Origin of the sequence: Pseudomonas vancouverensis (assembly GCF_004348895.1) — a bacterium.
In the GTDB taxonomy this organism is placed as follows: domain Bacteria; phylum Pseudomonadota; class Gammaproteobacteria; order Pseudomonadales; family Pseudomonadaceae; genus Aquipseudomonas; species Aquipseudomonas vancouverensis.
In genome coordinates, this window is the sequence record NZ_RRZK01000024.1 from 56,149 (window position 1) to 143,163 (window position 87,015).

Sequence of the window (87,015 nt, forward strand, 5' to 3'; positions counted from 1 at the left end):
TCCTGCAGCGCAATGACGCCGCCGGTCCCTATAATGCCTGCGCGCCGCAACCGGTGCGCAATCGTGAGTTTGCCAAGACACTGGGCAGCGTGTTGCATCGCCCGGCGTTCATGCCGATGCCCGCCCTGGCGCTGAAGGCGGGGCTGGGCGAGTTGTCATTGTTGTTGCTGGGGGGGCAGCGGGCCACGCCGGTGCGCTTGTTGAAAGCCGGTTTCACCTTCCGGTTCACGGATTTACGAGCGGCTTTGGACGACTTGTCCAGCCGCCTTTGAAATAGGACGTTGCATGACCGATCACGCGTTGCTTCTGGTCAACCTGGGCTCACCTGCCTCCACCTCGGTGGCGGATGTGCGCAGTTACCTCAATCAATTTCTGATGGACCCTTACGTGATTGACCTGCCGTGGCCGGTGCGACGGTTGCTGGTGTCGCTGATCCTGATCAAGCGCCCCGAGCAGTCGGCCCATGCCTATGCCTCGATCTGGTGGGACGAGGGTTCGCCGCTGGTGGTGCTCAGCCGTCGCTTGCAGCAGGCCATGACCCGCCAATGGCCTCACGGACCGGTCGAATTGGCCATGCGTTACGGTGAGCCGTCGATTGAATCGACCCTGGTGCGCATGGCTGCGGCAGGGCACAAGCGCATTACCTTGGCGCCGCTGTACCCGCAGTTCGCCGACAGCACCACGACCACGGTGATTGAAGAAGCCAAGCGCGTGTTGCGGGAGAAGAAACTCGACGTCCAGTTGTCGGTGCTTCAGCCGTTCTATGACCAGCCTGAATACATTGATGCATTGGTGGCGACGACCCAACCGTATCTGGAACAGGACTTCGATCACTTGCTGATGAGTTTTCACGGCTTGCCGGAGCGGCATTTGAAAAAGCTCAACCCCGGTCACAGCTTTGACGGTGGTGGTGATTGTTGCGCGGGTGCGCCGCCGGAAGTGGTTGCCACCTGTTATCGCGGCCAGTGCCTGCGCACCGCCGCACAGTTCGCCAAGCGCATGGGCTTGCCCGACGGCAAGTGGTCAGTGTCGTTCCAGTCACGCCTGGGACGGGCCAAGTGGATTGAACCCTACACCGAGGCGCGCCTCGACGAGTTGGCCAAAAGCGGCGTGAAGAAGATTCTGGTGATGTGCCCGGCGTTCGTCGCCGATTGCATCGAGACACTGGAAGAGATCGGTGATCGCGGCAAGGAGCAGTTCCGCGAAGCGGGAGGCGAGGAATTGGTACTGGTGCCATGCCTCAACGATGATGCGCATTGGGCGAAGGCGTTGGCAACCTTGTGTGAAAGGGCGCCATTGGCATTGTAAAAACACAAACTGTGGCGAGGGAGCTTGTCGAATCGTCGCACCGTCCCGCTGGGTCGCGAAGCGGCCCCAAAATCTTGCAGTCGATGAAGATTTTGTGAGCGCTGCGCACTCAAGCGGGAGCAAGCTCCCTCGCCACGAGTAAACCACGTGATTTTTTAGATCAGCGGATCATCCGCCTTCTTGTGCTTCCAGCCGTCGTTGCCCGGCAGCAACAGATTCAGACCGATCGCCACCACCGCGCACAGCGCAATGCCTTTGAGGCCGAAATCGTCCGGCCCGGTACCGGTGCCGATCAGTACGCCACCGATGCCGAACACCAGGGTCACCGATACGATCACCAGGTTGCGCGCCTCGCCCAGATCGATCTTGTGACGGATCAGGGTGTTCATCCCCACCGCCGCGATCGAACCGAACAACAGGCAGAGAATCCCGCCCATCACCGGCACCGGAATGCTTTGCAGCAGGGCGCCGAACTTGCCGATGAACGCCAGGCTGATGGCGAAGATCGCCGCCCAGGTCATGATTTTCGGGTTGTAGTTCTTGGTCAGCATCACCGCGCCAGTCACTTCGGCGTAGGTAGTGTTAGGTGGACCGCCGAACAGTCCGGCCGCCGTGGTGGCAATGCCGTCGCCGAGCAGGGTGCGGTGCAGGCCCGGTTTCTTCAGGTAGTCGCGACCGGTCACACTGCCCACGGCAATCACGCCGCCGATGTGTTCGATCGCTGGGGCCAGGGCCACCGGAACGATGAACAGGATGGCCTGCCAGTTGAACTCCGGTGCGGTGAAGTTCGGTATGGCGAACCAGGGGGCCGCGGCGATTTTTGCGGTATCGACCACGCCGAAGTAGAACGACATGCCGAAACCGACCAGCACGCCGGAAATGATCGGCACCAGGCGGAAAATGCCTTTGCCGAACACGGCGACGATCAGGGTGGTCAGCAGTGCCGGCATCGAAATCATCATCGCGGTCTGATAATGAATCAGCTCGCTACCGTCGCCGGCCTTGCCCATCGCCATGTTGGCGGCAATCGGCGCCATGGCCAGGCCGATGGAGATGATCACCGGGCCAATCACCACGGGCGGCAGCATGCGGTCGATGAAACCGGTGCCCTTGATCTTCACCGCCAGGCCCATGAAGGTGTAGACGAAGCCCGCCGCCATCACACCGCCCATGGTCGCGGCCAGGCCGAACTGGCCCTTGGCGAGAATGATCGGGGTGATGAAGGCAAAGCTCGAGGCCAGGAACACCGGCACCTGACGCCCGGTGACGACCTGGAACAGGATCGTGCCCAAACCGGCCGTGAACAGCGCGACGTTGGGGTCAAGTCCGGTGATCAGTGGCATCAGTACCAGGGCGCCGAAAGCCACGAACAGCATCTGTGCGCCCGACAGCACCGTGCGCCAGAGCGGATCGTTGAACTCATCCTGCATGGTCACGCGTCCTTCTGCTTGGTGCCGAAGATCTTGTCACCGGCGTCGCCCAGACCCGGGATGATGTAACCGTGCTCGTTGAGCTTCTGATCGATGGACGCGGTGTAGATGATCACATCCGGGTGTGCCTTCTCGACCACCGCGATGCCTTCCGGCGCGGCGACCAGCACCATGGCGCGGATGTCCTTGCAGCCGGCCTTTTTCAGCAAGTCGATGGTGGCAACCATCGAACCGCCGGTGGCGAGCATCGGGTCGATGATCATGGCCAACCGTTCGTCGATTTCCGGTACCAGTTTTTCGAGGTAGGTGTGGGCTTCGAGGGTTTCCTCGTTGCGGGCAACGCCCACGGCGCTGACCTTGGCGCCCGGAATCAGGCTGAGTACACCTTCAAGCATGCCGATGCCGGCACGCAGGATCGGGACTACAGTAATCTTCTTGCCGGCGATTTTCTCGACCGACACAGTGCCGCACCAACCGTCTATATCGTAGGTTTCCAGCGGCAGGTCTTTGGTGGCTTCATAGGTCAACAGGGCACCGACTTCCTGAGCGAGCTCGCGGAAATTCTTGGTGCTGATGTCTGCACGGCGCATAAGGCCAAGTTTATGACGGATCAGCGGATGGCGGATCTCATGGATGGGCATGGGGAATGGCTCCGGCAGCAGGCAAAAAAACCGGCCTAGATTAATCTATCCGAGGGTGTTGTCCTATAGACATACAGTACGTTAGTCCACAAACGCTTGATCTGGCCGTTCGGGATGCGTACCTTTGCTCGCTTTTCCGAATCCGTCCCCCCTTGGAGAGCACCATGTCCGCTGATCTCGAGCATATCCGTCAAATCATGCGAGAGGCTGACTGCCTGTACACCGAAGCTGAAGTCGAAGCGGCCATCGCCCGCGTCGGTGCACAAATCAACGATCAACTGGCGGACAGCAACCCGGTGGTCTTCTGTGTGATGAACGGTGGGCTGATTTTCTCTGGCAAACTGCTGACTCACCTGCAGTTCCCGCTGGAAGCGTCCTACCTGCACGCCACCCGCTATCGCAACGAAACCAGCGGCGGCGAGCTCTTCTGGAAAGCCAAGCCGGAAATCTCGTTCATCGACCGTGACGTGCTGATCATTGACGACATTCTCGATGAAGGCCACACCCTGGGCGCGATCATCGATTTCTGCAAACACGCCGGCGCGCGCAAGGTGCACACCGCCGTGTTGATCGACAAGGACCACGACCGTAAGGCACGCCCGGACCTGAAGGCCGATTTCGTCGGTCTGCCGTGCATTGACCGCTACATCTTCGGTTACGGCATGGACTACAAAGGTTACTGGCGTAACGCCAACGGGATTTTTGCCGTTAAAGGCATGTAATTTCCGACAAGTCCGATCTCTGTGGGAGCTAGCCTGCTCGCTCCCACAGTAGATTTGTATGTGCTGATTCATCCGCGATACCCGTGCTAGAGTGCCCGGCCCCGAATCCGGAGCCTGTCATGAGCCTGTCTATCCGCGCCTGCGCTGCCCTGTTGCTGACCCTCAGCCTGCCGCTGGCCGCCGCGCCAATGCACAGTCAGTTCCTCCCGCCGGACGATCTGACCCTGCGAGATGCCGAGCCGGAGCAGCAGCAACTGATGCAGGTCACTGACTATTCGGTGGTGGTCGGAGCGCAACGTCAGTCCAATCAACAGCCGATTCCGGTTACTTCACCGCTGATGATCCGCCTCAAAGGCAAGTCCCTGAACAAGGGCGCGACGATCAATCAGGTGCTGGTCAGTTTTGATGGCGAAAGCAAAAGCCTGAAAAAACCGCTCTTCGACGACAAAAGCAAAACCCTCACGCTCTTCTACCCGCTGGCGCAATACCGGGTAGTCATCGATCTGCTGCGCAACGATACCGTCTACGTGCAGTTCCTCAGCTACGCCAATGGCCACATCTGGGCCGATTTGCACACCGGCAGCGTGCGCGCGCGTTGAGCCTTGAGCCCACGCAGGGGTAAACTGCCGGCCCCGTGTAATGTCTGCGAGCTGGAGTCGGCAATGCGTAAAGATAAGAAACAAGTGATTGGTGACGAGATCGGCGATGAGCAGATCAAGTTGTTCCTCGATTTCGAACCGGTCGACGCGACTTCTCCGTCCCTGCACAAACTGATCAAGGCCTACCGTGGCCTGCGTATCGACGATTTCGAGCGCTTCCTGACCTTCTTCGTCGAAGCCGGTTTTGACGTGGATGGCAAGGATGAACAGGGCAAGACCTTCGTTGACCTGATCCAGGATCAGCGCAACGCCCCGGATTACATCGAGCTGATCCAGAAGGCTCGCGGTTGAGGTCAGGCGCCCCTGTATTTGTGGCGAGGGAGCTTGCTCCCGCTTGAGTGCGAAGCACTCACAAGATTTTGGGGCCGCTTCGCAGCCCAGCGGGAGCAAGCTCCCTCGCCACAGAGGTCGGTGATCAGGAAATACCGATTTCCGACCAATAAAAACGCCCCGCCCTCAATGAGGACGGGGCGTTTTTTATTGGAGGCCGAATCAAGCGTAGCTTTCGGTCTCGCTGCTGGCTTCAACCAGTTCCAGGGCAACGTTGTTCTGCGCGTTGATCTTGCGGTACAGCGCAGCGTCGGTTTCCAGAACCTTTTCCCGAGCCGGGAAGATTTCTGCCAGTTTGGCAGCCCACTCGCCTTTGGCCTGGTTCGGGAAGCACTTCTCGATCAGCTCGAGCATGATCGATACGGTAACCGAAGCACCTGGCGAAGCACCAAGCAGGGCGGCAAGGGAGCCATCCTTCGCGGCCACCAGTTCGGTACCGAATTGCAGGATGCCGCCTTTTTTCGGGTCTTTCTTGATGATCTGCACCCGTTGGCCGGCCACTTCCAGGCGCCAGTCTTCGGCTTTCGCCTCAGGGTAGAAGCGACGCAGGGATTCCAGGCGCTGTTCCATGGACTGCATCACTTCGCTGACCAGGTACTTGGTCAGGTCCATGTTGTTTTTGGCCACCGCCAGCATCGGCCCGATGTTGCCGGCGCGAACCGACATCGGCAGGTCCATGAAGGAGCCGTGCTTGAGGAACTTGGTGGTGAAGCCGGCGTAAGGCCCGAACAGCAGGGACTTCTTGCCTTCGACCACACGGGTGTCCAGGTGCGGTACGGACATCGGCGGCGAACCCACGGCAGCCTGGCTGTAAACCTTGGCCTGGTGGTGCTTGACCACTTCGGGGTTGTCGCAACGCAGCCATTGGCCGCTGATCGGGAAGCCGCCGAAGCCTTTGCTTTCTTCGATGCCCGAAGCCTGCAACAGCGGCAGTGCCGCGCCGCCGGCGCCGAGGAAGACGAACTTGGCATCGACTTCACGGGTATTGCCGCTGTTGACGTCCTTGATGCTGACGGTCCAGCCGGCCTTGCTGCGCTTGAGGCCGGTTACACGCTTGCAGTACTTGACCTGGGCATCGGGTGCGCTGGTCAGGTGCTTGAGCAACTGGTTGGTCAGGGCGCCGAAGTTGACGTCGGTACCATTGATCACGCGGGTGGCGGCGAGGGTTTCGCCTGCATCACGCCCCGGCATCATCAACGGCATCCACTCGGCCATCTTGGCCTTGTCTTCGGTGTATTCCATGTCCGCGAAGGCGTGGTGCTTGCTCAGCACGTTGAAGCGTTCCTTGAGGAAGGACACGCCGCTGTCGCCTTGCACGAAACTCAGGTGAGGCACCGGGCTGATGAAGGATTTGCACGAGCCGAACGTGCCTTTGCGGGTCAGGTAGGACCAGAACTGTTTCGACACCTCGAACTGGGTGTTGATGTGCACGGCTTTCTTGATGTCGACGGTGCCATCAGCCGCTTGCGGCGTGTAGTTCAGCTCGCACAGGCCAGCGTGGCCGGTACCGGCGTTGTTCCACGGGTTGGAACTCTCCGCGGCACCGGAATCCATCAGCTCGACGACTTCCAGCTTGATCGCGGGGTCGAGCTCCTTGAGCAGGACTGCAAGGGTGGCACTCATGATGCCGGCCCCAACCAGTACTACATCAACTGCTTCGTTATGCGCCATTTAACGCGTCTCCAAAATCTGCAGCACCAAATTGACGGCATGGCTGCCAGGAGTGAGGGGCGTGTCAGTGTTGCCCCAGGAACCCATGGCAGGATCGCCATGTCCGAATCTTCGCAATTTTTTGCAACTTCGACGGACGCTACCTGCCGGGCTTATGAGTCCTATGAACTCATTTCAGCACACGTCAGGCAATTCGACTTATGGCCGAGACATCCGTTTGTGCAACCAAATCCGTAGCGGACAGGCTTCAGGCTCCGGTGTTCGAGGAATACTCGGTCCTGTGTCGTTGGGCTGTTGTAGACGCTAATGGTGCATGTTCAGACGCAAAACTATTCATTTGCTCGCCACACTCTTGTGAAGTTGTGAAAACCCGTTTTTTTCACGCTCTTTTGAAGACGTGAACCTCAAAAAGGGCTGTCCCAGCCTGGCACCGTGCCCAGAATGATTGCCGACACGGGATGCATGACGGCAAAACGGGCAAACAGCTCAGTGACCGAGCGTAATGACAGCTCTGCAGATTCGCGAAAAGTGGAGGTTTTGCTCAACGGAACAGCAAGCGCGCCAGCTTCACTCGATCTGTGTGGGCGGCTCTCTGTGGGCGGTGCGGGGTGCCAATACTCGCGTATTGGCGATGCTGCGAGGCCCGATCAGGAGACGTCCTTATAATCGGGGGGAGATTGTATCTAAGAAACGCAGTGAATTGGTCGTGTTTAATGACTTTTATTAGGCGTTCGGTCAGGTGGTCAGCAGTTGCTGCGCCCGTGAACGGGGCTGTTTGTGCTGCGAACTGACGCGAGCACTGGCTGGCAACGGTTGATTGAGCCAGTTCAGGCGGATTTCCTCGATTTCCACCCAGCCATCACCCATGGGTTGCAGGCTGCACTGTTTGAATGCCTGGCAGTGGCCGTTGCGGTCGAGCAAGGCGAAGCAGCGATGCAATGGGCGTGGCGCGAACAGCGAGATCAAATGGCGCATGGCGAAGCTCCTTGTTGGCGACTTTTTCTCAAGCATAGCTGCAAGCCGTGACGTACCGGTGTATGAGCGGTGACATCTGTGTGACAGGAACCGCGTTTCACAGGGTTTGTCAGATTATTCATCAAACACTGTGAGGCGCTGGTTCCCCGCACTGGCGCACCGCTATACTGCCGGCCTGTTTGTGCCTGATTCTGGAGAGAAAAGCATGTTGCAACGCCTGTTGTTCGGTTTGATCACTGTGACCAGTTTGACCCTTGTCGGCTGCGCCCACAGCCCGCAACAACTGAACCCGGAGCCCAAGCTGACGACCCAGTTGGCGCCGGTCGGCCATGGCCAGCCTGTTGTTGTACGTGTAGTGGACGGTCGTCCATCGCCAACCCTGGGCACCCGTGGTGGCCTGTACCCGGAGACCAGCGCAATCACCGTGCAGGGCGCGCAGATCCTGCCGAAGTTGCAGGCTCAGGCTGAAGCGGCAGTGCGACTGTTGGGCTTCACCCCGACCAACAACGCCATGAATGCGCCGCAACTGACCGTGACCCTGGCGGAGTTGAAGTATCAGTCGCCAAAAGAAGGCCTGTACGTGACCGAAGCCACCATCGGCGCGACCTTCCGCTCTGATGTGCAGAACGCCAACCGCCGCTACAGCGGTCGTTATGGCGCTTCCCTGGATCAGCGCTTCGGTATGGCGCCGAACCAGGAGACCAACACCAAGCTGGTCAGCGATGTGTTGAGCGATGCCCTGACTCGCCTGTTCAAGGACCCGACCGTGGGTCAGATCCTCGGCGAATAACGCGTCTCCAGATGTGAAAAAGCCCGGTGCCAGCGATGGCCCCGGGCTTTTTCATGGCCGCACAATCAACGTGGAGGAGCTGGTTTGCCAGCACGCTGGCGCCTGCAAGGTCTCTGCGGTGTCAGGCGGCTTCTGAATAGAAATCCAGCACGCTCACACCCGTCAGCAGATCGGTTTCCGGCAAATCGGCATGTTGATGCCCGCCCAGTGCGCAATACACCAGCCAGTGACGGTCCTGGACATTGAAGGCGAGGCTGCCGACGAGGGCTTGCTGTTCGTCGTTATGGGCGATGAGGTAGAGGCGATCCTGGTTTTCGGCGTGGAGCATGACGTGGTCCGTGTCGGTTTCGAGGCGCGCATGGTGGCCGATGCAGATGACGAAGCCGTGACTCAGGACAGCCATTGGTCAATTGACGGGTAATTTGTCGCAAAGGGGAGGGCAGGTCCGGGTGCTTTCGGTAGAATCCGCGCCGCACCTGCCGGTTCGGTAATTGCCACACCCGTTTTCCTGAGGTTTGTGATGTCGCTGCATCTGATGACGCTGTTTACCGCCCACCCCGCCAAATTGATCAATCTGCTGGCTTTGCTCTTTGCCTTCCCGGGTGGCTGGTTGCTGCACGCCACGCGTCGTCGTGAGCTGCGTGCCATGGCGCTTCAGGCTCAACGCCAGAACAGTTCGAGTGAAGAACTCACGCTGGATTGGGCGACTTCGCGGATGAACCGTTTTTTCTACATTTTCGGCTTTGCCTGCCTGGGCATGGCATTGCTGGTGTCGTGGATCAGCACGCAAGTCTAGAATTTCAGTCATAAAAAAAACGGCGCCCCAGGGCGCCGTTTTTCGTTGGGTTGAACGCCCTTAAAGCGGCAACCCGGCCTTCACCCGGTACTGATTGCGCACTGGCGTGGCGTATTGCAGCACCAGGAACGGGCGGTGCTCGGCTGGACAGGCATCGAGGCGTCGCTGCCATTCTTCCTGGGCCTTGGCCAACTCTTCGGCGGGGAACAGCTCGGCCGCTTGCGGCACCTGCAACTGTGCGTCTGCATCTTTCCACTGGGCATAAGCCAGGTAGTGCACCGGGAACAGGCGATACCCGCCGAGGATCTGTTTGTCCATTTCGATCGCCAATTGCTTGGTGTCTTCGAACAGCTCGGTGATCGGCGCGGCAAAGTTCACGTGCACCCGGCCCTTATAGCCGGTAATGCCCTTGGCGATGCTCACGTCGTCCTCCCCCGGAGCCTTGGTGTAGCTGCCGGTGGTGGCGCGGATGTACAGCTCACGGGCCTTGGCCTGGTCGCACGGGTCGTATTCGTAGCTGATCGACACCGGCGTGAGGTTCAGCGAGCGAATCACTTCGCCGAACGGCTCGTCCTTGCGGCTCATGTGGAACATCTTGAGGATCGCCGACTCGGTACGGTCGTCACCGTCCTTGGCCCGGCCTTCAGCCTGGGCAATCCAGATCGACGCGCAATCGTTGCGGATCGAATGGTTGATGTAGGCCGACAGCAACTGGTAGGCCGCCATCTTTTCCCGACGACCGCTGATCGAACGGTGCACGATGAAGCTCTTGTTCAAGCGCATCAGGTCGCTGACGAAAGGCTTCTGTAGCAGGTTGTCGCCGATGGCAATGCGTGGCGTCGGCAGGCCGGCGTGGTACACGGCATAGTTGACGAAAGCCGGGTCCATCACGATGTCGCGGTGGTTGGCGATGAACAGGTAGGCGCTGCCTGACTTGAATTGTTCGACGCCGGTATAGGTCACGCCGTCGGTGGCCCGCTCGATGGTGTGGTCGACATAGACCTCGACCTTGTCCTGCAAGGTCGCAACCGAAGTGACGCCGGCGAACTCGCGGCGCAGTCGATGAGCTATAAGAGGTTTGAGCATCCAGCCGAGCGCACCGGCAAAGCGCGGGAAGCGGAAGTGGGTGAGGATATCTAGAAACGCCTTGTCGCCGAGCAGCCTGTCCAGTACTGCCGGGACTTCGCTGTCGTCGTAAGGTCGGATGGCATCGAATTCGCCCATCATGCTCTCTTGTTAGAAACGGCTAGGGTAAGTAAAGGTTTTGATCGAAAACCGGCGGGGCACGGTCTGAAAAAGTAGCCAGACAAAAATAGCCCTGCAAATAGACCGGCGATTATACGCACAAGTCACTTGGGAGACCGCGATGCTGGAAAACGCGCAGTATGAATGTCCGTATTGTGGTGAAGAAGTCGAGACGACGCTGGACCTGTCCGGGGGCGATCAGACCTATATCGAGGATTGTCAGGTGTGCTGTCGGCCGATCACCTTTGTACTGCAGGTTCACGAAGATGAGTGGCACCTCGAAGTGTTCAGTGAAAACGAGTGAGGGGCGTGTATGCAACGCATCTACGAGCCGGAAAACCTGATGGAAGGCGAATTGCTGCAAGGCATGCTCGCCAGTGAGGGTATCGAGGCGCATCTGGTGGGGCGTGACTTGCTCGGCGGCAGTGGTGAGCTGCCGATCTTTGGCTTGCTGGGCCTATCGGTCGATAACGACCAGGCCGAATACGCCCGCGAGCTGATCAGCGCGTACAATGCCGCGCTGCCGCTGCCTGGCGATGAACCGGACAGCTTCCCCGGCACGCTGGTCTGTTAGGCTGGCGTTCGTTTGATCAAGAGCCGTGTTGCCCCATGTGTGGACGTTATGCCCTGTTTCGCTGGAATCCCGCCTTCGCGGCCCTGCCCGGTTTTCCTGCCGATCAGCAGGCGCAGTGGAACATTTCCCCCAACGATTCGGTGTTGATGCTGCGGGCCGGGCCTGACGGGCAGCGCACGCTGGCCCGCGCCCGTTGGGGTCTGACGCCGCCCTGGCTGACCGATCTGTCGCGCACACCCGCGCACGCCCGGGCCGAAACCGTTGCCGAACAACCGATGTTTCGCCAGGCCTTGCGCGAACGCCGCTGCCTGCTGCCGGCCAACGGCTTTTACGAATGGCGCGGGACCACCCGTAAGCGCCCGTTCTGGCTGACGCCGGGGGAGGGTTCCTCGTTGTTTTTTGCGGCGATCTGGGAAGCGTACCCGGTGCAGGAGCAGGTGTGGCTAAGCACCGCCGTCATTACGCAGCCGGCGGCGAGCCAGCGTCGGCCGCTGATTCTCGATGAGGCGGGGCAGGCGGCATGGCTCGATCCCGACACCCCGCTGCATGCCTTGCAGGCATTGTTGGCCAGCGAGCCCGCTGCGTTGCGCGAGCGGGTGCTGGCCAATATGGTCAATGATCCGAAACTCAATGGGCCGGAGTGTCTGACCCCGGGTTGAGTGCTTCGGTGGGCCCCTTGAATCAAACCCTGAACTGATTGATCAACCGCCGCTGCTGTTCGGCCAATTTGGTCAGGCCGGCACTGGCCGCACTCGATTCATCCGCGCCACCGGCCACTTCATTGGCCACCTGGCCAATGTTGATCACGTTGCGGTTGATGTCGTCGGCCACCGCACTTTGTTCCTCGGCCGCACTGGCGATCTGGGTGTTCATGTCATTGATCACCGACACCGCCTGAGTAATGGTTTCCAGCGCTTCGGCGGCCTTGGACGCATGCAGGACGCTCTCGTCCGTGCGGTTCTGGCTGTCTTCCATGACCCGCACGACATCCCGCGTGCCTTGCTGCAACTGCTGGATCATGGTCTGGATTTCTTCGGTGGCCTTCTGGGTCTTCTGCGCCAGGTTACGCACTTCGTCGGCCACCACGGCAAAGCCGCGACCCTGTTCACCCGCGCGCGCCGCCTCGATGGCTGCGTTGAGGGCCAGCAGGTTGGTCTGCTCGGCGATGCCGCGAATAGCGGTGAGGATGGCGTTGATGTTTTCGCTGTCCTTGGCCAGGGTCTGCACCACGCCGACCGCGCGACCGATTTCCACGGCCAGGGCGCCAATCGAGTTCGAGGTGTCACGCACAACCTGCATGCCCTGGCTGGCTGCCTGATCCGCATGGCTGGCGGCTTGCGCGGCCTGGGTCGCGTTGCGCGCCACGTCCTGAGCCGTAGCGGTCATTTCCTGTACGGCGGTGGCGACCTGATCGATCTCGGCCATTTGTTTCTGCACACCGATGTTGGTGCGAATGGCGATGTCGGCGGTGTGTTCCGATGAATCGCTGACACTCTGCACCGACGTCACCACCTGGGTGATCATCGCCTGCAACTTGGTCAGGAAGGTGTTGAAGCCTTTGGCAATCGAGCCCAGTTCATCGGCGCGATCGCTGGTCAGGCGACGAGTGAGGTCGCCTTCGCCCTGGGCGATGTCGTCGAGCATGGCGACCATCTGCTTGAGCGGACGGGCGATGCCGTGACCGACCAGCCAGATCACCAGCAAACCTAGACCGGCAATCAGCAGGCCGACCATGGCCATGCCGAAGGTGTCGGATTTGCGCTGGCTATCCAGGTCGGCCTGGAGTTTTTGCAGGTCGGCCATCACCGCGTTCAGCGGCAATTGCAGCATCAGGGTCCAGCGGGCGTCGGTCTGGCCGATGCCAAAGGGCAGGTACAGTTCGATCCGGCCTTGCGCCTTGTCCACGGTGTAGGTGACCTCGCCGCGTTTGAGATTGGCCATGTTGGCAATCTGTTTGCTGTCGAGAATATCGCTGACCTTTTCGCCGAACTTGCTCGGGTCTTTGGTGTAGGCGACGATCCGGCCATTGCCGCCGATCAGCGCCATCTCTCCGGCACCGCTGTAGAGCTTCTGGTTGGCGCCCAGGAGCATTTCCTGGATGAAGTTCACCGACAGGTCAGCGCCGACGATGCCCTGGAAGGCGCCGTTGAGCATGATCGGTTCAATAAAGGAGGCGAGCATGACCACTTTGTCGCCGACCTTGTACGGTGCGGGGTCGATCACGCAGGATTTTTTGGTCTCTTTCGAGCACAGGTAGTACTCGCTGGCGCGTACGCCAGTGGACAGGGTTTTCTGGTCGTCGACATCCACCAGCTTGTCCAGGCCGAGGGTGCCGTCGTCATTGCGGAACCACCAGGGCAGAAAGCGCCCGTTGGCGGCGTCGATGCCGACCACTTTGGTGCCGACGTAGGCGGCATCGTTGTGATCCAGTGCGTTGGTTTCCCAGCCGATGTAGGAGCCGAGGATTTTCGGGTTCTTGACCACGTTTTCCTTGATCAGACCGATCAACTGTTCGCGGCTCAGGCTCAGCGACGGCTTGCCATCGGCATCCGGAGTGCCGATCAGGGCATTGACCCGGACCAGTCCGCCGGCAATCAGCAACGGCGCTTCGAGCTCTCGTTGAATCTGGCTGACCTGGGTTTGCGCCAGGGACGTCAGGCGTTGTTCGATCACTTGCTCGAATTGTGCCTGAGTCCGTTGCTGGACCATGTCTTGGGTCCGTGCGCCCGAAAACAGCGCGTACACCACCAGCGCTGCCACAACACTGAGGACGATGGCGCCGGCAAGGGCCGCCACGGAAAACTGGATCGACTTGAACTTCATGGAGGCTCCACGGGCGAAAGGACGTCTGCGGAGGTGTATCGGCAGGGTGCCCGGTGGGCATGAGCGTGGGGTGGTAAAATGACGGCGTTTCAACTGCCGGATGTCGCAAATAAATCGGCGCGCGGCGCGATCGGCTGCAGTCTGTCGGCGAGTGTGAATTTTTTCCTGCAATGACGAGAGCTTTTCTGGAATTTCGCGTCTTACGTCCATTGTATCTGGCGTCGATACATTTCCACGCCTAGGATACGCGGCATGTATTCAGGGAGTTTTTTGATGAGCAAGATTCTGGTTATCGGCGCATTGAGCGCAGCTCTGCTGCTCGCCGGTTGTCAATCGGTCAACACCACCAATGCCGGTGCCGTGGGCGTTGAGCGCAAGCAGTACATGTTCAGCATGCTGTCCTCGCAGGAAGTCGACCAGATGTACGCGCAGTCGTATCAGAAGACTGTCGGCGAAGCCTCAACCAAGGGCGTGCTGGACAAGACCAGCAATGACGCCAAACGCATCCAGGCGATTGCCGATCGCCTGATTGCCCAGGCGCCGGTGTTCCGTCCGGACGCGGCCCAGTGGAAGTGGGAAGTCAATTTGATCAAGAGCGATGAACTCAACGCCAACTGTGGCCCTGGGGGCAAGATCATCTTTTACACCGGGCTGATCGACAGCCTGCAACTGACCGACGATGAGATTGCTGCGGTGATGGGCCATGAAATCGCCCACGCCCTGCGTGAGCATGGTCGTGAAGCGATGTCCAAGGCTTATGGCATCGAAATGGCCAAGCAGGGCGCGGGTGCCTTGCTCGGTCTGGGTCAGGACAGCCTGGCGCTGGCCGACACCGTGGCCAACTACGGCATGACCTTGCCCAACAGTCGCGCCAATGAAAACGAGGCCGACCTGATTGGCCTGGAGCTGGCCGCGCGCGCCGGTTACAACCCGAATGCCGCGATCACCCTGTGGAACAAAATGAGCAAGGCCTCCGAAGGCGCGCCACCGGAGTTCATGAGCACTCACCCGGCATCGTCCAGTCGTATTGCAGCGTTGCAGGCGGCGATTCCGAAGGTCATGCCGCTTTACAACAGCGCCAAGAAGTAAGCTGCTAGCTGCAAGTTGGAAGCAGATCCGCTGCGCTTCCAACTTGCGGCTTATCACTTGTAGCTTGCTGCTGCTTCAAACCCACCCACTGCTCTGCATCGCCTTGTACACGGCCACAATCGCCAGGATGAAGAACGCCGAGGCAGCCAGGCGACGGATCAGGGTCAGTGGCAGTTTGTCGGCGGCAAAATTACCCGCCAAAACCACTGGCACGTTGGCAATCAGCATGCCGAGGGTGGTGCCGATGATGACCAGCCACAACTCCGGATATTGCGCGGCGAGCATCACCGTGGCGATCTGTGTCTTGTCGCCGATTTCCGCCAGGAAGAAGGCGATCAGGGTGGTCAGGAACGGTCCGAACTTGCGTGCGGTGCTGGCTTCGTCGTCGTCCATCTTGTCCGGCACCAGGGTCCACAGTGCGGTGGCGGTGAAGCTCGCCGCGAGGATCCAGTGCAGTAACGTATCCGAGAAGAAACTGCCCACCCAGGCGCCGACTGCACCGGCTGCGGCGTGGTTGGCCAGGGTCGCGGCGACGATACCGGCAATGATCGGCCAGGGCTTGCGGAAGCGGGCGGCGAGAATGAGCGCGAGCAGTTGCGTCTTGTCGCCGATTTCGGCCAAGGCAACGATTGCGGTAGGAACGAGAAGTGAATCCAGCATCAGGGGTTTTCCTAAGGGGCGGGTCGACACGGCTATGACACGTACAGCCTTCCCGCCCCGGGTAAGGTGTGCGTGTCATAGGTCTTGTCAAACCCTGGCGATCCGTCTGATGCGGACGCTTGGGTCGCACACGCCATGGTCTGAGGACCAAGTATGTTGACGTATGCCGGACGAGCATGGTGCTCGTGGGAGACTACTCCCCTAGGACGGAGCGGATTCTGCCTTCGCAAAATCCATTCGGCAAGCCTTCTTTTTCAAAAAGTTGTTAACTGCGTTTGGCCCGGTAGATCCTGAAACCCTGTCCTTCGGCCTTGATCGCACAGACGCCCAGGTGCTCTTCGATCAGGGGCTGGTACTTCAGGAAGCTGTTGGCAACAAGCCGAAGTTCGCCACCATTTTTCAGATGTTTGGCTGCTTTTCGCAGCAAATTTTCCGTCGCGAAATAATTGGTATGCACCCCGACATGGAACGGCGGGTTGCTCAAAATGGCGCTCAACCCCATCGGTGCCGCATCGATGCCGTCACCGGTAATCACCTCCGCTTCCAGACCATTGGCTGCCAGGGTCAGGCGACTGCTGGCGGCGGCAAATGCATCCACGTCGAGCATCGTCACCTGATTGTGCGGGTAACGACGCTTTACCGCCGCACCCAACACACCGGCGCCGCAGCCGAAGTCGAGCAAGTGACCGCCAGGTAGTTTGTCCAGGTGTTCGAGCAACAGCGCGCTGCCCTTATCCAGCCGACCATGGCTGAACACACCGGGCAGGCTGATGACTTTCAACGGCCCCTCGGCCAAGGGCAACTCGTAGGTCTGGGCCAGGCTTTCCAGCGGTTTGGCCTCTGGCGCATTGGCCACCGTCACCAGCCAGAGCTGGCAATGGCGCGCGCTGTCGAGCTTGCGCGGTTTGCCGAACGGGTTGAGTTGCTTGGCGGCGCCTTCGACGCCGCTTTTCTTCTCGCCGACCAGATAGAGTTCGCGACCAGCCAGCCGCGAGGCGAGGGCGTTGAGGATGTAGTCGGTCAGGTCCTTGGACTTGGGCAGGAACACCACGGCGCTGTCGAATTCGCGCTCGGGTGCATTCACGCCAAAATGGCTGCGCCCGGCGAAGCGCGCATCCAATGCCGCCTGATCACCGGCATGCCAGCACCAGCCGTGGGCGTCGGGCAGGCGCCCCAACAGATCGTCGGCGGGCAAACCGGCCAGCAGCACCGAGCCCTGGAATAACTCGGCCTGACGAAGCAGTACTTCACTGCGCGGATCCATAACTGCTCCTGTGGAAAAAAGTGCCGCAGTTTATCAACTGACGACCCGCAGCGCCTTACCGCTGAAGTACCCCCGGGCATTTTCGCTGACCTGGCCAACGATTCGCTGGCGGGCTTCGCGACTGCCCCAGGCGTTGTGCGGGGTGACGATCAGGCGCGGGATGTCGTCGGCCAGCAACGGATTGCCGTTGACCGGGGGTTCGACGCTCAACACGTCCGTGGCGGCGCCGCCCAGATGACCGTTGCGCAGGGCATCGGCCAGCGCCTGTTCATCGATCAGGCCACCACGTGCCGTGTTGACCAGGAAAGCGCCAGGCTTCATCAGGGCCAGTTCACGGGCACCGATGAAATGACGGGTGTGTTCGTTGAGTGGGCAGTGCAGGGTCAGCGCGTCGACTTGCGGCAGCAGCTCATCCAGCGGCAGTCTGTCCGGCCGGGCAGGGCGCCCGGGAATCTGTCCGAGGACCACGCGCATGCCGAAGGCCTCGGCCAGTTTTGCCACAGCACCGCCCAGTTCGCCGTGGCCGAGCAAGCCAAGGGTTTTGCCCTCGAGTTCGACAATCGGGTAGTCCAGCAAGCAGAACTGCCGGGCCTGTTGCCAGCGCCCTTCGCCCACGGCTTTCTGGTAATCGGTCAGGCGTGTGGCCAGGTTGAGCAGCAGCATGATCGTGTGTTGGGCCACCGATGGCGTGCCATAGCCCTGGCAGTTGCACACGGTAATCCCGTGGGCGCGGGCGGCGGCGAGGTCGACGTTGTTGGTGCCGGTGGCCGTGATCAGGATCAGTTTCAGCTCGGGGCTGGCGGCCATGGCGGCGGCATCGATGAGGATCTTGTTACTGATGGCAACAGTGGCCCCCTTGAGGTGCTCGATCACTTGATCGGGCAGGGTCTGGGCGAACAGCTGCAAATCGCTGAAGCAATCGCGCAAAGGACTGAGGTCAAGGTCACCGAGATCCAGAGACGGATGGTCGAGGAAAACGGCGCGGCGAGTGTTCGTCATCAACTGTACCTTTTGTGCATTGAACTGAAGGCGTAATCTGCCGAGCCTACCAGATGAAATGATTCGTTACGCTTGGCCTGAAGGAGCCTTCATGTACTGGACAGAGTTCTTGACCGTTGCCCTGATTCACCTGCTGGCCGTTGCGAGCCCCGGCCCGGACTTTGCCGTGGTGGTGCGTGAGAGCGTGACCCACGGCCGTCGCGCCGGTACCTGGACCGCGTTGGGCGTCGGCACGGCGATTTTCCTGCACGTCGGTTATTCGTTGCTGGGTATTGGCCTGATCGTGTCGCAGTCGATCGTGCTGTTCAATGCGTTGAAATGGGCGGCTGCCGCGTACTTGTTGTACATCGGCTACAAGGCCCTGCGCGCTCAACCGGCCAAGCCTGTTGCAGATGACCTGCACAAGGAAGCGGGCATTCGTACCGCCCGTGGCGCCTTCACCTCAGGCTTCGTGACCAATGGCCTGAACCCGAAAGCCACGCTGTTTTTCCTCTCGCTGTTCACCGTGGTGATCAATCCGCACACGCCGCTGGCAGTGCAGGCCGGTTACGGTGTTTACCTGGCGGTGGCGACAGCGACCTGGTTCTGTATGGTGGCGATGTTGTTCAGCCAGCAACGTGTGCGCGCCGGCTTCGCTCGCATGGGGCACTGGTTTGACCGGACCATGGGGGCGGTACTGATCGCGATCGGCGTGAAACTCGCGTTTACAGAAATGCACTGAGGTTGTTCGAGATGGTCGCGGCGCAACGTGCCGCGACCGGCATGACGGTTACCGGGACTGGGCCGCAGCCGTCTGACGCTGGCGGGCGTAGTTCAGAAAACCATCCATGTCGTCACTGCACAGCTTTGGCGAGACTGCTTTGACTTCCTCCATGGGCCATTCCCACCACGCACAGGCGAGTAGTTCCTGACGTACTTCCTCGTCAAAGCGCCAGCGGATATGTCGACACGGGTTGCCCCCGACGATGGCATAAGGTTCGACGTCCCGGGTCACGACGGCGCCCGCGGCCACGACCGCACCATGCCCGATGGTCACGCCGGATAAAATCATGACATCGGCACATATCCAGCAATCGCTGCCGATCACCACGTCGCCTTTGGTGGGGCTGCAACCGGGGATGTCCCGGGCCTCGTCGATCATCAGCGGAAACGGAAAGGTGCTGACCCAGTCGGTACGATGCCCGCCACCCAGGAGGATCTTCACACCTTCGGCAATCGAAGTGTAGGAACCGACTTTAAGAATGGTGTCGTCGCCAAACTCCATGACCTGCGGAATGCCATAGGTGCCTACGCCGATCTCATATTTGGGATAACGAAGGCGTATTTTTTCCGGTCCCCGGTGCAGTTTTTCCAGGCGCTTGAGATGTTTTCTGGTTTTTCGTTCTTTTAATTTTTCGAGAAATTTCATGCGCAGGGCCTGGGAAGCGGAGGCGTGTGGAGGGGTTGTCGATCAGCGATGGAAAATCAGCCGGCGCATGCGGCGCAAACTGGTTCTGTTCAAGTGGCGCCAAGGGATCGAACGCAGCAGTTGCCACGCTTCTTTCTTGTCTTCGATCACGGCGTATTTGAGCGCCTTGTTGACCAGGTGCGTACGTGCGCTCAGATAATCCGGATGATTGGCGTAAGGCGCGATGGCATCCAGATCCGCCTGCAACAGCACCTTGTACTTGCGCGACAAGTTGTTTGGATGGCGGCGGTAACGCGTCACGCACACCGGCAGTTCATGCACTTCATAGCCCAGGCGGGCAATCCGCAGGGTGATCTGAAAGTCCTGAACGCGCAGGTTCGGTGCGTAGAAGCCGGCCTGGCGCATGGCGCTCATTCGGTACAGCGCAACCGGAGCGCCGATGACCACGGCATGGCGCAGGATCTCGTCGAAGGTGTAGGTGCGGACCTTGGTACGTTGTTGCTGTTTCAGAGTGTTGCCATCGCTGTCCATGTAGATGATCAGCGCCCCGACGCAACCCACCCTCGGGTTTTTGTCCAGGTAGTCGGCACGGACACTCAAGGAGTGGGGCAGCATGATGTCGTCGAGATCGGGCGTGGAGACGTAGACACCCTTGGCGTAACGCAAGCCATGGTTGAGTGCTGCGCTGACACCCTGATTTCGCTGGGTATACAGCTGGAAATCATAGGTTTTCTGCAGCTCGCGAAGCATCTCGATGCTGTTGTCGCTGGAGCCGTCGTCGACAATGATGACTTCAAAATTCGGGTACTGCTGGGCGAAGATGCTTTTGATCGCTTCTTCCAGGTATTTCTCCGCGTTATAACAAGGCGCCACGATGGAAATCAGTGGTGCTGGCGACACGGATTGGTCTTGAGGAGCTGCTGCTTCAGTGTTCATTTGTTCTTTGCAGTACCGATGGCGTTTGACAAGAAAGGCCTGGTTGCAGGGTTCCCGACTTTGAAGATGGAAGGACAAGTAAGTCAACGAGTGGCAGCTTACCGGTAGCTTCGTTGTATCGGTAGTGTTACGTGGATCTCAATAGCGTTACTGTCATCGAATCCCGCGTTTTATAGGCACCGGTAACAAAAAAATCATTTGGAACGCTTCGAGTGGTAGCTCAGGGCCATCATTTTTTGCCCCGGCCAAATCATTCCTTTGGCTGATTTGGCTGCTGATCAAGCGCACTAAAGTGCAGGCTTTCAGTCACGACCGTGCAGTCAGAAAAAGGGATTATTATGTTGCAGACTCGCGTTATTCCCCCGGCCGAAGGCGCTTATCAGTACCCGCTGCTGATCAAGCGACTGTTGATGTCCGGTGCACGTTACGAGAAAACCCGCGAGATTATCTACCGCGACAAGTTGCGGTATGGCTACCCGACCCTGATCGAGCGGGTAGCCCGGCTGGCAAATGTGCTCACAGCGGCTGGGGTCAAGCCCGGTGATGCGGTGGGGGTGATGGACTGGGACAGCCATCGTTACCTGGAATGCATGTTTGCCATCCCGATGATCGGCGCGGTGATCCATACCATCAACGTGCGCCTGTCGCCGGAACAGATCCTCTACACCATGAACCACGCCGAGGACCGCTTCGTGCTGGTCAACAGTGAGTTCGTGGGTTTGTACAAAGCCATTGAAGGGCAGTTGACCACAGTCGAAAAGACTTTGCTGTTGACCGACCTGCCAGAGAAAACCGCTGATTTGCCCAACCTGGTCGGTGAATACGAACAGTTGCTGGCGGCTGCGAGCACCACGTACGACTTCCAGGACTTCGACGAAAACTCGGTGGCAACCACCTTCTACACCACCGGCACCACCGGCAATCCCAAAGGCGTGTACTTCACCCATCGGCAACTGGTGCTGCACACCATGGGCGTGGCGACCATCATGGGCGCCATCGACAGCGTGCGCCTGCTGGGCACCAATGACGTGTACATGCCGATCACTCCGATGTTCCACGTGCATGCCTGGGGCCTGCCTTACCTGGCGACCATGCTCGGGCTCAAGCAGGTCTATCCTGGCCGCTACGATCCGGAATACCTGGTGGAGCTGTGGCGGCGGGAAAAGGTCACGTTTTCCCACTGCGTACCGACCATCCTGCAGATGGTACTCAACGCCAAGGCTGCACAAGGCACCGACTTTGGCGGCTGGAAAATCGTCATCGGCGGCAGTGCACTCAATCGCACGCTTTACGAAACTGCCAAGGCCAGGGGCATTCAATTGACGGCGGCTTACGGCATGTCGGAAACCGGGCCATTGGTTTCGTGTGCACACCTCAACGATGAGCTGATGGCCGGCACCGAAGACGAACGCACCACCTACCGGATCAAGGCCGGTGTGCCGGGGCCACTGGTGGAAGCCGCAATTGTCGATACCGAGGGCAACTTCCTCCCGGCCGATGGCGAAACCCAGGGCGAACTGGTGCTGCGTGCGCCGTGGCTGACCGAGGGCTACTTCAACGAACCACAGAAAGGCGCAGAGCTCTGGGCCGGTGGCTGGCTGCATACCGGTGACGTGGCGACCCTCGACAGCATGGGCGTGATCGATATTCGCGACCGAATCAAGGACGTGATCAAGACGGGCGGCGAGTGGATTTCATCCCTCGACCTGGAAGACCTGATCAGTCGTCATGCGGCGGTACGTGAAGTAGCGGTGGTGGGCATTCCCGACCCACAGTGGGGCGAGCGGCCGTTCGCCCTGCTGGTGGTCCGTGAAGGCCACGAAATCGGCGCTCGGGAACTCAAGGAACACCTCAAGCCATTCGTGGAACTGGGGCACCTGAGCAAGTGGGCGATCCCAAGCCAGATCGCGCTTGTTACTGAAATTCCCAAGACCAGCGTCGGCAAGCTCGACAAGAAGCGCATTCGGGTCGACATCACCGAATGGCAGGCCACCAACAGCACCTTCCTCTCCACGCTTTAAGCCGTTTCTGGCGTGCCCGAAAGGGCGCGCCAAGCCCACCAAGCAAGCGCTTGGCTTGTCAAATCGAATTTTTCAGCCATCCTTGCCGTGCCGACGGGCGTCGGCCTGGCGAAAGGACTGTTCCAGAGTGGCTGGCGGGTGCAAATCACACTTTAGAGGGATCAAGCACTACTACCTGCTGGCTATAGTCCGTTCAAGGATTTTTAGAAACGGAGCAACCGCACACTCGGGGGCGATGCAACTTTGGAATGACTTTGGGATGCCATGGCTCCCGGTTATCCACAGCGTTTTTAGAAGTGCTCACTGCCATAACAATAAAATGCACATGGAGTAGCGTCGATGACATCAGTAAACCAGTTCTGGCGCCGGGCGAAGTTGCCTCTGGCCGTCAGTCTTGCCTCTACGCTCGCCGGGCCAGCATTCGGCGTCAGTTTCAACGTTGGTGAAATCGAGGGTCAGTTCGACTCGTCCCTGTCGATTGGTGCCAGTTGGTCTACTCAACAGCCGAACAAGAACCTCATTGGCGTCAACAACGGCGGCCACGGTCTGTCGCAGACTTCCGATGACGGTCACTTGAACTTCAAGAGCGGGGAAACCTTCTCGAAGATCTTCAAAGGCATCCATGACCTTGAATTGAAATACGGCGACACCGGCGTGTTTGTCCGGGGCAAATACTGGTACGACTTCGAACTGAAAGACGAAAGCCGTCCGTTCAAGGACATCAGCGACGACAACCGCAAAGAGGGCGCCAAGTCTGCGGGCGCCGAAATGCTCGACGCCTTCGTCTATCACAACTATTCCATTGCCGATCAGCCGGGCTCCGTGCGCCTGGGCAAACAAGTGGTCAGCTGGGGTGAAAGTACCTTTATCGGCGGCGGCATCAACTCGATCAACCCGATTGACGTGTCCGCGTTCCGTCGTCCAGGCGCCGAGATCAAGGAAGGCCTGATCCCGGTCAACATGTTCTATGTGTCCCAGAGCCTCACCGAAAACCTGTCGGCTGAAGCCTTCTACCAACTGGAGTGGGACCAGACTGTCGTCGACAACTGCGGCACCTTCTTCTCCCAGCCAGACATCGTCGCTGACGGTTGCGACAACAACCTGCGCGTGCTGAACAAACGCTCGACCATTCCGGCCGCTGCCCTGCCGACGCTGACCGCCCTGGGCGTGAACGTCGACAACGAAGGCGTACTGGTGCGCCGTGCCGGCGACCGCGATGCGCGGGACAGCGGTCAGTGGGGTGCATCCTTCAAGTACATGTTCGACCCGCTGGACACCGAATTCGGTGCCTACTTCATGAACTACCACAGCCGCGCACCGATCTTCAGTGCCACCGGCGCACCGGCTTCGGCCTATGCCCGTGTAGGCGCTCTGCCGGCACAATTGCAAGCGCTGGCGCCGTTGATCATCGCGGGCAACTCGAACTACTTCATCGAGTATCCGGAAGACATTCGCCTCTACGGCCTGAGCTTCTCCACCACCCTGCCTACCGGTACGGCGTGGAGCGGTGAAATCAGCTACCGTCCGAATGCGCCGGTGCAGCTCAACACCACCGATATCCTGTTCGCCGGCGTCCGTCCGCTGGGCCGTGGCAACCCGAACAACCCATTGACCAACGCTTCGTTGCTCAACGGCGTACCGGGCCAGGACCTGCACGGTTACAACCGTAAGGAAATCACCCAGTTCCAGACCACCCTGACGCACTTCTTCGATCAGGTCATGGGCGCCCAGCGCCTGACCCTGGTGGGTGAAGTGGGCGTGACTCACGTCGGTGGCCTCGAGGATTCTTCCGACGTGCGTTATGGCCGTGATCCGGTCTACGGTCCGGGCGATCTGCCTTCGACCGGTGGCGCCAACACCTGCGTACTGCTCAATACCAGCACCATCGCTGGTGCCGGTCCAGGCGCGGCGACCAACAACCTCAGCCGCAACTGCACCGACGAAGGTTTCACCACGGCGACTTCGTGGGGTTACCGCGCTCGTGCGATCTGGGACTACAACGACGTGTTTGCCGGTGTAAACCTCAAGCCAAACGTGGCCTGGTCCCATGACGTGAGCGGTTACTCGCCTGGCCCTGGCGGCAACTTCGAGGAAGGTCGCAAAGCGGTCAGCCTGGGTGTTGATGCCGAGTATCAGAACACCTACACCGCGAGCCTGAACTACACCAACTTCTTCGACGGCAAGTACACCACTGTGGATGACCGCGATTTCGTCGCGCTCAGCTTCGGCGTGAACTTCTAAACACTGTTTTCAGGACGAATGCACTTATGAAAATAACAAAGAGTCTGTTCCACGCCAGTGTTCTGGGGCTTTCGCTGCTGGCGACCAGCGTCATGGCGGCAGTGCCTCAAGCCGAGGCGGACAAACTGGGCAAGAGCCTGACGCCGATGGGCGCCGAAATGGCGGGTAACGCCGACGGTTCGATTCCGGCCTGGAAGCCGCTGGCGAAGAACGCCGGCACTGTCGACAGCAAAGGTTTCCTGTCCAATCCATTTGCCAGTGAAAAACCGCTGTTCACCATCACCGCGCAGAACGTCGAGCAGTACAAGGACAAGCTTGCTCCGGGCCAGTACGCGATGTTCAAGCGCTACCCGGACACCTTCAAGATGCCGGTCTACCCGTCCCATCGCGGTTCTACCGTGCCGGATGAGGTGTTTGCCGCGATCAAGAAGAACGCCACCAACACCAACCTGGTGTCTGGCGGTAACGGTCTGGAAAACTTCGATACCGCCGTACCGTTCCCGATTCCAAAGACCGGTGTGGAAGTGATCTGGAACCACATCACCCGCTATCGCGGCGGCAGCGTGACCCGTCTGGTGACCCAGGCCACGCCGCAAGCCAACGGTTCGTTCAGCCTGGTGTACTTCGAAGACCAGTTCGTGTTCCGCGACAAGATGAAGGATTACGATCCGAAAAACCCGGGCAACATCCTGTTCTACTTCAAGCAGAAAGTGACTGCGCCGGCACGTCTGGCCGGTGGTGTGCTGCTGGTGCACGAAACCCTCGACCAGGTGAAAGAGCCTCGCTCGGCGTGGGTGTACAACGCCGGTCAACGTCGTGTGCGTCGTGCCCCACAAGTGTCCTATGACGGTCCGGGTACCGCAGCCGATGGCCTGCGTACCTCCGACAACCTGGACATGTACAACGGTGCGCCGGATCGCTACGACTGGAAGCTCGAAGGCAAGAAAGAGATGTACATCGCCTCCGACAGCTACAAGCTCGACGATCCGAACCTGAAGTACGCCGACATCATCAAGGCCGGTCACATCAACCAGGACCTGGCTCGCTATGAGTTGCGCCGCGTCTGGCACGTGGTCGCGACCTTGAAGGAAGGTCAGCGCCACATCTACGCCAAGCGTGACTTCTACATCGACGAAGACACCTGGCAAGCAGCGGTCATCGACCACTACGACGGTCGTGGTCAGCTGTGGCGTGTCGCCGAAGCCCATGCCGAGGACTACTACGACAAGCAAGTGCCGTGGTATGCCCTCGAGACCCTGTACGACCTTCAATCGGGCCGTTACCTGGCGCTGGGCATGAAGAACGAAGAGAAGTCGGCCTACAACTTCGGCTTCCAGGCCACCACCAGCGACTTCACGCCGGCCGCGCTGCGTCAGGATGGTGTTCGCTGATATGAGTTGAAGAGAGGCCGCATCCTCTGAAGAAACGCCCCGACTGGTTCGGGGCGTTTTTTTTGTGTGTAGACTTTTTGTAGCCATTTGTAGCAATTACCTTCAATAGCTGTTCGTTTACAGCTAGTCTGCGGACATCTGCAACGCCGCCACCCGCAATTCAAACAAGAGCCGGCTATGACTGATCTGTCTACATCCCCAGGTTCTGCAACCGTTGCCGTCGCGACGCTGGACGGGCGTTTTTTTCGTCCGCCGCTGCCCCATGGGCATGTGTTGCGGCCGCGTTTGTGCGAACGCCTGAGTGCCGGGCTCGGTGGCCGGTTGTTGCTCGTCAGTGCGCCGGCCGGGTTCGGCAAGAGTTCATTGGCGGTGGAGTTCTGTCAGGCGCTGCCGGATCACTGGCGCAGCCTCTGGTTGGGGCTGAGCCCGAGAGACAGCGACCCCGGACGTTTTCTCGAGCGTTTGCTGGAGGGGTTGCAAGATCATTTTCCGTTACTGGGCAGGCAGTCGCTGGGCTTGCTGAAAATGCGCCAGCGTCACCAGCCCTTTGCTTTCGAAGAATGGCTGGACGGACTGCTCGATGAGTTGGCGGTCCACCTGTCCACTACGACGCCATTACTGCTGGTACTGGACGACTATCATCTGGCCCAGGGGCCGGTTCTGGATCGTTGCCTGCAGTTTTTCCTCAATCATTTGCCTGATGGCTTGCTGGTGATGGTCACCAGCCGTCAGCGGCCGGACTGGCACCTGGCGCGGTTGCGCCTGTCGCGGCAACTGCTTGAGCTCAATGAGCAGGATTTGCGCCTGACCCACGATGAAGCCTTGAGCCTGCTCGATCGCCACAGCAGCTCCTTGCGTGGCGAGGCGCTGGAGAACCTGATCCAGCGCAGTGAAGGCTGGGTTGCGGGCTTGCGTTTCTGGTTGCTGGCGGCCTCGGAAGCCGGCACCGACGGCGAGTTGCCGCAGTCGCTGCACGGCGGGGAAGGGCTGATACGCGATTACCTGCTCGAAGAAGTGATCGATTGCCTGCCGGCCGAAGTCCAGTCATTCCTGTATGACACCGCGCCCCAGGAGCGCTTCTGCAGCGAGCTGTGCGACGCCGTTCGCGACGCCCACGACAGTGCGGAAATCCTGCGCTTCCTGCTGGCTCACCAAGTGTTCCTGGTGCCACTGGACGAGCAGGGCCACTGGTATCGTTACCACCATCTGTTTTCCGATCTGTTGCGCACGCGACCGGTGTCCCAGTCGATGGTGCCGGCGGCCAGCCTGCACCTGCGCGCCTGCCGCTGGTTCAATGCCCAAGGCTTGCTCGATGAGGCCGTGGAGCAGGCCCTGCGTGCCGGTCACCTGGATGTCGCGGCCAATCTGGTGCAGAACCTGTCCGAAGAGCAATTGCTGGCCGAGCAGAATGTCGGCATGTTGCTGCGCTGGAAAATGGACTTGCCCGACAGCCTGCTGATCAGCACGCCACGCTTGATCGTTCTTTATAGCTGGGCGCTGGGCCTGGCCTGCCAACTGGATGCTGCCGAAGAACTCGCCAGTCATTTGAGTCGTTTCCTGCCGGCACCCTCGGCCACCGCGCAAAAATCCATGCTGGCGCAATGGCTGGCCTTGAGCGGCATCATTGCCCGTGGTCGGGGCAATCGCGAGAAGACATTGCGTTACTGCCATGAAGCGCTGGAGAGCCTGCCCTGCAAACGCTACGGCCAGCGCCTGATGTGCCTGTCGACCTTGTCCAACCTGGCCATTGCCGATGGCGATCTGTGGCGAGCCCGGGGCCTGAACCGTGATTCGCTGGAGCTGGCGCAGCGCGTCGGTAATCCACTCTTCGAAGCCCTGGCCCACTACGATCGCGCCCGGGTGCTGCAAGCGCGTGGAGAAATCCTCCGTTCGCTGGATGAAGTCCATCAGGGCTTGCAACGCCTGCATGGCCTGTCGTCGCAACGGCTGTATGCCATCCGCGCTCGGTTGACCTTGTACGAAGGTTTTCTGCTGGCGCAGCGTCTGCAACCACAAGCGGCACGCCTGCGTTTGCTGACAGGCTTGAACGAGGCCCGTGCCTGCCGTGATATCAGCGTGTTGATCGGCCACTGCGTGATCGCCCGGCTCGAAGGCAGCAGCGGCGAATACGCCAAGGCCTTCGCTGAACTGGCGGAAGCCGAGCGGCTGATGCACATCTGGGACGTGCCGCCGATCTACTATCTGGCGATGATCACTTTGGTCAAATGTGAGCTATGGCTGGCGCAGGGGCGAACCGATCTGGCCGAAGCCTGGCTGGCGCGATTGGGGCAGACCTACAACGGTGAACATGCCGCCGCGCCACCGGAGTTTCACCCGCAGTTGCCGCTTCACGTGGAATTGCAGCAAGCCATGCTGGAGGTCATACAAGGCAATCCGATGCTGGCCGAAGGGCGATTGAATGCGCTGCTGGAGCTGGGTCAGCAATCCGGCCGGCAGATGCTCAGTGCGATGGCGCTGATTCAGAAAGTCATGCTCTTGTTGGCGGGCGGACGTGAACCGGAAGCGCGCAAGACCCTGGCGCAAGCGCTGGATGCGGCGGCCGGGGGCGTATTGCAACCCTTCGAGAGCTTGTTGACCGAACACCCGGACTGGCTGCGTGGGCAACTTCAGCTGGGCGCGCCGACCCCGCTGATACAGAGCCTTGTCGACAAATTGCCCACCCCGATCGCCCGTTCCGGTTTGGAGCCTGTTTCAGCAGAACAACTCAGCACTCGCGAACTGGCGGTGTTGCGATTGATTGCCCAAGGCTGTTCCAACCAGGAAATCAGCGATCAGTTATTCATCTCCCTGCACACGGTCAAGACCCACGCCAGCCACATCAACAGCAAGCTGGGCGTCGAGCGACGCACGCAAGCGGTGGCGCGGGCAAAAGAACTGGGGGTTCTGGGTTAACGATTATTCACGTTACACGCCAGCGATTGCTGGTCGGATACTCAATTGTGCGAAAATCGCGACCGTCCACGATTATCGAGCAGGTACCGATGTCCCAGCAGCCCACGCTTATCCGTGAAACATTCCCCGTCGGCCCGTTGCAGTGCAACTGCACGATCATCGGCGATCCGCTGACGAAAAAAGCCATAGTCGTAGATCCGGGCGGTAATCATGAACTGATCCTGGCGCGGCTCGACGCCCTGGGGCTGAAGCTGGTCAGCATCATTCACACCCATGCACACCTCGACCATTTTCTGGCGTCCGGCCAGCTCAAGGAGAAAACCGGTGCGACCCTGCACTTGCACAAGGAAGACCAGGTCCTCTGGGACAACCTGGAAATGCAGTGCCAGATGTTCGGTGTGCCCTACACCCCGGTGCCCTCGCCGGACCGCTGGCTGGCCGATGACGAAGAGCTCGCCTGCGGTTGTGGCGTAGCGCTGCACACCCCGGGTCACACGCCGGGGTCCATGAGTTTCTGGTTCTCCGACGCCAAGCTGTTGATTGCCGGCGACACGCTGTTCCGACGTGGAGTCGGGCGCACGGATTTGTGGGGCGGCGATCAGGCGACTATCGTGCGTTCAATCAAGCAGCGCCTGTATACCCTTGATGAAGAGGCGACCGTCGTCACCGGGCACGGTCCGGACACCCGTCTGGGCGATGAAATGCGCGAAAACCCGTTTGTCCGGGCCTGATTTGTAACAGCCGGAATTTTTAGCCGCTAACGTGATCCAACGGCCGCTAAGGCAGATGCCTTGATTCGTTGCATCACAGAAATGCAAAAAAGTAGGAGCTTTTCATGTTCACCATGCGTCCTTTGATTATTGTCGCTACTGCCGTGGCTCTGCTGTCGGGCTGCGCTTCGCAAAACCCTTACGATAACCAGGGTCAGGCCGATGGCGGTCAAGGCATGAGCAAGACCGCCAAGTACGGCGGCCTCGGAGCCCTGGCCGGTGCCGTCGCCGGTGCTGCCATCAACCACGACAACCGTGGCAAGGGCGCACTGATCGGTGCGGCCATCGGTGGTGCGTCCGCCGCGGGTTACGGCTATTACGCCGACCAGCAGGAAAAGAAACTGCGCGCCAGCATGGCCAACACCGGTGTTGAAGTGCAGCGTCAGGGCGATCAGATCAAGCTGATCATGCCGGGTAACATCACGTTCGCCACCGACTCGGCGAACATCGCCCCAAGTTTCTATCAGCCGCTGAACAACCTGGCGGGCTCGCTGAAAGAGTTCAACCAGAACCAGATCGAGATCGTCGGCTACACCGACAGTACCGGCAGCCGCCAGCACAACATGGACCTGTCCCAGCGTCGCGCCCAGAGCGTGGCCACCTACCTGACGTCGCAAGGTGTCAGCGGTGCCAACCTCAGCGCCCGCGGTGCCGGCCCGGACAATCCGATTGCCAGCAACGCCGACGTCAATGGCCGCGCCCAGAACCGTCGCGTAGAAGTCAACCTCAAGGCGATTCCTGGCCAGCAGTACGGTGGTCAGCAGTAAGATCAGGTGCAGCAGTACCCTTGATCGGCTGAGTCCGCTTCAAAATCCAAAACCCGCCTGATCCCTGCGATCAGGCGGGTTTTTTGTTGCAGGGTTTGATGCCATCGCTGGCACGCCAACCCGCAGATACAAAAAAGCCCCCGGACAATGAATTGTCCGGGGGCTTTTTACCAAGCGCGAAGCTGATTACTTCTTCAGGCCATAATGCTCATCAAGCATGCCCGGTGCATTCGGGGCTTTCGGCGCGTAGTCGCGAGGCGGCTCCTGATTGCGCGGTGGCGTCAGGCGTTCACGGGGTGCCTGTGCCGCATCGGCATGCAGGGAAGCCAGCAGGCGTTGGCGAGTCTGCTCGTCCAGGGCCAGACGATTGGCACCCTCGGCGAGATGATCCTGCACTTCCTGGTAGCTCTGGGTCAGTTTCTTGACCAGTGTCGCGGTGCTGTTGAAGTGGGTCACCACCTCGTTCTGATAACTGTCGAAACGTTCCTGAATATCGTCCAGCTGACGCTGCGTGCGGCTGGGCGCGGCGTTCGGCGCAACGCGAGCGATCAGGAACCCAATGGCGACACCCACAACCAGGGCAAGAGTCGGTAACAACCAAACTAAGAGCGAGTGTTCCACGAGTCCTTCCTCTATAAACGGCTTTGCTTTACGTTAACGGCTCGAACCTGCGCTGTATACCGCGATTCACTCGCAATAGACTGGCACAGACAATTTGCTAGACGAGTCGACCCGATTCGAGGTCACGGAGTTCCTTCCTTGCTTATGCGTGAAACCCCTGTAGTGATTGATGGCCCGGTCGGGCAACTGGAAGCACTTTACCTGGATAACGAGCAGCCCCGCGGCCTGGCGCTGATCTGTCATCCGAACCCGGTGCAGGGCGGCACCATGCTCAATAAAGTGGTGTCGACCCTGCAACGCACCGCCCGCGATGCCGGTTTGATCACCTTGCGTTTCAATTACCGCGGCGTCGGTGCCAGCGAAGGCACCCACGACATGGGCACTGGTGAAGTCGATGATGCCCAGGCAGTGGCCGCGTGGTTCCGCGCCCGTCATCCGGATTTGCCGCTGACGCTGTTCGGTTTCTCCTTCGGCGGATTTGTTGCGGCAAGTCTCGGCGGTCGTCTTGAAGCCAGCGGGCAGCAGCTCAAGCACCTGTTCATGGTCGCCCCGGCCGTGATGCGTCTGGGTGATCAGGATCAGCTGCCGCAGCAGGCAGAGCTGACTCTGATCCAGCCGGAAACCGATGAAGTCATCGATCCGCAGGTCGTTTATCAGTGGTCCGACAAGCTCGAACGTCCCCATGAGCTGCTGAAAGTGGCAGAATGCGGGCACTTTTTTCATGGCAAGCTGACCGATCTGAAAGATCTGATCCTGCCGCGTCTTTCGAACTGATTGCAGTCTGACAAGCGATTACCCATGACGACTCGTACCCGTATCCTCACCGGCATCACCACCACCGGCACGCCGCACCTGGGCAACTACGCTGGCGCCATTCGCCCGGCAATCGTTGCCAGTCGTGACAGCAATGCCGATTCGTTCTACTTCCTGGCCGACTACCACGCTCTGATCAAGTGCGATGACCCGCTGCGCATCCAGCGCTCGCGTCTGGAAATCGCCGCGACCTGGCTGGCCGGTGGCCTGGACGTGGACCGCGTGACCTTCTATCGCCAGTCTGACATCCCGGAAATTCCCGAGCTGACCTGGCTGCTGACCTGTGTCGCGGCCAAGGGCCTGCTGAACCGGGCGCATGCCTACAAGGCGTCGGTGGACAAGAACGTCGAGACCGGCGAAGACCCGGATGCCGGCATCACCATGGGCCTGTACAGCTACCCGGTACTGATGGCGGCGGACATCCTGATGTTCAACGCGCACAAGGTGCCGGTGGGTCGCGATCAGATCCAGCACGTGGAAATGGCCCGCGACATCGGCCAGCGCTTCAACCACCTGTTCGGCCAGGGCAAGGAATTCTTCACCATGCCTGAAGCGCTGATCGAGGAAAGCGTCGCCACGCTGCCGGGCCTCGACGGCCGCAAGATGTCCAAGAGCTACGACAACACCATCCCGTTGTTCAGCAGCGCCAAAGAGATGAAGGACGCGATCTCGCGGATCGTCACCGACTCCCGCGCCCCGGGTGAAGCCAAGGACCCGGACAATTCGCACCTGTTCACCCTGTTCCAGGCGTTCGCCACCCCGGCACAGGCCGACGAGTTCCGCAGCGAGCTGTTGCAGGGCCTGGGTTGGGGCGAGGCGAAAAACCGTCTGTTCCAACTGCTGGACAGCGAGTTGGGTGAGTCCCGTGAACGCTACCACCAATTGATCGAGCGTCCGGCGGACCTGGAAGACATCCTCCAGCACGGTGCGAAAAAGGCCCGTGCCGTCGCCACGCCATTCCTCACTGAACTGCGCGAAGCGGTTGGCCTGCGCTCTTTTGTCAGCCAGACACAAGTGGCAGCCACCACCAAGAAGAAGGCGGCAAAAGCTGCGCGATTCGTCAGCTTCCGTGAAGACGATAGCTTCCGCTTCCGCCTGCTCTCGGCCGAAGGCGAACAGCTGCTGTTGTCACGGCATTTTGCCGACGGCAAAACCGCCGGTCAGGTGACCAAGCAACTGCAAGCCGGCCAGCCGCTGGACGTGCGCAGTGACGCGTTGAGTTTCAGCGTCTGGCTGGAAGGCGAGTGTGTTGCCGACAGCCCGGCCTTCGTCGACAGCGCCGCGCGAGATGCTGCCATCGAGGCTTTGCAGATCGCCCTGACACCGGTTCAGGAATAAACAACGGGTCGGTCCGACCAAGGGCCGATTGCCATTCCCCCGGGCCATCGCTACAGTGACGGCCCGTTTTTGTTGCCTTGCTAACGAATTATGACGCCCCTAGAACGATATCAAGCTGATCTGAAACGCCCGGAGTTCTTCCACGACGCCGCGCAGGAAACTGCCGTGCGTCATTTGCAGCGCCTGTACGACGATTTGATCGCGGCCGAGCAAAACAAGCCGGGCCTGCTGGGCAAGCTGTTTGGCAAGAAGGATCAGGCACCGGTCAAGGGCTTGTACTTCTGGGGCGGCGTTGGTCGCGGCAAGACTTATCTGGTCGACACCTTCTTCGAAGCGTTGCCGTTCAAGGAAAAGTCCCGTACTCACTTCCACCGCTTCATGAAGCGCGTGCACGAAGAGATGAAGACCCTCGGCGGCGAGAAAAACCCGCTGACCATCATCGCCAAACGCTTCGCCACTGAAGCGCGGGTGATCTGCTTCGACGAATTCTTCGTTTCCGACATCACTGACGCCATGATCCTTGGCACGCTGATGGAAGAACTGTTCAAAAACGGCGTGACCCTGGTGGCCACCTCGAACATCGTGCCCGACGGCCTGTACAAGGACGGCCTGCAACGCGCGCGTTTCCTGCCGGCCATCGCGCTGATCAAGCAGAACACCGAGATCGTCAACGTCGACAGCGGCGTCGACTATCGCCTGCGTCACCTTGAGCAAGCCGAACTGTTCCATTTCCCGCTCGACGAAGCGTCCCACGAAAGTCTGCGCAAGAGCTTCCGTGCGTTGACCCCGGAATGCACCGCGGCGGTCGAGAACGACGTGCTGATGATCGAGAATCGTGAAATCCGTGCACTGCGCACCTGCGACGACGTGGCCTGGTTCGACTTCCGCGAACTGTGCGACGGCCCACGTAGCCAGAACGATTACATCGAACTGGGTAAGATCTTCCACGCCGTGTTGCTCAGCGGTGTCGAGCAAATGAGCGTCACCACCGACGACATCGCCCGACGCTTCATCAACATGGTCGACGAGTTCTACGACCGTAACGTGAAGCTGATCATTTCTGCCGAAGTGGAACTCAAGGACCTGTACACCGGCGGCCGCTTGAACTTCGAGTTCCAGCGCACCCTGAGCCGCTTGCTGGAGATGCAGTCCCACGAATTCCTGTCCCGGGCGCACAAGCCTTAAGACGGATCGAAAAAAACAAGGCCTGCAATTGCAGGCCTTTTTTGTGGGTAGGTAAAACGGCTGCACCGGTTTTGTGACCGGTTTACAGCCGAGGAAGGGGACTCAAGTCGCAATCAGCAAACCGATCAGCGGGATGATCAACAGTGTGCTTGCGGCCATGGACAGGACATTGCCGATGTAGGCATGCATATCGGTCGGCAATCTTGCGGAAATCGCGCAGGCCAATGGCGGCGCAACCAATGCTCCCAGCCATGCACTCGAGACGATGACCTGCCAACTGCCTCCGTAGCTCAGCACCGCCGCCGGTACCACTGAGACCAGCGGGACATAGGTGGGGTACCAGCCACGAAGCTTCCATTGGTGACGCCAGACCAATACGCCAATGAGCGACGTCAACGCTTGTCCTGCGATCAGTTGTGGCAACAGGCCTGAGCCGTAAGCCGGGCTGAGCGGATTCAAGGTGTAAGCCAGCAATACGCCCAACAACAAGCCGAGGCTGGCCAGTTCATTGCCACAAAACGGCGCTTCCGAAAAGTCGGCGAGGACCCGGCGCAAGGTCCAGACGACGCCAAAGTCAGGCGTTTTGCTGGTGTTGGGCGAAGCAATGGAGACCGTCGGCCTGGAGGGCGGGGCGGTTTTCACCAGACCCGGCCAGTATCTGCAAAGCAGGAATGCCGCGACGCTGGCAATCGCCATGCCCAGGACATTGCCAATGACCACCGGCAAGGCCAGCGGGTTGCACAGGTAGTTGACGATCAGCAGGCACATCGGTGTAACCAGTAAGGCGCCGAGGATTGCCCCGTTGATCGCAACCTTCCAGCCACCACCAAACATCAACACCATCGCTGCCGGTAGTGACACAAACGCGGCGAATGTCGGCTGCCAGCTATTGCTCGTCACCGTCCAGCCCCAAAGCAGGTTGCTCAGCAACAACCCGAGCAGCGAACTGGTGACGATCCATGGCCATAATCCGGTGCCATAGGAAATGGCAAAACCTTGCCAGCGTTTCCCGCATCGATTGGCCCAGTAGGCCAGGTAGGCCCCTGCGAGCAGCCCGATCGAAGCGAACTCATGCTTGTAGAAGGCCACTTCGCTGATGTCACCCAGTACCCAGCGCAACCAGGCGCTCGGTTCCGGGAGGCTTGAAAGCAGATCGTTGTAACTGGGCCAGTGGGCTGACCACGTATCGCGGTAGGTGAGTGAGAGCCAGGCAACCAACAGTGTGCCGGCGAACATCAGCAGGATGATCGCCCGGTCCACCGGGTTTTGATTCGAGCGGTGCTTTTCGATTGAGGTCTGCATCGGTCAACCCCCTTATCAGCGTGGCAGACAAGGGTGGCGGGTATAACCGAGCATTGGATCGTACAAGTCGCCGCGACGATCCCGCTGCAGATCGTTCAGGCTGTTCCAGATAGGTGCACTGCGAGCGCTGGTCAGGTCGATGTCGGCAAACAGGATTTCCTGTTGATCCGCTGAAGCGACTGCACCGATGGGCCAACCATTGGTGCCGGCGATCAAAGAACAACCCAGGTAACGAGCGTCGCGCTCCTCGCCGATGCGGCTGGCTGCTGCGATAAACACATTGTTGACGTGAGCGGCGGTCATCGTCAGGTAGGACGCCATGCACTTGCCAGCCTCATCGAACAGGGGCGGAGGCGTCCACACCCAGTTGTTCAGGCTGCAAATGATGTCGGCGCCCTGCTGGCTGAGGATTCGCGGCACTTCCGGAAACCAGATGTCCCAGCAGATCAGCAAACCGATGCGGCCGATCGGCGTATCGAACACCGGAAAGCCCAGGTCGCCCGCAGTGAACCAGAGCTTCTCCAGGTTCCACAAATGCGCTTTGCGATACTTGCCGATAAAACCATCAGGGCCTATCAGAACGGCAGTATTGAACAGCTGCATGCCGTCGCGTTCCGCGAGGCCTGCGACCAAGTAAACGTTGTGTGTGGTGGCGAAATCTACCCAGGTTTGCGTGCTTGGCCCATTCGGGACCGGTTCCGAATGTTCGAATGCATCCTGTCGATTGCTGAAGAAGTATCCGGTGTTGGAAAGCTCCGGCAGGACGATGAGGTTCGCGCCGCCGTATACCGCTTCCAGTGCTAGCTCAAGGCCACGGTGCAGATTTCCCTTACGGTTATCCAGGCCGACTTGTGGATCGAATTGCACGACTGCTACACGAACAGGGCTGACTGGCTCGCTCATTGGGTGACCTCTTTTTATAGTTATTCACGCTGATTAATGGCGTGCCTATAAAGGGGGGAAATCGTAAATGAGCGGAAGTCAGACACTTCCGGTAATGCTGTAGCCTCAATCCCAAGCTGGATGATGGCGAGTTCGATTCAGCGTCTTAAGCTTGCGGTGTAACTGAGCGGGTCGACTTTGGCTCGAATCTGCACCGCAAGCCCCGTGGGAGCGAGCTTGCTCGCGATGGCGGAGTGTCAGCAAAGTGAATCTTGGCTGACACTCCGCCATCGCTGGCAGGCCCACTCCCTCAATGGATTCGTGTTATCCCGTTCTAAGCCGCTTGCTGAAACTGCTGCCGATACTGGTTCGGTGACAGCTCCGTGTGCTGGCGGAACAGGCGTGCAAAGAAACTCGCGTCGTCGTAACCGACTTCGTAGCTGATGGTCTTGATGCTCTTGCGGCTGCCGGACAGCAGGCCCTTGGCGGTTTCGATGCGCAGGCGTTGCAGGTAGTGCAGGGGTTTGTCGCCGGTGGCGGTCTGGAAGCGGCGCATGAAATTGCGGATGCTCATGCCATGCTCGCGGGCGACGTCTTCGAAGCGGAATTTGTCGGCGAAGTGCTCTTCGAGCCAATGCTGGATCTGCAGGATGATCACGTCCTGGTGCAGCTTCTGCCCGCCGAAGCCGATGCGTCCCGGCGAATAGCTGCGTTGCACTTCGTAGAGGATGTCCCGTGCGACGGCCTGGGACACGTTGGCGCCGCAGAACCGTTCGATCAAGTACACGTACAGGTCACAGGCCGACGTGGTGCCGCCGGCGCAGTACAGGTTGTCGGCGTCGGTCAGGTGCTTGTCCTGATTAAGCTGGACTTGCGGGTAGCGTTCGGCAAAGGCGTTGAAGAAGCGCCAGTAGGTGGTGGCTTCCTTACCGTTGAGCAGTCCGGCCTCGGCCAGCCAGAAGACCCCGGTGGCTTCACCACACAAGACGGCGCCGCGTGCGTGTTGCTGACGCAGCCAGGGCAGGACCTGTGGATAACGTTTGCTGAGTGCGTCGAAGTCATCCCAGAACGCGGGAATGACGATGACGTCGGCGTTTTCCAGTGCACCGTCCACCGGCATCATTACGTCGCTGAAGCTGTTCACCGGTTTGCCATCAGGACTGACCAGGCGGGTTTCGAAGGCCGGTGTCAGGCCCAGGCCCAGTTGTTTGCCGTAGCGCAGGCTGGCGAGGTGGAAGAAATCCTTGGCTTGCATGAGGGTGGAGGCGAAAACCCGGTCGAAGGCCAGGATGCTGACGCGCCGCAGGGGCGTGGAGGCTTGGTTAGACATAATTCAACTTTATTTTTATAGGGGGAAGTGGTCACCAGACGGCTGGATCGTCTTATTTTTTGTCGGATGTGTCCAGTGTCCCGTATCGGAAGCGAGGCATAGGCTCTGAAGGTCAACTCCTTCTAAAAACAAAGAAAAGGTGCCGCATGATCCCTAGAACCCTGTTCAGTTCCGAGCACGAACTCTTCCGCGACAGCGTGCGAACCTTCCTCGAAAAAGAGGCCGTGCCGTTTCACGCGCAATGGGAGAAACAGGGATACATCGACCGTAAGCTCTGGAACAAGGCGGGGGAGGCCGGGATGCTTTGCTCGCACCTGCCGGAGGAGTACGGCGGGCTGGGGGCGGACTTTCTCTACAGCGCGGTGGTGATCGAAGAAGTAGGGCGGCTGGGGTTGACCGGCATTGGTTTTTCCCTGCATTCGGACATTGTTGCGCCCTATATCCTGCATTACGGCAGTGAAGCCTTGAAGCACAAATACCTGCCGAAACTGGTGTCGGGCGAGATGGTTTCGGCGATCGCCATGACCGAGCCTGGCGCCGGCTCCGACCTGCAAGGGGTGAAGACCACGGCAGTGCTCGATGGCGACGAATACGTAATCAACGGCTCGAAAACCTTCATTACCAATGGCTATCTGGCGGATCTGGTGATTGTCGTCGCCAAGACCGACCCCAAGGCTGGCGCGAAGGGCACCAGCCTGTTTCTGGTGGAGGCCGGCACGCCCGGTTTCGACAAAGGCAAGCGCCTGGAAAAAGTCGGCATGAAGGCCCAGGACACTTCGGAGCTGTTCTTCCAGGACGTGCGCGTACCCAAGGAAAACCTGTTGGGCCAAGCCGGGATGGGCTTTGCCTACCTGATGCAGGAGCTGCCGCAAGAGCGCCTTACCGTGGCCATCGGTGGCCTGGCATCAGCCGAGGCCGGCTTGCAGTGGACGCTGGATTACACCCGCGATCGCAAGGCGTTCGGCAAATCGATCGCGGACTTTCAGAACACCCGATTCAAGCTCGCGGAGATGGCGACGGAAATCCAGATCGGCCGGGTCTTTGTCGACCGCTGCCTTGAGCTGCACCTGCAAGGCAAACTCGACGTGCCGACGGCGGCGATGGCCAAGTACTGGGGCACCGACCTGCAATGCAAGGTACTCGACGAGTGCGTGCAGTTGCATGGCGGTTACGGTTTCATGTGGGAGTACCCGATTGCACGGGCGTGGGCGGATGCGCGGGTGCAGCGGATCTATGCCGGGACCAATGAAATCATGAAGGAGATTATTGCGCGCTCGCTGTGATTTGCACTGACGGTCAGACCGTTATCGCCAGCAGGCTGGCTCCCACAGATAAGGCGTAAACCGTGTGGGAGCGAGCTTGCTCGCGATGAGGCTCATGAATCAATCAAGGCGCCGGATTCGGGTGATCCTTGTGAATCGCTTCGATCCCTTCCAGCACTTCCTCTGACAGCTTCAGGTCGAAGCTGGCGATGTTGCTCTCCAGCTGCTCCATGGTCGTCGCGCCAATGATGTTGCTGGTGACGAACGGCTGCTGCGTGACGAACGCCAGGGCCATTTGCGCCGGGTCCAGGCCGTGTTCGCGAGCCAGTGCAACGTAGCGGGTGCAGGCGGCTTCCGACTGTGGGTTGAAGTAGCGGCTGAAGCGGCTGTAGAGGCTCAGGCGGCCTTTTGGCGGGCGCGCGCCATTGAGGTACTTGCCCGACAGGAAACCGAACGCCAGTGGCGAGTAGGCGAGCAGGCCGCATTGTTCGCGGATCGCAATTTCCGCCAGGCCGACTTCGAAGCTGCGGTTGAGCAGGTTGTACGGGTTCTGGATCGACACCGCACGCGGCCAGCCACGGGCTTCAGCCAGGGCCAGGAAACGCATGGTGCCCCACGGCGTTTCGTTGGACAGGCCGATGTGACGGATCTTGCCGGCGCGCACCTGTTCGTCCAGCGCTTCGAGGGTGTCCTCCAGCGGGGTCAGGTTGGCTTCGATCTTGTGCTTGTAGCCCAGTTGGCCGAAGAAGTTGGTGCTGCGTTCCGGCCAGTGCAGCTGGTACAGGTCGATGTAGTCGGTTTGCAGGCGCTTGAGGCTGGCGTCCACGGCTTCGCTGATGTGCTGTCGATTGTGCCGAAGATTGCCGTCGCGGATGTAGTCGATGGTGTTGCCCGGGCCGGCGATCTTGCTGGCCAGGATCCAGTCGGCACGGTCGCCCCGACTCTTGAAGTAATTGCCGATGTAGCGCTCGGTGGTGGCGTAGGTTTCGGCCTTGGGCGGCACCGGGTACATTTCCGCGGTGTCGATGAAATTGATCCCGGCGGCCTTGGCCCGCTCAATCTGCGCGAAGGCGTCTGCCTCGCTGTTTTGCTCGCCCCAGGTCATGGTTCCGAGGCAGATCGCACTCACGTTCAGATTCGTTCGGCCTAGCTGGCGATAGTCCATCGAGGTGCTCCTTGGGCAAAACAATCATAAAAGCAGGTTGAAATATTTTTCGCAATCTGCATAATTGCGCACCTCTTTCTGCAGTGGAAGTGATGCGCCGCCGCCGAAGAATCTTGCCGTTGAACGGACGCGCCGACCCGAGCCCCCGAAAGCGTCTGTATCCGGCTGCCTTTGACTTGTCAAAGTACGCACTATTCAGTAAGATCCGCCGTCTAATTTACAGGGCGGCCCCTGAGGCTATAAAGAATGAAAACTTTTACTGCTAAACCGGAAACAGTAAAGCGCGACTGGTTTGTCGTCGACGCTGCTGGTCAGACCCTGGGTCGTCTGGCCACCGAAATCGCGAGCCGTCTGCGTGGCAAGCACAAGCCTGAGTACACTCCTCACGTTGACACCGGCGACTACATCGTCGTAATCAACGCTGAGCAGATCCGTGTGACCGGTGCTAAAACCACTGACAAAATGTACTACTCCCACTCCGGTTTCCCGGGCGGCATCAAGTCGATCAACTTTGAAAAGCTGATCGCCAAGGCCCCTGAGCGCGTGATCGAGACCGCGGTCAAAGGCATGCTGCCTAAGAACCCGCTGGGTCGCGACATGTACCGTAAGCTGAAAGTCTATGCGGGCGCTGCACACCCTCATACTGCTCAGCAGCCCCAAGAACTGAAGATTTAACGGAATAGTTCATTATGTCGGCGACTCAAAATTACGGCACTGGCCGTCGCAAGACCGCAACCGCACGCGTTTTCCTGCGTCCGGGTACTGGTAACATCTCCATCAACAACCGTTCGCTGGATAATTTCTTCGGCCGCGAAACTGCCCGCATGGTAGTTCGTCAGCCGCTGGAATTGACTGAGACTGTCGAGAAGTTCGACATCTACGTCACCGTGATCGGCGGTGGTGTGAGTGGTCAAGCTGGCGCAATCCGCCACGGCATCACCCGCGCTCTGATGGACTACGACGAGACTCTGCGCAGCGCCCTGCGTAAAGCCGGCTTCGTAACCCGCGATGCTCGTGAAGTTGAACGTAAGAAAGTCGGTCTGCGTAAAGCGCGTAAGCGTCCGCAGTACTCGAAGCGTTAATTCGCTTTCACGTTCAAAAAAGAACGCCCAGTTTCCTCACGGAGCTGGGCGTTTTTTTATGCGTGCGATTTATCAAAGAATTGCGCTGTGACAACTTGCCACATTCGTAGACGCCCTATACTACAAGGCTTGAGGGTGGTGGGCTCCGGTAATTACCTTGTCAGAATTGGGGCTTTTCATTACCATTCGGCAAAATTTTTATAAGTACATAGATTTATTTAGTAGATGCCTGATTTAACAGGCCACAAAGCTGATGGGAGAGGACTGAATGAGCAATGACGGCGTGAATGCAGGCCGGCGTCGCTTCTTGGTAGCAGCCACATCCGTGGTGGGTGCTGCAGGAGCGGTGGGGGCTGCGGTCCCGTTCGTGGGGTCATGGTTTCCCAGTGCCAAGGCGAAAGCCGCTGGTGCACCGGTGAAAGTGAATGTCAGCAAAATCGAGCCAGGCCAGCAGATGATTGCTGAGTGGCGCGGCCAGCCGGTGTTCATTGTCCGCCGTACTCCGGAAATCCTGGGGAATCTGAAGAAGATCGAGGGCCAGCTGTCTGACCCTACCTCCAAGAACTCGACACAACCTGCTTATGTTGATCCGGAAACGCGTTCGATCAAGCCTGAGGTTCTGCTGCTGATCGGTATCTGCACGCACCTGGGTTGCTCTCCCACCTTCCGTCCCGAAGTGGCACCTGCGGATCTGGGCAAAGACTGGGTAGGCGGTTATTTCTGCCCTTGCCACGGTTCCCATTACGATCTGGCTGGCCGCGTCTACAAGTCGCAACCCGCGCCTTTGAACCTGCCAGTTCCCCCGCATTCCTATGAGACCAACGACATCATTGTCATTGGCGTCGATACGGAGAAAGCGTGATGAGCAAGTTCATGGATTGGGTTGATGCGCGCTTTCCCGCCACCAAGATGTGGGAAGACCATCTCAGCAAGTATTACGCTCCGAAGAACTTCAACTTCTTCTACTTCTTTGGCTCGCTGGCATTGCTCGTTCTGGTCAACCAGATCGTTACCGGTGTCTGGCTGACCATGAGCTACACCCCTTCGGCGGAGGAGGCCTTTGCTTCCGTCGAATACATCATGCGTGACGTCGAGTACGGCTCGATCCTGCGCCTGCTGCACTCCACCGGCGCTTCGGCGTTCTTCATCGTGGTCTATCTGCACATGTTCCGTGGCCTGCTCTACGGTTCGTACCAGAAGCCCCGTGAGCTGGTCTGGGTGTTCGGCATGCTGATCTACCTGGCGCTGATGGCTGAAGCCTTCATGGGTTACTTGCTGCCGTGGGGCCAGATGTCCTACTGGGGTGCCCAGGTGATCATCTCGCTGTTCGGTGCGATCCCGGTCATCGGTAACGACCTGACCCAGTGGATCCGTGGTGACTACCTGATTTCCGGTATTACCCTGAACCGCTTCTTCGCCCTGCACGTGGTGGCCCTGCCGATCGTTATCCTCGGTCTGGTAGTGCTGCATATCCTGGCGTTGCACGAAGTGGGTTCGAACAACCCGGACGGCGTGGACATCAAGAAGCACAAGGACGAAAACGGCATACCGCTGGACGGCATCGCCTTCCACCCGTACTACACCGTGAAAGATATCGTCGGCGTGGTGGTGTTCCTGTTCATCTTCTGCTCGATCGTGTTCTTCTTCCCGGAAATGGGCGGCTACTTCCTCGAAAAACCGAACTTTGAAGTGGCGAACGCGTTCAAGACCCCAGAGCACATCGCTCCGGTCTGGTACTTCACGCCGTTCTACGCGATCTTGCGTGCGGTGCCGGACAAGCTCTTTGGCGTTATCGCCATGGGTGCGGCCATTGCGGTGCTGTTCGTCCTGCCCTGGCTCGACCGTAGCCCGGTCAAGTCGATGCGCTACAAAGGCTGGCTGAGCAAAATCTGGCTCTGGGTGTTCTGCATCTCGTTCGTGATCCTGGGTGTGCTGGGTGTCCTGGCGCCGACTCCAGAGCGTACGTTGCTGTCGCAGGTATGTACCTTCCTGTACTTCGCCTACTTCATTCTGATGCCTTTCTACACCAGGCTCGAGAAGACCAAACCGGTACCGGAAAGGGTGACTGGCTGATGAAAAAACTATTTGCTGTTTTGATGCTTGCTGCGCTGCCAGTGTTTGCTTTCGCAGCTGAACACGGTGGCCCTGAGCTGGAAAAAGTCGACATCGACGTTTCCGATAAAGCCGCCATGCAGGACGGTGCACGCACGTTCGCCAACTACTGCATGGGTTGCCACAGTGCCAAGTTCCAACGCTATGAGCGTGTTGCTGACGACCTGGGCATTCCCCACGAGTTGATGCTCGAGAAGCTGGTGTTCACCGGTGCCAAGATCGGTGACCACATGTCCATCGGCATGCAGCCGGCAGATGCCAAGGCCTGGTTTGGCGCGGCACCACCGGACCTGACCCTGGTGGCTCGCGTTCGCGGTACCGACTGGCTCTACGGTTACCTGAAGTCGTTCTACGAAGACCCGTCGCGCCCTTGGGGTGTGAACAACAAGGTCTTCCCGAACGTGGGCATGCCTAACGTCCTGGTCGGCCTGCAGGGTCGTCAGGTGATCGGCTGCAAACAGGTACAGATCGTCGAAGACGGCAAGAAGCAATATGATCCTTTGACCGGTACGCCTTTGACTCACGAAGCGTGCGATCAAATGACCATCGTGCCGAAAAGCGGTGCTCTGACCGAAGAGCAATTCGATGAGAAGGTCAAGAATCTGGTAACCTTCCTGGCTTACTCGGCTAACCCGGTTAAGCTGCAACATCAGCGCATCGGTACATACGTATTGCTGTACCTGGCGTTCTTCTTCGTATTCGCTTATCTGCTCAAGCGCGAATACTGGAAAGACGTGCACTGATACAAGCTTCAAGCTATTGCTGTTAATCGCGCGCGCCCAAGGGTGCTTCCGATACGCAATGAACCTGGTGATCCAGGTCTTGCGGGAAGCGCCCTCTGGGCGCGCTCGTTTTTCCGCTTCCGATAATGTCTACAAGCGAGGAGGATCGCCATGGGCGTGACCAATCGGTTGGCCTGTTACTCCGACCCCGCCGACCACTATTCCCACCGAGTGCGCATCGTACTGGCAGAGAAGGGTGTCAGCGCAGAGATCATTTACGTGGAGGCTGGTCGTCAGCCACCTAAACTGATTGAAGTGAACCCTTACGGCAGTTTGCCCACGCTGGTCGATCGTGACCTGGCGCTGTGGGAGTCGACAGTGGTGATGGAATATCTCGATGAGCGTTACCCGCACCCGCCGCTCCTGCCGGTTTATCCCGTGGCGCGTGCGAACAGTCGACTGCTGATGCACCGCATCCAGCGCGACTGGTGTGGTCTGGTGGATCTGATTCTGGATTCGCGCACCAAGGAGGCTGCCCGTGCCGTGGCTCGTAAAGAGTTGCGCGAGAGCCTGACCGGCGTGTCGCCGTTGTTCGCCGACAAGCCATTTTTCCTCAGTGAGGAACAAAGCCTGGTGGATTGCTGCCTATTGCCAATACTCTGGCGATTGCCGATTCTGGGTATAGAACTGCCGCGGCCGGCCAAGCCGCTGCTCGATTACATGGAGCGTCAATTTGCGCGTGAGGCTTTCCAGGCAAGTCTGTCTGGTGTCGAACGCGATATGCGCTAAGGCTTAAGGAGCCGCTATGAACTCCAGTCGACCTTATCTGGTCCGTGCGCTCTATGAGTGGATTGTGGATAACGATTGCACCCCGCACATGCTGGTCAATTCCGAATATCCGTCGGTGCAGGTCCCTCAGGGGTTTGCCAGTGACGGTCAGATTGTCCTGAACGTATCGCCACAAGCCGTACGTCACCTGCATATGGACAACGACGCGGTCAGCTTCGAAGGCCGCTTTGGTGGCGTCCCGCACACCCTGTACGTGCCTATCGCCTCCATCCTGGGGATTTATGCCCGGGAGAACGGCCAGGGCATGGTGTTTGATCTGGAATCGCCGATGGATGACGAAGACGAGATCGAGCCCGATGATGATTTGCCGCCACCGGACAGCGAGCCGCCGCGCCCAAGCGGTCGGCCAAGTCTGAAAGTGGTGAAGTAATAAAAAAGGCGATCCGGATGGATCGCCTTTTTTGTATCTGTTGATGGCTGTCAGTCGATGTACTCAAACAGCTTCACAATCTTCTGCACGCCGGAAACGCCCTGCACCAGGTTGGTGGCCTGTTGGGCTTCCTGCTTGGTCAGCAGGCCCAGCAGATAAACGATACCGTTTTCAGTGACGACCTTGATGCGTGAACCCGGGATGTTTGCGTCGGCGAGCATCTGGGTCTTGATCTTGGAGGTCAGCCAGGTGTCGTTCTGACGGGCCAGGAAGCTGGAGGGCGGCAGGACCTGAAGTTCGTTGTGCACTTTCTTCACGCGTTGCACAGCGGCGGCGGCCTGCTCGGCCTTGGCCTTGAGGTCTTCGCGTGGCGTTTGTCCGGCCAGCAGTACCACGCCGTTATAACTGGTCACGACGATATGCGAGTCTTTATCCAGGGCCGGGTCGGCCTTGGCGACGTTCACGCCGACCTTGGTGTCGATCAGGGAGTCATCGATCTTGCTGCCCAGTGTGCGTGTGCCACGGTCATCTTCAATAGGGGCTTCACGGCTGGCATTCACCACCGAGGTGCAGCCGCTGATGCCGAGGCACAGGGTCAAGGCCAGTAGGCCAAGGCGATTAGGGGTCATTCTTCACTCCCGAACAATTGGCTGTCGATCAAGTCGCAAAGGCAATGGATCGCCAGCAGGTGGACTTCCTGAATTCGAGCGGTGACGTTGGCGGGGACGCGAATCTCGACGTCCTCGGGCAGCAGGAGCGATGCCATGCCGCCGCCGTCACGACCCGTCAATGCTACGACAATCATTTCGCGATCATGTGCGGCCTGGATCGCTTGAATGATGTTGGCCGAATTGCCGCTGGTGGAAATCGCCAGCAACACATCGCCCGGTTGGCCGAGTGCGCGGATCTGTTTCGAGAAAATTTCGTTGTAGCTGTAGTCATTGGCGATCGAGGTGATCGTCGAGCTGTCGGTGGTCAGGGCGATGGCCGGCAGGCTTGGCCGCTCGCGTTCGAAGCGATTGAGCAGCTCGGAAGAGAAATGCTGGGCATCGCCGGCGGAGCCACCGTTGCCGCAAGAAAGCATTTTGCCTTCGTTGAGCAGCGCGTTGACCATGATTTGGCTGGCTTGCTCGATGTGCGGTGCAAGAACTTCCATCGCCTGTTGCTTGGTGTCGATACTGGCCTGAAAAAGCTGGCGAATTCGGGATTGCATGTCCATCTGTGTGACCTTAAGTAGCGCGGCTGTTTGGCACATGAATGTGCAGCCCGCAAAGCAAAGAGCAAAAGTGTTGGGTGTCCGGTGCGGAGTACGGGCAGTCAGCCGTCGAAGGCATTCTGCAGCCAGTTCAACTGATCGAGATCGCTGTCGATGGCAATCACGTCGAAACGGCAGGGGGAATTGGCCCAACGCGACTCGCGCTGAAGAAAATACTGCGCGGCGAAAATCAGTTTCTGCCGTTTGCGCCCGTCGATACTATCGAGTGCGCCACCCCATTGGGTGTTTTTACGGTAGCGGACTTCGACGAATACTACTGTATCGCCATCTAGCATGACCAGATCAAGCTCGCCGCGTTTACACAACCAGTTCTGCGCCAGCAGGCGCAGACCCTGTTGTTGCAGATGCTCGAGCGCTTGGCGCTCGGCATCCTTGCCGCTTTGCTGACTTGACCTGTCGGGCATCAGCGCGGGGTGTCCGGCAGGCGCTGAACCTGGCCGTTGACGAATTGAGCCCAGGGCAGCTGGCGCACCACGCGCTGGTTCTGAGTGATGCCAAGGCTGCCCGATTGACCTTCGATGCGGCTGTCCGGCAGGGCCTTGAGCTGACCCAGGCGTGGGGCCAGGCGGTAGGCGTCGACGCCCATGGCGTACAGACGGCCGAGGCTACCGGCCGCTTGTGGCCATTGCGCGGTGACCTGGCTGCGCAACGGGTCATTGGCGTCCAGCAACCAAGGCGTTTCGCAGAAGCGAATGCCGTTCATGTCGTTGTACTGGTTTACGTCGCCGCTGGCGCTGAAGACGTGGGAAGTGGCGTAGACCGGAACGTCACCGGCGTACTGGAAGTTCAGCGTCGGCTTGATCTGTTGCGCCTGCTGCGGAGTGGCGGCGAGGAAGATGAATTCGATGTCCTGGCGACGCGAAGGCTGTGCAGCTACCTGCGAACCAACGGTGCTTTGCAGGCTCTTGGCGCGGCCTTCACTCTGGCGCAGCTGGAACATGTCGGCGATTTGCTGGGCCAGTTGCACAGGCTGGTCAACGCGCTCGGTGGCCACGATGCTGCCGCCATTGGCTTGCCAATCCTGGCTGAAGGCCTTCAATACGCGGTCACCCCATTCGCCTTTCGGCACCATGATGGCGGCGCGGTGCAGGCCGTCGGCGCGGGCGCGGCGGGAGACTTCGCGAGCTTCGTCTTCGGCGGCGAGGCCGAACTGGAACAGTTGTGCCGGACCTTGATCGCCTTCGCTGTAGTTCAGCGCCAGGGTGGTGATCGGCAGTTGCGGGCGCGTGCTCAGTTGTTTGACCAGCGGCTTCTCCAGTGGGCCAACCACCAGTTGCACGCCATCGGCCTGGGCCTTGCGGTAGAACTCATCCATCGAGGTCAGGCGCGAGCTGTCATAGAACTCGATGGCCGGCGGTTTCTGCCCTGCCTGTTGCGCCTGGTAGTGAGCGGCCATGAAGCCATCACGCAATGCCTTGCCGACCGAGGCCAGCGGGCCGTCCTGTGGCAGCAGCAGGGCAATTTTGCTCAGCGGTTGACTGGCAAGCTCCTTGAGTTTGGTCAGTGGCAGCGGCAGTTGAATGGCTGCCGGGTGTTTCGGGTTCTGCGCGCGCCAGTTGTCGATGGCGGCTTGCTGCTGTTCCAGGGTGCCGGCGGACTTTACCGCCAGTGCCAGGCCCATCCAGCCACCGAGGGTGTCAGTGGTGTTGGGTTGCAACTGATCGGTCGGCAGCGAGGCGATCAGCGCCCAGATGGCTTCGTGGTTTTTCGCAGCGGCTTCACCGCTCAGCATCGGTGCAATGGTAATGCGTTCCCGTGCGGCGGCGAGTGTCTGGCCATCGGCTTCCAGTGCGCGGGCATGCACAGCGCCGGTCCGAACCTGTTGGTCGGCAGGCATTTCGCTCAGGCGTTGCAGGCTAGGGTGGCTCAAGGCAGTCAGTGCGGCCTTGGGCTGGTTGCGGGTCATCGCCAGTTCAGCCGCCAGGGTGCTGGCGAAGATCTGTTGGCCCGGTTTGAGCTGTTCGATCGGCACCAGTTGCAGGATTTGCGCGGATTGGCCGGCATTGCCCTGGCGGTAGGCGAGGTCGGCTGCGCTCAAGCGCAACAGCGCCGCATCTTCCGGCGATTTGCTTTGGGAAGCCTTCTCGAGCAGTTGCTCGATGCTGGCGTCCGGAGTCCGGGGAAGTTCGCCAAGGCTGGAGGAGGGCGAGCTGGCGCAAGCCGCCAGCAAGGCAGCAAGGCAGAGGGCAGATAACAGCCGCAGGCAAGCGATCATGTAAGTGTTCCTGATACTCGATCAAATTAGCGTGGAATTGTACCCAAGCACTGGCCGGGGCGCGATGTTACTGGCGTGAATCGATCAATTTAGCTGGTGTAAATGTTGCGTCAGCGCACAAACCCTCGTGAAAGCCCTGGTCGCTTGCGCGTATCGCCGGCGCCGCTACGCGCTACAATGGCGACTTTTACCGATCATGAGGTGTGCGCTTTGACTGCTCCAGGTGCTTTGAATTCCGCTGCTGGCTCGCTTTATGTGGTGGCGACGCCCATCGGCAACCTGGACGACATCAGCGCACGTGCGCTGAAAATCCTGCGCGAAGTGGCCTTGATCGCTGCCGAGGACACCCGGCACTCCCAGCGCCTGATGCAGCACTTCGGCATTTCGACGCCGCTGGCTGCCTGTCATGAACACAATGAACGTGATGAAGGTAGCCGGTTTATTACCCGTCTGCTGGCGGGGGATAATGTTGCGCTGATCTCCGATGCGGGGACACCGCTGATTTCCGACCCCGGCTACCACCTGGTGCGCCAGGCGCGGGCCGCCGGTATCAACGTGGTCCCGGTTCCCGGCGCTTGCGCGCTGATTGCCGCGTTGTCGGCGGCTGGTCTGCCCTCGGATCGCTTCATTTTCGAGGGTTTCCTGCCGGCCAAGGCCGTGGGGCGACGCGTGCGCCTCGAGCAGGTAAAGGAAGAGCCGCGCACCTTGATCTTCTACGAGGCGCCGCACCGTATTCTCGAATGCCTGCAGGACATGGAGCTGGTGTTCGGTCCGGAGCGTCCGGCCTTGCTGGCGCGTGAGCTGACCAAAACCTTCGAAACCCTCAAGGGCTTGCCGCTGGCCGAGCTGCGTCAGTTCGTCGAGTCGGACAGCAATCAGCAGCGCGGTGAGTGCGTGGTATTGGTTGCGGGCTGGTCGGCACCGGATGAGGAGGGGGCGGTCAGCAGTGAAGCCATGCGCATTCTCAATCTGTTGCTCGAGGAAATGCCTCTCAAGCGCGCCGCGGCATTGGCAGCGCAAATTACCGGTGAGCGCAAGAACGTGCTGTACCAGATCGCACTGGATCAGCAGAAGGGCGAGTAAAAGCCGACGCGAAGGCATGCACAATGGCGTTTAGCGCTTGTTCTTCGGGCGCTCTGCCGTTAACCTTCGCGGCGGAGAGTCGATCGGACAGTCGCTGCCCTCTATGAAAATTAGGGGGGGGAGGAAAGTCCGGGCTCCATAGGGCGAAGTGCCAGGTAATGCCTGGGAGGCGTGAGCCTACGGAAAGTGCCACAGAAAATAACCGCCTAAGCGCTTCGGCGCCGGTAAGGGTGAAAAGGTGCGGTAAGAGCGCACCGCACGTCTGGCAACAGTTCGTGGCTAGGTAAACCCCACTTGGAGCAAGACCAAATAGGGTCCCAAGGCGTGGCCCGCGCTGGGACCGGGTAGGTTGCTAAAGGTGTCCAGTGATGGCCATCGTAGACGAATGACTGTTCAAGACAGAACCCGGCTTACAGATCGACTCTCCACCTTTTCTCACGCCTCTGCTTAAATCATTGGGCAGAGTGCCGTGATAGCAATTTCCCTCCTTTCACAATCGTCTCCAGAAGCACTTTCGTAATACCGAAAAAATCTTACTCTTAATAAATTACTTTAACTTCTGCGTGCAGGTTCCTGTGCCGATTGAAGTTGTCGGGCGGTTTTATCTGCCTGATTCTCGTTACCCCTCCCTTTATGCTCCTAAATCTCAGTTCTGTAAGGGTTTTCCTTTAATCGGCGCCTTGACGGTGTGGTGGGCGCATTCCTATAGTGTGCGCAAGTGGCGGAAAGTGGCATGAAGTGGGTTTTTTGAGCTCAAAACGCTAAAATTTGGAGAAACGCTGACGTGTTTCGCGGAGCCAACGCTATCAGTCTCGATGCAAAGGGCCGTCTCGCCATGCCGAGCCGGTACCGTGACGAGCTCGATTCGCGTAGCTCTGGTCAATTAATCGTAACAATTGATGCCGTTGATCCATGTTTGTGTGTTTACCCCCTCGATGAGTGGGAAATAATTGAAACCAAACTGCGCGCACTGCCTTCGCTACGCGAAGAGAACCGCCGCCTGCAACGCTTATTGATTGGTAATGCCGTCGACCTTGAGCTCGACGGCAGTGGTCGTTTCCTGGTCCCGCCGCGTCTTCGTGAATATGCCAAGTTGGATAAGCGCGCGATGTTGGTAGGCCAACTGAACAAGTTCCAATTGTGGGACGAGGATGCCTGGAATGCGGTTTCTGCCGCTGACCTGGCTGCTATTCAACAACCGGGCGCCATGCCTGACGAACTGCGTGATTTGATCCTGTGACTATTGATAGCGGCTTTAACCACATCACCGTACTGCTTGACGAAGCCGTCGAGGCTCTCGCCGTACGTCCTGATGGCTGCTATCTGGACGGCACGTTCGGACGCGGCGGACACAGCCGGTTGATCCTCAGCCAGCTCGGTCCCGATGGTCGGTTGCTCGGGTTTGATAAAGATCCACAAGCGATTGCCACCGGGCAGACGCTAGCGGCCGAAGACGGCCGCTTTGTCGTTGTGCAGCGCAGCTTTGCCGAGCTGGGTTCAGAAGTCGCCGAACGTGGCATGAACGGCAAGGTCAGCGGCGTATTGCTGGACTTGGGCGTGTCTTCGCCACAGCTGGACGATCCGGAACGCGGTTTCAGCTTCCTCAACGATGGCCCACTGGACATGCGCATGGACCCGTCTCGCGGGATCAGCGCCGCTGAATTCGTTAATACCGCACCCGTGGAAGAAATTGCCCGGGTTTTCAAGGAATACGGCGAAGAACGTTTCTCCGGTCGCATGGCCCGTGCCGTGGTCGAGCGTCGCGACATCAAGCCATTCGAGCGCACTGGCGATCTGGCAGAAGTCCTGAAGGTTGCCAACCCTGCGTGGGAAAAGGGCAAGAACCCGGCAACCCGTGCATTCCAGGGTCTGCGCATTCACGTGAACAACGAACTGGGGGATCTGGAAGCTGGCCTTGAAGCCGCACTGGAGTCCCTGGAAATCGGCGGTCGCCTGGTGGTCATCAGCTTCCACTCGCTGGAAGACCGTATCGTCAAACTGTTCATGCGCAAGCTGGTGAAAGGCGAAGCCGACAACCTGCCGCGCAACCTGCCGGTTCGACACGTCGCCTTCGAACCGAAAATCAAAGTCCATGGCAAAGCGCAGACGGCCTCCGACGCCGAACTCAAAGCCAACCCGCGTTCCCGTAGTGCTGTCATGCGCGTGGCGGAGAAGCTGCGGTGAGCAAGCTTTTCGCCAAGCCACTGCCCGGCGGAAGCTTTTTCATGCTGCTGTTGTTTGTCGGCGTGCTCGTGTCGGCCATCGGCGTGTCTTACGCCGCGCACTGGAACCGTCAGTTGCTCAACACCCTGTACACCGAATTGAGCGTGCGCGACAAAGCGCAGGCTGAGTGGGGGCGCCTGATCCTGGAGCAAAGCACCTGGACCGCCCACAGTCGCATCGAAGTGCTTGCGACCGAACAACTGAAAATGCACATCCCGGGTGCCGCTGACGTGAAGATGGTGGCGCCATGATGAAACTCGAAGGTGCACTTTTCCCGTGGCGTTTCCGTGTGGTGCTGGGTTTGCTCGGCGTCATGGTGGCCGCGATCTGCTGGCGCATCATCGACCTGCAGGTGGTCGACCGCGACTTCCTCAAGGGTCAGGGCGATGCCCGTAGCGTTCGTCATATTCCGATTCCTGCACACCGTGGTCTGATCACTGACCGCAACGGTGAGCCCTTGGCCGTCAGTACCCCGGTGACCACGCTGTGGGCCAACGCCAAGGAAATGCAGCTGGAAAAAGACAAGTGGCCAGCACTGGCTGCCGCACTTGGTCAGGATCCAAAAGCGCTGACCGAGCGTCTCGAAGCGCAAGCCAACAAGGAATTCATTTATCTGGTGCGCGGGCTGACGCCTGAGCAAGGCCAGGCCGTGCTCGATCTGAAAGTGCCGGGCGTCTACGGCATCGAAGAGTTCCGCCGCTTCTATCCTGCCGGTGAAGTCACCGCGCACATGGTCGGCTTTACCGACATCGACGATCACGGGCGCGAAGGCGTCGAGCTGGCCTACGATGAATGGCTGGCCGGTGTGCCGGGCAAACGACAGGTCATCAAGGACCGGCGTGGCCGGCTGATCAAGGATGTCCAGGTCACCAAAAACGCCAAGGCCGGCAAGCCCTTGGCGTTGTCCATTGACCTGCGCCTGCAGTACCTGGCCAACCGCGAGTTGCGTAACGCGATCATCGAGAACGGCGCCAAGGCCGGCAGCCTGGTGATCATGGACGTCAAGACCGGCGAAATCCTGGCCATGGTCAACCAGCCGACCTACAACCCGAACAACCGTCGCAACCTGCAACCGGCGATGATGCGTAACCGCGCGATGATCGACGTGTTCGAGCCAGGTTCGACCATGAAAGCGATCTCGATGAGCGCAGCGATCGAAACTGGCCGCTGGAAACCGAGCGACACCGTCGAGGTGTACCCGGGCTCGTTGCAGATCGGCAAGTACACCATCAAGGACGTGTCCAAGACCGAAGGTCCGGTACTCGACCTGACCGGCATCCTGATCAACTCCAGTAACGTCGGCATGAGTAAGGTCGCGTTCGATATCGGCGGCGAAACCATTTTCCGTCTGGCGCAAAAAGTCGGCTTGGGCCAGGACACCGGTCTGGGCTTCCCGGGCGAGCGCGTCGGCAACCTGCCGAACTACCGCGAGTGGCGCAAGGCTGAAACCGCCACGCTGTCGTATGGCTACGGTATTTCGGTGACCGCGATCCAGTTGGTTCACGCCTTCTCGGCATTGGCAAACAACGGTCGCCTCGCCCCATTGACCCTGATCAAGACCGACAAGGCGCCGCAAACCACTCAGGTATTGCCGGAAGCCGTGGCCAAGACCATGCAAGGCATGCTGCAACAAGTGATCGAGGCGCCGCGCGGCGTGTTCCGTGCGCAGGTGCCGGCCTATCACGTGGCCGGCAAGTCGGGTACCGCGCGTAAAACGTCGGTCGGCACCAAGGGCTACGCCGAAAACTCCTACCGTTCGCTGTTCGCCGGCTTCGGCCCGATGAGCGATCCGCGTTACGCCATTGTCGTAGTGATCGATGAGCCGAGCAAAGCCGGCTACTTCGGTGGTCTGGTTTCCGCGCCGGTGTTCAGCCGTGTGATGTCCGGCACCCTGCGCCTGATGAACGTTACACCGGACAACCTGCCGCCGACCCAGCAGGCCAACGCTACTCCGACCGTTCCGCTGAAAGCCAATGGAGGGCGCGGCTGATGTCATTAAGTCTGAACAAGATATTCCCCCACGCCGGCCACGATCTGTTGATTCGTGAATTGGCGCTCGACAGCCGCAACGTGCGCGCAGGCGATCTGTTCCTCGCCGTGCCTGGCGGCAAGTTCGATGGCCGTGCGCACATTGCCGATGCCTTGCAACGCGGTGCAGCCGCCGTTGCCTATGAAGTGGAAGGCGCCACCGTGCTGCCGATCACCGAAGTGCCGCTGATTCCGGTCAAGGGCCTGGCTGCGCAACTGTCGGACATCGCCGGACGCTTCTATGGTGAGCCAAGCCATCATGTGAACCTGGTCGGCGTGACCGGGACCAACGGCAAGACCAGCGTGACCCAACTGGTCGCGCAGGCGCTCGATCTGCTCGGCCAGCATTGCGGTATTGTCGGCACCCTGGGTTCCGGTTTCTATGGCGCGCTGCAAAGCGGCTTGCACACTACGCCGAATCCGATTGCCATGCAGGCGACCCTGGCTGACCTGAAAAAGGCCGGTGCCAAGGCGGTTGCAATGGAAGTGTCCTCCCACGGTCTGGATCAAGGCCGGGTAACCGCGCTGGCGTTCGACGTGGCGGTGATGACCAACCTGTCCCGCGACCACCTCGATTACCACGGCACCATGGAAGCTTACGCTGAGGCCAAGGCCAAGCTGTTCGCCTGGAGTGACTTGAAGTGCCGGGTGGTCAACCTCGACGACGAATTCGGTCGGCAGTTGGCCGCTGAAAAGCGCGAGTCGCGGCTGATCACTTACAGCCTGCTCGACAGCAGTGCCTACCTGTTCTGCCGCGAAGCGCAGTTCGACGATCATGGCGTGCGCGCCACGCTGGTGACGCCGCAGGGCGAGCATCACCTGCGCAGCACGCTGCTCGGCCGTTTCAACCTGAGCAACTTATTGGCCGCGGTCGGCGCCTTGCTCGGCCTGGACTACGCCCTCGACGAAATTCTCAAGGTGTTGCCGAAACTGGAAGGCCCAGCCGGACGCATGCAGCGCCTCGGTGGTGGTACCCAGCCGCTGGTGGTGGTCGATTACGCACACACTCCGGATGCACTGGAAAAAGTGCTGACAGCTCTGCGTCCACACGTCAAAGGTCAACTGTTGTGCCTGTTCGGCTGCGGCGGCGACCGTGATCGCGGCAAGCGTCCGCTGATGGCTGAGGTGGTCGAGCGTCTGGCCGACCGCGTGCTGGTCACCGATGACAATCCACGCACTGAAGACCCTGCGGTGATTTTCGACGACATCCGCGCCGGTTTCACCGCTGTGGATAAAGTGACCTTCGTCGCCGGTCGTGGCCAGGCCATTGCCCAGTTGATCGCCGGTGCCTCCGCCGATGACGTGATTGTCCTGGCCGGTAAAGGCCATGAGGACTATCAGGAAATCAACGGTCAGCGCCATCCGTTTTCTGATCTGGTCGAAGCCGATCATGCCCTGACTGCGTGGGAGGTGGCCCATGCTTAAGGCCCTGACACTGAGTGAACTGACCGGCGCACTGAATGCGCGTCTGGTGTCGAACGATGCTTCTTTCGACGGCGTCAGCATCGACAGCCGGGCGATCAAGCCGGGACAACTGTTTATTGCCTTGACCGGCCCGCGTTTCGACGGCCATGACTACCTCAATGACGTCGCCACCAAGGGGGCCGTCGCTGCCCTGGTCGAGCGCGAAGTCGCCGACAGCACGCTGCCTCAATTGCTGGTGAAGGATACTCGTCAGGCCCTGGGTCAGTTGGGTGCGTTGAACCGTGCTGCATTCACCCAGCAGGTCGCCGCCGTGACCGGTTCCAGCGGCAAGACCACGGTCAAGGAAATGCTCGCCAGCATCCTGCGCACGCGCGGTCCGGTGCTGGCCACCCGTGGCAACCTGAACAACGACCTCGGCGTGCCGCTGACCCTGCTCGAATTGGCGCCGGAACATACCGCCGCCGTGATCGAACTGGGTGCCTCGCGCCTGGGCGAAATCGCCTACACCGTCGGCATGACCAAACCCCATGTGGCCATCCTCAACAACGCCGGGACCGCCCACGTTGGCGAGTTCGGCGGTCCGGAAAAAATCGTCGAGGCCAAGGGCGAGATCATCGAAGGGCTGGACGCTGATGGCGTCGCCGTTCTCAATCTCGACGACAAGGCGTTCGGTATCTGGAAGAACCGTGCGGCCGGTCGCAAGGTGTTGTCGTTCGCCTTGAGCAACCTCAGCGCTGATTTCTACGCCAGCGATCTGGATCGCGATGCCCGTGGCTGCCCGTCATTCAACCTGCACACCCCTGAAGGTGTGGAGCGTGTGCAGTTGAACCTGCTTGGCACCCATAACGTCGCCAATGCAATGGCCGCCGCGGCCGCTGCCCATGCCCTGGGCGTGTCGCTGTTCGGCATCGCCACCGGTCTCGGCGCGGTACAGCCGGTCAAGGGCCGTACCGTTGCGCAACTGGCCACCAATGGCATGCGCGTCATCGATGACACTTACAACGCGAACCCCACCTCCATGTGCGCTGCCGTTGATATACTGGCGGGCTTTTCCGGTCGCACCGTCCTGGTGCTCGGGGATATCGGCGAGTTGGGCGATTGGGCGGAGCAAGGGCACCGCGACGTGGGCGCTTACGCCCGGGGCAAGGTTTCTGCGCTCTACGCCGTTGGGCCGATGATGGTTCACGCCGTAAACGCTTTCGGTCCACAGGCTTTGCACTTCAGCACACAGGCTGAACTGATCAAGGCCCTGGACGCCGAGCAAGACACAAACACCACCATTTTGATCAAGGGCTCGCGCAGCGCTGCGATGGAAAACGTCGTTGCCGCTTTGTGCGGGTCCAGTCTGGAGAAACATTAATGCTGCTGCTGCTAGCGGAGTATCTGCAACAGTTCTACAAAGGCTTCGCGGTCTTCCAGTACCTGACCCTGCGCGGGATTCTCGGTGTACTGACCGCGTTGGTTTTGTCGCTGTGCTATGGCCCGTGGATGATCCGCACTTTGCAGAACCGTCAGATCGGTCAATCCGTTCGCAACGATGGTCCGCAATCTCACCTGTCCAAGTCGGGTACGCCGACCATGGGCGGCGCCCTGATTCTGTCCTCCATCGGTGTCAGCACCCTGCTGTGGGCTGACCTGAGCAACCGTTATGTCTGGGTCGTGCTGTTGGTGACCCTGCTGTTCGGCGCCATCGGCTGGGTCGACGACTACCGCAAAGTCATCGAGAAGAACTCCCGCGGCTTGCCCAGCCGCTGGAAGTATTTCTGGCAGTCGGTGTTCGGCCTCGGCGCGGCCATCTTCCTTTATATGACCGCCACGACGCCGGTGGAAACCACCCTGATTCTGCCGATGCTCAAGGACTACAGCATTCCGCTGGGCGCCGGGTTCATTGTGCTGACCTATTTCGTGATTGTCGGCTCGAGCAACGCGGTCAACCTGACCGACGGCCTCGACGGTCTCGCCATCATGCCAACCGTAATGGTCGGTGGTGGCCTGGGGATCTTCTGCTATTTGTCGGGTAACGTGAAGTTCGCCGAATACCTGCTGATTCCGTATGTACCGGGTGCGGGCGAACTGATCGTGTTCTGCGGCGCACTGATCGGCGCGGGCCTCGGCTTTCTCTGGTTCAACACCTATCCGGCCCAGGTTTTCATGGGTGACGTTGGCGCACTGGCGCTGGGCGCAGCGCTGGGCACCATCGCGGTGATCGTTCGTCAGGAAATCGTCCTGTTCATCATGGGCGGTGTGTTCGTGATGGAAACCCTGTCAGTCGTCATTCAGGTTGCTTCCTTCAAGCTGACCGGTCGCCGTGTGTTCCGCATGGCACCGATTCACCACCACTTTGAACTCAAGGGCTGGCCCGAGCCGCGCGTGATCGTCCGTTTCTGGATCATCACCGTGATTCTCGTGCTGATCGGCCTTGCCACCCTGAAGCTGAGGTAGAACGAGTGTCTCTGATCGCTTCTGACCACTTCCGCATCGTTGTCGGCCTCGGCAAGAGCGGCATGTCCCTGGTTCGCTTCCTGGCGAACCGGGGCGTGGCGTTTGCGGTGGCCGATACGCGGGAAAATCCACCGGAACTGGCCACGCTCAAGCGTGACTATCCGCAGGTGGAAGTGCGTTGTGGCGAGCTGGACGTCGAATTCCTGTGCCGTGCCGACGAGCTCTACGTGAGCCCCGGCCTGGCCCTGGCGACCCCGGCCCTGCAGGCTGCCGCCGCCCGTGGCGTGAAATTGTCCGGCGACATCGAGCTGTTCGCGCGTAACGCGAAGGCACCGATCGTCGCCATCAGCGGTTCCAACGCGAAAAGCACCGTGACCACGCTGGTCGGCGAGATGGCGGCCGCGGCGGGCAAGCGTGTCGCTGTCGGCGGCAACCTTGGCACCCCGGCGCTCGACCTGCTCAACGACGATGTCGAGCTGTACGTGATGGAGCTGTCGAGCTTCCAGCTGGAAACCACTGATCAGCTCAATGCCGAAGTGGCGACCGTGCTCAACATCAGCGAAGACCACATGGACCGCTACAGCGGCCTGCCGGCCTATCACCTGGCCAAGCACCGGATCTTCCGCGGCGCCCGCCAGTTCGTGGTCAACCGTCAGGACGCCCTGAGCCGTCCGTTGATGGGCGAGGGCCAGCCATGCTGGACCTTCGGCTTGAGCAAACCCGATTTCAAGGCATTCGGCATTCGCGAAGAAAACGGCGAGAAATACCTGGCCTTCGAATTCGACAACCTGATGCCCGTGCGCGAATTGAAGATTCGTGGCGCACACAACCAGTCCAACGCGCTGGCGGCCCTAGCCCTGGGCCACGCGGTTGGCCTGCCATTTGATGCCATGCTCTCGAGCCTGCGCACCTTTGCCGGCCTCGAACATCGCTGCCAATGGGTTCGCGACCTTGATGGCGTGGGCTACTACAACGACTCCAAAGCCACCAATGTCGGCGCCGCACTGGCCGCCATCGAAGGCCTGGGCGCGGACATCGACGGCAAGGTCGTGCTGATCGCCGGTGGCGACGGCAAAGGCGCCGACTTCAAAGACTTGAAAGGTCCGGTCGCGGCCAACTGCCGTGCCGTGATCCTGATGGGCCGCGACTCCGTCCAGATCGGCGCAGCCATTGGCGACGCTGTGCCCTTGATCCGTGCAAGCTCTTTGGTCGAGGCCGTGGCGAAGTGCCGTGCTGCGGCTCAGCCAGGCGACGTGGTGCTGCTGTCGCCGGCCTGCGCCAGTTTCGACATGTTCAAGAACTATGAAGACCGTGGTCACCAGTTCGTCCAAGCCGTGGAGGAACTGGCATGAGCCTGAGAAACATCATCAAGCCCTATCCGTCGCCGCTGATTACCGGGCGCGGCATCGACCTCGACTTCCCGATGCTTGCCGGCTGCCTGGCGTTACTCGGCCTGGGCCTGATCATGATTGCCTCGGCGTCAACCGAAGTCGCGGCGGCGCAGTCGGGCAGTGCCCTGTACTACATGATTCGTCACCTCGTCTATGTGGCGCTGGGCCTGGGCGCCTGCATCGTCACCATGATGATCCCGATCGCCACCTGGCAGCGCCTGGGCTGGATGATGCTGATCGGCGCCTTCGGCTTGCTGGTGATGGTGATCATTCCGGGCATCGGCCGTGAAGTGAACGGTTCGATGCGCTGGATCGGTTTCAGCTTCTTCAACGTTCAGCCTTCCGAAATTGCCAAGGTGTTCGTGGTGATCTACCTCGCCGGTTATCTGGTGCGTCGCCAGAAAGAAGTGCGTGAAAGCTGGATGGGCTTCTTCAAGCCGTTCATCGTACTGTTGCCGATGGCCGGGCTGTTGCTGATGGAGCCGGACTTCGGTGCCACCGTCGTGATGATGGGCGCCGCGGCCGCAATGCTGTTCCTCGGTGGCGTCGGCTTGTTCCGCTTCTCGCTGATGGTGGTGCTGGCGGTCGCGGCCGTGGTGCTGCTGATTCAGATGCAGCCCTATCGAATGGCGCGTCTGACCAACTTCGCCGACCCGTGGGCCGACCAGTTCGGTGCCGGTTACCAGTTGTCCCAGGCCTTGATCGCCTTCGGTCGTGGCGAATGGCTGGGCGTCGGCCTGGGCAACAGCGTGCAGAAGCAGTTCTACCTGCCGGAAGCTCACACCGACTTCGTGTTCTCGGTACTGGCTGAAGAGCTGGGTGCCGTGGGATCGCTGTGCACCGTGGCGCTGTTCGTCTTCGTCTGTATTCGCGGCATGTACATCGGCTTGTGGGCCGAGAAGGCCAAGCAGTTCTTTGCTGCCTATGTAGCCTACGGCCTGTCGTTCCTGTGGATCGGTCAGTTCCTGATCAACATCGGGGTGAACGTCGGCCTGCTGCCAACCAAGGGTTTGACCCTGCCATTCCTCAGTTACGGGGGCAGTTCGTTGGTGATCTGTTGCGCCTGTCTCGGCTTGCTGCTGCGTATCGAGTGGGAGAGTCGTACCCACCTCGGCAGCGAAGAGATGGAGTTCCATGAAAGCGACTTCGCCGAGGAGCCGAAACATGGGCGCTAACGTTGTGATCATGGCGGGCGGCACCGGTGGCCATGTGTTCCCGGCACTGTCCTGTGCCCGCGAATTCCAGGCACGCGGTTACACCGTGCACTGGCTGGGTACGCCGCGCGGCATCGAGAACGAGCTGGTGCCGGCAGCCGGTATCGAGTTGCACCGGATCAACGCCAGCGGCTTGCGCGGCAAGGGCAAGCTGTCCCTGCTCAAGGCACCGCTGATGTTGCTCAAGTCGGTCTGGCAGGCACGGGCGATCATTCGTCGTCTGCAACCGGTCTGCGTGGTGGGTTTTGGCGGTTTCGTGACTGGCCCTGGAGGTGTTGCCGCCAAACTGTGCGGCGTGCCGGTGATCGTTCACGAACAGAACGCCGTAGCCGGTACCGCCAATCGGTTGCTGGTGCCATTGGCCGCCCGAGTCTGTGAAGCGTTCCCCGACACCTTTACGCTGTCGGGCAGCCGTCGGACCACCGGTAACCCGGTGCGCACCGAGCTGTTCCTGCAGACACCGCGACCAGCTTTGGTCGGTCGCAAGGCACGTTTGCTGATCCTGGGCGGAAGCCTGGGCGCAGAACCGTTGAACAAGTTGCTGCCTGAAGCCCTGTCGCAAGTCGCCGTCGACCTGCGCCCGGAAGTGTTCCATCAGGCCGGCAAAAATCACGATGAAGTGACTGCCGAGCGCTATCGCGCCGCTGGCGTCGAAGCGCAGGTGCAGCCCTTCATCAAAGACATGGCCCAAGCCTATGGCTGGGCCGACCTGGTGGTCTGTCGCGCAGGCGCGCTGACCGTCAGTGAACTGGCCGCCGCCGGTCTGCCCTCGATGCTGGTGCCATTGCCGCACGCCATCGACGATCACCAGACCCGCAACGCCGAATATTTGGCCCGTGAAGGCGCAGCCTTCCTGATGCCGCAAAGAACGACTGGTGCAGCGGATCTTGCCGCTCGCCTGACAGAGGTCCTGATGCAACCACAACGACTCAACGAGATGGCCACTGCGGCCCGCCGCCTGGCCAAACCTGATGCCACCCGCAACGTAGTCGACAGCTGCCTGGAGGTGGCCCATGGTTGAGAATCAGAAAGCCATGCCACAGCCGGAAATGCGCCGTATCCGTCATATCCACTTCGTCGGTATCGGTGGCGTGGGCATGTGCGGGATCGCCGAAGTGTTGCTGAACCTGGGCTATGCCGTCTCGGGTTCCGACCTCAAGGCTTCGCCTGTCACCGAGCGCCTGGAATCTTTCGGTGCGCAGATTTTCATCGGCCACCGTGCCGAAAACGCCGCAGCCGCCGATGTGCTGGTGGTGTCGAGCGCCGTGAACACGTCGAACCCGGAAGTTGCTACCGCGCTGGAGCGCCGGATCCCGGTGGTGCCGCGTGCAGAGATGCTGGCCGAGCTGATGCGCTATCGCCACGGCATCGCCGTTGCCGGTACCCACGGCAAAACCACCACCACCAGCCTGATTGCCTCGGTGTTCGCGGCCGGTGGCCTGGATCCGACATTCGTCATCGGTGGCCGACTGAACGCTGCGGGCACCAATGCCCAGCTTGGTACCAGCCGCTACCTGATCGCCGAAGCCGATGAAAGCGATGCCAGCTTCCTGCACCTGCAACCGCTGGTGGCCGTGGTCACCAATATCGACGCCGACCACATGGCGACCTACGACGGTGACTTCAACAAGCTGAAGAAAACCTTCGTCGAGTTCCTCCACAACCTGCCGTTCTACGGTTTGGCGGTGGTGTGCCTGGACGATCCGGTGGTCCGTGAAATCCTGCCGCTGGTCAAGCGTCCGACCGTGACCTACGGTTTTGGCGACGATTGCGACGTGCGCGCCATCAATGTACGCCAGCAAGGCATGCAGACCTTCTTCACTGTGCTGCGTCCTGATCGCGAGCCACTGGATGTTTCGGTGAACATGCCGGGCAACCATAACGTACTCAATGCACTGGCAACCATTTGCATCGCTACCGACGAAGGCGTCAGCGACGAAGCCATCGTTCAGGGCCTGTCCGGGTTCCAGGGTGTCGGCCGACGCTTCCAGGTCTACGGCGAGCTGCCGGTGGATGGCGGCAACGTCATGCTGGTCGACGACTACGGCCACCACCCGACCGAAGTCGCGGCGGTGATCAAGGCCGTGCGCGGTGGCTGGCCGGAGCGCCGTCTGGTGATGGTGTATCAGCCGCACCGTTACAGCCGCACCCGTGACCTGTACGACGACTTCGTCAATGTCCTGGCCGATGCCAACGTGCTGCTGTTGATGGAAGTCTACCCGGCCGGTGAAGAGCCGATCCCGGGCGCCGACAGCCGCAAGCTGTGCAACAGCATCCGTCAGCGCGGTCAGCTCGATCCGATCTACATCGAACGCGGTGTCGACCTCGCGCCAGTGGTCAAGCCTCTGCTGCGTGCCGGCGACATCCTGCTGTGCCAGGGTGCCGGTGATATCGGCGGTCTCGCACCGAAACTGTTGAAAAGCGAGTTGTTCGCCGGTGCCGTCGCTGCGCCGGAGAAGGGGAAGTTGAAATGACTGCTGCCTACGCCAACCTCGTCTCCACGATCGCGCCGAAAGACTTCGGCCGCGTTGCCGTGCTGTTCGGCGGCAAGAGTGCCGAGCGCGAGGTTTCCCTGAAATCGGGCAACGCTGTCCTCGATGCGTTGCAAAGCGCCGGTGTCGACGCGTTCGGCCTCGATGTGGGCGATGACCTGCTGCAGCGTCTGCTCAACGAAAAGATCGACCGTGCCTTCATCATCCTCCACGGTCGTGGCGGTGAAGACGGCAGCATGCAGGGCCTGCTCGAATGCCTGGGCATTCCGTACACCGGCAGTGGCATCCTCGCCTCGGCCCTGGCCATGGACAAACTGCGCACCAAACAGGTCTGGCACAGCCTGGGCATTCCGACGCCACGTCACGCGGTACTGACCAGCGAGGCCGACTGTATTTCTGCGGCTGCGGAACTGGGCTTCCCTTTGATCGTCAAACCGGCCCATGAAGGTTCAAGTATCGGTATGGCCAAAGTGACTTCCGCGCCCGAATTGATCGACGCCTGGAAAGCGGCCAGTACCTACGATTCGCAAGTGTTGGTCGAGCAATGGATTCAAGGTCCGGAGTTCACCATCGCCACCCTGCGTGACCAGGTGTTGCCTCCGATTGCCCTGGGCACGACGCACAGCTTCTACGACTACGACGCCAAGTACATCGCCAACGATACCCAGTACCGCATTCCGTGCGGGCTGGACAGCGTCAAGGAAAAAGAACTCATGGACCTCACGGCGAAAGCCTGTGAAGCCTTGGGTATTGCCGGTTGGGGCAGGGCAGACGTGATGCAGGACGCCGAAGGGCAGTTCTGGTTCCTGGAAGTCAACACTGCACCGGGCATGACCGACCACAGCCTGGTGCCGATGGCGGCCCGTGCTGCCGGTCTGGATTTCCAGCAACTGGTTCTGGCCATTCTGGCCGCCAGCGTTGCCGGACACGCAGAGCCAAGAGGTTAAGACCATGCAAGGCGCTCAGCTCAGACATCAGCCACCCGCATCGCCCGGCCGCAAGCCGGTGCCGCGGGGTGCCAGCCGAATGGTGGCCAAAGAGCCGATGTCCGTGCGCCTGCCCAAAGCCAACTTCGGCTTTCTCAAGGCCTTGTTCTGGCCAGTGTTGCTGGTGGTGCTGGGATTCGGCACCTATGAAGGCGCGACGCGTTTGCTGCCGTATGCCGATCGCCCGATCACCAAGATCAACGTGCAGGGCGACCTGAGCTACATCAGCCAGCAAGCGGTTCAGCAGCGAATCGCCCCGTACGTGGCGTCGAGCTTCTTCACCATCGACCTGGCGGGCATGCGCACCGAGCTGGAACAGATGCCATGGATTGCCCACGCCGAAGTGCGGCGGGTCTGGCCGGATCAAGTGGTGATCCGTCTCGAAGAGCAACTGCCCGTGGCCCGTTGGGGTGACGAGTCGTTGCTGAACAACCAGGGCCAGGCGTTTACGCCCAAGGAACTGGCGAACTACGAACACCTGCCACAGCTGTTCGGCCCACAGCGGGCTCAGCAGCAGGTGATGCAGCAATACCAGGTGCTCAGTCAGATGCTCCGGCCTCTGGGCTTCTCGATTGCACGCCTGGAGTTGCGCGAACGCGGCAGCTGGTTCCTTACCACCGGCCCCGGCAGTGCCGGCCCGGGGATCGAACTGCTGTTGGGACGCGGCAACCTCGTGGAAAAGATGCGCCGCTTCATCGCCATCTATGACAAGACGCTCAAAGAACAGATTACGAACATTGCGCGCATCGATCTGCGCTACGCCAACGGCCTCGCTGTTGGCTGGCGGGAACCTGTAGCGCCTACGACAGCCCAACCCGCTGTCGCAAAGAATTAAGAGAGGCAGGACCCCATGGCAAACGTGCAAAGCGGCAAAATGATCGTCGGTCTCGATATCGGCACCTCCAAGGTGGTGGCGCTGGTAGGCGAAGTGGCGGACGACGGCACGCTGGAAATCGTCGGGATCGGTACCCATCCGTCCCGCGGCCTGAAGAAAGGCGTGGTGGTGAACATCGAGTCCACCGTGCAGTCGATCCAGCGCGCCATCGAAGAAGCGCAGCTGATGGCCGGTTGCCGCATCCACTCGGCATTTGTCGGCGTGGCCGGCAATCACATCCGCAGCCTGAATTCCCACGGCATCGTCGCGATTCGTGATCGTGAAGTCAGCTCCGCGGACCTTGAGCGTGTACTGGATGCCGCCCAGGCCGTGGCCATCCCGGCTGACCAGCGCGTTCTGCACACCCTGCCGCAGGATTACGTGATCGATAACCAGGAAGGCGTGCGCGAGCCACTGGGCATGTCCGGCGTGCGTCTGGAAGCCAAGGTTCACGTGGTGACCTGTGCCGTGAACGCTGCGCAGAACATTGAAAAGTGCGTGCGCCGCTGCGGTCTGGAAATCGACGACATCATTCTCGAACAGCTGGCTTCGGCGTACTCGGTGCTGACCGACGACGAGAAAGAGCTGGGCGTATGCCTGGTGGACATCGGTGGCGGTACCACCGACATCGCGATCTTCACCGAAGGTGCGATTCGCCACACCGCGGTGATCCCGATTGCCGGCGACCAGGTGACCAACGACATCGCCATGGCCTTGCGTACGCCGACCCAGTACGCCGAAGAAATCAAGATTCGCTACGCCTGCGCCCTGGCCAAGCTGGCCGGTGCCGGTGAAACCATCAAGGTGCCAAGTGTTGGCGACCGTCCGCCGCGCGAACTGTCCCGCCAGGCCCTGGCCGAAGTGGTCGAGCCGCGTTACGACGAACTGTTCACGCTGATCCAGGCCGAGCTGCGCCGCAGCGGTTACGAAGACCTGATCCCGGCCGGCATTGTGCTGACCGGCGGTACCTCGAAGATGGAAGGCGCCACCGAGCTGGCCGAGGAAATCTTCCACATGCCGGTCCGCCTGGGCGTTCCTCACGGTGTGAAGGGACTGGATGACGTGGTACGCAACCCGATCTATTCCACAGGCGTTGGCCTGTTGATGTACGGCCTGCAGAAACAATCCGACGGCATCTCGTTCTCGGGCATCGGCAGCCGCGACAGCTACAGCAACGATGAGCCTCAGGCTCCGCTGCTGGACCGCTTGAAAAAGTGGGTCCAGGGCAACTTCTGACGATTTACCGCAACACCGTTACACCGAAGCACGCAGTAGGCGAAAAAACTAGAGAATGTAAAGGAGAGGGAAAATGTTCGAACTCGTAGACAACATCCCCGCAAGCCCGGTAATCAAAGTTATCGGTGTCGGCGGTGGCGGCGGCAACGCTGTCAACCACATGGTCAAGAGCAACATCGAAGGCGTTGAATTCATCTGCGCCAACACCGATGCTCAAGCGCTGAAAAACATCGGCGCGCGCACCATCCTGCAACTGGGTACCGGCGTGACCAAAGGCCTGGGCGCCGGCGCCAACCCTGAAGTCGGCCGTCAAGCCGCTCTGGAAGACCGCGAGCGCATTGCCGAAGTACTGGCCGGCACCAACATGGTGTTCATCACCACTGGCATGGGCGGCGGTACCGGTACCGGTGCTGCGCCGATCATCGCCGAAGTGGCCAAGGAAATGGGCATCCTCACCGTTGCGGTGGTGACCCGTCCGTTCCCGTTTGAAGGCCGCAAGCGTATGCAGATCGCCGACGAAGGCATCCGCATGCTCTCCGAAAGCGTCGACTCGCTGATCACCATTCCCAACGAAAAGCTGCTGACCATCCTCGGTAAGGACGCCAGCCTGCTGTCGGCTTTCGCCAAGGCTGACGATGTATTGGCCGGTGCCGTTCGCGGTATCTCCGACATCATCAAGCGTCCGGGCATGATCAACGTCGACTTCGCCGACGTACGTACCGTGATGAGCGAAATGGGCATGGCGATGATGGGCACTGGCTGCGCCAGCGGTCCGAACCGTGCACGCGAGGCCACCGAAGCGGCCATTCGCAACCCGTTGCTGGAAGACGTGAACCTGCAAGGCGCTCGCGGCATCCTGGTCAACATCACCGCCGGTCCGGATCTTTCCCTGGGTGAGTACTCCGACGTGGGTAGCATCATCGAGGCATTCGCGTCCGAGCACGCCATGGTCAAGGTCGGTACCGTTATCGATCCGGACATGCGCGACGAGCTGCACGTGACTGTCGTTGCCACCGGTCTGGGCGCTAAAATCGAGAAGCCTGTGAAGGTTATCGACAACACCGTTCACACTTCGATGGCTTCGCAGCCACAACAACAGGCCCCTGTTCGTCAGGAAGCTCCAGCGGTCAACTACCGCGACCTGGACCGTCCGACCGTCATGCGCAACCAGGCTCAGGCCGGTGCTGCGACTGCCGCGAAGATGAATCCACAAGATGATCTGGATTACCTGGATATCCCGGCATTCCTGCGTCGTCAGGCCGATTGATGAAATGTATCAGGGGTATTCGGGTGATTGGTGTTCAGCAAAGGTCTGGTCTGCTATCATCGCCAGCCTTTGTTGATACCAGTTCGCAATTTGCGCTGAAGCGGCCCATGCCATGATTAAACAACGCACCCTGAAGAATATTATCCGTGCCACAGGTGTCGGCCTGCACTCCGGGGAGAAGGTCTACCTGACCCTCAAGCCTGCGCCTGTCGACACTGGCATTGTGTTTTGTCGCGCCGACCTCGACCCTGTGGTGCATATCCCTGCCCGCGCGGAAAACGTTGGTGAAACCACTATGTCGACCACGCTGGTTAACGGTGACGTCAAAGTGGACACGGTAGAGCACTTGCTCTCGGCCATGGCAGGCCTGGGCATCGATAACGCCTACGTCGAGCTCTCCGCGTCCGAAGTCCCGATCATGGATGGTAGCGCCGGACCTTTCGTATTCCTGATTCAATCGGCTGGCCTGGAAGAACAGGACGCTGCCAAGAAGTTCATCCGCATCCTGCGGGAAGTGACAGTGGAAGATGGCGACAAGCGCGCTACTTTCGTCCCTTTCGACGGGTTCAAGGTGAGCTTCGAGATCGATTTCGATCACCCGGTTTTCCGTGACCGCACCCAAAGTGCAAGCGTGGATTTTTCCAGCACTTCGTTCGTAAAAGAAGTCAGCCGCGCCCGTACCTTTGGTTTCATGAGTGACATCGAGTACCTGCGCAAGCACAACCTCGCACTCGGCGGCAGTGTTGAAAACGCAATTGTGGTCGACGCCGATGGCGTACTGAACGAAGACGGCCTTCGCTATGAAGACGAATTCGTGAAGCACAAGATCCTCGACGCAATTGGTGACCTCTACCTGCTGGGCAATAGCCTGATTGGTGAGTTCAAGGGCTTCAAGTCCGGTCACGCACTGAACAACCAGCTGCTGCGCAAGTTGATTGAGCAGACAGATGCCTGGGAAGTCGTGACGTTCGAAGACGCCAGCACCGCTCCAATCTCTTACATGCGCCCGGTTGCGGCCGTGTAAGCAAAAAACCTCTCTAGTTTTTTAAAGGCTACCTTCGGGTGGCCTTTTTTTATGCCTTTGAATTCGCCCTCAACTTTATAAGGCAACGCCAAACTCTGTGGGAGCGGGCTTGGTCCGGGCGGCGTTCCGACGATAGGGCCAGGCGACTCAACATTGAGCTCAGCCGGCACACACCACCCGATTGCGCCCCCCTTCCTTGGCCTGATACAGCGCCTTGTCCGCACTGAACAGCAACTGCTCCAGGGTGATTTCGCTGGCTGTAGTCCAGGTGGCGATACCGATGCTCACGGTCATCGGCAAGACATCGGCGCCGACCAAGGGCAGCCGCTCGACCGCCAGGCGAATATGCTCGGCAATCTGCCGCGCGCCTTCACTGTCGGTTTCCGCCAGAACCACCGAAAACTCTTCGCCGCCGTAACGGGCAACCAGGTCCGCCGGGCGGTGCACGTTGGCGCGGATCACCTCGGCCAGGTTACGCAGTGCGACGTCTCCAGCCTGATGACCATGGCGATCATTGAAAGCCTTGAAGTGGTCGGCATCGATCATTAGCAACGAGAGTGGCTGAGTGGAACGCTGTGCGCGAAACCACTCGTGGCGCAAGGCCTGGTCGAGCGTCCGGCGGTTGGCTACGCCGGTCAAGGAGTCAGTGGCCGCCAATTGCGCCAGTTCCCGCTCGGCGTATTGGCGCAAACGCAGCTCTCGACAGAGCAGCCACGCCAACCACAGCAGACCGATGCAGAGCACACCGGTGGCGCCGCTGATCACGATAGCCGTGCGGTTCCAGGTCGCGAACACCTCATCGATGGACAACGCGACAATGACGGTGAGGGGCAAGTTACCCACGCGAGTAAAAGTGTACAGGCGTTGCTCGCGATCGACGCTCGATACACCTTCGAAGGTGCCGCTGCGCTCTTTCAACATACGCACGACATTGGGCCGGCTGGCGAAGTTCGTGCCAATGGTGTTGTCGCGCAAAAACGGTTTTTGGGCCAGCAGAAACCCCTCATCGTTGATGATCGCCAGGGTGCTGTCGGTGCCGACATCCAGACTGTTGAACAACTGCTCGAAGTAACTGATGCGCATCGAGGCCACCGCGACGCCGAGAAACTCGCCGGTGGGCGATGAAATGCGCCGGCTGAAGCTGATGCGCCATTCATCGGCGTCGTCGCAATCGCAGCGCGGTTTGAATGGCCGACTGATGAACATGCCGGTGTCGCGGTTGAAAACGTGGGCGAGGAAATAGTCGCGGTCGGCGAAGTTGCCCGGTTTCGGCTCGATCAATGACGAGTCGGCCAGCACGTCACCGTGCTTGTCCAGCAACAGAATGTCACCCTTGAATCGCGCTGTGGTGGAGCGGTCGAACAACACCAGGTGACGGATCTGCGGCGACACCTGCTTTAAGTCGTCCCGTTGCGCGGCGGCGATCAGGCCCTGCAACGTCAGGTCATAAAGTTCGACGGTGCGCAGTACGTCGGCGTCGATCAATTGCGCGATGGTGGTCGCGCTGCGTGTGGCGGTGTGCTGCGCGTAGGCGTGTTCGCGGATCAGCAGAAAAGTGACGATGCAGAGGATGGCGATGACGGTCAGGGAGCTGCCCAGTATCACCATGAGCTCAGGTCGACCGGTCGTGCCGGGAAGATGTGTTGGGCGCCTGGCGGTCATAGGGTTTTGGGGTCTGCTCGATGGACGGTATAAGCGACTGTATAAGCGACTGTATAAGCGTAGTTCCAAACGCGGCAGCCGAAGTCATCGGACTACCGCACCTGGCAGCCAGCGATGCCAGGAGATCCCTGGCACAAGGTATAGGTCCCCGTCCGGAAAAAGGCCAGCAAAGCAGACTGGCCTTTTGCTTTATTGCGAATCAGAACACATTGATCGGGTAGTCGAGGATCACCCGGTATTCATCGGTGTCCTGGTCCAGCGCACCGTAGCCATTGCCGCCGCGATGGGTCGCCCATTGCAGGTGCAGGGCCAGATCCTTCGCCTGGCCACTTTGCACCACGTACTTGAGGTCGACGTCGCGCTCCCAGTGTTGTGCATGCTTGCCATCGGCGCTGTACCAGGCGGCATAACCCGGACTGTTCGGGTCGACCTTGGTCAGGTCCAGTTCACCGCGCGAATAGGACAGCACCGACGTCAGGCCGGGCAGGCCGAGACCGACAAAGTCGTAGGCGTATTTGAGTTTCCACGAGCGCTCGTTCGGGCCATTGAAGTCCGAGTATTGCTGCGAGTTGTCGAGGAAGATGCTGTCGCCCTGGCTGATGTAGTCGAATGGCGTGTTGCCGTTGACCCGCTGGTAGGCCGCCGTGACGCTGTGGTTGCCCATACCCAGGGTGAAGTGCAGGCTGTAGGTGTTGTTGTCGATCCGCCCAAGCAATGCATCACCGCTGTCCTCGGTGTGGTAGTAGTGCAGACCGGGATTGAGGCTGACCAGATCGTTCAGCGCGTAGGTGTAGTCCAGGTCGTAGTAGTACTGGTTCCAGATGTCCTTGAGTTCAGAGGCGTACAGGCTACTGGTCAGGCCCGGTACACCGCTCCAGGCCATGCCCGCCCAGTTCAGGTGCTGGCTCTGTTCGCCATCGGGCAGGCTGCCGTAGGAGGTACCGATGCGCGTGTGGCCACTCTGGTTATAGGGTTTGGTGAAGCTCGCCTGGCCACCTTCGATCTGCCAGCCATCGAAGCTGTGGTTGCTCAGGCTGACGCCACGAAACGTCTGCGGCAGCATGCGGGTTTCGCCGCCGGCAATGACCGGGTTGGCGAGAAACAGGTCGCCGGCTTTCAGTTCGGTGTCGAAGACGCGCATTTTCAGGGTGCCGCCGGCTGTTGAAAACGACCCCGGCGCTTTGCCGTTGCCGTCACTCACCGGCAGGATGCTGGAGTTGTCCGTGCCGCCACCGCCGTCGAGTTTGAGCCCGAGCATGGCGTGGGCATCGATGCCGAAACCCACTGTACCGTCGGTGTAGCCCGATTCGAACTTGCCGATAAAACCCTGGCCCCATTCGATGTTGTCGTCCGCCTGCTGCAAGCGATTGCGGTTCATGTAGTAGTTGCGGGCGTTGAGATTGAGGCTTGAACCTTCGATGAAGCCTTCAGTAGTGGAAGGCTCAGTGGCCTGGGCATTGGCAGCCATCGTTGCGGCGATTGCAATGAACAACGGATTGAGGCGAAGAAAAAAACACACGGGTGGAACAGCTCCTTGGATCAACTGACAACTTCATTATTTGAAGTCCGGGGTGTTTCTTGTAAGAGGAAAGATGCTTTCCGTTTAAATCGCACAACGAAAAAAAGCCGCTGAAAGCAGCGGCTTGAAGACAAGTTTTTCAAAGGGAAGAGCCGATGAAAAGTGTCGGGGGAAACAGGTGTACCCGGTGTTGATCAGCTGTCTTTTTCGACCTGTGGCTGACCCTGAACGCTGGATGCTTGCGGAGCTTGGCTGCCTTGAGTGGCCTTGGCCGTCATTTCGCTCTGGTGCTGTTCGAATGCGGCGGCACGTGCGGCGTTATTCGCCACAAACGACTGCGACTCTTCCGCCATCGCCAGTGGCGAGAGGAACAAAGAGGACAAAATGAAAGCGCTGGCGATACCCATACTGTTCGACATCTAAAAAACCTTCCTGCCTGGCAGGTGCTGTTTGGTGCGGGCAAAGATAAGGATTTGGCAGGAAGGGAAAAAGAGCGGATTCATGAAAGGACTGTTGCGGAAAAGGCAATAGTTGGCAAATCCTTCGCCACTGGACGCTGTGTGAATCAGACCGGCAGGTGGATGCCGAAGGTATTCATGCCCTGATCGCTGCGCACGAACACATCACCGCCATGCATCAGCGCAATCGCCTTGACGATGGCCAGCCCCAGGCCGTGGTTGTTGCCGCTGTTGCTGCGTGATGCATCGACGCGGTAGAAGCGTTCGAACAACCGTGGAAGGTGTTCCTTGGCGATCGGTGAACCCGGGTTGGCGACACCAATGCTGACCTGATGTTCTTCAACCTCGATGTGCACCTGAATCACTTGCCCGGCCTCGGTATGCTGCACCGCGTTGTTCAACAGGTTGATCAACGCCCTGCGCAGGTGCGCAATCTCGATACGCACCTGGGCATCGCCACTGACCTGCACCTGAACCTGGGCATCTTCAAGAATGAAATCCAGGTACTCCAGGGTCGTCGCCACTTCATCGGCCAAGGAGGTGGAAATCAGTTTGGTCGCCTTGCTGCCTTGGTCGGCACTGGCGAGAAACAGCATATCGTTGATGATCGAACGCAGCCGCTCGAGCTCTTCGAGGTTCGATTGCAGCACCTCGAAATAATGCTCGGCAGAGCGGCCACGGGTCAGCGCCACCTGGGTCTGGCCGATCAGGTTGGTCAGTGGTGAGCGCAACTCGTGGGCGACGTCGGCGTTGAAGGATTCCAGGCGTGAGTAGGCCTGCTCGACCCGCTCCAGGGTTGAATTGAATGAGTTGACGAACTGGTCGAGTTCCGGCGGCAACGGTGACAGGCGCAAGCGCCCGGCGCGCAGGGGCGGGGCCAGGCGTTGGGCCTCCTGGGACAATTTGATCAACGGCTTGAGCCCAATGCGCGCCACCCAGTAGCCAAGCGCCGAAGCCATGAGCACGCCGACGATCGCCAGGCTGATCAGCGCGATCAGCAGTTGATGCTGGGTCTGGTAGAAGGTTTCGGTGTCGATGCCGATCATGAAGCGCAACGGTGGGCGTTGATCCTTGGCGGGGAACTCGCTGACCAGCACTTTCAGTGGATACGGATGATCCGGCAGATGCATGTCGCGCATGCCCAGCGGCCCTGCGGCAAAGCTGCGAATCTGCGCGGTCGGGTTGCCGTACTCGTAGTGCGAGTCGCCGCTGAGGATCCAGAAACTGATGCGCTTGTCTTCTTCACTCAGCAGGTTGAGCTTGCTGTTGATCTTCACCCAATGCTCGGGTGTGCCATAGCGGCCGACCGTGGATTCGAGCACGCTGTAGCGCGCGTCCAGTTCGGCCTCGGGCAACAGACCGAGGCCTTTGTCGACCTGCTGGTACAGCGCCCAGCCGATCAACAGAAACACCAGCAGCGCCACCAGGGTAAACATCCCGCTCAGGCGCAAGGCGATGCTGTTACTGGACACTGCGGCTCTCCAGCACGTAACCCATGCCACGAATGGTGTGCAGCAGTTTCTCCTCGAAAGGCCCGTCGAGCTTGGCGCGCAGGCGTTTGATCGCGACCTCGACCACATTGGCGTCGCTGTCGAAATTGATGTCCCAGACCATCTCGGCGATGGCGGTTTTCGAGAGGATTTCACCCTGACGTCGAGCCAGCACGCTGAGCAGCGAAAACTCCTTGGCGGTCAGGTCCAGGCGTGCGCCGCCACGGGTGGCCTTGCGGCTGATCAGGTCGATCCACAGGTCGGCAATGCTTACCTGAACCGGCTCATGGCCGCCGCTGCGCCGGGTCAGCGCTTGCAGGCGCGCCACCAGCTCAAGGAATGAAAAAGGCTTGCCCAGGTAATCGTCGGCACCGTCACGCAGGCCCCTGATGCGGTCTTCGACCCGCTCCCGCGCGGTGAGCATGATCACCGGCGTCTGCTTGCGCGCACGCAACGCACGCAGCACGCCGAAGCCGTCGAGGCCCGGCAGCATGACGTCGAGCACGATCACCGCGTAGTCGTTTTCCAGCGCCAGGTGCAGGCCCTCGACGCCGTCCCGGGCGAGGTCCACGGTGTAACCCTGTTCCGTCAGACCGCGGTGCAGGTAATCCGCGGTTTTTTCCTCGTCTTCGATAATCAGAACGCGCATGACCCTGCCTCAGTCTGTGGTCGCCAGCGCCGGTGCCGGCGAAGCTGCTGGTGGGAGAGGGTGCCGATGAAATAACCGCTCCAGCCATAAGTATATGACCGGCGTGGTGAACAGCGTCAGCGCCTGGCTCACCAGCAAGCCGCCGACCACCGCGATGCCCAACGGCTGGCGCAACTCGGCGCCGGTGCCATAGCCGAGCATCAGCGGCAGGGCGCCGAGCAGGGCGGCGAGGGTGGTCATGATGATCGGCCGGAACCGCGTGATACAGGCCTTGAAGATCGCCTCTTCTGGCGACAGGCCGCCATGGCGCTGCGCCTCGAGGGCGAAGTCGATCATCAGGATGCCGTTTTTCTTGACGATACCGATCAGCAGCACCAACCCGATCAGAGCCATGATCGAAAAGTCCTGGCCGCAGATCCATAGCATGATCACCGCGCCAAGACCGGCCGAAGGCAAGGTCGAGATGATCGTCAGCGGATGCACGAAGCTCTCGTAGAGCACGCCCAGAATGATGTACACCGCCACCAGTGCCGCCAGAATCAGCCATGGCTGGCTGGCCAGCGAACTCTGGAACGCCTGGGCCGCACCCTGGAAGTTGCCGCTGATGGCCGCGGGCATGCCGATGTCGACCTTGGCCTGGTTGAGCATGATCACCGCATCGCCCAAGGCCACGCCCGGGGCGAGGTTGAACGACAGGTTGGCCGCCGGGAACATGCCGTCATGGGCAATGGACAGCGGGCCGACGGTCGGCGCATCGAATTTGGCCAGGGCTGACAGCGGCACCATTTCTCCGCTCAGGGGCGAGCGCAGGTAGAAGTAGTTGAGGCTTTCCGCCTTGCCACGCTGTTTGGTGTCCAGTTCCAGAATCACGTTGTACTGGTTGATCTGGGTCTGGAATTCGTTGATCTGCCGTTGGCCGAAGGCATCGTACAGCGCTTCATCGACGTCGCTGGCGGTCAGGCCGAAACGTGCCGCGGCGCTGCGGTCGATGCTGATGTGGGTGATGCTGCCGCCCAGTTGCAGGTCGTTGGATATGTCGCGGAACGCCGGGTTGGTGCGCAGTTTTTCCGTGAGGCGCTGGGTCCAGGTGCTGAGTGTCGCGCCGTCGTTGCTCTTGATCACGTACTGGTATTGCGCCCGGCTCGGGCCGGAACTCAAGTTGATGTCCTGCCCGGCGCGCAGGTAGAGGACGATGCCGGGGACCTTCATCAGCTTCGGTCGGATCCGGTCAATGAACTCGCTGGCCGACACGTCGCGATCACCCCGGGGTTTCAGGGCAATCCAGAAGCGCCCGTTGGCGATGGTCTGGTTGCTGCCTGACACACCGACCGAATGGGAGAACGCCTGCACGGCAGGGTCGGCGGCGACGATTTCGGCCATTTCCAGGTGTTTTTTCACCATGTCGCTGTAGGAAATATCTGCAGCAGCTTCGGTGGTACCGAGGACAAAACCGGTGTCCTGGATCGGGAAGAATCCCTTGGGGATAAAGATGTAACCGGCAATCGCCAGACCGAGGGACAGGCCGAAGACCCCGATCATCAGCTTCTGGTGGGCGAGGGCGCGGCGCAGGCCCTTTTCATACAAGGCCAGCAAACGTTCGCCAAAGCCCGGTTTGGCGTGGGCGTGATGCACCGGTGCCTTCATGAACAGCGCGGCCAGGGTCGGCGCCAGGGTCAGGGACACCACCACCGAAATCATGATGGTGGAAGTGGCGGTCAGGGCGAACTCCTTGAACAGCCGCCCGACCACGCCGCCCATGAACAGCAACGGGATGAACGCCGCCACCAGCGAAAAACTGATCGACACCACGGTGAAGCCAATCTCGCCCGCACCCTTGATCGCCGCTTCGCGCATGCCGTCGCCGGCTTCCAAATGGCGGTGGATGTTCTCCACCACCACAATCGCATCGTCGACCACAAAGCCCACGGCCACCACAATCGCCACCAGGGTCAAGTTGTTCAGGCTGAAGCCCATGATGTACATCAGGGCGAAACTGGCGGTCAGCGAGACGCCGAGTACCGCCGAGACGATCAGCGTGGCCGACAGCTGGCGCAGGAACAGCGCCATCACCGCCACCACCAGCATGATCGCGATCAGCAGGGTGATTTCCACTTCATGCAACGACGCACGAATGGTCTGGGTCCGGTCGATCAGCACCTTGACCTGGACTGAGGCCGGCAGCATGGCCTCCAGTGCCGGCAAGGCTGCCTGGATGCGATCCACGGTCTCGACAATGTTGGCGCCGGGTTGCCGGGAAATCACCAGGTTCACCCCGGGTCGATCGCCGGACCAGGCTTGCACGTAGGCATCTTCCGAACCGTTGACGACTTTGGCGACATCGCGCAGATGAACCGGGGCGCCGTCCTTGTAGGAAACGATGAGTTGGCTGTATTCCTCGGGGTGGAACAACTGGTCGTTGGTCGACAGCGTGGAAATGCTCGATTCGCCGTACAGCGCGCCTTTGGCCAGGTTGAGGCTGGTCTGCTGGATCGCCAGGCGAATATCGGCCAGCGTCAGGCCGATGGCCGCCAGTTTGTCGGCAGAGGCTTGTACGCGGATGGCCGGACGTTGCTGACCGGTGATGTTGATCTGGCCGACGCCGTCGATCTGGCTGATCTGACGCGACAGCAGGGTTTCCACCAGGTCGCTGAGTTCGGTGCCGGGCATCTGCGTCGAGCTGACACTGAGGATCAGCACCGGGCTGTCGGCCGGGTTGACCTTTTTCCAGGTTGGCAGCGTCGGCATGTCCTTGGGCAGCTTGCCGGCGGCGGTGTTGATCGCCGCCTGGACTTCCTGGGCGGCCGTGTCGATGCTTTTATCGAGGGTGAACTGCAAGGTCAACAGGCTGGAGCCCAAGGCACTGCTGGAGGTCATCTGGGTCATGCCGGGGATGGCGCTGAACTGCACCTCAAGCGGCGTGGCCACGGACGATGCCATGGTGTCGGGGCTGGCGCCGGGCAATTGTGCCGACACCTGAATGGTCGGGAATTCTGCCTCGGGCAGTGGCGCAATCGGCAGCCGTGGGAAAGCAATGACGCCCAGCAGCACCAGGGCGAACGTCAGCAGAATGGTGGCCACCGGGCGGTCGATGCACCAGGCCGAAACCGAGCCCTGGCCCTTCATCGCGGCGACTCCGTTTGCACCACTTGCGGTGGATCCGTCAGCACCTGCACCGTCGAGCCCGGTTTGAGACGCGACTGGCCGTCACTGACCAGTTGATCGCCGGCTTTCACGCCTTTGATGATGTCCTGGCCGCTGCCCTGATAAACCATCTGCACCTGCACGGCTTCGACCTTGTCGCCATTGACCCGGTAGACGAAGTGTTGATCGAGGCCGCGTTGTACGACGGTCGGCGGCACCACCAGCGCACCTTTCTCCAGGGCTGTCTGAATCTTTACCGTCACCAGCAGGCCCGGCCAGAGTTTCTGCCCGGCGTTGTCGAATTCGGCCTTGGCGCGGATGGTGCCGGTGTTGGCGTTGATCTGGTTGTCGATCAGGGTCAGGTGACCTTCGCCCAGCAGGTTGCCGGTTTCGCCGTCGGTGTCGGCGCCGATGTAGGCCTTGACCTGGGCGCGCTGCGGATCGCTGATCAGGCCCTGCAGGGTTGGCAGCATTTGCTGTGGCAGGGAAAACTCCACGGCTATCGGGTCGATCTGGGTCACGGTGAACAAGCCTTGGGCGTCAGCCATGCGCAGGAAGTTGCCCTCGTCGACCGTGCGAATACCGACGCGGCCGCTGACCGGTGAACGAATCTGCGTGTAGGAAAGCTGCACCTGAGCCGAGTCAATCGAGGCCTGATTACCCTGGGCGGTGGCCTTGAGCTGATTGACCAGTGCCTGTTGCTGGTCGTAGGTCTGTTTCGACACACCGTCGTCGACACTCAACAGTTTGTAGCGCTTGAGGTTGACCAACGCCACTTGCAGTTGCGCCTGGCTTTCGCCCAGCTGGGCACGGGCCTGGTCGAGACTGGCGCGGATCGAGCGGTCGTCGATGGTCGCCAGCAGGTCGCCGGCTTTGACCAGTTGCCCTTCCTTGACCAGGATTTTGGTGAGGATCCCGTCGATTTGCGGGCGAACCACCACGCTGTGCAAGGACAACACCGAGCCGATGCCGCTGACGTAGCGCGGCACGTCTTTTTCGGCGACGGCCACCACTCGCACCGGGATGGCGGTAGGCGTGGCGAGTTTGGCTTTGGCTGGTTTGGTGGCATACCACAGGCCCAGCGCTGCCAGGACGATCAAAAGGGCGACGAGCAGGACGGGTTTGGTCTGGATTCGCATGCGAGTGAGACGCCGGGGCAAGAGGGTCGGTCGGTAGTGTCCTTTATAAACCTGTCTGATGGTCAGGAAGGTGACGGCTAACTGACGGCGCTGTCAGTTTGGTGTCGTTTGGGCGACCTGACGATTGTGGCTGTACCGACACCCACAGGGGTTCAGCGAGTAAAAAGGATTTCCATCAGTTCGCCAGCCGGGCCCCACCCAGGCTGCCACTCAATTCATAAGCCGCCAGTTCCGCCTGATGCGCCGCCAGCAATTCCGGCAACGAGCCACGCAGGTACTCGACCCAGGTCTTGATCTTCGCATCCAGGTACTGACGCGACGGGTAGATCGCATACAGGTTCAGCTCCTGCGAACGGTACTGGGGCATCACCCGCACCAGCGTGCCGTTACGCAGCCCGTCGATGGCCGCATACAACGGCAGCACTCCAACGCCCATGCCGCTGATGATCGCCGATTTCATCGCATCGGCTGAGTTCACCAGAAACGGTGAGCTGTTGATGGTGACCATTTCCTGGCCATCAGGGCCGTCAAAAGACCACTTCTCCAGGGGAATCACCGGGCTGACCAGGCGCAGGCAGGCGTGGTTGAGCAGGTCGCTGGGCTTCTGTGCGCAGCCGTTGGCTTTCACGTAGGCCGGTGAGGCGCAGACGATGCTGTAGGTGATGCCCAGGCGCTGGGAGACAAAACCCGAATCCGGCAGCTCGCGGGCGAGGACGATGGACACGTCGTAGCCTTCGTCGAGCAGGTCCGGCACGCGGTTGGCCATGGTCAGGTCGAAGGTCACGTCCGGGTGGGTCTTGCGGTAGCGGGCGATGGCGTCGATGACGAAGTGCTGGCCGATACCGGTCATGGTGTGCACTTTCAATTGCCCGGCGGGGCGCGCGTGGGCGTCGCTGGCCTCGGCTTCGGCTTCTTCGACGTACGCCAGGATCTGCTCGCAACGCAGCAGATAGCGTTTACCGGCTTCGGTCAGCGCGATGCGTCGGGTGGTGCGGTTGAGCAGACGGGTTTGCAGGTGGGCTTCCAGGTTGGAGACCGCGCGCGAGACGTTGGCAGTGGTGGTGTCGAGTTGCACGGCGGCGGCGGTGAAACTGCCGGCTTCTGCCACGTAACTGAAGGCGCGCATGTTTTGCAAGGTGTCCATGGGGTGCTCTCGGGTGCGATGGCAAATTGTGACACGAAGTTTCAGGGGCTGTGAGCCCCTACAAACGGATTATCGCGTTAACGGTAACAAAGATTCACAGGAATCCCAGCTTATCGCCATTCAGGCCGCCCCATAGAATTGCCCAACTTCGAAATATCCCTCCATCTCAGGAATTTGCAGCAGTGCCGCGTCGCATCAGCAGAGCGCTTTCGCCGCTCAGTGTCTTGGCTTTAACCCTGGCTATCAGCGGCTGCATCGGAACCGGAGGTATTGCCCCACAGGGCAAGGCGCTGGAGGCCAATACACTGGCCACCGACGAAGCCATCCAGAGCGCGGCCCAGGATGCACACTGGCCCACCGCGCAATGGTGGCAGGCCTATGGCGATCCGCAACTGAACCGCTGGATCGACCTCGCCCTGCAAGGCAGTCCGACCATGGCCATGGCGGCGGCGCGGGTGCGTCAGGCCAAGTCCATGGCCGGTGTAGCGGAAGCGGCGGAGTCCCTGCAGATCAATGGCGACTCGACCCTCAAGCGTCACAACTGGCCGACCGATCAGTTCTACGGCCCCGGTGACCTGGCCAACAGCACCACCTGGGACAACAACGCCTCGCTCGGCTTCAGCTATGCCCTCGACCTGTGGGGCCGCGAGAGCAATGCCACCGAACGTGCGGTAGACATGGCGCACATGACGGTGGCCGAAGCGCGTCAGGCCCAGCTCGAATTGCAGAACAACATCGTGCGCGTCTACATCGAGCTGTCGCTGCATTACGCACAGCGCGACATCGTAGAAGCGACCCTCAAGCAGCAACAGCAGATTCTCGAGCTGGCGCAAAAACGCCTGAACGGTGGCATCGGCACCCATTTCGAGGTCAGTGAGGCCGAGACGCCGTTACCGGAAACCCATCGGCAGATCGACGCGCTGGACGAAGAAATCGCCCTGAGCCGCAACCAACTGGCGGCACTGGCCGGCAAGGGACCGGGCGAGGGTGCGCAGTTGCAGCGGCCAACGCTGTCACTGGGCGCCGCATTGAAACTGCCTTCGGCCTTGCCCGCGCAATTGCTCGGCCAGCGCCCGGACGTGGTCGCCAGCCGCTGGCAGGTGGCGGCGCAGGCGCGGGGCATCGATGTCGCCCATGCCGGCTTCTACCCGAACGTCGATCTGGTCGGCAGCCTGGGCTACATGGCCACCGGTGGCGGCATGCTCGAGTTCCTTACCGGCAAGAAGCTCAACTACACGGTCGGCCCGGCGATCTCCCTGCCGATCTTCGACGGCGGGCGCTTGCGCTCGGAGCTGGGTGAAGCCTCGGCTGGTTACGACATCGCCGTCGCCCACTACAACCAGACCCTGGTCAATGCGCTGAAGAACATCTCTGACCAGTTGATCCGTCGCGAATCCATGGACAAGCAACAGGCCTTCGCCGCCGAGTCGGTGGCCACGGCGCAGAAGACTTACGACATCGCCATGATCGCCTATCAGCGCGGTTTGACCGATTACCTCAACGTGCTCAATGCCCAGACGCTGTTGTTCAAGCAGCAGCAAGTGCAGCAGCAGGTGCAGGCGGCGCGTTTGAGTGCGCACGCCGAGCTGGTGACGGCGTTGGGCGGTGGACTGGGTGCGGGCAACGACGTGCCGAAGGACAGCCAGACCCAGGCGCCGAAAACCCCGAGCCTTTTGCGGTGACGACCATTTTCCAAACGCAGCTGAATCTGTGGCGAGGGAGCTTGCTCCCGTTTGAGTGCGAAGCACTCACAAAACTCTGATGATTGAACAATTGATGGGGCCGCTTCGCAGCCCAGCGCGAGCAAGCTCGCTCGCCACAGGATTTCCCTCGTAGTTGGTTATTACTAAATGAGCAGGATTAGATGACCTCCTTGCCCGCTCCCTTGCGCTGGCTGTACTCCCTGGAATGGCGCCGGGGCTTCTATGATTGGGCACGCAGTGATGGCGTGACCTGGGTGTACATCTTCAAGGTGCTGATCGCCGCGTTCCTGACCCTGTGGCTGGCCATGCGCCTGGAACTGCCACAGCCGCGCACGGCGATGATCACCGTGTTCATCGTCATGCAGCCGCAAAGCGGCCAGGTGTTCGCCAAGAGTTTCTATCGTTTTCTCGGCACCCTGGCCGGTTCCAGCGTGATGGTGGCGTTGATCGCCCTGTTTGCGCAGAACACTGAACTGTTCCTCGGCGCGCTGGCCATCTGGGTCGGCATTTGCACGGCCGGTGCAGCCCGTTGCCGCAACTTCCGTGCTTACGGTTTTGTGCTGGCCGGTTATACAGCGGCAATGGTGGGATTGCCCGCACTGGCGCATCCGGAGGGCGCGTTCATGGCGGCGGTTTGGCGAGTGCTGGAAATCTCCCTGGGAATTCTCTGCTCGACCCTGGTCAGTGCCGCCATCCTCCCGCAATCGGCCAGTGCGGCGATGCGCAATGCGCTGTATCAGCGCTTCGGTGTGTTCGCCCAGTTCGTCACCGACGGTTTGCGTGCGCGCAGCCGGCGCGAGGCGTTCGAGGCCGGCAACGTGCGCTTCATTGCCGAGGCGGTCGGCCTGGAAAGCCTGCGTAGTGTCACCGTGTTCGAAGACCCGCACATGCGCCGGCGCAATGGCCGCTTGAGCCGACTCAACAGTGAGTTCATGAGCATCACCACCCGCTTCAACGCGCTGCATCAGTTGCTCGAACGCTTGCGCAGCAGCGCGGCGGATCAAGTCGTGGCAGCCATTGAACCGGGTCTGCAGGACCTGGCTGAATTGCTCGACGGCTACAGCGGTCGCGCCCTGACCCATGCCGATGCGGCGCGTCTGGTCACGGCGCTGACAGCTTACAAGGAAGGTCTGCCGGCGCGGGTGCGCAGCTTGCGGGCAAGCTTCCAGCAGAGCCAGCCGAGCGACGCCGAGCAGCTGGATTTTCACACCGCTTACGAGCTGCTCTATCGCTTCGTCGACGACCTGCACAGTTATGCCCAGACCCACGCATCCCTGGCCGATCACAGCCATGCCCGGGAGCAATGGGACGAGCCGTTCACCCCGCAGACCAACTGGATGGCCGCAGCCGCATCGGGCATTCGCGCGACTTTTATCCTGGTGGTGCTGGGCAGTTACTGGGTGGCGACCGCCTGGCCGAGCGGGGCGACCATGACCCTGATTGCGGCCGCCACCGTGGGCCTGGCTGCCGCCACGCCGAACCCGAAACGCATGGCGTTCCAGATGGCCTGCGGGACCTTTCTCGGTGCGCTGTTCGGTTTCGCCGAGATGTTTTTCATCTACCCGTGGATCGATGGTTTTGCGCTGTTGTGCACGGTGCTCGCACCGGTGATCGTGTTCGGCTCGTTTCTCGCCTCACGACCGAAATATGCCGGTGTCGGCATTGGCCTGCTGATCTTTTTCAGCACCGGTTCCGTGCCGGACAACCTCACTGTCTACAACCCCTATACCTTCATCAACGACTACATCGCCATGGTGATCGGCATGCTGGTGTGCGCGGCGGCCGGGGCAATCATCCTGCCGCCCAACAGTCGCTGGTTATGGCGTCGCCTGGAGCAGGACCTGCGTGGTCAGGTGGTGTATGCCATCAGCGGCAAGCTCAAGGGCCTGGCCACCAGTTTCGAAAGCCGCACGCGGGACCTGGTGCATCAGGCCTACGGGTTCGCGGCGGGCCAACCGCAAGTGCAGAGCGACCTGCTGCGCTGGATGTTCGTGGTACTCGAAGTCGGTCACGCGATCATCGAGTTGCGCAAGGAACAGGCGATCCTGCCGGTGCATCCGTCGTACGCCGAATCCCAGCCCTGGCGCCAGGCCATCCGGGTGATGGGGCGCGCACTGGTGCGGTTGTTCCTGCAACCCAACAGCAGCAATCTGGAGCGTGCGCTGATTGCCGTCGACCACGCCATCAGTCGCGTGCAGGCCACGGACGAGCCCTTCGCCCCGCACTTCGACACCTCGGCCCTGCGTCGGGTGAAAAGCTACCTGCACTTCATCCGCACCTCGTTGCTCGACCCGCAATCACCTCTCGCCGCGTTTGCCGTCGCCAAGCCCCAAGGACTTGCCCATGCCTCGTGAAATCGCCTTCCACGGCGTGTACATGCCGACCATGACCCTGATGTTTCTGATTGCCCTGGCAGTTGCCTGGGCGCTGGACCGGTTCCTGGCCGGGTTCGATCTGTATCGCTTCTTCTGGCACCCGGCGTTGTTGCGCCTGAGCCTGTTTACCTGTCTGTTCGGCGCGATGGCGCTGACTGTCTACCGTTGAGATCGTCCTGATGAAAAAGTTTTTCAGCCTGCTTGCGACCCTGTTGGTGCTGGCCCTTGCGCTGTGGATCGGGCGCAGCCTGTGGGAGCACTACATGAACACCCCGTGGACCCGTGACGGCCGGGTTCGTGCGGACATCATCAACGTCGCCGCCGACGTCACCGGTGAAGTGGTGGACGTGCCGGTACGTGACAACCAACAGGTGAAGAAGGGCGACCTGCTGATGCAGATCGACCCCGAGCACTATCGCCTGGCCGTCAAACAGGCACAGAGCCTGGTGGCCTCGCGCAAGGCGACCTGGGAAATGCGCAAGGTCAATGCCCATCGTCGTGCGGACATGGACAACCTGGTGATCTCCCGGGAAAACCGAGATGACGCGAGCAACCTCGCTGACTCGGCACTGGCCGATTATCAACAGGCACAGGCGCAACTCGAAGCCGCCGAACTGAACCTCAAGCGCACCGAGGTGCGTGCGGCGGTGGATGGCTACGTCACCAACCTCAACGTCCATCGCGGCGACTATGCGCGCATCGGCGAAGCGAAAATGGCCGTGGTCGACATGAACTCGTTCTGGGTCTATGGCTTCTTCGAGGAAACCAAGTTGCCCCACGTGCGTGTTGGCGATAAAGCCGACATGCAACTGATGAGTGGCGAAGTGCTCAAGGGCCATGTGGAAAGCATCTCGCGGGGCATCTACGATCGCGACAACCCGGAGAGCCGCGAGCTGGTCGCCGACGTCAACCCGACCTTCAACTGGGTGCGCCTGGCGCAACGGGTACCGGTGCGCATTCACATCGACGAAGTGCCGGAGGGCGTGCTGCTGGCGGCGGGGATTACCTGTACGGTGGTGGTCAAGCAGGGTGACGGGGCGTAACCCCGTAGGTCAATCGTGGTCAGCAAAACGTCTCTTGCAGATGCCGCCAGAGTATCCGCTCATCGATCTTTTCAAAGACTACGGTAGAGCGCCGATCCGAATGCAGCCCGGTCGCATCGGTCTGTTGTTCGCGGTAACTCACGGTGGCGCCGCCGTCGTACAAGGCAATGCCGCGAAGATCGCTGAGTTCGATCCTGAAGCCGAGTTTTTTTCCGCCTGCGAGGCTGAACAGTTCGTTCAGCGCGTCGAAATCCAGCACTCTCCCCAGTGGCGAGACCATGGAGAAATCCGCTGAAAAACGGCTCAACAGTTGTTCAAGCTCAGTGGTGTCTCGGGTTTCGGCCAGCCATTGTTCGATGGCCACGTGGGCCTGGATGACTTCGTTGAAGTAGTCGGTGTAGTCGGACATTCAATTTGATTCCTGAAGGTTTCACTGACTGTGGGGGCCACTTCGCGGGTAAACCCGCTCCCACAGTGATTTTGTAGTGTGATTGCTATCCTGGCGACACAGCAGAACCCTGTGGGAGCGAGCTTGCTCGCGATGGGGTCAATGCGGTCTCAGAGCTGCCCACGCAGTCCGAAGCGCTTCATCAAGCCGGCTTCCAGCAAACCCTTGGGCAACAGCCCGGCCAACAACGGCAACGCCCGGCTGCCATTGCCGATGCGCACCAAACGGGGTGGCTTGTCCTGTTGCACGGCCTTGAGTAACTGGGCAGCAAACTCAACGGCTGGCGTAGGCTTGTCCTGGGAGGCTTTGGCCCGTGCGCGAATCCCTTCACGCAGCGCAAACCACGGCGATTGTTCGCTGATCAACTGCTCGGCTTCGTTTCCGGCATTTTTGGCGAAGCTGGACTGAATCGCCCCGGGCTGGACTTCCATCACACGAATGCCGAACGGCGCCAGCTCCATGCGCAAGGCATCGCTCAAGGCATGCACCGCAGCTTTCGAGGCACAGTAGGCACCGGCAAACGGCGTGACCAGTACGCCGGACACACTGCCAATGTTCACCACCAGGCCTTTGCTGCGGCGCAGTACCGGGAACATCGCGCGGGTCACGCCAACGATGGCGAACACATTGGTTTCGAACTGACGCTGCATGGCCGCAACACCACCATCGAGCAGCGGCCCCATGGCGCCATAACCGGCATTGTTGATCAGGATGTCGAGGCCGCCGCGCTCCTGATTGATCCGTTCGCTCAGGGCTTCGAGCGCTGCGCCATCGTTGACATCGAGCTGTACCGCCGTGAATCCGGCAGCGCTCAAGGCTGCGACGTCTTCAGGCTTGCGCGCGCTGGCCCAGACCTCGAAACCAGCGGTCTTGAACGCATCGGCAAGGGCGCGGCCAATGCCGCTGGAACATCCGGTAATCAACGCAACGGGCATGGCGCATTCCTTGTGCAAAAAAGTTGGGGGATCAGTCGGAAAAACTACCCTGCAAACGCTCGGCGCGAAACTCCAGGGTTTCCGGACGGTAGCCGGGGCGCAGGGGAGGCAACGGCAGGCAGTCTTCCCAGTTCGCCCCGGCCTGCAATTCGCCGGGGCCACGATAGCGTGGTGCGGTGTATTGATTGTCCGCCAGATTGACCGTATCGCCCGGTGCATAGGCCGCGACGCGCCAGCGCAGCTCAGTAAGCGGCACGTCGTTGCCGTTGTTCAAGGTCAATTGCAGCGGTCGGTCGGCTGGGCATTGTTGTGGCGCATAGCTGATGCGCAGTTCCAGGCGTTGCAGTTGCTTGAGTTCGCGGTGGTCCATCCAGATCACCCAAGTGGCAACGATACCCAGCCCCACAGCTGCCGCCATGGAAACGGGCAGCGCCTTGGCCGGATAGCGCAGTAACAGGACCAACCAGGTGATGACCAGCAGGACGCCGATGAACATGGGGCGCAAACCTCGGGAGTGAATAGGACCATCGTACCTAAGGGCAGGGGAGGTTGGCGATGGGCGAGAGCTTTGTGGTGGATAGGCTGGCCTCATCGCGAGCAAGCTCGCTCCCACAGTGAATCGCTGTTGAACTCAAGACTTGCGGTCAACCCGAAAACCTGTGGGAGCGAGCCTGCTC

The 87,015-nt window shown here is 60.2% G+C and carries 82 protein-coding genes, 1 other RNA gene, 1 pseudogene and 1 riboswitch (1 of these 85 only partly in view); of the genes and pseudogenes, 51 read left to right on the top strand and 33 right to left on the bottom strand.

Translation table 11 applies throughout. The features are described from left to right. On the top strand, positions 1-272 hold the 3' portion of the coding sequence (locus EIY72_RS17760) for a TIGR01777 family oxidoreductase (RefSeq protein ID WP_093213740.1). The gene continues 631 nt to the left of window position 1, outside the view; the window shows 272 of its 903 coding nt (coding positions 632-903); its start codon lies off the left edge, out of view; its stop codon occupies positions 270-272. Positions 273-285: 13 nt separating this feature from the next. Then, positions 286-1,308 carry a ferrochelatase gene (gene hemH / locus EIY72_RS17765; protein ID WP_093213744.1) on the top strand — a complete coding sequence of 341 codons (1,023 nt, stop codon included), beginning with the start codon at positions 286-288 and terminating at the stop codon, positions 1,306-1,308. Positions 1,309-1,463: 155 nt separating this feature from the next. Here the strand turns inward: hemH and EIY72_RS17770 are convergent, their stop codons facing one another. Both EIY72_RS17770 and upp read right to left on the bottom strand, forming a co-directional pair. Continuing rightward, positions 1,464-2,738, bottom strand: coding sequence for a uracil-xanthine permease family protein (locus EIY72_RS17770; protein ID WP_093213749.1), 1,275 nt, complete (start codon positions 2,736-2,738; stop codon positions 1,464-1,466). Positions 2,739-2,740: 2 nt separating this feature from the next. Further along, positions 2,741-3,379, bottom strand: a complete 639-nt coding sequence (gene upp / locus EIY72_RS17775) for a uracil phosphoribosyltransferase (protein ID WP_093213754.1) — start codon at positions 3,377-3,379, stop codon at positions 2,741-2,743. 164 nt (positions 3,380-3,543) lie between these two features. Here upp and EIY72_RS17780 point away from each other — a divergent pair, with 164 nt between their 5' ends. From EIY72_RS17780 to EIY72_RS17790, 3 genes are all read left to right on the top strand, one after another. After that, on the top strand, positions 3,544-4,101 hold the full coding sequence (locus tag EIY72_RS17780) for a hypoxanthine-guanine phosphoribosyltransferase (protein WP_093213758.1): 558 nt from the start codon (positions 3,544-3,546) through the stop codon (positions 4,099-4,101). Between the two features lie 119 nt (positions 4,102-4,220). After that, positions 4,221-4,700 (top strand): hypothetical protein, encoded by a 480-nt coding sequence (locus tag EIY72_RS17785; RefSeq protein WP_093213763.1) that lies wholly within the window; start codon positions 4,221-4,223, stop codon positions 4,698-4,700. A 63-nt stretch (positions 4,701-4,763) separates the two neighbouring features. Then, entirely contained in the window at positions 4,764-5,051 is a 288-nt protein-coding gene (locus tag EIY72_RS17790; RefSeq protein ID WP_093213768.1) for a PA4642 family protein, read from the top strand. A gap of 201 nt (positions 5,052-5,252) precedes the next feature. Here the strand turns inward: EIY72_RS17790 and mqo are convergent, their stop codons facing one another. Both mqo and EIY72_RS17800 read right to left on the bottom strand, forming a co-directional pair. Further along, positions 5,253-6,761 (bottom strand): malate dehydrogenase (quinone), encoded by a 1,509-nt coding sequence (gene mqo, locus EIY72_RS17795; RefSeq protein ID WP_093213773.1) that lies wholly within the window; start codon positions 6,759-6,761, stop codon positions 5,253-5,255. 735 nt (positions 6,762-7,496) lie between these two features. Further along, a complete protein-coding gene (locus tag EIY72_RS17800) occupies positions 7,497-7,736 on the bottom strand; it encodes a hypothetical protein (protein WP_093213778.1) in 240 nt (79 codons plus the stop codon). Positions 7,737-7,941: 205 nt separating this feature from the next. On the opposite strand from EIY72_RS17800, the gene EIY72_RS17805 reads away from it, so the two are divergent. Then, positions 7,942-8,526: a YajG family lipoprotein gene (locus EIY72_RS17805; protein ID WP_093213783.1), complete on the top strand. Its 585-nt coding sequence runs from the start codon at positions 7,942-7,944 to the stop codon at positions 8,524-8,526. A 121-nt stretch (positions 8,527-8,647) separates the two neighbouring features. Here EIY72_RS17805 and EIY72_RS17810 read toward each other — a convergent pair whose 3' ends face one another. After that, the gene (locus EIY72_RS17810; protein WP_093230283.1) at positions 8,648-8,854 is read right to left on the bottom strand and encodes a hypothetical protein; all 207 of its coding nucleotides are present in this window, start codon (positions 8,852-8,854) and stop codon (positions 8,648-8,650) included. A 192-nt stretch (positions 8,855-9,046) separates the two neighbouring features. On the opposite strand from EIY72_RS17810, the gene EIY72_RS17815 reads away from it, so the two are divergent. After that, positions 9,047-9,322 carry a hypothetical protein gene (locus EIY72_RS17815; RefSeq protein ID WP_093213788.1) on the top strand — a complete coding sequence of 92 codons (276 nt, stop codon included), beginning with the start codon at positions 9,047-9,049 and terminating at the stop codon, positions 9,320-9,322. Between the two features lie 60 nt (positions 9,323-9,382). Here the strand turns inward: EIY72_RS17815 and EIY72_RS17820 are convergent, their stop codons facing one another. Beyond that, complete coding sequence (locus tag EIY72_RS17820) at positions 9,383-10,549, bottom strand: 1-acyl-sn-glycerol-3-phosphate acyltransferase (protein WP_093213793.1); 1,167 nt, start codon at positions 10,547-10,549, stop codon at positions 9,383-9,385. Between the two features lie 139 nt (positions 10,550-10,688). Here EIY72_RS17820 and EIY72_RS17825 point away from each other — a divergent pair, with 139 nt between their 5' ends. From EIY72_RS17825 to EIY72_RS17835, 3 genes are read left to right on the top strand one after another with little or no spacing between them, the layout of a single operon-like run. After that, on the top strand, positions 10,689-10,871 hold the full coding sequence (locus EIY72_RS17825) for a CPXCG motif-containing cysteine-rich protein (RefSeq protein WP_093213798.1): 183 nt from the start codon (positions 10,689-10,691) through the stop codon (positions 10,869-10,871). Between the two features lie 9 nt (positions 10,872-10,880). Next, the gene (locus tag EIY72_RS17830) at positions 10,881-11,141 is read left to right on the top strand and encodes a putative signal transducing protein (RefSeq protein ID WP_093213803.1); all 261 of its coding nucleotides are present in this window, start codon (positions 10,881-10,883) and stop codon (positions 11,139-11,141) included. A gap of 35 nt (positions 11,142-11,176) precedes the next feature. Beyond that, positions 11,177-11,800, top strand: a complete 624-nt coding sequence (locus EIY72_RS17835) for an SOS response-associated peptidase (RefSeq protein ID WP_093213807.1) — start codon at positions 11,177-11,179, stop codon at positions 11,798-11,800. A 22-nt stretch (positions 11,801-11,822) separates the two neighbouring features. On the opposite strand, the gene EIY72_RS30370 is transcribed toward EIY72_RS17835, so the two are convergent. Both EIY72_RS30370 and EIY72_RS30375 read right to left on the bottom strand, forming a co-directional pair. Beyond that, a complete protein-coding gene (locus EIY72_RS30370; protein ID WP_371315381.1) occupies positions 11,823-12,665 on the bottom strand; it encodes a methyl-accepting chemotaxis protein in 843 nt (280 codons plus the stop codon). Between the two features lie 12 nt (positions 12,666-12,677). Next, a pseudogene (locus tag EIY72_RS30375) lies at positions 12,678-14,174 on the bottom strand (methyl-accepting chemotaxis protein); the annotation flags it as partial. Between the two features lie 63 nt (positions 14,175-14,237). On the opposite strand from EIY72_RS30375, the gene EIY72_RS17845 reads away from it, so the two are divergent. After that, entirely contained in the window at positions 14,238-15,053 is an 816-nt protein-coding gene (locus EIY72_RS17845; RefSeq protein ID WP_093213815.1) for a M48 family metallopeptidase, read from the top strand. Between the two features lie 75 nt (positions 15,054-15,128). Here EIY72_RS17845 and EIY72_RS17850 read toward each other — a convergent pair whose 3' ends face one another. The 3 genes from EIY72_RS17850 to EIY72_RS17860 all read right to left on the bottom strand — a co-directional run bounded on the left by EIY72_RS17850 (position 15,129) and on the right by EIY72_RS17860 (position 17,976). Next, positions 15,129-15,713: a TMEM165/GDT1 family protein gene (locus EIY72_RS17850; protein ID WP_077044959.1), complete on the bottom strand. Its 585-nt coding sequence runs from the start codon at positions 15,711-15,713 to the stop codon at positions 15,129-15,131. 89 nt (positions 15,714-15,802) lie between these two features. After that, positions 15,803-15,928: riboswitch (yybP-ykoY riboswitch) on the bottom strand. A 50-nt stretch (positions 15,929-15,978) separates the two neighbouring features. Beyond that, the gene (locus EIY72_RS17855; protein WP_093213819.1) at positions 15,979-16,977 is read right to left on the bottom strand and encodes a class I SAM-dependent methyltransferase; all 999 of its coding nucleotides are present in this window, start codon (positions 16,975-16,977) and stop codon (positions 15,979-15,981) included. Between the two features lie 33 nt (positions 16,978-17,010). After that, a complete protein-coding gene (locus EIY72_RS17860; protein WP_093213824.1) occupies positions 17,011-17,976 on the bottom strand; it encodes a 2-hydroxyacid dehydrogenase in 966 nt (321 codons plus the stop codon). Between the two features lie 91 nt (positions 17,977-18,067). Here EIY72_RS17860 and EIY72_RS17865 point away from each other — a divergent pair, with 91 nt between their 5' ends. After that, positions 18,068-18,697: a LysE family translocator gene (locus EIY72_RS17865; RefSeq protein WP_093213828.1), complete on the top strand. Its 630-nt coding sequence runs from the start codon at positions 18,068-18,070 to the stop codon at positions 18,695-18,697. A 48-nt stretch (positions 18,698-18,745) separates the two neighbouring features. Here the strand turns inward: EIY72_RS17865 and EIY72_RS17870 are convergent, their stop codons facing one another. Both EIY72_RS17870 and EIY72_RS17875 read right to left on the bottom strand, forming a co-directional pair. Continuing rightward, positions 18,746-19,384: a CatB-related O-acetyltransferase gene (locus EIY72_RS17870; protein WP_093213831.1), complete on the bottom strand. Its 639-nt coding sequence runs from the start codon at positions 19,382-19,384 to the stop codon at positions 18,746-18,748. A gap of 42 nt (positions 19,385-19,426) precedes the next feature. Next, positions 19,427-20,320 (bottom strand): glycosyltransferase family 2 protein, encoded by an 894-nt coding sequence (locus EIY72_RS17875; protein WP_093213836.1) that lies wholly within the window; start codon positions 20,318-20,320, stop codon positions 19,427-19,429. Positions 20,321-20,658: 338 nt separating this feature from the next. On the opposite strand from EIY72_RS17875, the gene EIY72_RS17880 reads away from it, so the two are divergent. The 6 genes from EIY72_RS17880 (at position 20,659) to EIY72_RS17905 (ending at position 30,423) form a co-directional block, all read left to right on the top strand. After that, on the top strand, positions 20,659-22,341 hold the full coding sequence (locus EIY72_RS17880; protein WP_093213842.1) for a fatty acid--CoA ligase: 1,683 nt from the start codon (positions 20,659-20,661) through the stop codon (positions 22,339-22,341). Between the two features lie 339 nt (positions 22,342-22,680). Beyond that, positions 22,681-24,582: a DUF1302 domain-containing protein gene (locus EIY72_RS17885; protein ID WP_093213848.1), complete on the top strand. Its 1,902-nt coding sequence runs from the start codon at positions 22,681-22,683 to the stop codon at positions 24,580-24,582. A 26-nt stretch (positions 24,583-24,608) separates the two neighbouring features. Beyond that, positions 24,609-25,973 (top strand): DUF1329 domain-containing protein, encoded by a 1,365-nt coding sequence (locus tag EIY72_RS17890; RefSeq protein ID WP_093213853.1) that lies wholly within the window; start codon positions 24,609-24,611, stop codon positions 25,971-25,973. A gap of 177 nt (positions 25,974-26,150) precedes the next feature. Further along, positions 26,151-28,886 (top strand): winged helix-turn-helix domain-containing protein, encoded by a 2,736-nt coding sequence (locus EIY72_RS17895; protein ID WP_093213856.1) that lies wholly within the window; start codon positions 26,151-26,153, stop codon positions 28,884-28,886. Between the two features lie 89 nt (positions 28,887-28,975). Beyond that, positions 28,976-29,617, top strand: coding sequence for an MBL fold metallo-hydrolase (locus tag EIY72_RS17900; RefSeq protein ID WP_093213861.1), 642 nt, complete (start codon positions 28,976-28,978; stop codon positions 29,615-29,617). Between the two features lie 104 nt (positions 29,618-29,721). After that, positions 29,722-30,423 (top strand): YiaD family glycine zipper/OmpA-like lipoprotein, encoded by a 702-nt coding sequence (locus EIY72_RS17905; RefSeq protein WP_093213869.1) that lies wholly within the window; start codon positions 29,722-29,724, stop codon positions 30,421-30,423. A gap of 186 nt (positions 30,424-30,609) precedes the next feature. Here EIY72_RS17905 and EIY72_RS17910 read toward each other — a convergent pair whose 3' ends face one another. Beyond that, positions 30,610-31,044, bottom strand: a complete 435-nt coding sequence (locus tag EIY72_RS17910; RefSeq protein ID WP_007989833.1) for a Z-ring associated ZapG family protein — start codon at positions 31,042-31,044, stop codon at positions 30,610-30,612. 144 nt (positions 31,045-31,188) lie between these two features. Between EIY72_RS17910 and EIY72_RS17915 the strand changes: the two genes are divergently transcribed. From EIY72_RS17915 to zapE, 3 genes are all read left to right on the top strand, one after another. Next, complete coding sequence (locus tag EIY72_RS17915; RefSeq protein WP_093213874.1) at positions 31,189-31,818, top strand: alpha/beta hydrolase; 630 nt, start codon at positions 31,189-31,191, stop codon at positions 31,816-31,818. Between the two features lie 24 nt (positions 31,819-31,842). After that, the gene (locus EIY72_RS17920; protein WP_093213878.1) at positions 31,843-33,195 is read left to right on the top strand and encodes a tryptophan--tRNA ligase; all 1,353 of its coding nucleotides are present in this window, start codon (positions 31,843-31,845) and stop codon (positions 33,193-33,195) included. 90 nt (positions 33,196-33,285) lie between these two features. After that, positions 33,286-34,380, top strand: a complete 1,095-nt coding sequence (gene zapE, locus EIY72_RS17925) for a cell division protein ZapE (RefSeq protein WP_093213883.1) — start codon at positions 33,286-33,288, stop codon at positions 34,378-34,380. Between the two features lie 102 nt (positions 34,381-34,482). Here zapE and EIY72_RS17930 read toward each other — a convergent pair whose 3' ends face one another. From EIY72_RS17930 to EIY72_RS17940, 3 genes are all read right to left on the bottom strand, one after another. Further along, entirely contained in the window at positions 34,483-35,682 is a 1,200-nt protein-coding gene (locus EIY72_RS17930) for a threonine/serine exporter family protein (RefSeq protein WP_093213887.1), read from the bottom strand. Between the two features lie 15 nt (positions 35,683-35,697). After that, positions 35,698-36,585, bottom strand: a complete 888-nt coding sequence (locus EIY72_RS17935) for a nitrilase family protein (protein WP_093213890.1) — start codon at positions 36,583-36,585, stop codon at positions 35,698-35,700. 313 nt (positions 36,586-36,898) lie between these two features. Continuing rightward, entirely contained in the window at positions 36,899-37,819 is a 921-nt protein-coding gene (locus EIY72_RS17940; protein ID WP_197678844.1) for a GlxA family transcriptional regulator, read from the bottom strand. A gap of 221 nt (positions 37,820-38,040) precedes the next feature. On the opposite strand from EIY72_RS17940, the gene EIY72_RS17945 reads away from it, so the two are divergent. Then, on the top strand, positions 38,041-39,177 hold the full coding sequence (locus EIY72_RS17945) for an acyl-CoA dehydrogenase family protein (RefSeq protein WP_093213899.1): 1,137 nt from the start codon (positions 38,041-38,043) through the stop codon (positions 39,175-39,177). 103 nt (positions 39,178-39,280) lie between these two features. Here the strand turns inward: EIY72_RS17945 and EIY72_RS17950 are convergent, their stop codons facing one another. Continuing rightward, a complete protein-coding gene (locus EIY72_RS17950; RefSeq protein ID WP_093213904.1) occupies positions 39,281-40,321 on the bottom strand; it encodes an NADP(H)-dependent aldo-keto reductase in 1,041 nt (346 codons plus the stop codon). Positions 40,322-40,567: 246 nt separating this feature from the next. Between EIY72_RS17950 and rplM the strand changes: the two genes are divergently transcribed. The 7 genes from rplM (at position 40,568) to EIY72_RS17985 (ending at position 45,456) form a co-directional block, all read left to right on the top strand. Next, the gene (gene rplM / locus EIY72_RS17955; RefSeq protein ID WP_003228062.1) at positions 40,568-40,996 is read left to right on the top strand and encodes a 50S ribosomal protein L13; all 429 of its coding nucleotides are present in this window, start codon (positions 40,568-40,570) and stop codon (positions 40,994-40,996) included. Positions 40,997-41,010: 14 nt separating this feature from the next. Continuing rightward, positions 41,011-41,403 (top strand): 30S ribosomal protein S9, encoded by a 393-nt coding sequence (gene rpsI / locus EIY72_RS17960; protein ID WP_003228056.1) that lies wholly within the window; start codon positions 41,011-41,013, stop codon positions 41,401-41,403. A gap of 268 nt (positions 41,404-41,671) precedes the next feature. Next, positions 41,672-42,265: a ubiquinol-cytochrome c reductase iron-sulfur subunit gene (gene petA / locus EIY72_RS17965; protein ID WP_093213909.1), complete on the top strand. Its 594-nt coding sequence runs from the start codon at positions 41,672-41,674 to the stop codon at positions 42,263-42,265. Beyond that, on the top strand, positions 42,265-43,476 hold the full coding sequence (locus EIY72_RS17970) for a cytochrome b (protein WP_007972577.1): 1,212 nt from the start codon (positions 42,265-42,267) through the stop codon (positions 43,474-43,476). Before petA ends, EIY72_RS17970 begins: the two co-directional genes overlap by 1 nt. Continuing rightward, the gene (locus tag EIY72_RS17975; RefSeq protein WP_093213914.1) at positions 43,476-44,258 is read left to right on the top strand and encodes a cytochrome c1; all 783 of its coding nucleotides are present in this window, start codon (positions 43,476-43,478) and stop codon (positions 44,256-44,258) included. Before EIY72_RS17970 ends, EIY72_RS17975 begins: the two co-directional genes overlap by 1 nt. A 150-nt stretch (positions 44,259-44,408) precedes the next feature. Then, complete coding sequence (locus EIY72_RS17980; RefSeq protein WP_007989864.1) at positions 44,409-45,026, top strand: glutathione S-transferase N-terminal domain-containing protein; 618 nt, start codon at positions 44,409-44,411, stop codon at positions 45,024-45,026. A gap of 16 nt (positions 45,027-45,042) precedes the next feature. Then, positions 45,043-45,456, top strand: coding sequence for a ClpXP protease specificity-enhancing factor (locus EIY72_RS17985; RefSeq protein ID WP_093213919.1), 414 nt, complete (start codon positions 45,043-45,045; stop codon positions 45,454-45,456). Positions 45,457-45,506: 50 nt separating this feature from the next. Here EIY72_RS17985 and EIY72_RS17990 read toward each other — a convergent pair whose 3' ends face one another. The 4 genes from EIY72_RS17990 to EIY72_RS18005 all read right to left on the bottom strand — a co-directional run bounded on the left by EIY72_RS17990 (position 45,507) and on the right by EIY72_RS18005 (position 48,947). Continuing rightward, the gene (locus EIY72_RS17990) at positions 45,507-46,085 is read right to left on the bottom strand and encodes a BON domain-containing protein (protein WP_093213924.1); all 579 of its coding nucleotides are present in this window, start codon (positions 46,083-46,085) and stop codon (positions 45,507-45,509) included. Further along, positions 46,082-46,675, bottom strand: a complete 594-nt coding sequence (locus tag EIY72_RS17995; protein WP_093213927.1) for a phosphoheptose isomerase — start codon at positions 46,673-46,675, stop codon at positions 46,082-46,084. Before EIY72_RS17995 ends, EIY72_RS17990 begins: the two co-directional genes overlap by 4 nt. A 98-nt stretch (positions 46,676-46,773) precedes the next feature. Beyond that, positions 46,774-47,136, bottom strand: a complete 363-nt coding sequence (locus EIY72_RS18000) for a YraN family protein (protein WP_093213932.1) — start codon at positions 47,134-47,136, stop codon at positions 46,774-46,776. Beyond that, on the bottom strand, positions 47,136-48,947 hold the full coding sequence (locus tag EIY72_RS18005; protein ID WP_093213936.1) for a penicillin-binding protein activator: 1,812 nt from the start codon (positions 48,945-48,947) through the stop codon (positions 47,136-47,138). Before EIY72_RS18005 ends, EIY72_RS18000 begins: the two co-directional genes overlap by 1 nt. Positions 48,948-49,124: 177 nt before the next feature. On the opposite strand from EIY72_RS18005, the gene rsmI reads away from it, so the two are divergent. The 18 genes from rsmI to lpxC all read left to right on the top strand — a co-directional run bounded on the left by rsmI (position 49,125) and on the right by lpxC (position 68,632). After that, positions 49,125-50,030: a 16S rRNA (cytidine(1402)-2'-O)-methyltransferase gene (gene rsmI, locus EIY72_RS18010; RefSeq protein WP_165939608.1), complete on the top strand. Its 906-nt coding sequence runs from the start codon at positions 49,125-49,127 to the stop codon at positions 50,028-50,030. A gap of 75 nt (positions 50,031-50,105) precedes the next feature. After that, positions 50,106-50,459: RNase P RNA component class A (rnpB, locus tag EIY72_RS18015), an RNA gene on the top strand. A 355-nt stretch (positions 50,460-50,814) separates the two neighbouring features. Beyond that, on the top strand, positions 50,815-51,270 hold the full coding sequence (gene mraZ / locus EIY72_RS18020; RefSeq protein WP_007917012.1) for a division/cell wall cluster transcriptional repressor MraZ: 456 nt from the start codon (positions 50,815-50,817) through the stop codon (positions 51,268-51,270). Then, positions 51,267-52,214, top strand: a complete 948-nt coding sequence (gene rsmH, locus EIY72_RS18025; protein WP_162276434.1) for a 16S rRNA (cytosine(1402)-N(4))-methyltransferase RsmH — start codon at positions 51,267-51,269, stop codon at positions 52,212-52,214. Before mraZ ends, rsmH begins: the two co-directional genes overlap by 4 nt. Beyond that, positions 52,211-52,504, top strand: coding sequence for a cell division protein FtsL (gene ftsL, locus EIY72_RS18030; protein WP_093213940.1), 294 nt, complete (start codon positions 52,211-52,213; stop codon positions 52,502-52,504). Before rsmH ends, ftsL begins: the two co-directional genes overlap by 4 nt. Next, positions 52,504-54,243: a peptidoglycan D,D-transpeptidase FtsI family protein gene (locus tag EIY72_RS18035; protein ID WP_197678845.1), complete on the top strand. Its 1,740-nt coding sequence runs from the start codon at positions 52,504-52,506 to the stop codon at positions 54,241-54,243. The genes ftsL and EIY72_RS18035 overlap by 1 nt, the downstream gene beginning before the upstream one ends. Then, positions 54,243-55,706, top strand: a complete 1,464-nt coding sequence (locus EIY72_RS18040) for a UDP-N-acetylmuramoyl-L-alanyl-D-glutamate--2,6-diaminopimelate ligase (protein WP_093213944.1) — start codon at positions 54,243-54,245, stop codon at positions 55,704-55,706. Before EIY72_RS18035 ends, EIY72_RS18040 begins: the two co-directional genes overlap by 1 nt. Next, positions 55,699-57,066, top strand: coding sequence for a UDP-N-acetylmuramoyl-tripeptide--D-alanyl-D-alanine ligase (locus EIY72_RS18045; protein WP_093213948.1), 1,368 nt, complete (start codon positions 55,699-55,701; stop codon positions 57,064-57,066). The genes EIY72_RS18040 and EIY72_RS18045 overlap by 8 nt, the downstream gene beginning before the upstream one ends. Beyond that, positions 57,066-58,148 carry a phospho-N-acetylmuramoyl-pentapeptide-transferase gene (gene mraY, locus EIY72_RS18050; RefSeq protein WP_025109289.1) on the top strand — a complete coding sequence of 361 codons (1,083 nt, stop codon included), beginning with the start codon at positions 57,066-57,068 and terminating at the stop codon, positions 58,146-58,148. The genes EIY72_RS18045 and mraY overlap by 1 nt, the downstream gene beginning before the upstream one ends. A 5-nt stretch (positions 58,149-58,153) precedes the next feature. Further along, complete coding sequence (gene murD, locus EIY72_RS18055; protein WP_093213953.1) at positions 58,154-59,500, top strand: UDP-N-acetylmuramoyl-L-alanine--D-glutamate ligase; 1,347 nt, start codon at positions 58,154-58,156, stop codon at positions 59,498-59,500. Continuing rightward, the gene (ftsW, locus tag EIY72_RS18060) at positions 59,497-60,714 is read left to right on the top strand and encodes a putative lipid II flippase FtsW (protein WP_093213958.1); all 1,218 of its coding nucleotides are present in this window, start codon (positions 59,497-59,499) and stop codon (positions 60,712-60,714) included. The genes murD and ftsW overlap by 4 nt, the downstream gene beginning before the upstream one ends. Continuing rightward, positions 60,704-61,774 (top strand): undecaprenyldiphospho-muramoylpentapeptide beta-N-acetylglucosaminyltransferase, encoded by a 1,071-nt coding sequence (gene murG, locus EIY72_RS18065; RefSeq protein WP_093213963.1) that lies wholly within the window; start codon positions 60,704-60,706, stop codon positions 61,772-61,774. The genes ftsW and murG overlap by 11 nt, the downstream gene beginning before the upstream one ends. Next, on the top strand, positions 61,767-63,227 hold the full coding sequence (murC, locus tag EIY72_RS18070) for a UDP-N-acetylmuramate--L-alanine ligase (protein ID WP_093213969.1): 1,461 nt from the start codon (positions 61,767-61,769) through the stop codon (positions 63,225-63,227). Before murG ends, murC begins: the two co-directional genes overlap by 8 nt. Continuing rightward, positions 63,224-64,192, top strand: a complete 969-nt coding sequence (locus EIY72_RS18075) for a D-alanine--D-alanine ligase (protein ID WP_093213974.1) — start codon at positions 63,224-63,226, stop codon at positions 64,190-64,192. Before murC ends, EIY72_RS18075 begins: the two co-directional genes overlap by 4 nt. Before the next feature lie 4 nt (positions 64,193-64,196). After that, a complete protein-coding gene (locus tag EIY72_RS18080) occupies positions 64,197-65,066 on the top strand; it encodes a cell division protein FtsQ/DivIB (protein ID WP_093213978.1) in 870 nt (289 codons plus the stop codon). A gap of 15 nt (positions 65,067-65,081) precedes the next feature. Continuing rightward, positions 65,082-66,341: a cell division protein FtsA gene (ftsA, locus tag EIY72_RS18085; RefSeq protein WP_003228014.1), complete on the top strand. Its 1,260-nt coding sequence runs from the start codon at positions 65,082-65,084 to the stop codon at positions 66,339-66,341. 73 nt (positions 66,342-66,414) lie between these two features. Then, positions 66,415-67,608 (top strand): cell division protein FtsZ, encoded by a 1,194-nt coding sequence (gene ftsZ, locus EIY72_RS18090; protein ID WP_007989903.1) that lies wholly within the window; start codon positions 66,415-66,417, stop codon positions 67,606-67,608. Between the two features lie 112 nt (positions 67,609-67,720). Beyond that, on the top strand, positions 67,721-68,632 hold the full coding sequence (lpxC, locus tag EIY72_RS18095; RefSeq protein ID WP_093213983.1) for a UDP-3-O-acyl-N-acetylglucosamine deacetylase: 912 nt from the start codon (positions 67,721-67,723) through the stop codon (positions 68,630-68,632). A gap of 159 nt (positions 68,633-68,791) precedes the next feature. Here the strand turns inward: lpxC and EIY72_RS18100 are convergent, their stop codons facing one another. From EIY72_RS18100 to EIY72_RS18135, 8 genes are all read right to left on the bottom strand, one after another. Continuing rightward, on the bottom strand, positions 68,792-70,240 hold the full coding sequence (locus EIY72_RS18100) for a sensor domain-containing diguanylate cyclase (protein WP_371315378.1): 1,449 nt from the start codon (positions 70,238-70,240) through the stop codon (positions 68,792-68,794). A 253-nt stretch (positions 70,241-70,493) separates the two neighbouring features. After that, positions 70,494-71,762, bottom strand: a complete 1,269-nt coding sequence (locus EIY72_RS18105; protein ID WP_093230289.1) for an OprD family porin — start codon at positions 71,760-71,762, stop codon at positions 70,494-70,496. Positions 71,763-72,007: 245 nt separating this feature from the next. Beyond that, positions 72,008-72,232, bottom strand: coding sequence for a hypothetical protein (locus EIY72_RS18110; RefSeq protein ID WP_093214002.1), 225 nt, complete (start codon positions 72,230-72,232; stop codon positions 72,008-72,010). A 146-nt stretch (positions 72,233-72,378) separates the two neighbouring features. Continuing rightward, on the bottom strand, positions 72,379-73,743 hold the full coding sequence (locus EIY72_RS18115; RefSeq protein ID WP_093214007.1) for a heavy metal sensor histidine kinase: 1,365 nt from the start codon (positions 73,741-73,743) through the stop codon (positions 72,379-72,381). Next, on the bottom strand, positions 73,733-74,410 hold the full coding sequence (locus EIY72_RS18120; RefSeq protein WP_093214012.1) for a heavy metal response regulator transcription factor: 678 nt from the start codon (positions 74,408-74,410) through the stop codon (positions 73,733-73,735). The genes EIY72_RS18115 and EIY72_RS18120 overlap by 11 nt, the downstream gene beginning before the upstream one ends. Positions 74,411-74,419: 9 nt before the next feature. Further along, positions 74,420-77,533 (bottom strand): multidrug efflux RND transporter permease subunit, encoded by a 3,114-nt coding sequence (locus tag EIY72_RS18125; protein WP_093214015.1) that lies wholly within the window; start codon positions 77,531-77,533, stop codon positions 74,420-74,422. Continuing rightward, positions 77,530-78,690: an efflux RND transporter periplasmic adaptor subunit gene (locus EIY72_RS18130; protein ID WP_093214019.1), complete on the bottom strand. Its 1,161-nt coding sequence runs from the start codon at positions 78,688-78,690 to the stop codon at positions 77,530-77,532. The genes EIY72_RS18125 and EIY72_RS18130 overlap by 4 nt, the downstream gene beginning before the upstream one ends. Before the next feature lie 175 nt (positions 78,691-78,865). Next, positions 78,866-79,834 (bottom strand): LysR family transcriptional regulator, encoded by a 969-nt coding sequence (locus EIY72_RS18135; RefSeq protein ID WP_093214025.1) that lies wholly within the window; start codon positions 79,832-79,834, stop codon positions 78,866-78,868. A gap of 182 nt (positions 79,835-80,016) precedes the next feature. Between EIY72_RS18135 and EIY72_RS18140 the strand changes: the two genes are divergently transcribed. The 4 genes from EIY72_RS18140 to EIY72_RS18155 all read left to right on the top strand — a co-directional run bounded on the left by EIY72_RS18140 (position 80,017) and on the right by EIY72_RS18155 (position 84,955). Further along, positions 80,017-81,516, top strand: coding sequence for an efflux transporter outer membrane subunit (locus EIY72_RS18140; RefSeq protein WP_093214030.1), 1,500 nt, complete (start codon positions 80,017-80,019; stop codon positions 81,514-81,516). A gap of 182 nt (positions 81,517-81,698) precedes the next feature. Next, complete coding sequence (locus tag EIY72_RS18145) at positions 81,699-83,891, top strand: FUSC family protein (RefSeq protein ID WP_093214034.1); 2,193 nt, start codon at positions 81,699-81,701, stop codon at positions 83,889-83,891. Beyond that, complete coding sequence (locus EIY72_RS18150) at positions 83,881-84,081, top strand: DUF1656 domain-containing protein (protein WP_093214039.1); 201 nt, start codon at positions 83,881-83,883, stop codon at positions 84,079-84,081. The genes EIY72_RS18145 and EIY72_RS18150 overlap by 11 nt, the downstream gene beginning before the upstream one ends. Before the next feature lie 10 nt (positions 84,082-84,091). Next, the gene (locus EIY72_RS18155) at positions 84,092-84,955 is read left to right on the top strand and encodes an efflux RND transporter periplasmic adaptor subunit (protein WP_093214043.1); all 864 of its coding nucleotides are present in this window, start codon (positions 84,092-84,094) and stop codon (positions 84,953-84,955) included. A gap of 19 nt (positions 84,956-84,974) precedes the next feature. Here EIY72_RS18155 and EIY72_RS18160 read toward each other — a convergent pair whose 3' ends face one another. The 3 genes from EIY72_RS18160 to EIY72_RS18170 all read right to left on the bottom strand — a co-directional run bounded on the left by EIY72_RS18160 (position 84,975) and on the right by EIY72_RS18170 (position 86,834). Next, positions 84,975-85,364, bottom strand: coding sequence for a DUF4440 domain-containing protein (locus EIY72_RS18160; RefSeq protein WP_093214046.1), 390 nt, complete (start codon positions 85,362-85,364; stop codon positions 84,975-84,977). A gap of 149 nt (positions 85,365-85,513) precedes the next feature. Continuing rightward, on the bottom strand, positions 85,514-86,338 hold the full coding sequence (locus EIY72_RS18165) for an SDR family oxidoreductase (protein ID WP_093214049.1): 825 nt from the start codon (positions 86,336-86,338) through the stop codon (positions 85,514-85,516). 31 nt (positions 86,339-86,369) lie between these two features. Continuing rightward, complete coding sequence (locus tag EIY72_RS18170; RefSeq protein ID WP_093214051.1) at positions 86,370-86,834, bottom strand: multidrug transporter; 465 nt, start codon at positions 86,832-86,834, stop codon at positions 86,370-86,372. Between the last annotated feature and the right edge of the window lie 181 nt (positions 86,835-87,015).

What these genes read in the sequence shown, in the direction of transcription:
- EIY72_RS17820 (WP_093213793.1), bottom strand. Translation starts at nt 10,549, where the DNA reads ATGATGGGCGAATTCGATGCCATCCGACCTTACGACGACAGCGAAGTC.
- EIY72_RS18080 (WP_093213978.1), top strand. Translation starts at nt 64,197, where the DNA reads ATGCAAGGCGCTCAGCTCAGACATCAGCCACCCGCATCGCCCGGCCGC.
- EIY72_RS17995 (WP_093213927.1), bottom strand. Translation starts at nt 46,675, where the DNA reads ATGGACATGCAATCCCGAATTCGCCAGCTTTTTCAGGCCAGTATCGAC.
- ftsZ (WP_007989903.1), top strand. Translation starts at nt 66,415, where the DNA reads ATGTTCGAACTCGTAGACAACATCCCCGCAAGCCCGGTAATCAAAGTT.
- murG (WP_093213963.1), top strand. Translation starts at nt 60,704, where the DNA reads ATGGGCGCTAACGTTGTGATCATGGCGGGCGGCACCGGTGGCCATGTG.
- EIY72_RS18155 (WP_093214043.1), top strand. Translation starts at nt 84,092, where the DNA reads ATGAAAAAGTTTTTCAGCCTGCTTGCGACCCTGTTGGTGCTGGCCCTT.
- EIY72_RS18160 (WP_093214046.1), bottom strand. Translation starts at nt 85,364, where the DNA reads ATGTCCGACTACACCGACTACTTCAACGAAGTCATCCAGGCCCACGTG.
- zapE (WP_093213883.1), top strand. Translation starts at nt 33,286, where the DNA reads ATGACGCCCCTAGAACGATATCAAGCTGATCTGAAACGCCCGGAGTTC.
- EIY72_RS17810 (WP_093230283.1), bottom strand. Translation starts at nt 8,854, where the DNA reads ATGCTCCACGCCGAAAACCAGGATCGCCTCTACCTCATCGCCCATAAC.
- EIY72_RS18170 (WP_093214051.1), bottom strand. Translation starts at nt 86,834, where the DNA reads ATGTTCATCGGCGTCCTGCTGGTCATCACCTGGTTGGTCCTGTTACTG.
- EIY72_RS17900 (WP_093213861.1), top strand. Translation starts at nt 28,976, where the DNA reads ATGTCCCAGCAGCCCACGCTTATCCGTGAAACATTCCCCGTCGGCCCG.
- EIY72_RS17800 (WP_093213778.1), bottom strand. Translation starts at nt 7,736, where the DNA reads ATGCGCCATTTGATCTCGCTGTTCGCGCCACGCCCATTGCATCGCTGC.
- EIY72_RS18125 (WP_093214015.1), bottom strand. Translation starts at nt 77,533, where the DNA reads ATGAAGGGCCAGGGCTCGGTTTCGGCCTGGTGCATCGACCGCCCGGTG.
- EIY72_RS17945 (WP_093213899.1), top strand. Translation starts at nt 38,041, where the DNA reads ATGATCCCTAGAACCCTGTTCAGTTCCGAGCACGAACTCTTCCGCGAC.
- EIY72_RS17835 (WP_093213807.1), top strand. Translation starts at nt 11,177, where the DNA reads ATGTGTGGACGTTATGCCCTGTTTCGCTGGAATCCCGCCTTCGCGGCC.
- EIY72_RS17895 (WP_093213856.1), top strand. Translation starts at nt 26,151, where the DNA reads ATGACTGATCTGTCTACATCCCCAGGTTCTGCAACCGTTGCCGTCGCG.
- EIY72_RS17870 (WP_093213831.1), bottom strand. Translation starts at nt 19,384, where the DNA reads ATGAAATTTCTCGAAAAATTAAAAGAACGAAAAACCAGAAAACATCTC.
- EIY72_RS17915 (WP_093213874.1), top strand. Translation starts at nt 31,189, where the DNA reads ATGCGTGAAACCCCTGTAGTGATTGATGGCCCGGTCGGGCAACTGGAA.
- rsmI (WP_165939608.1), top strand. Translation starts at nt 49,125, where the DNA reads ATGGCGACTTTTACCGATCATGAGGTGTGCGCTTTGACTGCTCCAGGT.
- EIY72_RS18005 (WP_093213936.1), bottom strand. Translation starts at nt 48,947, where the DNA reads ATGATCGCTTGCCTGCGGCTGTTATCTGCCCTCTGCCTTGCTGCCTTG.
- EIY72_RS17930 (WP_093213887.1), bottom strand. Translation starts at nt 35,682, where the DNA reads ATGCAGACCTCAATCGAAAAGCACCGCTCGAATCAAAACCCGGTGGAC.
- EIY72_RS18045 (WP_093213948.1), top strand. Translation starts at nt 55,699, where the DNA reads ATGCTTAAGGCCCTGACACTGAGTGAACTGACCGGCGCACTGAATGCG.
- EIY72_RS18150 (WP_093214039.1), top strand. Translation starts at nt 83,881, where the DNA reads ATGCCTCGTGAAATCGCCTTCCACGGCGTGTACATGCCGACCATGACC.
- EIY72_RS17855 (WP_093213819.1), bottom strand. Translation starts at nt 16,977, where the DNA reads ATGGATCCGCGCAGTGAAGTACTGCTTCGTCAGGCCGAGTTATTCCAG.
- EIY72_RS17780 (WP_093213758.1), top strand. Translation starts at nt 3,544, where the DNA reads ATGTCCGCTGATCTCGAGCATATCCGTCAAATCATGCGAGAGGCTGAC.
- EIY72_RS18040 (WP_093213944.1), top strand. Translation starts at nt 54,243, where the DNA reads ATGTCATTAAGTCTGAACAAGATATTCCCCCACGCCGGCCACGATCTG.
- EIY72_RS18135 (WP_093214025.1), bottom strand. Translation starts at nt 79,834, where the DNA reads ATGGACACCTTGCAAAACATGCGCGCCTTCAGTTACGTGGCAGAAGCC.
- EIY72_RS17970 (WP_007972577.1), top strand. Translation starts at nt 42,265, where the DNA reads ATGAGCAAGTTCATGGATTGGGTTGATGCGCGCTTTCCCGCCACCAAG.
- EIY72_RS17920 (WP_093213878.1), top strand. Translation starts at nt 31,843, where the DNA reads ATGACGACTCGTACCCGTATCCTCACCGGCATCACCACCACCGGCACG.
- EIY72_RS17790 (WP_093213768.1), top strand. Translation starts at nt 4,764, where the DNA reads ATGCGTAAAGATAAGAAACAAGTGATTGGTGACGAGATCGGCGATGAG.
- EIY72_RS17985 (WP_093213919.1), top strand. Translation starts at nt 45,043, where the DNA reads ATGAACTCCAGTCGACCTTATCTGGTCCGTGCGCTCTATGAGTGGATT.
- EIY72_RS17875 (WP_093213836.1), bottom strand. Translation starts at nt 20,320, where the DNA reads ATGAACACTGAAGCAGCAGCTCCTCAAGACCAATCCGTGTCGCCAGCA.
- hemH (WP_093213744.1), top strand. Translation starts at nt 286, where the DNA reads ATGACCGATCACGCGTTGCTTCTGGTCAACCTGGGCTCACCTGCCTCC.
- EIY72_RS17845 (WP_093213815.1), top strand. Translation starts at nt 14,238, where the DNA reads ATGAGCAAGATTCTGGTTATCGGCGCATTGAGCGCAGCTCTGCTGCTC.
- EIY72_RS17825 (WP_093213798.1), top strand. Translation starts at nt 10,689, where the DNA reads ATGCTGGAAAACGCGCAGTATGAATGTCCGTATTGTGGTGAAGAAGTC.
- EIY72_RS18100 (WP_371315378.1), bottom strand. Translation starts at nt 70,240, where the DNA reads ATGGTGATACTGGGCAGCTCCCTGACCGTCATCGCCATCCTCTGCATC.
- EIY72_RS17980 (WP_007989864.1), top strand. Translation starts at nt 44,409, where the DNA reads ATGGGCGTGACCAATCGGTTGGCCTGTTACTCCGACCCCGCCGACCAC.
- EIY72_RS30370 (WP_371315381.1), bottom strand. Translation starts at nt 12,665, where the DNA reads ATGATCACCCAGGTGGTGACGTCGGTGCAGAGTGTCAGCGATTCATCG.
- ftsW (WP_093213958.1), top strand. Translation starts at nt 59,497, where the DNA reads ATGAGCCTGAGAAACATCATCAAGCCCTATCCGTCGCCGCTGATTACC.
- EIY72_RS18035 (WP_197678845.1), top strand. Translation starts at nt 52,504, where the DNA reads ATGAAACTCGAAGGTGCACTTTTCCCGTGGCGTTTCCGTGTGGTGCTG.
- EIY72_RS18130 (WP_093214019.1), bottom strand. Translation starts at nt 78,690, where the DNA reads ATGCGAATCCAGACCAAACCCGTCCTGCTCGTCGCCCTTTTGATCGTC.
- EIY72_RS18145 (WP_093214034.1), top strand. Translation starts at nt 81,699, where the DNA reads ATGACCTCCTTGCCCGCTCCCTTGCGCTGGCTGTACTCCCTGGAATGG.
- EIY72_RS17850 (WP_077044959.1), bottom strand. Translation starts at nt 15,713, where the DNA reads ATGCTGGATTCACTTCTCGTTCCTACCGCAATCGTTGCCTTGGCCGAA.
- EIY72_RS17770 (WP_093213749.1), bottom strand. Translation starts at nt 2,738, where the DNA reads ATGCAGGATGAGTTCAACGATCCGCTCTGGCGCACGGTGCTGTCGGGC.
- murC (WP_093213969.1), top strand. Translation starts at nt 61,767, where the DNA reads ATGGTTGAGAATCAGAAAGCCATGCCACAGCCGGAAATGCGCCGTATC.
- EIY72_RS17950 (WP_093213904.1), bottom strand. Translation starts at nt 40,321, where the DNA reads ATGGACTATCGCCAGCTAGGCCGAACGAATCTGAACGTGAGTGCGATC.
- EIY72_RS17935 (WP_093213890.1), bottom strand. Translation starts at nt 36,585, where the DNA reads ATGAGCGAGCCAGTCAGCCCTGTTCGTGTAGCAGTCGTGCAATTCGAT.
- upp (WP_093213754.1), bottom strand. Translation starts at nt 3,379, where the DNA reads ATGCCCATCCATGAGATCCGCCATCCGCTGATCCGTCATAAACTTGGC.
- ftsA (WP_003228014.1), top strand. Translation starts at nt 65,082, where the DNA reads ATGGCAAACGTGCAAAGCGGCAAAATGATCGTCGGTCTCGATATCGGC.
- EIY72_RS18165 (WP_093214049.1), bottom strand. Translation starts at nt 86,338, where the DNA reads ATGCCCGTTGCGTTGATTACCGGATGTTCCAGCGGCATTGGCCGCGCC.
- EIY72_RS17785 (WP_093213763.1), top strand. Translation starts at nt 4,221, where the DNA reads ATGAGCCTGTCTATCCGCGCCTGCGCTGCCCTGTTGCTGACCCTCAGC.
- EIY72_RS18105 (WP_093230289.1), bottom strand. Translation starts at nt 71,762, where the DNA reads ATGGCTGCCAATGCCCAGGCCACTGAGCCTTCCACTACTGAAGGCTTC.
- EIY72_RS17885 (WP_093213848.1), top strand. Translation starts at nt 22,681, where the DNA reads ATGACATCAGTAAACCAGTTCTGGCGCCGGGCGAAGTTGCCTCTGGCC.
- EIY72_RS17890 (WP_093213853.1), top strand. Translation starts at nt 24,609, where the DNA reads ATGAAAATAACAAAGAGTCTGTTCCACGCCAGTGTTCTGGGGCTTTCG.
- EIY72_RS17905 (WP_093213869.1), top strand. Translation starts at nt 29,722, where the DNA reads ATGTTCACCATGCGTCCTTTGATTATTGTCGCTACTGCCGTGGCTCTG.
- EIY72_RS17865 (WP_093213828.1), top strand. Translation starts at nt 18,068, where the DNA reads ATGTACTGGACAGAGTTCTTGACCGTTGCCCTGATTCACCTGCTGGCC.
- EIY72_RS18110 (WP_093214002.1), bottom strand. Translation starts at nt 72,232, where the DNA reads ATGTCGAACAGTATGGGTATCGCCAGCGCTTTCATTTTGTCCTCTTTG.
- EIY72_RS17860 (WP_093213824.1), bottom strand. Translation starts at nt 17,976, where the DNA reads ATGACGAACACTCGCCGCGCCGTTTTCCTCGACCATCCGTCTCTGGAT.
- rplM (WP_003228062.1), top strand. Translation starts at nt 40,568, where the DNA reads ATGAAAACTTTTACTGCTAAACCGGAAACAGTAAAGCGCGACTGGTTT.
- EIY72_RS17880 (WP_093213842.1), top strand. Translation starts at nt 20,659, where the DNA reads ATGTTGCAGACTCGCGTTATTCCCCCGGCCGAAGGCGCTTATCAGTAC.
- EIY72_RS18000 (WP_093213932.1), bottom strand. Translation starts at nt 47,136, where the DNA reads ATGCCCGACAGGTCAAGTCAGCAAAGCGGCAAGGATGCCGAGCGCCAA.
- rpsI (WP_003228056.1), top strand. Translation starts at nt 41,011, where the DNA reads ATGTCGGCGACTCAAAATTACGGCACTGGCCGTCGCAAGACCGCAACC.
- EIY72_RS17815 (WP_093213788.1), top strand. Translation starts at nt 9,047, where the DNA reads ATGTCGCTGCATCTGATGACGCTGTTTACCGCCCACCCCGCCAAATTG.
- EIY72_RS17830 (WP_093213803.1), top strand. Translation starts at nt 10,881, where the DNA reads ATGCAACGCATCTACGAGCCGGAAAACCTGATGGAAGGCGAATTGCTG.
- EIY72_RS18075 (WP_093213974.1), top strand. Translation starts at nt 63,224, where the DNA reads ATGACTGCTGCCTACGCCAACCTCGTCTCCACGATCGCGCCGAAAGAC.
- EIY72_RS17805 (WP_093213783.1), top strand. Translation starts at nt 7,942, where the DNA reads ATGTTGCAACGCCTGTTGTTCGGTTTGATCACTGTGACCAGTTTGACC.
- mraY (WP_025109289.1), top strand. Translation starts at nt 57,066, where the DNA reads ATGCTGCTGCTGCTAGCGGAGTATCTGCAACAGTTCTACAAAGGCTTC.
- EIY72_RS18120 (WP_093214012.1), bottom strand. Translation starts at nt 74,410, where the DNA reads ATGCGCGTTCTGATTATCGAAGACGAGGAAAAAACCGCGGATTACCTG.
- EIY72_RS17975 (WP_093213914.1), top strand. Translation starts at nt 43,476, where the DNA reads ATGAAAAAACTATTTGCTGTTTTGATGCTTGCTGCGCTGCCAGTGTTT.
- petA (WP_093213909.1), top strand. Translation starts at nt 41,672, where the DNA reads ATGAGCAATGACGGCGTGAATGCAGGCCGGCGTCGCTTCTTGGTAGCA.
- mqo (WP_093213773.1), bottom strand. Translation starts at nt 6,761, where the DNA reads ATGGCGCATAACGAAGCAGTTGATGTAGTACTGGTTGGGGCCGGCATC.
- EIY72_RS17990 (WP_093213924.1), bottom strand. Translation starts at nt 46,085, where the DNA reads ATGACCCCTAATCGCCTTGGCCTACTGGCCTTGACCCTGTGCCTCGGC.
- EIY72_RS17940 (WP_197678844.1), bottom strand. Translation starts at nt 37,819, where the DNA reads ATGCAAGCCAAGGATTTCTTCCACCTCGCCAGCCTGCGCTACGGCAAA.
- lpxC (WP_093213983.1), top strand. Translation starts at nt 67,721, where the DNA reads ATGATTAAACAACGCACCCTGAAGAATATTATCCGTGCCACAGGTGTC.